The 115343-nt window shown below is 48.9% G+C and carries 97 protein-coding genes, 1 tRNA gene and 1 other annotated feature (2 of these 99 cut by a window edge); of the genes, 76 read left to right on the top strand and 22 right to left on the bottom strand.

Annotated elements, in window-relative coordinates; all coding sequences use genetic code 11:
- Window positions 1-4022, top strand: partial view of a chitobiase/beta-hexosaminidase C-terminal domain-containing protein gene (locus EL268_RS23305; RefSeq protein ID WP_106655634.1) — the 3' portion only. 1468 nt of this gene lie to the left of the window's left edge; 4022 of the gene's 5490 nt are visible here — the last part of the coding sequence; its start codon lies beyond the left edge, outside the window; it ends in the stop codon at window positions 4020-4022.
- A 59-nt stretch (window positions 4023-4081) separates the two neighbouring features.
- Here the strand turns inward: EL268_RS23305 and trpS are convergent, their stop codons facing one another.
- Window positions 4082-5068 carry a tryptophan--tRNA ligase gene (gene trpS / locus EL268_RS23300; protein ID WP_106655633.1) on the bottom strand — a complete coding sequence of 329 codons (987 nt, stop codon included), beginning with the start codon at window positions 5066-5068 and terminating at the stop codon, window positions 4082-4084.
- 106 nt (window positions 5069-5174) lie between these two features.
- Window positions 5175-5452 (bottom strand) — a binding site (T-box leader).
- Between the two features lie 132 nt (window positions 5453-5584).
- Between trpS and EL268_RS23295 the strand changes: the two genes are divergently transcribed.
- From EL268_RS23295 to EL268_RS23255, 8 genes are all read left to right on the top strand, one after another.
- Complete coding sequence (locus EL268_RS23295) at window positions 5585-6175, top strand: TetR/AcrR family transcriptional regulator (protein WP_106655632.1); 591 nt, start codon at window positions 5585-5587, stop codon at window positions 6173-6175.
- Window positions 6176-6190: 15 nt separating this feature from the next.
- A complete protein-coding gene (locus EL268_RS23290) occupies window positions 6191-6727 on the top strand; it encodes an HXXEE domain-containing protein (RefSeq protein WP_106655631.1) in 537 nt (178 codons plus the stop codon).
- Window positions 6728-6770: 43 nt separating this feature from the next.
- Window positions 6771-8093 (top strand): helix-turn-helix domain-containing protein, encoded by a 1323-nt coding sequence (locus EL268_RS23285; RefSeq protein ID WP_232030016.1) that lies wholly within the window; start codon window positions 6771-6773, stop codon window positions 8091-8093.
- A 157-nt stretch (window positions 8094-8250) separates the two neighbouring features.
- Complete coding sequence (locus EL268_RS23280) at window positions 8251-9837, top strand: M4 family metallopeptidase (RefSeq protein ID WP_106655630.1); 1587 nt, start codon at window positions 8251-8253, stop codon at window positions 9835-9837.
- A gap of 137 nt (window positions 9838-9974) precedes the next feature.
- Window positions 9975-10928, top strand: coding sequence for an aminoglycoside phosphotransferase family protein (locus tag EL268_RS23275; protein WP_106655629.1), 954 nt, complete (start codon window positions 9975-9977; stop codon window positions 10926-10928).
- On the top strand, window positions 10925-11362 hold the full coding sequence (locus EL268_RS23270) for a hypothetical protein (RefSeq protein ID WP_106655628.1): 438 nt from the start codon (window positions 10925-10927) through the stop codon (window positions 11360-11362). The genes EL268_RS23275 and EL268_RS23270 overlap by 4 nt, the downstream gene beginning before the upstream one ends.
- Before the next feature lie 301 nt (window positions 11363-11663).
- Entirely contained in the window at window positions 11664-12887 is a 1224-nt protein-coding gene (locus EL268_RS23260) for a Zn-dependent hydrolase (protein ID WP_106655627.1), read from the top strand.
- Between the two features lie 51 nt (window positions 12888-12938).
- Window positions 12939-14123, top strand: coding sequence for a M20 family metallopeptidase (locus EL268_RS23255; RefSeq protein WP_106655626.1), 1185 nt, complete (start codon window positions 12939-12941; stop codon window positions 14121-14123).
- 82 nt (window positions 14124-14205) lie between these two features.
- Here the strand turns inward: EL268_RS23255 and EL268_RS23250 are convergent, their stop codons facing one another.
- Genes EL268_RS23250 through EL268_RS23230 form a run of 5 tightly spaced genes read right to left on the bottom strand, consistent with a single transcriptional unit; the run spans window position 14206 to window position 18004 of the window.
- The gene (locus EL268_RS23250) at window positions 14206-14676 is read right to left on the bottom strand and encodes a DinB family protein (RefSeq protein ID WP_106655625.1); all 471 of its coding nucleotides are present in this window, start codon (window positions 14674-14676) and stop codon (window positions 14206-14208) included.
- A gap of 16 nt (window positions 14677-14692) precedes the next feature.
- A complete protein-coding gene (locus tag EL268_RS23245) occupies window positions 14693-15196 on the bottom strand; it encodes a HugZ family pyridoxamine 5'-phosphate oxidase (protein ID WP_106655624.1) in 504 nt (167 codons plus the stop codon).
- A complete protein-coding gene (locus tag EL268_RS23240) occupies window positions 15193-15993 on the bottom strand; it encodes an ABC transporter ATP-binding protein (protein WP_106655623.1) in 801 nt (266 codons plus the stop codon). Before EL268_RS23240 ends, EL268_RS23245 begins: the two co-directional genes overlap by 4 nt.
- Window position 15994: 1 nt before the next feature.
- The gene (locus EL268_RS23235) at window positions 15995-16990 is read right to left on the bottom strand and encodes a FecCD family ABC transporter permease (protein ID WP_106655622.1); all 996 of its coding nucleotides are present in this window, start codon (window positions 16988-16990) and stop codon (window positions 15995-15997) included.
- 12 nt (window positions 16991-17002) lie between these two features.
- The gene (locus EL268_RS23230; RefSeq protein ID WP_106655621.1) at window positions 17003-18004 is read right to left on the bottom strand and encodes a helical backbone metal receptor; all 1002 of its coding nucleotides are present in this window, start codon (window positions 18002-18004) and stop codon (window positions 17003-17005) included.
- 165 nt (window positions 18005-18169) lie between these two features.
- Between EL268_RS23230 and EL268_RS32920 the strand changes: the two genes are divergently transcribed.
- Complete coding sequence (locus EL268_RS32920) at window positions 18170-18316, top strand: hypothetical protein (RefSeq protein ID WP_164724508.1); 147 nt, start codon at window positions 18170-18172, stop codon at window positions 18314-18316.
- Here EL268_RS32920 and EL268_RS23225 read toward each other — a convergent pair.
- Window positions 18313-18903, bottom strand: coding sequence for a MerR family transcriptional regulator (locus EL268_RS23225; RefSeq protein ID WP_106655620.1), 591 nt, complete (start codon window positions 18901-18903; stop codon window positions 18313-18315). The two genes, EL268_RS32920 and EL268_RS23225, sit on opposite strands and share 4 nt — an antisense overlap.
- 273 nt (window positions 18904-19176) lie before the next feature.
- Here EL268_RS23225 and EL268_RS23220 point away from each other — a divergent pair, with 273 nt between their 5' ends.
- The 3 genes from EL268_RS23220 to EL268_RS23200 all read left to right on the top strand — a co-directional run bounded on the left by EL268_RS23220 (window position 19177) and on the right by EL268_RS23200 (window position 22360).
- Window positions 19177-19371, top strand: a complete 195-nt coding sequence (locus tag EL268_RS23220) for a DUF2642 domain-containing protein (RefSeq protein WP_106655619.1) — start codon at window positions 19177-19179, stop codon at window positions 19369-19371.
- Between the two features lie 133 nt (window positions 19372-19504).
- On the top strand, window positions 19505-20200 hold the full coding sequence (locus EL268_RS23215) for a metal-dependent hydrolase (protein WP_106655618.1): 696 nt from the start codon (window positions 19505-19507) through the stop codon (window positions 20198-20200).
- A gap of 1701 nt (window positions 20201-21901) precedes the next feature.
- Window positions 21902-22360 carry a TspO/MBR family protein gene (locus tag EL268_RS23200; RefSeq protein WP_106654077.1) on the top strand — a complete coding sequence of 153 codons (459 nt, stop codon included), beginning with the start codon at window positions 21902-21904 and terminating at the stop codon, window positions 22358-22360.
- Window positions 22361-22372: 12 nt separating this feature from the next.
- Here EL268_RS23200 and EL268_RS23195 read toward each other — a convergent pair whose 3' ends face one another.
- Complete coding sequence (locus EL268_RS23195; protein WP_106654039.1) at window positions 22373-23665, bottom strand: amidohydrolase; 1293 nt, start codon at window positions 23663-23665, stop codon at window positions 22373-22375.
- Between the two features lie 219 nt (window positions 23666-23884).
- Between EL268_RS23195 and EL268_RS23190 the strand changes: the two genes are divergently transcribed.
- The 9 genes from EL268_RS23190 (at window position 23885) to EL268_RS23150 (ending at window position 33074) form a co-directional block, all read left to right on the top strand.
- Window positions 23885-24742, top strand: coding sequence for a MurR/RpiR family transcriptional regulator (locus EL268_RS23190; protein ID WP_456263994.1), 858 nt, complete (start codon window positions 23885-23887; stop codon window positions 24740-24742).
- 17 nt (window positions 24743-24759) lie between these two features.
- Window positions 24760-25797 (top strand): serine hydrolase domain-containing protein, encoded by a 1038-nt coding sequence (locus tag EL268_RS23185; RefSeq protein WP_106654041.1) that lies wholly within the window; start codon window positions 24760-24762, stop codon window positions 25795-25797.
- A gap of 26 nt (window positions 25798-25823) precedes the next feature.
- A complete protein-coding gene (locus tag EL268_RS23180; protein WP_106654042.1) occupies window positions 25824-27107 on the top strand; it encodes an ABC transporter substrate-binding protein in 1284 nt (427 codons plus the stop codon).
- A gap of 138 nt (window positions 27108-27245) precedes the next feature.
- Window positions 27246-28139, top strand: coding sequence for a carbohydrate ABC transporter permease (locus tag EL268_RS23175; protein ID WP_106654078.1), 894 nt, complete (start codon window positions 27246-27248; stop codon window positions 28137-28139).
- Window positions 28140-28173: 34 nt separating this feature from the next.
- Window positions 28174-28998 (top strand): carbohydrate ABC transporter permease, encoded by an 825-nt coding sequence (locus tag EL268_RS23170; RefSeq protein ID WP_106654043.1) that lies wholly within the window; start codon window positions 28174-28176, stop codon window positions 28996-28998.
- Entirely contained in the window at window positions 28985-29965 is a 981-nt protein-coding gene (locus EL268_RS23165; protein ID WP_106654044.1) for an N-acetylglucosamine kinase, read from the top strand. Before EL268_RS23170 ends, EL268_RS23165 begins: the two co-directional genes overlap by 14 nt.
- A 127-nt stretch (window positions 29966-30092) precedes the next feature.
- On the top strand, window positions 30093-31505 hold the full coding sequence (locus tag EL268_RS23160; protein ID WP_106654045.1) for an ATP-binding protein: 1413 nt from the start codon (window positions 30093-30095) through the stop codon (window positions 31503-31505).
- A gap of 12 nt (window positions 31506-31517) precedes the next feature.
- Window positions 31518-31832, top strand: coding sequence for a DUF3870 domain-containing protein (locus tag EL268_RS23155; protein ID WP_007725309.1), 315 nt, complete (start codon window positions 31518-31520; stop codon window positions 31830-31832).
- Window positions 31833-31859: 27 nt separating this feature from the next.
- Window positions 31860-33074: a sensor domain-containing diguanylate cyclase gene (locus EL268_RS23150; RefSeq protein WP_106654046.1), complete on the top strand. Its 1215-nt coding sequence runs from the start codon at window positions 31860-31862 to the stop codon at window positions 33072-33074.
- On the opposite strand, the gene nhaC is transcribed toward EL268_RS23150, so the two are convergent.
- Window positions 33071-34423, bottom strand: a complete 1353-nt coding sequence (gene nhaC / locus EL268_RS23145) for a Na+/H+ antiporter NhaC (RefSeq protein ID WP_106654047.1) — start codon at window positions 34421-34423, stop codon at window positions 33071-33073. The genes EL268_RS23150 and nhaC overlap by 4 nt on opposite strands.
- Window positions 34424-34926: 503 nt before the next feature.
- Between nhaC and EL268_RS23140 the strand changes: the two genes are divergently transcribed.
- Genes EL268_RS23140 through EL268_RS23130 form a run of 3 tightly spaced genes read left to right on the top strand, consistent with a single transcriptional unit; the run spans window position 34927 to window position 36720 of the window.
- Window positions 34927-35850 carry an NAD(P)/FAD-dependent oxidoreductase gene (locus EL268_RS23140; protein WP_106654049.1) on the top strand — a complete coding sequence of 308 codons (924 nt, stop codon included), beginning with the start codon at window positions 34927-34929 and terminating at the stop codon, window positions 35848-35850.
- A 21-nt stretch (window positions 35851-35871) separates the two neighbouring features.
- Entirely contained in the window at window positions 35872-36120 is a 249-nt protein-coding gene (locus EL268_RS23135; protein ID WP_106654050.1) for a glutaredoxin family protein, read from the top strand.
- Window positions 36121-36165: 45 nt separating this feature from the next.
- Window positions 36166-36720 (top strand): peroxiredoxin, encoded by a 555-nt coding sequence (locus tag EL268_RS23130; RefSeq protein ID WP_106654079.1) that lies wholly within the window; start codon window positions 36166-36168, stop codon window positions 36718-36720.
- A 109-nt stretch (window positions 36721-36829) separates the two neighbouring features.
- On the opposite strand, the gene EL268_RS23125 is transcribed toward EL268_RS23130, so the two are convergent.
- Window positions 36830-37744: an NAD(P)/FAD-dependent oxidoreductase gene (locus EL268_RS23125; protein WP_106654051.1), complete on the bottom strand. Its 915-nt coding sequence runs from the start codon at window positions 37742-37744 to the stop codon at window positions 36830-36832.
- A gap of 505 nt (window positions 37745-38249) precedes the next feature.
- Between EL268_RS23125 and EL268_RS23120 the strand changes: the two genes are divergently transcribed.
- From EL268_RS23120 to EL268_RS23070, 11 genes are all read left to right on the top strand, one after another.
- Window positions 38250-40472, top strand: a complete 2223-nt coding sequence (locus tag EL268_RS23120; protein ID WP_106654052.1) for a hypothetical protein — start codon at window positions 38250-38252, stop codon at window positions 40470-40472.
- Between the two features lie 21 nt (window positions 40473-40493).
- Entirely contained in the window at window positions 40494-41678 is a 1185-nt protein-coding gene (locus tag EL268_RS23115; RefSeq protein WP_106654053.1) for a HEAT repeat domain-containing protein, read from the top strand.
- A gap of 17 nt (window positions 41679-41695) precedes the next feature.
- Window positions 41696-43138, top strand: coding sequence for a glycosyltransferase family 2 protein (locus EL268_RS23110; protein WP_106654054.1), 1443 nt, complete (start codon window positions 41696-41698; stop codon window positions 43136-43138).
- Complete coding sequence (locus EL268_RS23105) at window positions 43135-43926, top strand: response regulator transcription factor (protein WP_106654055.1); 792 nt, start codon at window positions 43135-43137, stop codon at window positions 43924-43926. The genes EL268_RS23110 and EL268_RS23105 overlap by 4 nt, the downstream gene beginning before the upstream one ends.
- A 30-nt stretch (window positions 43927-43956) precedes the next feature.
- Entirely contained in the window at window positions 43957-45318 is a 1362-nt protein-coding gene (locus EL268_RS23100; protein WP_106654056.1) for a nucleotide sugar dehydrogenase, read from the top strand.
- A gap of 44 nt (window positions 45319-45362) precedes the next feature.
- Window positions 45363-47195: a glutamine--fructose-6-phosphate transaminase (isomerizing) gene (glmS, locus tag EL268_RS23095; protein WP_106654057.1), complete on the top strand. Its 1833-nt coding sequence runs from the start codon at window positions 45363-45365 to the stop codon at window positions 47193-47195.
- Window positions 47196-47249: 54 nt separating this feature from the next.
- Window positions 47250-47456 carry a hypothetical protein gene (locus EL268_RS23090; RefSeq protein WP_012685087.1) on the top strand — a complete coding sequence of 69 codons (207 nt, stop codon included), beginning with the start codon at window positions 47250-47252 and terminating at the stop codon, window positions 47454-47456.
- Window positions 47453-48475, top strand: coding sequence for a bifunctional UDP-N-acetylglucosamine diphosphorylase/glucosamine-1-phosphate N-acetyltransferase GlmU (gene glmU / locus EL268_RS23085; protein WP_106654058.1), 1023 nt, complete (start codon window positions 47453-47455; stop codon window positions 48473-48475). Before EL268_RS23090 ends, glmU begins: the two co-directional genes overlap by 4 nt.
- A complete protein-coding gene (locus tag EL268_RS23080) occupies window positions 48475-49389 on the top strand; it encodes a hypothetical protein (RefSeq protein WP_106654059.1) in 915 nt (304 codons plus the stop codon). The genes glmU and EL268_RS23080 overlap by 1 nt, the downstream gene beginning before the upstream one ends.
- A gap of 3 nt (window positions 49390-49392) precedes the next feature.
- The gene (locus EL268_RS23075; protein ID WP_106654060.1) at window positions 49393-51072 is read left to right on the top strand and encodes a hypothetical protein; all 1680 of its coding nucleotides are present in this window, start codon (window positions 49393-49395) and stop codon (window positions 51070-51072) included.
- 71 nt (window positions 51073-51143) lie between these two features.
- Window positions 51144-51650, top strand: a complete 507-nt coding sequence (locus EL268_RS23070) for a hypothetical protein (protein ID WP_106654061.1) — start codon at window positions 51144-51146, stop codon at window positions 51648-51650.
- 55 nt (window positions 51651-51705) lie between these two features.
- On the opposite strand, the gene EL268_RS23065 is transcribed toward EL268_RS23070, so the two are convergent.
- The 5 genes from EL268_RS23065 to EL268_RS23040 form a co-directional block, all read right to left on the bottom strand.
- A complete protein-coding gene (locus tag EL268_RS23065) occupies window positions 51706-52512 on the bottom strand; it encodes a hypothetical protein (protein WP_106654062.1) in 807 nt (268 codons plus the stop codon).
- A gap of 378 nt (window positions 52513-52890) precedes the next feature.
- Complete coding sequence (locus EL268_RS23055; protein WP_106654063.1) at window positions 52891-54198, bottom strand: YheC/YheD family endospore coat-associated protein; 1308 nt, start codon at window positions 54196-54198, stop codon at window positions 52891-52893.
- A gap of 41 nt (window positions 54199-54239) precedes the next feature.
- Window positions 54240-55616, bottom strand: a complete 1377-nt coding sequence (locus tag EL268_RS23050; protein ID WP_106654064.1) for a YheC/YheD family endospore coat-associated protein — start codon at window positions 55614-55616, stop codon at window positions 54240-54242.
- Between the two features lie 3 nt (window positions 55617-55619).
- Window positions 55620-56708, bottom strand: coding sequence for a YheC/YheD family endospore coat-associated protein (locus EL268_RS23045; protein WP_106654065.1), 1089 nt, complete (start codon window positions 56706-56708; stop codon window positions 55620-55622).
- 5 nt (window positions 56709-56713) lie between these two features.
- Window positions 56714-58159 (bottom strand): YheC/YheD family endospore coat-associated protein, encoded by a 1446-nt coding sequence (locus tag EL268_RS23040; RefSeq protein WP_106654066.1) that lies wholly within the window; start codon window positions 58157-58159, stop codon window positions 56714-56716.
- A 91-nt stretch (window positions 58160-58250) separates the two neighbouring features.
- On the opposite strand from EL268_RS23040, the gene EL268_RS23035 reads away from it, so the two are divergent.
- From EL268_RS23035 to EL268_RS23015, 3 genes are all read left to right on the top strand, one after another.
- Complete coding sequence (locus tag EL268_RS23035) at window positions 58251-59408, top strand: DUF445 domain-containing protein (RefSeq protein WP_106654067.1); 1158 nt, start codon at window positions 58251-58253, stop codon at window positions 59406-59408.
- A gap of 214 nt (window positions 59409-59622) precedes the next feature.
- Complete coding sequence (locus EL268_RS23030; RefSeq protein WP_017250740.1) at window positions 59623-60933, top strand: DRTGG domain-containing protein; 1311 nt, start codon at window positions 59623-59625, stop codon at window positions 60931-60933.
- A 691-nt stretch (window positions 60934-61624) separates the two neighbouring features.
- Window positions 61625-62254, top strand: a complete 630-nt coding sequence (locus EL268_RS23015; RefSeq protein WP_106654068.1) for a DUF2087 domain-containing protein — start codon at window positions 61625-61627, stop codon at window positions 62252-62254.
- A gap of 223 nt (window positions 62255-62477) precedes the next feature.
- On the opposite strand, the gene EL268_RS23010 is transcribed toward EL268_RS23015, so the two are convergent.
- Window positions 62478-62789, bottom strand: coding sequence for a YtpI family protein (locus tag EL268_RS23010; RefSeq protein WP_106654069.1), 312 nt, complete (start codon window positions 62787-62789; stop codon window positions 62478-62480).
- Between the two features lie 169 nt (window positions 62790-62958).
- Here EL268_RS23010 and EL268_RS23005 point away from each other — a divergent pair, with 169 nt between their 5' ends.
- The 11 genes from EL268_RS23005 (at window position 62959) to EL268_RS22945 (ending at window position 78870) form a co-directional block, all read left to right on the top strand.
- Window positions 62959-66387 carry a DNA polymerase III subunit alpha gene (locus EL268_RS23005; RefSeq protein ID WP_106654070.1) on the top strand — a complete coding sequence of 1143 codons (3429 nt, stop codon included), beginning with the start codon at window positions 62959-62961 and terminating at the stop codon, window positions 66385-66387.
- Between the two features lie 168 nt (window positions 66388-66555).
- Entirely contained in the window at window positions 66556-67800 is a 1245-nt protein-coding gene (locus EL268_RS23000) for an NADP-dependent malic enzyme (protein WP_047070613.1), read from the top strand.
- Window positions 67801-67904: 104 nt separating this feature from the next.
- Window positions 67905-68576, top strand: coding sequence for a FadR/GntR family transcriptional regulator (locus tag EL268_RS22995; RefSeq protein ID WP_012685105.1), 672 nt, complete (start codon window positions 67905-67907; stop codon window positions 68574-68576).
- An 81-nt stretch (window positions 68577-68657) separates the two neighbouring features.
- Complete coding sequence (locus EL268_RS22990) at window positions 68658-68840, top strand: hypothetical protein (protein ID WP_007725347.1); 183 nt, start codon at window positions 68658-68660, stop codon at window positions 68838-68840.
- A gap of 20 nt (window positions 68841-68860) precedes the next feature.
- On the top strand, window positions 68861-69805 hold the full coding sequence (gene accD / locus EL268_RS22985) for an acetyl-CoA carboxylase, carboxyltransferase subunit beta (RefSeq protein ID WP_106654071.1): 945 nt from the start codon (window positions 68861-68863) through the stop codon (window positions 69803-69805).
- A complete protein-coding gene (gene accA / locus EL268_RS22980; RefSeq protein WP_106654072.1) occupies window positions 69772-70728 on the top strand; it encodes an acetyl-CoA carboxylase carboxyl transferase subunit alpha in 957 nt (318 codons plus the stop codon). The genes accD and accA overlap by 34 nt, the downstream gene beginning before the upstream one ends.
- 220 nt (window positions 70729-70948) lie before the next feature.
- Window positions 70949-71908 (top strand): 6-phosphofructokinase, encoded by a 960-nt coding sequence (gene pfkA, locus EL268_RS22975; protein ID WP_106654073.1) that lies wholly within the window; start codon window positions 70949-70951, stop codon window positions 71906-71908.
- Window positions 71909-71948: 40 nt separating this feature from the next.
- The gene (gene pyk / locus EL268_RS22970) at window positions 71949-73703 is read left to right on the top strand and encodes a pyruvate kinase (RefSeq protein ID WP_106654074.1); all 1755 of its coding nucleotides are present in this window, start codon (window positions 71949-71951) and stop codon (window positions 73701-73703) included.
- Window positions 73704-74145: 442 nt separating this feature from the next.
- Complete coding sequence (nrdJ, locus tag EL268_RS22965) at window positions 74146-76407, top strand: ribonucleoside-triphosphate reductase, adenosylcobalamin-dependent (protein WP_106654076.1); 2262 nt, start codon at window positions 74146-74148, stop codon at window positions 76405-76407.
- Between the two features lie 1633 nt (window positions 76408-78040).
- Window positions 78041-78472, top strand: a complete 432-nt coding sequence (locus EL268_RS22950; protein WP_106654029.1) for an acyl-CoA thioesterase — start codon at window positions 78041-78043, stop codon at window positions 78470-78472.
- A 2-nt stretch (window positions 78473-78474) separates the two neighbouring features.
- The gene (locus EL268_RS22945; RefSeq protein ID WP_106654030.1) at window positions 78475-78870 is read left to right on the top strand and encodes an FxsA family protein; all 396 of its coding nucleotides are present in this window, start codon (window positions 78475-78477) and stop codon (window positions 78868-78870) included.
- Between the two features lie 77 nt (window positions 78871-78947).
- Here the strand turns inward: EL268_RS22945 and ytvI are convergent, their stop codons facing one another.
- On the bottom strand, window positions 78948-80078 hold the full coding sequence (gene ytvI, locus EL268_RS22940) for a sporulation integral membrane protein YtvI (protein WP_106654031.1): 1131 nt from the start codon (window positions 80076-80078) through the stop codon (window positions 78948-78950).
- Window positions 80079-80502: 424 nt separating this feature from the next.
- Between ytvI and citZ the strand changes: the two genes are divergently transcribed.
- The 12 genes from citZ (at window position 80503) to EL268_RS22875 (ending at window position 94584) form a co-directional block, all read left to right on the top strand.
- Complete coding sequence (citZ, locus tag EL268_RS22935) at window positions 80503-81615, top strand: citrate synthase (protein WP_106654032.1); 1113 nt, start codon at window positions 80503-80505, stop codon at window positions 81613-81615.
- Between the two features lie 153 nt (window positions 81616-81768).
- On the top strand, window positions 81769-83052 hold the full coding sequence (gene icd, locus EL268_RS22930; protein WP_106654033.1) for an NADP-dependent isocitrate dehydrogenase: 1284 nt from the start codon (window positions 81769-81771) through the stop codon (window positions 83050-83052).
- 52 nt (window positions 83053-83104) lie between these two features.
- The gene (gene mdh / locus EL268_RS22925; RefSeq protein WP_088906346.1) at window positions 83105-84043 is read left to right on the top strand and encodes a malate dehydrogenase; all 939 of its coding nucleotides are present in this window, start codon (window positions 83105-83107) and stop codon (window positions 84041-84043) included.
- 431 nt (window positions 84044-84474) lie between these two features.
- Window positions 84475-85170, top strand: a complete 696-nt coding sequence (locus tag EL268_RS22915; protein WP_007725334.1) for a response regulator transcription factor — start codon at window positions 84475-84477, stop codon at window positions 85168-85170.
- A gap of 13 nt (window positions 85171-85183) precedes the next feature.
- Window positions 85184-86947: a two-component system histidine kinase PnpS gene (pnpS, locus tag EL268_RS22910; RefSeq protein ID WP_106654035.1), complete on the top strand. Its 1764-nt coding sequence runs from the start codon at window positions 85184-85186 to the stop codon at window positions 86945-86947.
- Window positions 86948-87054: 107 nt separating this feature from the next.
- Complete coding sequence (phoU, locus tag EL268_RS22905) at window positions 87055-87711, top strand: phosphate signaling complex protein PhoU (protein WP_106654036.1); 657 nt, start codon at window positions 87055-87057, stop codon at window positions 87709-87711.
- 147 nt (window positions 87712-87858) lie between these two features.
- Window positions 87859-88947 carry a PRK06851 family protein gene (locus tag EL268_RS22900; protein WP_106654037.1) on the top strand — a complete coding sequence of 363 codons (1089 nt, stop codon included), beginning with the start codon at window positions 87859-87861 and terminating at the stop codon, window positions 88945-88947.
- A 92-nt stretch (window positions 88948-89039) separates the two neighbouring features.
- Window positions 89040-89984 (top strand): VanW family protein, encoded by a 945-nt coding sequence (locus EL268_RS22895; protein ID WP_106654038.1) that lies wholly within the window; start codon window positions 89040-89042, stop codon window positions 89982-89984.
- A gap of 676 nt (window positions 89985-90660) precedes the next feature.
- Entirely contained in the window at window positions 90661-91089 is a 429-nt protein-coding gene (locus EL268_RS22890; RefSeq protein ID WP_012685124.1) for a MarR family winged helix-turn-helix transcriptional regulator, read from the top strand.
- 9 nt (window positions 91090-91098) lie between these two features.
- A complete protein-coding gene (locus tag EL268_RS22885; protein WP_106654620.1) occupies window positions 91099-91758 on the top strand; it encodes an HlyD family secretion protein in 660 nt (219 codons plus the stop codon).
- A gap of 6 nt (window positions 91759-91764) precedes the next feature.
- Entirely contained in the window at window positions 91765-92994 is a 1230-nt protein-coding gene (locus tag EL268_RS22880; protein ID WP_106654621.1) for an efflux RND transporter periplasmic adaptor subunit, read from the top strand.
- Between the two features lie 15 nt (window positions 92995-93009).
- Complete coding sequence (locus tag EL268_RS22875; protein WP_106654622.1) at window positions 93010-94584, top strand: DHA2 family efflux MFS transporter permease subunit; 1575 nt, start codon at window positions 93010-93012, stop codon at window positions 94582-94584.
- Between the two features lie 60 nt (window positions 94585-94644).
- On the opposite strand, the gene EL268_RS32915 is transcribed toward EL268_RS22875, so the two are convergent.
- Together EL268_RS32915 and EL268_RS22870 are read right to left on the bottom strand one after the other, a co-directional pair.
- On the bottom strand, window positions 94645-94785 hold the full coding sequence (locus tag EL268_RS32915; RefSeq protein ID WP_164724412.1) for a hypothetical protein: 141 nt from the start codon (window positions 94783-94785) through the stop codon (window positions 94645-94647).
- Window positions 94748-95692, bottom strand: coding sequence for a DMT family transporter (locus EL268_RS22870; RefSeq protein WP_106654623.1), 945 nt, complete (start codon window positions 95690-95692; stop codon window positions 94748-94750). The genes EL268_RS32915 and EL268_RS22870 overlap by 38 nt, the downstream gene beginning before the upstream one ends.
- Window positions 95693-95822: 130 nt before the next feature.
- Here EL268_RS22870 and EL268_RS22865 point away from each other — a divergent pair, with 130 nt between their 5' ends.
- Window positions 95823-96566, top strand: coding sequence for an N-acetylmuramoyl-L-alanine amidase family protein (locus EL268_RS22865; protein WP_106654624.1), 744 nt, complete (start codon window positions 95823-95825; stop codon window positions 96564-96566).
- Here the strand turns inward: EL268_RS22865 and EL268_RS22860 are convergent.
- Window positions 96537-97349 carry a divergent polysaccharide deacetylase family protein gene (locus EL268_RS22860; RefSeq protein WP_106654625.1) on the bottom strand — a complete coding sequence of 271 codons (813 nt, stop codon included), beginning with the start codon at window positions 97347-97349 and terminating at the stop codon, window positions 96537-96539. The two genes, EL268_RS22865 and EL268_RS22860, sit on opposite strands and share 30 nt — an antisense overlap.
- A gap of 110 nt (window positions 97350-97459) precedes the next feature.
- Between EL268_RS22860 and polA the strand changes: the two genes are divergently transcribed.
- From polA to EL268_RS22835, 5 genes are all read left to right on the top strand, one after another.
- The gene (polA, locus tag EL268_RS22855; RefSeq protein WP_106654626.1) at window positions 97460-100108 is read left to right on the top strand and encodes a DNA polymerase I; all 2649 of its coding nucleotides are present in this window, start codon (window positions 97460-97462) and stop codon (window positions 100106-100108) included.
- Window positions 100109-100156: 48 nt separating this feature from the next.
- On the top strand, window positions 100157-100984 hold the full coding sequence (mutM, locus tag EL268_RS22850; protein ID WP_106654627.1) for a DNA-formamidopyrimidine glycosylase: 828 nt from the start codon (window positions 100157-100159) through the stop codon (window positions 100982-100984).
- Between the two features lie 21 nt (window positions 100985-101005).
- Complete coding sequence (gene coaE, locus EL268_RS22845) at window positions 101006-101614, top strand: dephospho-CoA kinase (RefSeq protein ID WP_048031720.1); 609 nt, start codon at window positions 101006-101008, stop codon at window positions 101612-101614.
- On the top strand, window positions 101611-102174 hold the full coding sequence (locus EL268_RS22840) for a lytic transglycosylase domain-containing protein (RefSeq protein ID WP_106654628.1): 564 nt from the start codon (window positions 101611-101613) through the stop codon (window positions 102172-102174). Before coaE ends, EL268_RS22840 begins: the two co-directional genes overlap by 4 nt.
- A 174-nt stretch (window positions 102175-102348) precedes the next feature.
- On the top strand, window positions 102349-103395 hold the full coding sequence (locus EL268_RS22835) for a glyceraldehyde-3-phosphate dehydrogenase (protein WP_106654629.1): 1047 nt from the start codon (window positions 102349-102351) through the stop codon (window positions 103393-103395).
- A gap of 60 nt (window positions 103396-103455) precedes the next feature.
- Here the strand turns inward: EL268_RS22835 and EL268_RS22830 are convergent, their stop codons facing one another.
- Window positions 103456-104589: an HD-GYP domain-containing protein gene (locus EL268_RS22830; protein ID WP_106654630.1), complete on the bottom strand. Its 1134-nt coding sequence runs from the start codon at window positions 104587-104589 to the stop codon at window positions 103456-103458.
- Window positions 104590-104726: 137 nt separating this feature from the next.
- On the opposite strand from EL268_RS22830, the gene nrdR reads away from it, so the two are divergent.
- From nrdR to dnaI, 3 genes are all read left to right on the top strand, one after another.
- Window positions 104727-105206, top strand: a complete 480-nt coding sequence (gene nrdR, locus EL268_RS22825) for a transcriptional regulator NrdR (RefSeq protein WP_012685137.1) — start codon at window positions 104727-104729, stop codon at window positions 105204-105206.
- Window positions 105207-105360: 154 nt separating this feature from the next.
- Window positions 105361-106800 carry a replication initiation and membrane attachment family protein gene (locus EL268_RS22820; RefSeq protein WP_106654631.1) on the top strand — a complete coding sequence of 480 codons (1440 nt, stop codon included), beginning with the start codon at window positions 105361-105363 and terminating at the stop codon, window positions 106798-106800.
- Between the two features lie 15 nt (window positions 106801-106815).
- Window positions 106816-107748, top strand: coding sequence for a primosomal protein DnaI (dnaI, locus tag EL268_RS22815; RefSeq protein WP_106654632.1), 933 nt, complete (start codon window positions 106816-106818; stop codon window positions 107746-107748).
- Here dnaI and EL268_RS22810 read toward each other — a convergent pair.
- Window positions 107725-108366 (bottom strand): YdcF family protein, encoded by a 642-nt coding sequence (locus tag EL268_RS22810; protein ID WP_106654633.1) that lies wholly within the window; start codon window positions 108364-108366, stop codon window positions 107725-107727. The two genes, dnaI and EL268_RS22810, sit on opposite strands and share 24 nt — an antisense overlap.
- A 184-nt stretch (window positions 108367-108550) precedes the next feature.
- Here EL268_RS22810 and EL268_RS22805 point away from each other — a divergent pair, with 184 nt between their 5' ends.
- The 5 genes from EL268_RS22805 to EL268_RS22785 all read left to right on the top strand — a co-directional run.
- Window positions 108551-111145, top strand: coding sequence for an Ig-like domain-containing protein (locus EL268_RS22805; protein ID WP_106654634.1), 2595 nt, complete (start codon window positions 108551-108553; stop codon window positions 111143-111145).
- A gap of 171 nt (window positions 111146-111316) precedes the next feature.
- Window positions 111317-111392: transfer RNA gene (locus EL268_RS22800), tRNA-Ala, on the top strand.
- A gap of 475 nt (window positions 111393-111867) precedes the next feature.
- On the top strand, window positions 111868-112602 hold the full coding sequence (locus EL268_RS22795) for a hypothetical protein (protein ID WP_106654635.1): 735 nt from the start codon (window positions 111868-111870) through the stop codon (window positions 112600-112602).
- Window positions 112603-112985: 383 nt separating this feature from the next.
- Entirely contained in the window at window positions 112986-114467 is a 1482-nt protein-coding gene (locus EL268_RS22790; protein ID WP_106654636.1) for a TIGR02677 family protein, read from the top strand.
- On the top strand, window positions 114467-115343 hold the 5' portion of the coding sequence (locus EL268_RS22785) for a TIGR02678 family protein (RefSeq protein ID WP_106654637.1). It continues 281 nt past the right edge of the window; the window shows 877 of its 1158 coding nt (coding positions 1-877); its start codon is at window positions 114467-114469; the stop codon falls past the right edge of the window. The genes EL268_RS22790 and EL268_RS22785 overlap by 1 nt, the downstream gene beginning before the upstream one ends.

Raw genomic sequence — 115343 nt, 5'->3', positions numbered from 1 at the left:
AAATGAGTGACTACCATGGACTGGCTCAACTCGAAGCACTCACCAGTAACGTGGAAATCGTGCAAAAACAAGCGGGTGTGCCTAGTCCGCAAATCGTGACATCCACTGATTTTGCGGCTGCTACAGGAGAGGCTTTGGAAGGCAAGCTGGTGACGGTAAAGGTGGTTACCGTCAAATCGGTATCAAGCGGCAATTACACGCTAGAGGATCAGCACGGTACGTTTGTGTCTCGACCGGATGCCTCTCTTTCGCTTCCATTGAACAAGAGCTATGCAGCTATTACAGGCGTGGTGAACTACGACCGCAATGTATACAAGCTGGTGCCGCGCACTGTCGCTGATCTCGTTGAGGACGAGAATAAAGTCCCTATGGTCACAGCGAGCCCAGCAGGTCCTATGGTGACAAAAGGAACAAATGTAACGCTCTCAACGACAATGGCTGACACTACGATCTTCTATACGATAGATGGTTCGACACCGAGCAGAGGGAGCATCAAGTATACGGGACCGATCCAGATTGACGTGGATACGACCCTTTCAGCCATAGCTGTCAAGGATGGCTACACAGACAGCAATGTAGCGACCTTCCGCTATGTGATTCAAAAAGACAACATTCGGATTCATGATATCCAAGGAACGTCGCACCGATCAGCGATGGCCGATGGAACGGTGACGAATGTTCCGGGAATCGTAACGGCTGTCGTCCGAAGCGGCAGCAATGTACAAGGCTTTTATATGCAAGACCCGCAACCGGACGCAGACCCATTTACCTCCGAAGGCATTTACGTTTACGAGCCAAAAGCAGCGGTCAACCCTGGCGATGAAGTCATCGTCAGCGGAACCGTCAAGGAATACGTGCCATCGAACAGAGCGGGTACAGACCTCACCCAGACGCAAATTGATGCAACCTCGTACGCAGTTGTCAATCCAGCAAAGGGACTCCCTGATCCACTCATTCTGGGCAAAGACAACTACGAATATCCAAAAGGAATTATCGACAACGACAGCCTCGGCAAATTCGACCCGGATCAAGACGGCATCGACTTCTGGGAAAGTCTCGAAGGCATGCTGGTGCAAATCGACAATCCGATCGTAGTTGGCGAAACCAAGACGTTTACCAATCCACGTGCAACGGAATTTGTCGTTATCGATGATCAAGCTCATTCAAATCAGCCGCGTACACCAGCTGGCGGAGTGGTGCTGGAAGCCAATGATTTTCACCCTGAACGCATCACGGTATCGGATAAACTCGGATCGATTACCGGAGAGGTAAAAGTCGGCGACAAATTTACTGAGCCGCTGGTAGGCATCATTGACTACAGCTTCGCGAACTACAAGCTGTTCCATACACGCGAATTTACGGTACAGGCAAGCCATTATGAGCCGCCAGTGACGAATATTTCCCCAAAAGAGGACAAGCTGACAATCGCTACGTACAACATCGAGAATTTCTCGGCAAAAACCGATTCCGCTAAAATCAATCGCATCGCCGAGACGATCGTGGACAACATGAAGGGACCGGATATTATCGGTGTGGTAGAAATGCAGGACGATAATGGGCCGACAGACAATGGACAAACAGATGCTACACAGTCTGCGGAAGCATTGATCAAAGCGATTGAAAACAAAAACGGTCCGACTTACCGATACACGGATATCGCGCCACAGAACAATCAGGATGGTGGACAGCCAGGAGGAAATATCCGTGTTGGTTTCTTCTACAATCCAGAACGGGTACAGCTGGCAGAAGGACCGCCAGGAGGTGCGACAGATGCGGTGCAAATCGAGACGCGAGATGGCGTGGCGCATCTTTCCGTCAATCCAGGGCGGGTAGATCCGACCAACGAGGCGTTTGCTTCGAGCCGTAAGCCACTGGCAGCGGAATTCATTTTCCAAGGCGAGCCGGTCATTGTCATCGCCAACCATTTCAACTCCAAGGGTGGAGATCAAGCGCTGTTTGGAAAAGATCAGCCGCCACAGCTGGTGAGTGAAGTACAGCGCATGAAAATTGCCCGTGTGTTAAATAACTTTGTAAAAGACATCCATGCGGCGGAAGCGAAAGCAAATGTTGTGGTGCTGGGTGATCTCAACGATTTCCCGTTTTCGAATCCGGTGCAGGAATTGGCAGATGGCGTTTTGACCAATATGGTGGAGAAACTGCCGAAGGGTGAGCAGTATACGTACGTGTACCAAGGGAACTCTCAAGTCTTGGATCAAATTTTGGTCAGCAACCACTTAGAGGATGACACAAAGGTTGATATCGTTCACATCAACGCTGGCTTGACCGAGAGCGAGGGACGTGTGAGTGATCATAACCCTGTCCTTGTACAGCTGGACTTGAAGGATCGCGGCACGCCGGAAAAAACAGCAAAAGAAGTGGCAGAAAGCATCACGCAGCTCCCACAGCCAGCAGCGGGTGAGACACGCTTGAAGCTGCCAGAGGTACCTGCAGGCTTTACCATCACGATCAAGTCGTCAAGTGATACAGCGGTCATTTCGCTGGACGGCAAAATTACGCCGCCAAATCGCCAGACGAATGTAGACCTGATTTTGGAGGTCACACGAGCATCCGACCAATCGACAGCAGAGACCAAAGCATTGACCGTGCAGGTTCCGGCCAAGCCGGAGTCACCACCGCCAGTTACACCTCCGGACAGAACACCGACACCGGACACGCAGAGAGATTTGAACAAACAAGCGGCTCAAGTCATCTCCGCAAGTCAGGAGGAGAACGCCATTTTGGGACAGGTGGATCAAGTACTCAGCCATCTGGAAAAACTTCTGGATGCCGAGCAATGGACGCCGACTGAGAAATGGGAGACAGTCACTGATACGATCACGACTGTACTCGAGGCAGTAGCCGAGCAGGCCGAGCGAGGAACCATTAGTGAAGAGTCGCTCCAAGATGTGACGAAGAGCTTTTTGGACAAAGCATTTGACCCGCTCACAGAAGATGGCATCGAGAAGGAAGAGCTTGCCCGTCTGGCACTTGCTTCTTTGACGAGCTTGGCGAAAACAGCACTGGAGCCCCTCGATGAAAAGGATATTTCCAAAGAGGTAGCCAAGCATGTCCGTACGCTGGCGGAAGAGCTTTTGAAAAAGCTTGGCACTGTCGTCATTGAAGATGGGGATGAGATCAAGGCAGATGACGAACAAGTAGATGAACTTCTAGACGTACTCGGGGAATTCATGAAAGCAATCGAGTCCGTGAAAGACAAGATCGGCTTTGCTCCGGTGCTATTCGTTCAAGTGGAAGAAAGCGATGACGATTCGATCGACACGCGTTCTCGCAAGGAAGAATCAAAAGAACCTACGGTAACCATGGAGCAGAAGCTGGTTGAGCAATTGAAGGAAAAAGAGGTAGGAATCCGAGTCACCTTGGATAGTGAAGCATGGGTAGAAGTGCCGGGCGCATACTTTGCTGCTGAGCGTGCACGAGAGTTTGCCCTCTCCCTGACAGAATCAGATGGAAACAGCTGGAAGGGTGTCCCGAACCCAGGCGAAGCTTATCAATTGCAAGCGTGGAGCAAGGGTAAAAAGCTGACAAGCTTCGGAAAAGCAGGCTTTATGCTCGGGCTACCAGTCGCCGAAGAGGCAAGCGAAAAGCTCCAAGCCTACGTGTTCCGAAGTAATATGTGGAGACCAGCTATGGGACTTAAGGGAAAACCAATCAAAGTGGAAAAAGAAGGCGATGTAGGGATCTTTACAGTGGCGACGGCTTCCTCTTATGTTGTCGGAGAGACTGCCCTGAAAAGGATCGAGATCGCGCCGAAATCTCTCAAGCTAGCCCAAGGCGAGGAAGCACAGCTCAAGGTGATGGCGATTCTCGGTAATGATGCGGAAGAAGACGTTACTGAAGCGGAAGGTATCGAGTTCACATCAAGCAAGCCCGAACAGGTAGAGGTTGATGAGACGGGGCGTATTCTTGTCTTGGATGATGCCAAACCAAGAACAAGAGTGACCATCACGATCAGCTACGCTGGCAAGACAGCGAAGGTAACTGTCACGGTTAAGAGCAATTGACTAAAGGGAAAACGGGTTGGGAGATAGCTTCCCAGCCCGTTTTTTGTTGTGGAAATGGATTAGAGACGTGCCATCCCCATTGCTTTTTCAACTTTGTACAGCATCTCGTTCGCGACTTTATTCGCTTTCTCTGCCCCGGCAGTCAAGATATCATCCAGCTCGGAGGAGTGGAACAGCTGCTCGAAGCGTTCTTGGATCGGACGGAGTGTTTCTACGACAACTTCGGCCAGCTCGGTTTTGAATGCGCCGTAGCCTTTGCCCTCGTACATCGCTTCGATCTCATCCAGCGTTTTTCCAGAGCAGAGGGAGTAGATGGTCATGAGGTTAGAGACTGCTGGCTTTTCTGCTTTGTCATAACGCACAACGCTGTCGGAATCCGTTTGTGCGCGCTTGATTTTTTTCGTGATGGTGTCTGCATCATCCAGCATGGAGATGAAGGCGCCTTGGTTTGGATCGGATTTGCTCATTTTCTTGGTGCCTTCAGCAAGAGACATGATGCGTGCGCCAGTCTCCGGCAGGCGAACCTCTGGAATGGTGAAAATGTCGCCATAACGGTTGTTAAAACGAGTGGCTAGATCACGAGTCAGCTCCAGATGCTGCTTCTGGTCTTCGCCCACAGGGACGAAATCAGTGCCGTACAGCAAAATATCAGCAGCCATCAATGGAGGATAAGCCAGCAGACCGCCTGGAATGGATTCACCGCGTCCATCGGATTTGTCCTTGAATTGGGTCATGCGCTCCAATTCACCCAAGTAAGAGGTACACAGCATGATCCAGCCGAGCTTGGCATGGGCCGGTACTTCCGATTGGACGAACAGCGTCATTTTGTTCGGATCGAGGCCAACTGACAAATAGAGAGCCGCGAGACGACGAATGTTTTCGCGCAGAACGGCAGGCTCCTGTGGAACGGTGATGGCATGCTGGTCTACGATGCAGTAAAAGCAGTTGAACTGATCTTGAAGCGGAACGAAGTGTTTCATCGCGCCCAAGTAGTTCCCGAGGGTCAAAATGCCGCTCGGTTGAATGCCGGAAAAGATTGTTTTCATGGGAAAGCTGCTCCTTTCAATGTTAGATGCGAGTTTAAAAAGTTGAGTTCAAAAAGTCGATTTTTTGAACATCCCCTTTAAAATACAAAAAGGTCCATCCGCCCTGGACAGGGACGAATGAACCGTGGTGCCACCCTTGTTATTTCGCGTACGGAATCATCCATACGCAAAATCTCTTTAATCCGTACCGTTTCTGTGCAAAACAGCTTGATACGGTGTCCATTGTAACGTACGGACGTAACGCCAAAGCCTACTGCCGCCATAAGAGCGGGTTCGGTTTGGAGCTCGGAAGCCCATTCATCATTTCCTTAACACTGATTCGCACCAACCATCAGCTCTCTGAAGTCTCGAAAAATGACTACTCTTCTTCCTCATTGCCATCAAATGATACCCTTTGAGCAAACATTTTACATAGAGTGGAATAAAAAAGCAAGTGGGTCTTGACAAGAAAAACCAAAAGTTGTAAAAATAACTCGTTAGTTATATAACTGGTGAGTTACTTTTGAGGGTGAGAAAATGACCAATGACAAATTATCGAAAGGGGAGCTGAGTCGCAGTCGGTTGCTTGCGGCGGCAGCTTCTGAGTTCGCGGCAAAAGGCTTTCATCGTACTCGGGTGAGTGACATTGTGAAAGCAGCAGGCCTGACTCAGGCGTCGTTTTACCAGTATTTTGACAGCAAGGAAGGCTTGTATCAGCAGTTGACGGACACATTCGTTACCAAGCTGTGGGAATTGGCGGACAGCGGTCAAAAGGTAACGGCCTTGACGAAGACAGATGTCTTCCATCAGGTACGGGAAAACTTGCTCGCCTTGTTCCGATTTTTTCAGGAGCAGCCTGACTTGACCCGGATCGTGCTGTATCAGGCAGAAGAGGGCGAAGAGCTGCATCGTAAGCTGGCTTCGATGGTTGCTGTCAACTTGCGACAAAATCAGACTGCGGGGCACGTCCGTGTCGAGTTGTCCGTGGAGGCAGCGGCAGAGGCAATGATCGCAGTCGTAGACCGTATGACGACGCGGTATTTGCTGACGGGCGAAAAAACAGCGGAGCAGCTAGCGGACGATGCGGTATCTTTTTTGGCATATGGGATCTTGCAGGCAAATGAATAGGAAGAGGGTGCTTGTATGCTGGAGCTGCCCCATCTGATTTGGCTGTTTTTAGTCGTTTTCATGTTTCATGATCTCGAGGAGATCGTGATGGTAGAAGGTTGGGTGCGAGCCAAGAAAGACATCATTAGACAGACTGTGCCAGAACGGCTTATGAAGTTGATTGAGCCTTCGCTTTCGATGAGCACAGCGCAATTTGCCGTCGCAGTCTCTTGTATTTTCGCCGTTTTATCGGCAGCGGTCATCCTGACTGTCACGACACTTTCGGCTGGAACGTACCTCCCGTTTTTTCTGGTTTGTCTGCACGTGATGTTTCTTCATGTTTTCATGCATGTTGGTCATACCGTTGTCCTTCGTACGTACACACCTGGTGTGGTGACGGCAGTAGCATTCGTTTTGCCCTATAGTGTGTATGCGTATGATCGATTGCTTGAAGCTGGGCTTGTGACGTGGCCGTTGATTTGGAGCACGTTGCCGTACAGCTTGTTGATCATCCCTGTTTTGTATGCTGCACACCGGATTGGGGAGGCAGCAGGTAAAATGATCCCCCGATGAGAAAAAGAAAGGGAGTATGTTATCCTAGGAGAAAGAGATTGGTGTGAAAGAGGGAATTTTGTTGAAGCTGCGACTAGGCGTAATAGGCGCGGATGATTCACTTGCTATCATCGAATCAGTCATGCGGGAGTTTCCCGAAATTGAATACTTGCCGATTGTCTATTGGAAAGAAGAAGAGATCCTCGATCTGATCATGCCGCATGTGGATGAGGTGGATATGTGGCTTTTCTCCGGACAGGTCCCTTATGCCATGGTGAGCGAGTCAGGCAAGGTCCAAGCGCCGATGGCTTATGTGCCTCATCTCGGTGCGAGCTTGTACAGAACCTTGCTTCATCTATCCCATCAATTGGGAATCCGGGTGGATGAAGTCAGCTTTGATACATTTTCACCAGAAGAACTGGAGCATTTTATGGACGAAGCGGGCATCGCTGGTGGCTACAAATGGCTCAAGCATTACGAGGGAGCGATCTCAGCCGATGAACTGGCGGATTACCACGAACAGCTTTGGAGGGCAGGCAAGACAAAGGTGGCAGTCACCTGCTTGCGGACAGCAGATGTAGAGCTGGTACGGCGAGGTGTCCCTGTACATCGGGTCGTGCCGACACGCGCAGGTGTGATTTCGGTCATTCACATGCTTTTGCGAACGCACGAGATGCTTCACTTCAAAGATACCCAAATTGCCGTGCAGATGATGGAGATTGATCCATTTCGCGAGCTTGCCGGTAGCAACTTTTCCACAGATGAATGGCAAAACGCCGAGATCAAGACGATGGAAAAACTGCTGCGCTACGCGAAGCATTTGCAAGGCTCACTGAAGACAGCGGGTCCCGGACGCTACGTCATTTTTACAACGCGGGGGAATTTGCAAGAAGTTACTCGTGATTATTCGACAATTCCCGACTTGGATGAGATGTTCGGTATTCGTGCTGATCTGGTAACGTGTGGGATCGGGATTGGCAAGACCGCTTATGAAGCGGAAATCCACGGTGGCGCGGCTCTCTTGCACGCCAAAGAGCGAGGTACCGGCAACTGGATGGTCTTTTTCGATGACAAAAGCATCGTGGGGCCGCTTGGGCGAGACGAACAGCTCACGTTTCGGTACGACTCAGAGAAGCTGCAAGCACTCAGCCAGCTTACCTCACTCAGCGTCATGACGCTGGCAAAGCTCGATTCCATACTGAAAAAGCGCGGGTCTCAGGAGATTCAAGCCCATGAATTGGCTTCGCACCTGCAAATATTGCCGCGAAGTGCCAGACGTATCCTGATTGAACTGGAGTCAAAGGGCCTCGCGCAAGTAATTGGGGAAGAAAATCCGCACCCGCGGGGCAGACCACGCAAGGTGTATCGGATTGTATGGCAAGCCTAATTGTAATAAATTTACCAATTAATCATTTCTTTCAGGAAATGATTTTTTTGTCGTTAAAAAATTGTTCTCAAATTCACATTTATGACAAATAATAAGAGATGTAAACAACTATGAACTTACATAAAAAACAATAATTTCCAAGGAGGAATTAACAAGTATGAAAAAATCGGTTTTTGCAGTAACACTCAGCTTCGCATTAGGTACCTCCACATTCCTGCCGCTAGCTGCGCAGGCAGAATCCGAAAACATCGTCTATAGCGCTGAGTGGGATACCCCCGAATTTATCGGAGAAGAGTTCGAGGCAGAAGATCTGGATGGCGAAGACAAAGTTTGGGGATTCCTGGAGCAACATCAAGATTCCTTCCGCATTGATGGAGAAGTGAGAGATCACTTTAAAGTGCTTGATGAAGTGACAGACAGAGAGACAGACATGACTCACTACCGCGTACAAGAAATGTACGAGGGCATCCCGGTCTATGGTTATCAGCAGACGATTCACGTAAACGAGGATGGAAATGTAACGGCATTCCTCGGGAACTACGCACCTAACTTGTCAGATAATGATAAGCTGACGAAAAAACCAAAGCTGAAGGCAGATAAGGCAGTCAAAGAGGCCATCAAGGATTTGGAGGATGAGATCGACGAAAAAGTGGAGAAGTTCGAGGTGAAGCCAAAAGGCAACCTCTATATCTACATCCACGAAGATGAATCGTATTTAGCTTACGAAGTGGAGCTGAATTTCCTTGATCCGCTACCAGGACGTTGGAAGTATTTCATTGATGCGCATTCTGGTGATGTGATTAACAAATACAATATGCTCCATGAGATTACAGGAACGGGCACAGGGGTACTAGGTGACTCCAAATCGTTCGAAGTAACAAAAGTAAGCAATACCAACTATACAGCGAAAGATACAACGCGCGGCAAGGGAATCGAGACGTACAACGCACGGAACAGATATACTCTCCCAGGCACTCTTGGCTCTGATACCGATAACAAGTGGACAGATGGAGCACTTGTTGACGCGCATGCCTATGCACAGGCAACTTACGATTACTACAAAAACGAACATAACCGCAACAGCTACGATAACAATGGTGCGAAAATGATCTCCACTGTCCATTACGGTAGCAACTACAACAACGCATTCTGGAACGGCGTACAAATGGTATACGGGGATGGAGATGGAAGCGTATTCCGCCCATTGTCCGCTGGCTTGGATGTTGTCGCACATGAATTAACACATGCCGTTACAGAAAAAACAGCGAATCTGATCTATCAAAACGAATCGGGTGCGTTAAATGAATCTATCTCTGACATCTTCGGGGCAATGATTGACAACGATGATTGGCTGATGGGTGAAGATGTATACACGCCAGGAACACCTGGAGATGCACTGCGCTCTCTCGAAGATCCGACAGTGGCTGGCGATCCTGACCACTACAGCGATCGATACACAGGTCCAAATGACAATGGAGGCGTACACATCAACAGCGGTATCAATAACAAAGCGGCATATCTCCTCGCAGAGGGTGGTTCACACCACGGTGTAACGGTTACAGGCATTGGTCGCAATGACACAGCAAAAATCTACTACTACGCTCTAACAAACTACCTCAATCCAAACTCTAATTTCTCCGCTATGCGACAAGCAGCTATTCAATCCGCAACAGTCCTTTTCGGTGCTAATTCCCAACAAGTAGAATCTGTAAAAGATGCGTATGATGCAATTGGTGTGCAATAATCACTAAAATATTTTGTGACACGAAATATTTGTCGTACTATTAGAAATTGTCTTGCTCCTCTTGTGGGGCAAGGCAATTTTTTGTATGTTGGTGGTAATTTACCTCGTATATATAGGGAGTTGGAAAGGAGTATCCCATGGATCATTTAAAAAACATAGTGAGACACCATTATGATATAGACGCTGTTGATGTGACCCCTCAGCAAGGAGGATGGTCGGCGCTTGCTTATAAAGTCATCAGCGACCAGCATTGCTATTTCTTGAAGGTCTATGAAAAAAGCAGAGCATCTACGCCCAAGTGGACAGCGCTGATCGATAAGTATGTTCCCATTATCCAGTGGCTATCACGCCAGACCAGACTGCAAGGCAAACTTCCAGTTCCGCTGCTGACAAGAAACGCCGCGTATAAACATGAAGACGACATGGGCATCTATCAGCTGTTTGCCTATATTGAGGGGAAAACCATTGGGAACCAAGCGTTACACTCGTTGCAAGTTCGCCAGCTAGCAGAAATCATAGCGGAGTTGCATTTGTACGGGGAAGAAATCCCGGTCAGTACGGCTGCAATCAAGGAAGACTTCCGCATCCCATTTGCCGAGCAGTTTCGAGAAATGCTGAACGAAGATATCCACCGTCTGCCGGACGATGTGAATGAAATCGTCAAACCTTTTGTAAACGTACTGGCTGACCGCATGAATCAGTTGGAGGTGATTGGAGACGAATTGCGAGGCAGTGAGATGAAAATGAAACTTTGCCATACGGACCTTCATAACTGGAATCTGATGCAATCTGGTCAGCAGCTTATTCTCATAGACTGGGAAGGATTGAAGCTGGCTCCGGTAGAAGCAGATCTGATGTTTTTGGTAGAGGAGCCTTTTTTTGAGGAGTTTATGGCTATCTATCGGAAAACACATACAAATTATGTGATCAATCGACAAGCGTTGGAATTCTATCAAATCCGACGTGCGTTGGAAGATATATGTGAATTGCTAGAGCAGCTCTTGTTTGATGAGCAGGAGGCAGGGGATCGAGTAGAGACGATCGGGCATTTGAAAGGGGAATTAAGGAAGATTGATAGGAGGATCATATGATCGACGTTACCTACCTGAAAAGATTATTCTTGAATAGAGGTGAAGATCTAGACATCAGATTGGCTGAAATTGGTGATTTGCTGGAGTATGGAACCCATGATCCGAATGACGTGATAACATTTACAGAGCATGCCTTAGACCTTGCAATTGCAGAAGAAAACTTTGATGTAAAGGAAAGGTTGTTTTATCTACTCATGAATGCAGTAACATATCAAGGTGTCGCAAGAAATGTAGAATGGGATCCATTAGCAGATGTTCTGCCAACACTAGACGATGCTATCCTTGATTATGCATTATCCATCCTTGGTTGTTCAAAAAACCGAAAATTTATAAAAGTAATGGAGCCTTACTTACATTCTCCGAACGATTCTATTAGGGAAACTGCGGCGGAAGCATTGGAGGACATCAATTATAACGTAGAAGGATCTCCATAAGGAAATCAGCGAAAGTAGACGAGATGGGAAATACCCTCATGACAAATGATTCTTTTCTATCTGAACCTAAAATCGAACAGCTATTGAGAGAATCTGGCTTTACGAATAGAAGCAGGTTTCATTCTACGGGACTTTTTGGGAGATGGATTTGTCATGCGGAATGAAGAGATGCGGCAGTCTAGGACTTTATTTCGGGGTCCAAGGTTGCCGCCTTTTCAAAATAGACAGACTATTATACAATTAAGGACATAACCGTTAATCAACCGTTATTGGCACTACATAGAAGGAGGAGTGGCGCGTCATGATCAATTCGGATCGATTGTGGGATCGATTGGGACAGCTTGGCAACATTGGGAAGCAAGAGGCGGGCGGCATCACCCGGTTGTCTTTTACGCCTGAGGAACGGGCGGCAAAGGATCTCGTCACAGGCTTTATGAAGGAAGCAGGTCTCTGCGTTCGCGAAGATGAGGTCGGGAATTTGATTGGGCGAAAAGAAGGGAAAAATCCGGCCGCTCCTGTCGTTTTGGTTGGCTCGCATATCGACTCCGTACCAAATGGCGGCGATTATGACGGCCCACTTGGGGTACTGGCTGGTGTAGAAGTTTTACAGACGATGCAGGAACAGGGGATCGAAACAGAGCATCCGATCGAAGTCATCGCGTTCACGGATGAAGAAGGAACGCGTTTTGGTTACGGGATGATCGGCAGTCGCGGTATCGCGGGTCTGATCAAGCGTGACGAGCTGGAACAAGCAGACAAGAATGGGATCTCGATTGCCGAAGCCATGCGACAAACGGGTCTTGATCCGGATCGCACCAGTCTCGCTGCCAGAACTCCCGGAAGTGTGAAAGCGTATGTAGAGCTACATATCGAGCAAGGCAAGGTACTGGAGAGCCGCGGGCTATCTGTCGGGATCGTGACAGGAGTAGCGGGTCCGCTCTGGTTGAATTTCGTGCTAGAGGGAGAAGCCGGTCATGCCGGGGCAACGCCGATGAATTTGCGCCGTGATCCGATGGCAGCCGCCGCTCAGGTGATGCTTGCTATTGAGGAAGAAGCCGGACGGACTGGAACCAGTGTAGGGACGGTTGGAAGGCTGCAAGCTTTCCCTGGTGGAGTGAATGTCATTCCGGGACGAGTCGAGTTTTCGCTTGATTTGCGCGATGTGGATGAAGCGATCCGTGATGAAGTGGAACAGCGTATTTATGAACGGGCAAAAGCGATCTGTGCTAATCGCAATGTGACGTTGAAAGTAGAGCTGCTGCAACGCATAGCTCCTGCTGTATGCTCGGACGATATCCAGAATGCTGTAGCCGAAGCGTGTGAGGCTGAAGGCTTGGAAGCATTTAGACTGCCAAGTGGCGCAGGGCATGATTGCATGCAGCTAGTTGAGCTGTGCCCGGTTGGGATGATTTTCGCTCGTTCCAAGGATGGCATTAGCCACAACCCGGCAGAGTTCACGACAAAAGAGGATTGTGCGAACGGAGCGCAAGTACTGTACCGAACCGTTTTATCCTTGGCAAAATAGGCATAAGAGATAGTAAGTGGGGGAGCCACGTAAATCAGGAGGAGAGCGGCGATGACAGCAACAGCAGTGGGAACGCTTAATAAGGCGGTCGAAGAAATCAAGGATCAGGTAATCGCGTGGAGACGGTATTTGCACGAGAATCCGGAATTATCCTTCCATGAAGAAAAAACAGCACAGTTTGTATATGAGACACTGCTTACCTTTGGCAATCTGGAAGTGTCCAGACCGACGAAAAACAGTGTGATGGCCAGATTGATCGGTTCCCAGCCTGGAAAAGTGCTCGCCATGCGCGCTGACATGGACGCATTGCCGATTACGGAAGAGAATACGTTTGAATTCGTATCGAAAAATCCTGGCGTCATGCATGCGTGCGGACACGACGGACATACTTCCATGCTGCTCGGAACGGCAAAGCTGCTGTCCGGGATGAAGGATCAGATCAAGGGAGAGGTTCGTTTCTTCTTTCAGCACGCGGAGGAAGTATACCCAGGCGGAGCGGAGGAAATGGTACAGGCAGGCGTCATGGACGGCGTAGATATGGTGATTGGCACGCATCTGTGGTCGACGATGGAGTTTGGGACAGTGGGTATCTGCCCAGGTCCAATGATGGCAGCTCCTGATACGTTCTGGATCACTGTTCTTGGAAAAGGCGGACATGCGGCGCTCCCGCATGAAACGATCGACAGCATTGCAATTGCGGCACAAGTGGTGACTAACCTCCAGCACATCGTATCCCGCAATGCGGATCCGCTCGATAATCTGGTTCTTTCTGTCACACAATTTGTGGGTGGAACAACACATAACGTCATTCCGGGTGCTGTAGAGATTTGCGGGACAGTCCGCAGCTTTGACAAAAATCTGCGCGAGTCGGTTCCGGGACTCATGGAACGCGTGATCAAAGGCATTACAGAAGCACACGGCGCGGGGTACAAGTTCAAATACGAATTTGGCTATCGCCCGGTCATCAACGATGCTGAAGTGACGAAATTGATGGAAGAGGTCGTCGAAGAATCACTGGGAGCAGAATGGGTAGAGCATATGCGTCCAACCATGGGTGGCGAGGATTTCTCCGCCTTCCAGCAAAAAGCGCCAGGCTGCTTCTTCTACGTCGCTGCCGGAAACAAAGAAAAAGGCATCACATATCCACACCACCATCCACGCTTTACGATCGACGAGGATGCGCTCGAAGTCGGCGTAAAAATGTTCGTCAACGCGGCAAGAAAAATCGTGATGTAACGAGAGTGGCATACATGCAGAAGAGCTTCCAGTCAAGAGAGACGGGAAGCTCTTTTTGGCGTGTGAAAGGCAGTAATCGAACTCAGTGGGTGAGTTCTTTTTCTTTGGTGTGAAATGATTTTTGAATCTGCGAAATTTGTCCGGCATGGATACCCGTGTGATACATGAGGCGACCCAATGCTTCCAAAGGAGTAGAAGAGCCCAATGGCGTTTCAACGGATTTGTGCCAAGCTTCCTCCGGTAAGTCACGCATCGCATCGATCAGGTGTTGGTTGGAAGCGGTCATGAAATCAGCGAGCTCTTGCACGTTGGTAAATGTAACTTTGGTTCCGGCAGGACCGTTTTTCGTCAATAGCTCTACGTCCACTGGGATGCTCCGGCCGAAAAACCATTCGGCAAACATGTACTCGACCTCAGCGCTATGGCGCAGCATATACCCGATGGAGACTCCATTCATGCTCAAACGCAAATCTTGCTCGGGCAAGCTTTTCGCAGTCTTGTGAAAACGTTCCTGGATGGTGAGCCAAAGTGTCAATGCGGTTGAATAGGTCATGGCTGATGCCCCTCCGTTATTTTTGGGATGTGTGACCATCTCGGTTGACGTGGACAAATTTATCGGCTGTCAGGTCAATGTCGTAAGCCTGACCGAACCCAGCTACATAGCGTCCCTCAGATGGCGTCAATTCGAACAAGGAAAAATCAAGGCCGCGCAGCATATCCATCATGTTTTTTCCAAATGACTGTGCAAACAGCTCGAAGATCGCATCGTAACCGGCATTACCCAAATTCAGGGCCGAACACACGAAGCGGGCGCGCTGGCGAGCAAACAGATTGGTTGCTTTCGACTCGTCTTCAATGAGCATGACATCGACTGCCGGATTTTCTTCCATGTAGCGATAGTGATTCGCAATTTTACTAATGTAGATGTAGAACTTTCCATCGTATTTGACGAACGGGGCATAGGAGAGAAACGGTTTTCCATGCTCGTCGACCGTGCTTAACATGAGTGTCTTCATGTTTGCAGCAAACGATTGGTACTGGGCCTTCATCGCTTCCTTATCCATCGCTTTCATACGAGCACCTCACTTGTTTCGTTTGCTTTTTTCAGTACGTGAATCCTTGGGCTAGCGCTGTCTGGTGTGTACTGAATCTCGGTTTCGACACCGTACACGCTGCGAATCAGCTCCATCGTAAGCACATCTTGAGGTTTTCCAAAAATACGCAGGCTTCCGTCATTAATCACACAAATTTTATCGCTGTAGGCGCTGGCGTGATTCAAATCATGCAGCACCATGACAACCGTCAGCTTCAAATCCTGATTCAGCTTGCGAACGAGCTCGAGCACATCCAGTTGATGGGCGATGTCCAAATAGGTAGTTGGTTCATCGAGCAACAAAATTTTCGGTCGTTGGGCCAAAGCCATCGCGATCCATGCACGCTGTGCTTCCCCGCCAGACAGAGAGACGAGGTAGCGGTCCTTGTAGCTGAGCATATCGGTTTGTTCCAAAGCCCACGTGACGATCTCATAGTCTTCGCCACTCAGGCGCTCAAACCATTTTTTATGGGGAACGCGACCATATCCAACCAGCTCTCCTACGGTTACGTCTGACGGGCACGTGTTGGATTGGCAAAGCATGCACATGATGCGAGAGATTTGCTTCATACTCAGGCTGTTCAATTCTTGATCCGCAATACATACACGGCCGCTTTTACAAGGAATCAGCCGTGAAATCGCTTTGAGAATCGATGATTTTCCTGAACCGTTTGGACCAATGATCGAAACAACCTCTCCTTCTTGGATATCGAGGGAAAAGTCATGGACGATTGTGCGCGGACCGTAGCTGATGTTCAACGATTGCACCTGTAACATGTCACATGCCCCCTTTTCGCATCAAGTAAAGAAAATAAGGTCCGCCCACGATTGCCATCACAATCCCGGCAGGAATCTCCAAAGGAGCGAATGCAGTTCGACCAAACGTATCGGCAACAAGCAAGACAAGAGAGCCAAGCACGAGGCTAAACGGCAAGCAGAGACGGTAATCAGAGCCGACGAGCATGCGAGCCATGTGCGGGACGACGAGTCCGATAAACCCAACAAGGCCGACAGTCGATACCGAAACAGCTGCCAGATAGACCGCGATGATAGAAAGAGAGAGGCGCAAGCGATGCAAGTTCTGCCCTAAATTGTGAGCGACTTGTTCTCCGAGGCGCAAAATGTTTGCCTGCCTGATCGATAACAGGGCTGCGATCCACCCGACGATCGAGTAGGGAAGCATCACCATGACATCGCCCATGCCTTTTCCGGACAGACTGCCATTCATCCATTGCAGCGCACCCGGCAGCTTGTCACTATACAGGATGGACAATAACCCGATTGCTCCACCGAAGACAGCGTTGACGGCAACCCCCGATAATATGATGCGCACAGGTGTTAATCCACCCTGTTTTTTCCAAGCCATGGAGTAGACCATGCCTGCTGCTACTCCGCCACCAATGATGGCAGCTAGAGGTATCAAGTAAGAATAGTCGGGCACGACCAGCATGATGAACAACACCGTAACGGCCGCCCCACTGGATACGCCCGTCAAGCCTGGATCGGCAAGCGGATTTTGCATGACTGCTTGCAGGAGGGCACCCGATGCAGCGAGATTGGCCCCGATCAATAGGGCAAGAAAAATACGCGGAATCCGGATATCCCACAGGATGGTTTGACTGGCGGCATCGCCGTGTCCGAGTAAGGTTTCAATCGTTTCGGCAAGAGTGAGGCGCACGCTCCCCAGACCAATGGAGAGCAGTACAGCTACAACGAGCATGATGCAAGCTGTCACCAAGAGAGCTGCTTTCCTGTTCGGAATGTGCTGGTTCACTGGAAAAACTCCTTATTCGTTATACAGGATGTTTGCGAGCTCCTCGTAGGCAGCCGGGACTTTTACCAGAGAGGCGATCCCGAATGTGCTGTAATCGAGTGCTTTCATTTTGCCATTTTTAAATGCGCTCAGTTTTTCCCATGCGCCGTTTTTCTTCACGTCTTCTTCGAACTTTTTGGTTACCGCGTTCGGATCGCCATGCGCTACCAGTAAGATGACATCGGGATTGGCAGCTACAATTGATTCCATGTTGAGCGGCACGTATGTTTCGGTTTGTTTCAGGACATCGGAAGCGACGTTGGATGCGCCGAGATTGCGGGCAAGGCTTCCGACAAATGTATTTTCATTCATGACCATAAGGGACTCGGCTGAACCAAATAAAAACAATACTTTGGGAGCGGATTTTCCTTTGGTTGCTTCTATGATGGTTTTTTCCTTTTCCATGATGGATTGGAGAAACGCTGTTGCTTTCTCTTCCTGCTTGAACAGGCGTCCGAGTACGACGGTAGACAGTTTGAGCTCGTCGATTGAGTCTACAGGCAAGTACGCAGTGGGTAACGCAGCGGGCTTGAATTTTTTATCAATGCTCGCTTGGATTGAGGTAGGGCCGAGAATGACGTCAGGCTGAAGCTTCGCGACCTGCTCCAAATCAGGCTGGTGAGAAGTGCCGATACGCGGAACATTGTCGAGGGAGGCTGGCAGCTTGCTGCTTGTCGTCGGTACGCCTACGGGAGTGACACCCAGCTCGTTCAGTATTTCGGTAATCGCTACGGAAACGGTCACGACTTTTGTAGGTGGCTGTGTTTTGAATTGGGTGAGTAGCTCTTCTGCCTTCTTTTCATCTACGCTGATTTTGATTGTATGAAAGGCTTGTTGACTTGATGTCGACGAGTCCGGATGTGAGCTGGTAGCAGATTGTTGTGTGGGAGCTTCGGGGGACGCGGAATTGCTGCATCCAACTACACCTGTCAGTAGCAAAGCAATCATCCCGGTTTTCCATCCTGCATGTTTCAATGTACGTAGCCTCCTGAACATTTATGATAATGAGAATCAATCTCTATTGGATCGATTATGATTATATAGAGAATGATTACTATTATCAATAAGAAATTTCCATAGAAAAGAATGGCGAAAACAGGAGAAAAACCGCGGAAAAAAGAGGAAAAGTAGAGGTGTTTTGTGGTAAGAGCGAAGGCTGCCCGGAGCAACTGGATGGAGCGTTTATCATGTGGATCTGGCCATTTCGTAAGCGAGACGTCCGGGCATCCTAAGCCAGCTGGCAGCGAGAAAAAAGAAGGCGACAATGTACAGTTTGCAGCCGTCTAGCGAATCCGAAAAAGCTTCTGCCAAATCGATGTTTTCCGTTCAGCATCTCTGATTTTGGCTAACTCGATTTTGGCATCCATAATGTCATTCATTGCCTTGGTCAAGCGGCGATCACGTTCCTTCAGGTTGTTGGTAATATAGGTTTCCTGCTTTTCTACACGTGCTAACAGCGCTAAGTAGGCGGCGTCTTGTTGCTGGACATGGGAAGCCAAGGCATGCAGCTTTTCATCCAGCTCTTCAAGAGCAGTGTGGTTCAGATCCGGATGTGAGGAAACAGGCGGGAATGCAACCGCAACGGCCGTTTCCTTTCGGGCAGGTTCAGGTGAGCTTTGCGTAGCAACCATTCGGGCAGCCTCATCTTGCGGAATGAGTTGGTCCTTCGTTAAGCTATAAAAGCGCTGAAGACACGTAATATCTACCTGCCTGTACTCCCGACGATTCTGACTATCCCGCAAAAACCAGTAGCCATGCTGTTCCAAGAGCATGCTCCACTTGCGCAAGGTGCTGGCCCCAATTCCTAACAGTCCCGCAACCTCTCTGCCACTGTACGTTCTCTCCCGTGCCAATAACTCGATAACCTCTCCCATGGAAATCCCTCCTCTGCGTAAATCCGCTCATCTCTTGCTATACCGTTTCTGTACGTCAAAATGGTTTTCCTTTTGGAATCGTGCGACAAAATCTAACAGTGTTCGTATGCAGCGCTGTAGCTTGGCGTAAATTTGCCATCAGACGACAAAGTTGGAGAGAAAGTATGAGGACAAATGACGGACGGGTACAAGTACATTTTCTCTTGAACTCCGCATGTGCTCAGTAGGGCTGTGCCAAATGTACATAGGATGCATGAGAAGGAGGGATTAACCATGGCATTCAGAGACCAGGTAAAAAAGTTCGAAGGTAGAAATGTTAAGGTTGAAACCGTAGATGGCACTTTTTTCGGCAGATTGGTAGAGGTAAAATCGTCCACCATTACTCTTCGAGAGAACAATGGTAACAACCGCACCATTATTCGGAATTCGAAAATTGTTGCCGTTACCGAACATGACGGTGATTGCTAAGTTCTAACCGTATAAAATTAGGATTTATTTCTCAGGCTGTCGAGTGATCGACGGCCTTTCCTATTCTTTGCACCCTGCGGCATGGTAACATAAAAGGGACTGAAAAAACGCTGCGAATAGAGGGGGTACCACTATGTTGGATATTCGGTTTCACGGACATTCTTCTGTGCAGGTAACAAGTGAAGGGCATTCGATCATGATTGATCCATTTATTTCTGGAAGCCCAGTGGCAGCAACCAAGCTGGAAGACATCTCTGTTCAGTACATCCTTCTGACACACGGACACCAAGATCATATTCTGGATGCGGTAGAGTTGGCCAAGAAAAACGATGCGACAATCGTTGCAACCCATGAGCTTGCTACCTACTTGAGCTGGCAGGGAGTCAAGACCATCTCGATGAATCTGGGAGGCTCTGTCAAACTTCCATTTGGAAAAGTGAAAATGACACAGGCGTTCCACAGCTCTGGTGTCGTACTGGATGATGAGCAACAAATCGTGTACATGGGAATGCCAGGGGGCTTTGTGATCGAGCTGGGTGGAAAAACGATCTATCACGCTGGGGATACAGGACTGTTTGGTGACATGAAGCTGATCGGAGAGCGTCATAATATCGATTTGGCGTTCCTGCCGATTGGAGATGTGTTCACAATGGGACCCGAGGATGCACTCGTGGCTGCCGAGTGGGTGCAAGCCGATTTTGTTGTGCCCATTCATTACGATACATTCCCGCCGATCAAACAGGATGGGGAAGCATTCGTAGCCGAGCTGGCTGAGAAAGACATCAGAGGCAAGGCATTGAAGCCAGGGGAGACATTGCGTCTGCCATAACACGATCTCGATACATAAACCCGCTAATCTACTTAGGATGAGATTAGCGGGTTTTTTATGAGTTCCTAGTATGTGGCTGCGGTGGGGAGAAGAATATTTCGAGTCTAGGCTCCAGGCTCCGTCCTGCTGGGGGTTGAGACTGCCCGCTCCGAAGGGATTTGCGGGGAAACGCAAAAGTGGTAGCCGCTTCGACGTAGGGGCACGTTGCGTTTCTTTTGCCCGCAAATCCCTTCTCCGCTCGGTAGGACTCCACAAGTCGCTACGTCTGGAAATATTCTTCTCTGTCGTAACTGATTACATTCCTCAATCTTTTAAGGCTTTTAAAACCTGTTGAATGCTGAAGGCTCGTAGAGGAAACAGGAGAAATAAGCGAAGATCTTAGGAACACCGACCGAGGCGCAATGAAAAAAAGAGAAACAAGCTTTTAGCGTCCACCTCTGAGACACATCCTGAATGGACAACTTTGGACGCGGGTTTCGCTTTTTTTCATGGAGCCGGGCAGTCAATCCCACAGGGGGTGGCCCTAGAAGCTGAGCGTTTTCTCCTGTTTCCTCCCCAGCACTACAGCAACAACTGTAAGGTTTTGAGTAAGTGGCTGCGGTGGGGAGAAGAATATTTCCAGTCTAGGCTCCAGGCTCCGTCCTACTGGGGGTTGAGACTGCCCGCTCCGAAGGGATTTGCGGGGAAACGCAAAAGTGGTAGCCGCTTCGTAGCACGGGCACGTTGCGTTTCTTTTGCCATGCAAATTCCTTCTCCGCTCGGTAGGACTCCACAAGTCGCTACGTCTGGAAATATTCTTCTCTGTCGTAACTGATTGCATTCCTCAATCTTTTAAGGCTTTTAAAAAACCTGTTGAACGCTGAAGGCTCGTAGAGGAAACAGGAGAAATAAGCGAAGATCTTAGGGACACCGACCGAGGCGCAATGAAAAAAAGAGAAACAAGCTTTTAGCGTCCACCTCTGAGACACATCCTGAATGGACGACTTTGGACGCGGGTTTCGCTTTTTTTCATGGAGCCGGGCAGTCAATCCCACAGGGGGTGGCCCTAGAAGCTGAGCGTTTTCTCCTGTTTCCTCCTCAGCACTACAGCAACAACTGTAAGGTTTTTTAGTGGCTGCGGTGGGGAGAAGAATATTTCCAGTCTAAGCTCCAGGCTCCGTCCTGCTGGGGGTTGAGACTGCCCGCTCCGAAGGGATTTGCGGGGAAACGCAAAAGTGGTAGCCGCTTCGACGTAGGGGCACGTTGCGTTTCTTTTGCCCGCAAATCCCTTCTCCGCTCGGTAGGACTCCACAAGTCGCTACGTCTGGAAATAACTGATTGCATTCCTCAATCTTTTAAGGCTTTTAAAACCTGTTGAACGCTGAAGGCTCGTAGAGGAAACAGGAGAAAACAGCGAAGATCTTTGGTACACCGACCGAGACGGAATGCAAAAAGTGAAACACGCCCTTAAGCGTCCACCTCTGAAATACATCCTGAAAGGACCACTTTGGACGCGGTTTCGCTTTTTGCATGGAGGCGGGCAGTGAATCCCCCAGCGGGTGGGACAAGAAGCTGAGCGTTTTCTCTTGTTTCCTCCCCGGCACTACAGCAACGTACCAAAAAGTTTTTTATACCAAAAAAGAAATCTCTGAAACTAGCATGAAAAGAGAAGGACCACTCATAGATATAGAAGAGAAAGAAGAGGAAAGGGTGACTGCCTGGATGAGATTGGTGCACAATAGTCTTCTATTTCTTGCGGGAGTGGTCCTCTATTCACTGGGTGGTCTTGCTTTTCCAGACGGTGGAGCCTGGTATGATTCCCTTGCCAAGCCCGATGGAACACCGCCAATCTACTTGTTTCGCATCATCTGGCTCATTTTATACGGACTCATAGCATGGTCGTTACTGATTTTGATTCGAACGAGGCAGATAGACCGCGAACTTTTGCTCCTATATGGAATCAATTGGTTTTTTCATCAACTTTTTTTCGTGTTGTTTATCGGGTATCAACTGCTCGTGTTGGCTGCGCTGGATACCATTTTGGTGATGTATTCGACTTGGGTGTTGATTCGTGCCATTCGTCCCCACCACAAAATCGCATCCTCGCTGCTCATTCCCTATTTCATGTGGAGCGTGTTTGCCATGTGTCTCGCGGTTGGCTTCTGCCTGCTCAACCTGTGAGCACAAAAGCAATTACAGACCTTCTACGAGTCGGCTAGCTCGCGCTGTCGCTTCTCTCTTTATTTCCTCCCAATGGAGGGTTTGGAATTGGCGCTGATGCATCAAAATTTCTCCGTTCACAATGGTTGTATCCACATCGGCTCCTGTCACGCTATAGGCAAGCAGGGCAGGGATGTCATGGACAGGCTGTAGATGAGGTTTATCCAGATCGATCAGGATGAGGTCAGCTCTCTTCCCGGCTTCCAAGGTTCCGACCTCGTGATCGATCGCAAGCAGCTTTGCACTTTCGATGGTAGCCATGCGCAATGCCGCTTCGGCAGGCAGTACCGTCGGATCACCGTGCTTGAGCTTTTGCATCCAAGTCGCGGCTTTGATCTCGGCAAACATATCGAGAGTCGTAGCACTGCCAGCACCATCTGTTCCCATCCCGACAGTGACCCCAGCCTCGATCAGTTCTCTGACAGGGGCGATGCCGCAGCCGAGCTTCAAATTGCTGACAGGATTATGTGCGACACCGCCTCTCATCCCGCGAAGAAGTGCAACATCGGATTCATTCAAATGAACAGCATGCGCGAGCAAGACGTGCGTATCGTGGAACATGCCCAGTTCATGCAAATACTCCGTGGGAGTCTGATTGTACTTGGCCCGGATTTTCTCTCCTTCCTCAATCGTTTCAGCCAGATGGATGTGGAGCGGGATTTGGCGCTTGCGGGCAAGCTCGATGACTCCTTGCAAAGGCTTCGGCGGGCACGTATAAGGAGCGTGTGGACCGAGCATCGTCGTGATTCTGCCATCGCCAGACCCCGTCCAGTTGTCGATAAGGTCTAAGGCTTCGGCCATTCGTCGTCCTCCGTCATCCTCGAGAAAGACCATGCCGCGTGTCAAGGAAGCACGTATACCGGAATCAAGTACCGCTTGGGCAACAGCATCCATATGCACGTACATATCGGCAAAAGCGGTCGTGCCAGAGGCGATCATTTCCGCAATCCCGAGTGTCGTTCCCCAGTAGACATCTTCTCTTGTCATTCGGGCTTCAGCCGGGAGCATCTTTTTGTCCAACCAATCCATCAGCTTGAGGTCATCGGAAAAAGAACGCAGCAAGGACATGCTGGCATGGTTGTGCGCGTTGATGAGACCGGGCATCGCTACCCTATTTTTAGCCAGTATGACACGGTCGGCTTCTTCTTCAAGGGATGATCCGATTTTGGCGATTCGACTATCCACGATCCAAATATCCCCGAGAAATGGCTTCTCTCCCTCAACCATCGTCACTATCATGCAGTCTTTAATCAGTAACGTTTTCATGGGAAAATCCTCCTTTTTATTCCTGGTAGCGATGCAAGCGTAAAGCTTGACGCCGCGAGAAAGTCAAGGGGGGAATTTTTAGAAAAAGAGAGAACAAATTCAGGAGAGTTGTACTGAGCTTCGTGATATTGAAATATTGTTTATTAGATAACAATTGACGAGAGAAATAATGCTACATAAAATGTAGATAAGATTTGGGGGAAGAAAGCGATGTCACATATGTTAAATGGAGGGCTTGTCAGCCTGCATGCAATCTTGGATCAATTGAAGCCTTCGGAGCGAAAAGTCGCTGATTATATCCTGGCTCACCCGGAAGATGTCGTGAAGCTTTCTGTCCAAAAACTGGCGGAATATAGTGGGGTTTCCGAGGCGACGATTATCCGTTTGGCTCGCTCTCTTAATATGAAGGGATATCAGGAGCTAAAGCTGCGTGTCGCGGGAGATTTGACGAAACAGACGGCGATAGGCAGCTATCAGGAGATTATGATGGAGGGTTCAGTTGAATCGATTATGCAAGCGGTCAGCTGGAATAATATTCAATCCATCCAGGATACGCTCTCCGTCTTGTCCAACGAAGAAGTAAAGAAAGCAGTCGACGTGCTGTCGGTAGCCAGAAAGATCGATGTCTACGGCGTCGGAGCATCGGCGGTCATTGCCGACGATATCCGGCAAAAATTTTCGCGGATTAACTTGTGGTGCGAGGCTTATTCGGATTTTCACGCACAATTGACGTCGGCCGTCACGTTGACGGAAAAAGACGTGGTCATCGGCATATCTTATTCAGGACAGACCGAAGACATTATTCAATCGTTGACGGAGGCCAAGCAGCAAGGAGCGACCATCATTACCCTGACCAAATTCGGTCCCTCGCCTGTAGCCGAACTAGCCAACATCCGGCTGTTCACCAGCTCGGTAGAAAAAAGCATTCGCAGCGGAGCCATGGCTTCACGCATTGCCCAATTAAACGTCATCGATATTTTGTTTATTACTATGATCAGCAGGATGCAAGAGCAAGTCATTCCCCTGTTGGAAAAATCAAGGCTTGCTGTCAGTCGGACGAAACGCTCATCGACGTAGGAGAAGGGAGGGAAGACATGGACGATCTGGAGCTGCTATTGCAAGGATGGGTGGACAACGGTTTGTTGCCGGGAGCTGCCTTGCGAATCGTGCGTGATCGTCGTATCTGGTATGCGTGTGATGTCGGAACGACGAGTATCGCCAAAGACCAGCGGGTGACGCCGGATACCATGTTTGACCTGGCGTCGCTCACCAAAGTAACGGCGACGCTGCCTGCTATCCTCTTGCTTGTGCAGGAGGGAGTGGTAGCGCTAGATGATCAGATTGGACGATTTTTCCCCGATTGTCCCGCTGATAAGAAGCGGATCACACTCGCACAGCTGCTTACGCATACATCAGGAATGCCGGCAGATTTGGCAGAGAGAAGACGCGATAGCGAGATCGATTTGCCAGAGTTGTTGTATGCGCAAGAATTGATTCACAAACCAGGGTCCCGTGCAGTTTACAGTGATTTGGGCATGATCTGGTTGGGCCTTGTTATCGAGCAAGCAACAGGAGAGCGCTTGGATCAGTTTGTTACCCGGCGCATCTTCACCCCATTGGGCATGACACATACCGTTTACTGTCCGGATCGGTTTATTTATCGGAATATTGCGTCTACTGAATATTGCAGCCTCACCAACGCCTACATCACAGGCGAGGTTCATGACGAGAAAGCTTTTGCGATGGGAGGGGTTGCCGGACATGCTGGACTCTTCTCAACGGCTGACGATCTGTGCCGATACGCGATGAGCTGGTTGTACCAAGATCCTCGATTACTTGCGTGCGAATGGTACGAACTGGCGATTCGCAATCATGCGGAGCAAGCAGGTGGGTGTAGAGGGTATGGCTGGGAGCTCAATCAAGCTTCCACCACGCTGAGCTGTGGAAGCGGCTTGCATCGTAAGAGCTTCGGGCATACGGGCTTTACTGGTACCAGTATGTGGATCGACCCGGAGCAACAGTTTGCTGTCATCTTTCTTACCAACGTCGTACATCTAGGCCGCAATCATCAGCTTCGGCAATTACGGCCGATTTTGCATGATGCTGTTACGGCCCAGCTTTTGCAGACCTAAGGGAAGAAAAAGGGGGAGGGTTTCGCATGAAGCAATTTCGTTTTCGTTATGTAGCTTCTATCGTGTTGGCTGCGGTTATGGTGGTGACAGGATGTAGCGGTGGAGGAAACGAAACAGAGTCTGGCGGCGGGCAGGGTGGAGGACAGCAGGTAACACTCTCGATGCATAGCTGGCGTGTAGAAGACACGGAGGGCTACAAAGCAATCATCAAAGCTTTTGAGGCAGACAATCCGAATATCAAGATCGACTTCAAGCCATTCAAAGCAACGGAGTACAATACCATCCTGAACACGGCGCTCCAAAGCGACAGTGGTCCAGATATTTTGCAGCTGCGTCCCTACGCTCCGGGGATTGCCCTGGCTGAAGCAGGACATCTGGAGCCTCTCGACAATGTGCCAGGCATATCTACCATACCAAAAGACGTCCTTGCAGCGGCCACAGGTAAAGATGGTAAAGTCTACGGTGTCCCACTATCCCTGAACTCCACGCAATTTTACTACAACAAGAAAATCTTCGAGCAAAATAGCCTCCAGGCACCGAAAAGCTGGGATGAGCTGATCGCGACAGCCAAAACATTGAAAGAGAAAGGAATCGTCCCAATTTCTTTCGGAGCAAAGGAGGGCTGGCTCCTCTCTCTCAGTCATGGTGTGATTGCTCCAGCTAGCTACAGCGGAACGGACTATCTCGACAAGCTCCTAAAAGGAGAAAGTGACCTGAAAAGCGCCGAGTTCCTCGAATCCGTGCAGCGTATGCAAGAGCTTATCCCTTATTTCCCGGAAAATTATGTGGGTCTCGAATTGAATGATATGCGGACGTTGTTCGCCACGGAAAAAGCAGCGATGTTCATCAATGGCAGCTTTGAACTGGAAGGCATCAAAAAGCTCAACCCCGATTTGCCACTTGATTTCTTCCCGATGCCAACCGATGACGGAAAACAAGTCCTGACAACCTGGGTCGATGGCTCGTATGCCGTCAATGCCAAGTCCAAGCACAAAGAAGAGGCATTGAAGTTCATGGAATTCATGGCGACGAAAAAGTTTGGGGAGCTATTCGCGAATCAGTTCAAACGAATCAGCGCGGTGCCAGGTGTATCGACTGACGATCCGTTGGTAAACAAGATGGCAGAGCTGTCCCAATCAAGCGCCACACCCTATTTGATGGTGGTCAACTTCGCGGAAGGAAAACCGACGACGAAGCAAACATTGGAAAACGCCCTCCAAGGCATGTATTTAGGCAAGCTCACCCCTGAGCAGGTCGTAGAAGAAGTACAAAAGTCTGCGTCTACCTGGTTTCCTCCCTTTAAAAAGTAGAAAATAGCAGACGGAAAGGGGGAGTGGACCTGAGTTGGGTACACTCCCGGCTTCTGAACAGGCCGCGATGATTTTCGTAAAAAAGGGGTGGGTATCATCGAGACGGTAAACCGGAAAAGCATTCGAACAAAGGGGCAAGTGCGCTGGATGATACACTTGTTTCCGCTGCCCGCGCTTGTTATGTATACGTTGTTTGTCGTGTACCCGATCTTTTCGGCATTCTTATACAGCTTGTACGACTGGAATGGCATCAAGCGCGGGGTTTTTGTTGGACTGCAAAATTTCATTACGCTGTTTATGGTAGAGCCTTTCAACGAAATGTTCTGGAATGCTTTTCGGCATAACGTCTTCTACTTTGTGGTCGAAATGATCGTGCAAAATGGGATTGCTTTCGGACTGGCTTTTCTCATTTATCGCAAAATACGAGGTTCCGGGTTCCTCAAGATCGCTTATTTCATGCCAAGGCTGCTGTCAGTTATTGTGATTGGGTTTTTGTGGAAATTAATTTTAAATCCGAATTACGGTGCACTCAATACCGTTTTGGCAAAAATTGGTCTAGAAGAGTGGGCCAGACCGTGGCTCGGGGACCCGGGTACAGCGCTTCTCGCGATTATTTTGATTAACTGCTGGTTTGGCATAGGCTTTGCCATGCTGATCTTTTTGGCGGGACTACAGTCGATCCCGGAGGATTTGATCGAGGCGGCGAGATTGGATGGGGCAACAGGCTTGCGGATGCTGTGGAAGATTATTTTGCCGCTGTGCATGCCAGCAATCACGATTATGACGATATTTACGTTCATTCAGGCGTTTGAAGCGTTCGAGCTCGTCTACGCCATGCAAGGCTCGATGGGTGAGCCGTTTTATTCGACGGATACGCTGGCGGTTTACTTTTATCGCATGGCGTTTAGCAGCGGAGCTGGGGATGTCACCCTTGGACTCGGTTCGGCGTTGGCTGTCGTGTTGTTTTTCATCGTCGGGTCTGTGTCGGCGCTGTCACTCTATTTGATGAGGAAGCGAGAAGTCCAACACTAATTTGCGTGTTCCTGCGTGGAAAGGAGAATGCGCTGTGAAGATGACTGTGGGTGGGAGAGCTGTATCTTATGTGCTGGCGTATTTATTCGCGTTAGTCGCACTATATCCGATCGTACTGATGATCGCTTCTTCGCTAAAGACGAACATGGAGATTTTTGCAAGTCCGCTCTCCCTTCCCAAGACATTTAGCCTGGATACGTATAAAAAGCTGTGGGAAGCCGTGCCTTTTGCTGACTTTTTATGGAACAGTGTATTTGTCAGTGCCATGTCTGTCTTGTGCATTACGGTTTTTTCAGCGATGGCGGCCTTTTACTTGTCGCGCTTTTCCTTTAAATGGACAGGGGGGCTATACTTCTTTTTCATTATTGGCCTGATGATTCCGATCAAGCTGGGGATCGTTCCCTTGTTTTTGCTGATGAAGAATCTCGGGCTCTTGAATTCATTGTGGTCGCTGATTTTGATTTATACGGCGAGTGGCATTCCGATCTCTGTTTTTATTTTGACGGGCTTCTTTCGGACGTTGCCAATCGAGCTGGAGGAAGCGGCGCGGATCGATGGGTGCAGCCATTTTCAGGTGTTTTGGCGCGTGCTCTTGCCGCTGATTCGTCCGGCCTTGGCTACGGTGGTCATTATTAATTTCATTCATGCGTGGAACGACTTTTTCTTCCCGTTGATTTTCATTCAAGAGGAAGCGCTCAAGACGATTCCGGTAGGCATGATGGTGCTGTTTGGAGAATATGAAACGGATTGGAGCCTGCTGTTTGCTGGGCTCACGTTGTCTGCCTTACCGATGATCGTCGTGTTTTTGATGGCATCGAGGCAGTTTATGGAGGGGTTGACGGCAGGTGCAGTCAAGTAATGGGGAAAAGTGGTTTATCGGGATCGATGGGGGCGGAAGCAAAACCAGAGCAGCCATATGCAATGAGGCAGGACAGGTACGGGCAATTGTGGTTGGGGAATCATCAAACCCGCTTTCCAGGAGCTGGGGGGATGTGGAAGCTACTCTACGCGAACTCATTGATGCTGTGAGGATAAAGGCAGGTGCCAAAAAAGAGGAAGTAGCCAGTCTGTTTATCGGACTTGGCGGTGCAGATCGTCCGCAGATCAAGGAAAGAATTCAGCATGCCTTTGCCGATGAGTGGGGAGAACGACTATTGATTGATAATGATGTCATCGCAGCCCTTTACGCGGGGACGTGGGGGCAGCCAGGCGTCGTTCTCCTTGCCGGTACGGGCTCGATTGCCTGTGCCTTTTCAAAAGAGGGGGCGAGGCACCGTGTAGGTGGATGGGGGTATCTGGTAGGAGATGAGGGCAGCGGGTTTGATTTGGGCAAAAAAGCGGCAATCGCCGTCATGCGCGAATACGATGGGCGCGGTGAATCGACAGTACTGACGAGACTGTTTATGGACCACTATGGCGTAGAGCGTCCTGATGAGCTGATCAGCCTGATCTACGGGGGAAGCAATCCGAGAAAGGAGCTGGCAAAAACGAGTCAGCTCGTGGAACAAGCCGCAACACTAGGCGATCCGGTGGCGAATGCATTGATCAAGCAAGCAGTGGAGGATTTGCTGGAATTGGCCGATGCTTGCTTAAAAAAGGTCCAGGAGCCCGTACCGGTCGTTTTGGCGGGAGGATTGTTAACTGCCAGTACAATCCTTCGGGAACAACTGGTTGCGAGAGCTTCGTTTCAAACGGTCATTCCCATCGTATCACCTGTTGTCGGAGCGCTGGTTGCAGCTGTCACACAGCTGGGCTTGGCTGTTGACGAAAAAATGGCAGAGCAACTGCGTGTCAGTGCAGAGGTACTGGAAAAATCGCATATTTAAATTTTCCGGGGGATGGAAACAACAGAGCGAATAGGGTAAAATTGGGTGAGAATAGGATTTGAGAACGTTGCAGGCTATTTCCGTAATTTGGAGTAGCCGTTTTCTCGTCCCAGGAGGGAGGGGCACGATGAAAAATTTATTGGATAGTGGATGGAGAAGTGGTCATCTCTATCGTTCCTTTTTTGATCAAATGATTCAGGCCACTTTTCTGCTCGATCAATTTGGTAGAGTTTTTAAAGGCAATCCTGCCTGTCAAGTGTTGAACGGCTACTCCGTAGAAGAATGGGAAGGGTCTTCATTTTGGAAGCTGGCTGTTTCGGAAGAACAGGAAATGGTACGCCTTCAAACACAATTTGCGATGAATGGCGATTCGAGACCTTTTTTCACCGCTTTTCGTCACAAGGATGGCACAACTATTCCCGTGCATATTACATATGGAACCTTTTGGGAGGAAGGCACGTCTATTGGGTATTATGCGATGGTACAGAAGCTTCCAGCCTCATTAGGGGACAGCTATGGTTCCAAACAGTGCAGAGTATTGGATATTTCCGGTGAAGGTGCGTTCATCTTCCGTGCTGGGGAGCTTCAATACGTCAATCAAGCAGGGATACAACTGGTGGGGGCTTCTGGCTTGGACGAGCTGTTATGGTATCCATTTCAGTCGTTTTTCCATCCCCGTGATGTAGCGAAGATCAAGGGCCTCATCCGCACTTTGGAAGAAGGGGAAACGGCCGCGCCAATTGAGGTCGAGCTGATCCGTTTGGATGGCAGTCGGACAGAGGTAGAAGTGTGTGGAACATCCGTGCCGATTCAGGACAAGCTCTCCATGTACATATTGATCCGAGATATTACGGAACGCAAACGGGCGCAAGAATTTTTGCAAAACTCGGAAAAACTCGCGCTGGTCGGGCAATTGGCCGCAGGGATCGCGCATGAGATACGCAATCCGCTTACCTCGTTAAAAGGCTTTGTGCAATTAATGCAAAAGGATGGCATGAGAAAGCCGGAGTATTTTTCGATTATGAGCTCTGAATTGGCGCGAATCGAGATGATTGTCACGGAGCTGTTGGTCTTGGCGAAGCCGCATACCACTGTGTTTGAAGCCCGCGATCTGTCCAACCTGATCACGCATGTGGTTACGCTCTTGGAGACGGAGGCGATTTTGAAAAAGGTCATGATTCAGGTCGTTTTCGAATCGGAAGTCCCCTTGATCCATTGCGATGAGAATCAGTTGAAGCAAGCCTTCATTAACTTTTTGAAAAATGGGATCGAAGCGACCGCAGGGAATGGAGAAATTGTGATTCGACTGCGGTGTGAAGATGACCGAGTCGTCATTCGGTTTGAAGACAATGGAGTGGGGATCCCGGCCCATCAGATGGCGAGATTGGGAGAGGCTTTTTTCACGACGAAGGAAACGGGGACGGGCCTGGGATTGATGGTGAGCCGCAAAATCATTGAAAACCATCGGGGGACTCTGCGGTTGATAAGCACCCCGGGTAACGGAACGGCAGTCGAGGTATGCTTGCCGATCAGCAGCTAGGAGGACGACTGGATGAACAAAAATACGGTACTGACAGCAGGCTTCGCCCAAATCCCCAAGGGAACTACCTTGTACGAGGTTTCTACCATGGTAGGCTGTGTACTCATTATTGATGTAGACGCCGAAGTGATTTGCGACGCCAGCTTTACCTTTGTCATGGACAAGACGAGCGAGTTTTTGGTGAGCTTGCTTGTAGGCAAGACGGTTGCAGATGGCATGCAGGAGATCACAAAGGCGATCCAAGAACGTTTTTTAGCACCTGGTCAGGGAGCTGTCTTGCAAGCCATCCGTGCAGCTATTGAGCGATATCATGAAAAAAAAGCGTAAAGCTACCCAATAGCCGGAGGGTTGAATATGCATGAGAAGCACGACGTTAGAGAAGCGTATGCAAGACAGTTGTTGGAGCGTTATAGCCAATGGCTCGGCAACATAGAAGAAGTCGAGCTTGGCGAGGTTGAAGCGGTATCTCGTGAGGTAGACAGTATGCTGTCGGAACAGGACAGTGCCTTGCATGCAGAACTGCTGAAGCAGATTGTGGAGCTGCGAAATAAGGTAACCGAAATGATGTGGATCTCCGAGCACATGAAGATTTTGCACGACCTCAGCCACATTTTTGCCAAAACGTTTGAGGAAAGCAAAATTTTGTGGAAAGCATTCGAGCTGGTCTCGCGCGTGATGCGTGCTGATGCTTTCTTTATTGCCTTTTATGATGAAGGAGACAGTGAGATCAGAATTCCGATCAGCATCGATAATGGGGTCAATTATGGTCCGCTCACCATTCCTTATGGGCAAGCGATGGTGTCCAAAGTGATTGATACACGGGAAACCATCCACATCAAGACGATGAAGAACGAGCCAAGCGAGCCAGAAATGATCCGCTGGGGAAGCCCGGAAATTGATACGAATACATGCATTTTCGTTCCACTCATGCTGGGGAATCAGATCAAAGGCGTTATTTCTGCCCAGTCTTATCGCGAGTTCGCCTATAAAAAAGAGCACGAGGAACTACTGAAAATCATAGGTTTTCAGGTAGCAAGTGCTATCGAAACGGCGCGCTTGTATGAGCGAATGTACCAGATGTCGTTTCAGGATGAGCTGACAGGGATTGCGAACTATCGTGCTTTCCATCGTGATTTGGAAAAGCTGCTGAGTGAAGAAGATGCGTCTGTCTCTTTGATCATGCTGGATTCAGACAGCTTAAAAGCGGTGAACGACCATTATGGTCATCATGCAGGGGACGCACTGATTAAGCAAATTGCCGAAGCGATGAAAGAAGTGGCGGGACCAGAGGATACTGCGTATCGTTATGCGGGAGACGAGTTCATGCTGCTCTGCCCCGGATCATCCATGGAGATGGCGGAGAAAAAAGCGCATGCCATTCGGGAATATTTGCGAGTGCGCCCCTTAACACAGGACGATTGCTGTATCTTGATTGCGGTCAGTGTTGGCATTGCGCGCTACCCTCAAGACGCAAACACGGCAGATGGCTTGAAGCGGGCAGCAGATGAGGCACTGTACCGCTCCAAGCGCAAAGGAAAAAACTGTACGACCGTGTATGCAGCCGGCTAAGCTTTCTGCCGACGCATGGCGAATAGAAACGTCAAAATTGGCGAGACCCACAGGTAGATGACATAAGGCAAGTATTCCACTGTAGATACATGCAAGGTAGCGGTAAAGAATGCACCACTTACCCCCCATGGAATGAGTGGGTTGACGAGTGTCCCGCAGTCTTCGAGAGTACGAGACAGTCGTCTGCTCGCCATTCCCCGAGTTGCAAATGCTTCACGAAACATCTGCCCAGGGAGCAGGATGGACAAGTATTGTTCTCCTGTCAGAAGATTCACGAGAATAGAAGAAGATCCGGCAAGTCCGACCATCTCAGCGTCTCGTTTGATTCGATTGATGAATCCGGAAAAGAGTGCATGAAACACACCGCTGTATTGCAGGATGCCCCCTAATGACAAGGCAATCAAAATCAAGGCGAGGGACCAGGTCATCGACAACAGTCCACCACGGTCCACAATCGAGGCAACGGCTTCATTGGCGATATTGCTGACGAAGCCTTTTTGCATGACAGTCATCCATTCGACCGGAGAGGTAACTCCTTCCGATAGAGCAGCTGTGACAATCCCGCTCAAAATCCCGAATACCAATGTAGGCAAAATCGGTTTTCGCAGCGCTGAGCATAACAGGACGACGAATGCTGGCAGCAGCGATAAAAGGCCAAGCGAGAAGTTCTGTTCCAAAGCAAGCTGGATTTCTTGAATGGCGTCTAGATTCACACTGGCGCTTTGTCCCTGAATTCCAAAGAAAATCGCGGTAATGACAAGGGCAGGAACGGCAGTGCGTGACATGAACTTGACGTGCTCCGACAAGGAAACGCCTGCAATAGCAGCCGCAAAGTTGGTCGTGTCGGAGAGCGGCGACATTTTATCCCCGAAGCAGGCTCCACAAATAATGGCTCCGGCTGTAATCAACGGGTCAAGTCCGAGTGCAGTCGAGACCCCCATCATAGCGACCCCTACCGTACTAATCGTGGTAAAGGAGCTTCCTGTAACAGTCGAGACGATCACCGTCAGAAACAGGGCGGAGAGTGTGAAGTACTCCGGTGAGATGATCGAAATGCCGAGGTGCAGAATCATCGGAACGGTTCCACTCATCATCCACACCCCGATCAAAATTCCGATTAAGGAAAGAATCAGCATGGGGGCGATCGCGGTTTGAATCCCTTTGATCAAGCCCTCCTCCATTTGCTTCCACGGTATGCCGAACAGGAAGAGAAGAGTGGCAGCTCCTATCGTTGCGAGGAAGAGCGGCATATGCGGCTCAACTTTGCCCCAGAAAAGGGCAGGAAACAAGATTCCGAATACGGTGACAAGCACCCAAATACTTTGCGAAAAAGATAATGGCTTATTCATAATGGCAACTCCTTGTTAAATCAGGCTGAAGCAATAAGAAGGTACATTTTTACTTTCGCACTTTTGTGCTTTCTTGCTTTTTTGCTTTTGTGCGTTCAAGTGTTAGTGGTACTTTATCCTGATTTACTTGTTTCGTCAACGAAATGGGGTGAATTCGGAATTGCAAAATAATACAGATTAGTGGGTGTTTTTCCATATCCAGGAAATAGCGGAGAATGAAGTTATGAATATCGGAAGAATGATGACGATTGATGGAGGTAAGTAAGATAACAATTAAAAGTTTTAGAATTTGCAGGGAGACAAGCTTGGGTAGAATAATTGGTAATTGTAGTGTGATGAGGTCCGCCCGTGAAGGAGGCGGACTTTTTTTATACCTTGGTTGAAAGTCCTTATTTAAAATAATTATAAAAAGATATTGACTTTCAAATTGTATCAAGTACAATGATAATTGTTCCTAGTTGATAATAATTATAATTTGATAGTAAGGAAAGGGGGAGCCGTTCATGTATGATGTCATCATCATCGGTGGAGGACCAGCTGGTGCTTCCGCTGCCATTTATACAGCTCGTGGAAATCTAAAGACACTCGTCATCGATAAGGCACCCGGAACCGGGGCGCTTGCCTTGACACATAAAATCGCCAACTACCCAGGGGTCGAAGGCGAGATGACAGGGAAAGAACTGTTGGATAAAATGCGCAGACAAGCGGAGGGCTTCGGTGCGGAATTCATCCAGACTACGATTTCTGCGGTAGATGTAGAGGATGAGGAAAAAAGCATCTTCACAGCGCATGGTACTTTCGAAGCGAAGGCCGTGATCGTAGCGACTGGTTCCAAAGGACGCAACCGTATGCTTCCAGGAGAAGAGGAATTACTCGGACGAGGCGTGAGCACTTGCGCGACATGCGACGGAGCTTTTTATGAAGGCAAGCACGTGGCGGTCATCGGTGATACGGAGGAAGCATTGGAAGAAGCGCATGCACTGACCAAATTTACGGACAAAATCACTTTCTTGGTGCCGCGCGCTGACCTTCAAGGGGTAGAAGAACTGCCTGAGCTGCCGAACACCGAAATGCGTTTCCGTACACGCCCGCTGGAAATCGTGGGAGAGAAGTCGGTCGAAGGGTTGCGCATTCGCACGGCAGAGGGAACAGAAGAAATGCTGTCCGTAGACGGGGTTTTCGTCTTCCTGTCTGGCAGCAAGCCAGGTACCGACTTCCTGGACGGACAAGTTCCTCTCGATGAGGAAGGATTTATGATTCTGGATGAGTTCATGCAGTCTTCTGTTCCAGGCGTATTTGGAGCGGGTGAGGTGCGTAAAACACCTGTAAAGCAAGCAGTAGTCGCCGCGGCAGACGGTGCCATTGCAGCGATGGCTGTAGACAAATACATCAACAAGCGTTCTAAAGTCGTTCCACAATACAAATAGAAGAAAAGGAGAGAATCAAACATGGCACAAGCAATCGTATACTCCAGCACTAATTGCAACTTCTGCAAGCAATTAAAGACGTATTTGACAGAACAAAACATTTCTTTCGAAGAGCGTAACATCGATGAAAAAGATGAGTACGGCCAGGAGCTGAGTCGTTTAGGTGTGATGTCTGTTCCTTTGACAGTCATTGGTGAGAAGCAAATTTTGGGCTTCAACCCGACACGTATCAAAAAAGCACTGGCAGCATTGGAAGAGGCTGCGAAGTAAATTTCATCAGATCCCATATAAAAGGAGAGATTTATCATGACAACAATGACAACGCAGCAAACTGTTCAACTTCAAGTAGGAAAACCGGCACCTGACTTTAATATGCTCACGACCAAAAACATCGAGACACTGGAAGAACGTGTGTCGCTGGCTGACTACAAAGGAAAATGGCTGATTTTGTTCTTCTGGCCGTTTGACTTCACATTCGTTTGCCCGACAGAGGTAACTTCGTTTAGTGACAACATGGAAGAGTTCGAAGATTTGGATTGCGAAGTGCTGGGCGTATCCACAGATAGCGTACATACGCACCGGGCATGGATCAAAACACCGCGCGATGAAAATGGCATCGGTGAAGTAAACTTCCCGCTCGCGAGCGACTTCAAAAAAGAGACGGCACGAGCTTATGGCGTCCTGGACGAAGAGACCGGTGCAGCTCACCGTGGCTTGTTCATCATCGATCCAGACGGCATTCTGCGCTACCAAGTGGTAACTGACATGAACGTAGGTCGCAGCGTGGCAGAGACGACTCGTATTTTGCAAGCCCTGCAAGCTGGCGGTCTGTGCCCAGCGAACTGGAAGCCAGGACAGAAGACGCTGTAATCAAAAAAAGATCCATTGTTTCTATAATATAGAAGAGGGACAGTCCCACCCGTCTTTTGCAGACGGAGGGATTGTCCTTTTTTTAGGGAAGGAACATGTAGGGATGAAGCTAACTCCGACGATTCCATGCCTCTAAAAGCAGTTCGTTGTTGATACTCATGCCAGCTACAGAGCCAAGAGCCGCGGCAGTAATCACTTGGTATTGTGTAGTTGCTGCATCGCCTGCACTATAGACACCCGGTACGCTCGTTTTCCCAAAATTGTCGACGATGACCATTCCTGTTTCCGTCACCTGGCAGCCTAATGCTCGCGGCAAGTCAGATCCAGCCACGAGTTTTGGAGCAAAAAAGATTCCCGTGCACGAAATGCTGTTGCCATCTGCAAGATCAACGCGCTGTACCCTCCCATCGACAGACACAATTCGCTCGATTGGGGAGTCAAAGACAGGAACGTGATGCTGCAACAGTTCCAATCTTTGTTCTTCCGTGAATTCATCTGGTCCATTGGTGCAGAGGGTGTAATGATTGGTCCAACCAGATAGCATCTTTGCCAAGTGCAATGCTTTCTCTCCGTTGGCGATCAAGACAAGTGGCTGGTCGCGTAATTCCCATCCATCGCAATAAGGGCAGACAAAGGCACTCTTTCCATACACTTCTGCTAATCCGTTAACAGGCAAAGGGAGATCCTTCATTCCCACTGTGAACAGCAGCTTTTTGCTTTGATAAGTCGTTCCCTTTGCAGTCGTAATGAGAAAACTTCCATCGTGTCCTGTGATCGTTACAGCTGTATCCTCCACAAAGTGAACGGAGGGGTAGGCGCTGATTTGCTCCCTTGCTATGTGATGAAAATCGCTCGGAGTGATGCCGTCTCTCGTAAGAAAGCCATGCGACTCACGTGTAACGCGATTGCGTGGACGGCCTTCATCGATCACGACCACGCTTTTTCTTGCCCTGCCCAGCGCGAGAGCGGCACTCATCCCTGCTGGTCCGCCGCCAATAATTCCTACATCGATAAGTTGATCCATGCTCGTATACCACCTTTATAGATTCTTTATATCTACAATTAAAAAGCAATAAGCTCATTCTCTCTAGTTTCCTGCAAGAAGACTGGGGTTCAGAGCAACACCCTGTACAATAAATGTAACCATTAAGGACCCTTGATATCTATTATAAACAAACCTTCCAAAGAATCAAGACGAAATACACTTTATATTCTTTTTGTAAATAATCCCTTATATCGGCAAAATCCAGCGACTTCCAAATAGTAGCAACCTACCATTTTCACAAGCAAAAAGGAAAAAAAAGGAAGAGAAAATATACCTAATTGAGAAAAAGTGTGGGCCAGAAGACCGTCCCGGTTGCAGGACTTCCTTCCAAAAAACGTAGGACGTTGGAGGTGAATCCGTCCCAACATTACATTTTCATGACAAATCTGAAAAAGACACAATAGTGAATTTTGTCTATGGGAACGATTTGCTCCCTATGTTTACAATGACTGTGACGTGGCAACATATCGGAGGTTGACGAGAAATGGAGCCAACAAAGAAGAGAAGATGGCGCTGGATGAGCCTAACCATGCTGATCGTGGTAGGGGCAAGTGCCTTCTGGTGGTTTTGGGCAGCAGATCGTGTCGAAAGCATGGAGACGACTACAGGTGCTCAATTAAAATTTCGCGCAAATGGCGAGCTGTTCGAAGTCTATCAGAATCAGAAATGGCAGCCCTTTTTTGCGAAAGGCGTCAATTTGGGGGCATCGTTACCGGGTCATTATCCGGGTGAGCTTCCGATAACAAGAGAGGATTACATGCGCTGGTTCGCAATGATCGACGAGATGGGAGCGAACGTCATTCGTGTGTATACCATCCATTCTCCTGTCTTTTATGAAGCATTGGTCGACTACAATCGGCGAAAAGAAGGGGCCCCTCTCTATTTGATGCAGGGCATTTGGAGTCCAGAAGAGCTGTTGATTGAAAAGAAAGACGCCTATCTGCCAGAGATTCGCGAAGAGTTTCGTCAGGAAATCAAGGACGCAGTCGGCGCTGTCTACGGAGACATTACTCTGCCGGAAAAACCGGGAAAGGCAAGTGGTACATACCGTGCCAATGCAGGTAAATACTTGATCGGCTGGCACACAGGGACCGAGTGGGACCCCGTGATGGTGCAAAACACCAACCGCCTGCATCAAAAAGTTGCTCCCTATCAAGGGAAGTACTTCCACGCCACGCCAAATGCAACCGCTTTTGAGACATGGCTTGCTGAAATGGTGGATACGGTGGCAATGGAAGAGAGCAAGTACGGTTGGCAGCATCCGATGACCTTCACCAATTGGGTGACTACAGATCCCTTATCGCATCCGGGAGAACCGATCCATCACGAAGATTTGGTCAGTGTCGATCCTACCCATATAGAGCCAACGCAGTGGGAGGCGGGCTACTTCGCTTCCTATCACGTGTACCCGTATTATCCGGATTTCTTCCGCTACGACACTACCCTGCAACAAGTGAAGAACGATGCAGGGCAAATCGATACGTACAAAGCGTATTTGCGACAACTGAAGCAGTATCACAAAAACATGCCGATCATGGTGACGGAATTCGGGGTCCCGGCATCGGTGGGAGTCGCCCATCTGGGAAATTTGGGGCGCAATCAGGGTGGTCATTCAGAAAAGCAGCAGGGAGAGGTCGATGTCGAGCTTTTGCAAGAAATTCATCAGGAAGGGTATGCGGGAGCAATCGTATTCGTCTGGCAGGACGAGTGGTTCAAAAAAACGTGGAACACGATGCGCTTTGAGTTGCCGGAAGACCGGCGCTCCTTGTGGATCAACGTTTTGACCAACGAGTCTCTGTTTGGAGTCCTTGGCATGTATCCGAACAAAGAAGGCGTGCTGACCATCGATGGGAATCGCACAGATTGGGATCAACTCGTGCCGGAAGAGAAGCAACGCCTCGATGTTCAAGTCCCAGGCGTCGACGAAATCTGGATGACACATGATGAAGGGTACGTCTATTTTCTTGCTCAATTGAAGGAAGAGTTTGACCCGGCAAAACAACAGCTCTATGTGGGCGTCGATACGCTTCCTGGCGGGAACAAGCATGCGGCACAGCTTCCCGGCCTAACGCTGGATGAGGGGCTAGAGACGCTGATCGCGTTGGGAAAAGCAGACGAAAGCCAGATTCAAATCGCTGCCAATTACGACTTTCATGCACGCTTATACGGAAAACGCTACCGCATGCTTGCGGTCAAGGAAGAGGAGAAAAAAGACAATTCCGGAATCTTCAAGCCGTGGAAGCTGGCCGTTAGCCTGGAGATGGAGCCGCCAGACAGCAAGAAGTACTATCCGCTGGAGGAAGTCGAGGTCGGCAAACTGATCCGGGGAACGACAGATGCCCAAGACCCGCAGTACGACTCACGAACCGCCTGGCAAGCGAAGGGCAAAGTGGTTGAGCTGAGAGTACCGTGGATGCTGCTTGGATTTACAGACCCGAGCTCCTTGTCCGTCATGAGCTATGAAGATGACGGCAAAAGCTTCATGACGAAGACGACGAAAGGCATTCGCATCCTGCCGCTCCTGGTAGATACAGCGACCAAACAAATCGTCGGGCAAAAGACGCATGCAGTGACAAAGCTCCCGATGTATACATGGCAAGGCTGGGAGCAGGTCGGCTATCACGAACGCAAAAAACAAAGCTATTCCATACTAAAAAAAGCATTCCATGAGATTGAGGCTCCGGTGAAGATCGGGACTCAGCCTTGATTGGATAGGAGAGTGGCAAACGTGCAAACACCATTGGCGACGGCAATTGTTTTTCTGTACGCGCTATGTGGATTGACAGTACTAGGCTTGCTTGTCTTGTTCGCACTGAAGCTGCGCAACATTTCGGTGGAGAAACAGACCATGCGTTGTCTGGAAAAATATCGCGACTACTTCGTTTACCTGCAAGCACACGGGGAGGAAGAGGAGCGCTTGCAAGTGCCTTATGGCGATGTGACGCAAAAAGAAAAGCAAATCATTCAGAAAAAGCTGTTTGAGCTGATGGAGCGGGTCACAGGCATCCATCGGGACAAGCTGATCTGGCTCTGCGAGGATTTGGGACTCGTAGAGCTGGACATGCAAAGACTAAATGGCTGGTGGAAATGGACGAGAGTGGATGCCGCCTACAATTTGGGAATCATGCGCTCCAAGCTCGCCGTACCTGCTCTCTTAACCCTCCTGCAAAAAAACACAAATGATATCAGTGTTTTTATCATTGCGCGCTCCGTCGCCAAATGTGCACGCAATACAGAAGATTTGCGGGAAATGGTGACCCACGTTGTCGGAGCGAAGAAAAATGTCCACCAGCTTATCGTGGACATCATCAGTGATTCGCAGCTGGATACGGCACCGCTTTTTGCACAGTTTTTACAAGAATCCGACGCTGAACTGGTCAAAATCGGACTGATTGGCTACACCGTTCATGTCCAGCCCGGCATTGAGCCTGCGCTATACCAGCTCATTCAATCGCCTGACAAGGAAGTCCGAATCAAGGCAGTCAAGCTCATGTGTCGGGATATCCGCTATATGAATGAGCAGACAGTCACGGATTTTATGAACCACAAAGATTGGGAAATTCGGGCAATGGCAGCCAAGGCAATTGGCTCACTGAAATTGCTTTCGTACATCCCCCTGCTGAAAAAAGCGGTGGGCGATGCGAACTGGTGGGTTCGTCATCACAGTGCACGAAGCCTGGCGCAGCTAGAGGTCGAAGGCTTTGCCGCCCTGTGTGAAATTTTGCAGGAAGAGAGAAACGGTCATAAGAGCGAGATGGCTCATCAAGTGATCCAGGAGGAGCTGGAAAAGGAGAAGCTGGTTCTACAGAGTGCGACAGCGACAGAGAAGCTCGTGCAATACAACGAAAAGCTGCATCTGTACCGCAAGTCGTATCGCAAAACAATCTCCACGGTTCAGGCACTGGAAAGATAGAGCGAAAGGAGGCTGCCATGAGAGATTTTCTACTTTACTACGGAGTATTTGCGGTCTATTACGTCATCGCGATCAACTCTTTGTACTTCATCATCATGCTGTTCTCGTTCAAGAGCATCATGGGGATTTTAAAAAGCTCCATCTATTCGAGATTCCAGACACTTTCAGGCTCTGAGCACGTTCCGCCGATTTCGATTCTCGTGCCAGCATACAATGAGGAGCTCACGATTATTGAAAATGTCAGGTCGCTCTTATCCTTGAACTATCCCCGCTACGAGGTGCTCGTGGTCAACGATGGATCGAAGGATGCAACCTTGCAGGTATTGATTAACGAGTTTTCTCTGGTTTACTCCGAGCACATGCCGGTGCAGCCGCTTCTTCATACGTCGAAGATCAGGGGAGTCTACCACAATCCGGCTTTTCCGAATCTGTATTTGATCGACAAAGAGAACGGAGGAAAAGCTGACTCGCTCAATGCGGGGATCAATCTCTCTCACTATCCGTTGATCGCTTCCATTGATGCAGATTCCTTGCTGGAAAAAGACGCGCTGATCCGCATTGCGAAGGTGTATATGGAAAACCCGGATGAAACAGTTGCCATCGGCGGAGATATCCGCATTGCCAACGGCTGCAAGATCGAAGACGGTGTCGTGAAAGACATTCGTTTGCCAGACAAGTTTTTGCCGATGATGCAATCCGTCGAATACCTCAAGGCGTTTCTCGGGGGACGGATCGGCTGGAGCGCGATCAACGGTTTAATTATCGTCTCTGGCGCATTCGGTGTTTTTCGCAAGGATTACATCATCAAGGTAGGCGGTTATCGCGAGGGGTATCCGGGTGAAGACATGAACATCATCATCAAGCTGCACAAGTACATGTTAGAAAACAAGCTGCCGTACCGAGTGGCATTTTGCCCTGATGCGGTCTGCTGGACGCAAGCGCCGGATACACTCAAAATTTTGGGCAGTCAACGGCGCAGATGGGGACGCGGCAATCTGAAAAACATGATTGAGTACGGCAGACACATGGCGTTTCGCCCCAAGTACAAGCTGTTCGGGATGCTCACGCTACCGTTCAATATCTTGTTTGAAACCTTGAATCCGTACTTTCGCATCACGGGTCTCTTGGCTCTCATCGGTTACACCTTGCTGGATATGACCAGCGGCTACGTTCTCTTGATTTACGGTTTGCTCAATGTGCTGTATGGCGTGCTGCTTGGCATTGGCTCCTTATTGCTGGAGGAAATCGCGTTTCGACGGTATCCGCGTTTTCAGGACATCGTCAAAATGCTTTTCTATACGATTCTGATGTTCTTTGGCTATCGGCAAATCGGCGTCATCTGGAGATTCCTCGGTCATATTGAATATTTGCGCAACAACAACTCCTGGGGAACGATGACGCGGACGAGCTGGCAGACGAAGGGCAGCGAAAACATTTCAAGTTTGGAGGCTAGATCATGAGTAATCTCGTACCTGTTTTTTACGAGCATCTGAGCAAGATGGAAGAGAAACAATTGGCGTGTGGGGTTATTCTGGTGGCTTGCAAAACCCTCACGAAAGAGTCGATGGAGCTGATCAAGCAAGACCTGGGCACTCGTTCAGGAGACGGCTCCGAGATTGATTTACACTACGCCTATGACAAAAACAAGCAGCTCTTCGGAATACTGCTTGAGGGTCAGAAGCTTTCGAACACCCATTTTTATGCTTTGCGTGTAAAAGACTATTTGCAAGAGCACAAATTGCTTGCGGGCAGCCTCTTGATTGCGAGTTTTCCCGAAAGCTCGCGCTCGTCCGGGCAAATGCTGATGCGGATGATCCAAGAGATGAGAGAGCCAGGCGCTCATGGGGAGATCAAGATTTACGAGCAGAATCCCGCTCAAAAAGAGGAGCCGGCAAGTATTTTGCTGGTTAACCATGATGAGACTGTCAACGAGTTTTTGAGCATCTACTTTCAGCGCAAAGGGTATCTCGTTACGGTAGCCAATGACGGGATGGATGGCATGGAAAAATATCAGGAGGTCGCCCCTGATCTTGTGATTACCGACCTGAATCTCCCTATCCTCAATGGATACCAGCTCATGGAAAAAATCAAGCATATCAGCGCTTCCATGAGCAAGATTATGGTGCTCACAGACAAACGTCTGGAAGAAGATGTGCAAAAATCGTTTGCGATGGGAGCATCTGACTACATTACCAAACCATTTTCCCCGGTTGAATTGGAAGCCAGGGTGAAAAGGCTGATTTCATAATTCTAGAAAGAGAAAGGGAGAGAACCGAGGATGGCGAGATACGAGGAACTGCAACAGAAGATTCAACGAAAGACAGCGAGAGTGGGTGTCATTGGGCTTGGGTATGTAGGTCTGCCGCTTGCAGTAGAGACGATCAAGAGCGGTTATACCGTAATCGGAATCGATCTGCATGGCGGAAAAATCGAGAGCCTGAAAAGAGGAGAGTCTTACGTCCAGGATATTTCTAATGATACCTTGCAGGAATGCCTCGCGACCAACCGCTTTTTTCCGACGACTGATTATAGCGTCATCGAGGAGCTGGATGCGATTAGCATTTGCGTTCCGACGCCACTCAGTCCCAATCAGGACCCGGACACCTCTTACATTACAAACGTCGTCGAGCAAATCAAGCGATTCATGAAAAGAGGAATGCTCATTACGCTGGAGAGCACAACCTATCCGGGAACGACGGAGGAGCTGATCCAGCGCGAATTTGAAAAGCTGGGCTATCGGGCTGGCATTGACTTTTTCCTCTGCTACTCGCCAGAGAGGGTCGACCCGGGCAATCGCAAATACAGTACGTACAATACGCCAAAGGTGATCGGCGGGACGACAGAGCGTTGCATGGAGTTAGGGACACTCTTGTACGGCAACCTGGTCAAAACCGTCGTACCAGTCTCCTCGCCAAAGGTGGCGGAGATGTCCAAGCTTTTGGAAAACACCTTCCGCAGCGTCAATATTGCCTTCATGAATGAGATGGCGATGATGTGCGACAGAATGGGCATCAATGTTTGGGAAGTAATCAAGGCCGCATCGACCAAGCCTTTCGGGTTCATGCCGTTTTACCCGGGACCCGGAATCGGTGGGCATTGCATACCGCTCGATCCGATGTATTTGTCGTGGAAGGCCAAGGGCTTTCGTTTTCACAGCCAATTTATTGAGATTGCCCAATCGATTAACGACAACATGCCGGACTATGTGCGAAATAAGACAGCACAGGTGCTCAACATTTACGCCAAAGCAATCAACAGCTCGCGCATCTTGATTCTCGGCATGGCCTACAAGCCGGAAGTCGATGACTTGCGGGAATCACCTGGGCTGGAGATTTACGAGCTGTTCACCAATAGCGGAGCAACAGTCGACTATTACGACCCGTATGCGCAGAGCTTTGTGAACAAAAAAGGCGAGATCGTCCATTCCATCGACAATGACTACGAGGCATTCAAGACTTACGATTGCATGGTGCTCATTACGAATCACCAATGCTTTGCCTATCAGGAGCTGGCCGATTTGGGCGTGGCCATTATCGATACACGCAATGCGTTTGAGGGCATCACGAATCCGAATGTGTATCGCATCGGAACCTCTGTCGCTATCAGACAGGAGAAGGAAGTCGTCAGCTTGCTCGCATAATATAAAGTCCGAACACTTTACGCAACAAGGGAGGAACCGAAGACATGTGCGGAATTATGGGATATATCGGGAATAGGGAAGCGCAGCCGATTCTAATCAATGGGCTGCGAAAGCTGGAATACAGAGGCTACGATTCAGCTGGCATTGCGATTTGTGACGGAGCAACCATCGGCATTCGCAAGGCAAAAGGCAGAATTGACGTACTGGAGAGCCAAACCCAAAAGTCCGGCTTACAGGGCTCCATCGGCATCGGTCATACGCGCTGGGCGACACACGGACGACCGTCTGACGAAAACTCTCATCCTCATTTTGATCAATCCGGCAAGTTCTCGATCGTGCATAACGGCATTATCGAAAACTATCTGGATCTCAAGCAGGAGTTGACCGAAAAAGGCGTGACGTTTACTTCGGAGACGGACACGGAGGTCATCGTGCACCTTTTGGCGCAGGAATACGACAACAACCTGGTTACGGCAGTGCAGAAGGTGGCCGGCAAAATTCGCGGTGCATTTGCCCTCGGCGTGATGACGGAACATGAGCCTGACAAGCTGATTGCAGTTCGTATGGCGAGCCCGTTGATTATTGGGGTAGGGGAGAATGAGAATTTCATCGGTTCTGATATCCCGGCGATCCTGGAGCATACGCGTGATGTGTACGTTTTGGAAGACGGAGACCTGGCGATCCTGACCAAAGATTCTGTTCACGTCATGCGTCTGGATACGACGGAGCCAATCGAGCGAGAGCTGGTGCGGATTGAGTGGGACAAGGAGCAAGCGGAAAAAGACGGCTTTGCGCACTATATGCAAAAGGAAATTTACGAGCAGCCGCGTGCCCTGCGCAATACAATGACAGGCCGAATCGATGCTGGAGAGCAAAAGGTTATTTTTCCTAATCTTCAGTTATCAGAAGCGAGTGCCAAGCGTGTGGAGAAAATCTACATTGTCGCATGCGGTACCGCTTATCATGCGGGCTTGATCGGCAAGCATGTGATCGAGCGACTGGCACAGATTCCGGTAGAAGTAGATGTAGCGTCGGAGTTTCGTTACCGTCGCCCACTCTTTCAACCGAATACGCTTACGATTGCCGTCAGCCAATCGGGGGAGACAGCAGATACATTGGCAGCCATGCGTGAAGCCAAACGAAACGGCTCAGCAGTTCTCGCTATTACGAATGTAGTCGGAAGCTCGATTGCCCGTGAGGCTGATGACGTGATTACGACAAATGCAGGTCCGGAAATCGCGGTTGCTTCGACGAAGGCATATACCTCGCAGCTGATTGCGTTTTACTTGCTCGGCATCTATTTGGCGCAAGCGAAGGGAACACTGGACGCTGGAACCCGTGCCTCACTGCTTCACCAACTGACTGCACTCCCGGATCAAGTCGAGCATATTCTCGCGCATGCAGATGAGATTCGTCATTTCGCTGAATCGATCAAGGATGAGCAGCATCTGTTTTTCATCGGACGAGGTCTCGATCATGCAGTATCGATGGAAGGGTCCCTCAAGCTGAAGGAAATCTCGTATATTCACTCGGAGGCGTATGCGGCAGGGGAGCTGAAGCACGGCACGCTGGCGTTGATCGAAGAGGGAACGAGAGTCATCGCCTTGGCTACACAGGATGAGCTGCATGAGAAAATGATCAGTAATATTACAGAAGTAAAAGCGCGTGGAGCAAACGTTCTCGGTATTACATTAGATGGACATGTAGAGCTGCACCGCTCAGTTGATGATGTTTGCCTGATTCCGCAGACAGATGCCTTGTTTACACCCGTCCTAGGTGTTATCCCCCTCCAGCTGATTTCCTACTACACTTCTGTTGCGCTTGGCAATGACGTAGATCGTCCACGAAATTTGGCCAAAAGTGTAACAGTTGAGTAAACACAAACGTCAGTCGTTATGAAGTAAGAGAGGAAGAAAAAGGGGGAAAGATGAATGAACACCTCGAAGCGGACGTTGAATCAGGAGAAATTACTGGAGATTATGCTTCAGGCCTATCAGCTGGGCGTGCAGAGGAAAGACATTAATTTGAGCATGATGATTGACACACTGACCTATGAATTGAAACCATACTTCGATCAGCAAATCCAACAAGGCCAGCTTGCAAAAGGAGAGCTGACCAAGACGGAGGCGATAGGATGAACATACATGCAGTAGTATTGGCAGCAGGAAAAGGAACCAGAATGAAATCTTCGCTCTACAAGGTCATGCATCCAATCTGCGGGAAGCCGATGATTGAACATGTCGTAGAGACATTGGAAGCACTGTCACTTCGCCACTTGGTCGTCGTTGTCGGTCACGGAGCCGAAGTGGTCAAAGAGCAATTAAAAAACCGCGTTCAGTATGCGTATCAACCGGATCAGCTGGGTACTGCTCATGCTGTTTGGATGAGCCACGAAATTCTCGGAGCACAGGATGGCGTGACGATTGTCATGAATGGTGATACACCGCTCGTACAAGAACAGACGCTGCGAAGTTTGCTCGAGTATCACCAGCATAAACAGGCAGCAGCCACGGTTTTGACATCCATTGTGGACGAGCCTACAGGTTATGGCAGGATCATTCGCGACGAGAACGGCGATGTCCGAAAAATTATCGAGGAAAAAGACGCGACCCTGGGACAAAAAAAGGTGAACGAGATCAGCACCGGAATCTTTTGCTTCGACAATCAAAAGCTGTTTTCGATGCTGCCGATGGTCTCAAACGAAAATGCGCAAGGGGAGTTTTACTTGCCGGACGTTCTGGGGCTTTTGCAAGAACAAGGTCATTTGGTAGCAGCGTTTGCAACGGATGATCCCGAAGAAGGCAATGGCGTCAATGATCGTGTGCAGCTCGCTGATTTGGAACAGCTGATGCGCAAGCGAATCAACGAATTCCATATGCGAAACGGAGTTACGATGATAGACCCGAGCGCGACGTACATTGATTCAGACGTAATGATCGGGCGAGATACGGTGCTCTATCCGGGAACCTGCCTGTTCGGTGAAACACAGATCGGTGAAGGCTGCCAGATCGGGCCGCACGCGCTGGTCAAAAACAAGTGCATCGAGGATTACACGCGAATTCCGCCGTTTTCAGCGGTTGACGGCAGTACGTTTGGTGAGCGGGCATTTGCTGGAGTGGGAGCGACGACACAACAGTACGGTATCGACCGGCACTGATGCAGGTACTTCGTCGATATAGCTGGCTTTGGATAGCACTGCTCCTTGTGACAGTGGCTTCGATCATCATGCTGTCGTTGGCAAACCCCCGCTCCGCCCTGACAAAAGCAACCTGGATATGGGATGCCAAGCAAATGGAGACCCAAACCGATGAAATGATCGAGTTTGCCGAGAAAAACGACATCAACCTGATCTATCTTCACGTTGAGCCAACAGCTGTTGCGCCTCAGACGTATCGTACCTTCATTGAGAGAGCCAACGAGGCAGGCATCAAGGTAGAGGCGCTTGGCGGTGACCCAAATTGGGCGTTAACAGCGAATCGCCAGAGCATCGACGATCTCATCTCCTGGGTGAAGGCGTTCAATCGCAGTGCCAAGCCAGATGAACGATTCTCAGGGATTCACGTCGATATCGAGCCGTACCTCTTGCCTGCGTGGAAGGAAGACCAGGAAGAAATCGTCCGGCAATGGCTGAAAAATGTCAGCTATCTGGCAGCGGAGACGAAGAAGGATACGGATCTCGCTGTCGGTGCCGATTTGCCTTTTTGGATCGACTCCGTAAAGGTTCCTGGCAGTGATGAGAAAGTGAGCAACTGGATGGTGCAGCGACTCGACAGTATTACGTTAATGGCCTACCGCAATCAAGCCCTTGGGCAAAATGGGATCGTCGAAATCGTAGAAAAGATCGTCGATGATGCCAATGTACAGAATAAAGGGTCGGTCATCGTAGGCGTCAACATCATGGAAACGATGGAAGGCGCTCATGTGAGCTTTTATGAAGAAGGCACAGAAGAGATGAACAGCCAGTTGGCCATTTTACAGGAGGAGCTGTCAAACAATCCGGCGTTTGCAGGAAGTGCGATCCATGATTACGAGAGCTGGAAGCACGCAAGTCAACGAGAGGAGCAACTTTGACGAATGAAAGCTGCGCGCATCTATTTGAGTGTTCTCTGCCTGACGGTCGGCTTTCTGTTCGGCTTTTCCCCAGCGGAGAAGAAGAGTAAAGCAACGTGGATCTGGCAATCCGAGATGATCGGGAGAGAGAAACAAGAGATTCTCGATTTCTGCAAAAGTAACGATATTAATCTCGTCTACTTGCGAATCGAAATGAACAAGCCCTATGAATACTACCGCGATTTTATTCGCGAAGCGACAGAGATGGGGATCGAGGTTCATGCGGTAGCCGGCCATCCGGCGTGGGCGCTCAAAAGCAATGAAAAGCGGATGATGAACATCGTCCACTGGGTAAAAAGCTACAACCGTGAAGCAGAGAAGAATGAGCGGATTCGCGGGATTCAGTTAGACATCGAGCCGTATCTTTTGCCGTTTTGGGAGAGCGATCAGAAGCGGATTATCCGTGAATGGCAAGCCAATGTGCAGGCGTTCACAGCCGAGGTGTCAAAAGATCAGGATTTGGTTGCCAGTGCAGCCATTCCTTTTTGGCTGGACGATATTCCCGTTCCGGGACAAGAAGAAATGTCTTTGTCCAAATGGATGATGAGTCAGTTTGATACGGTATGTATCATGGCGTATCGTGACACACTTTCCGGTCAAAACGGCATCCTGAATTTGATTGATAATGAAATGAAGGAAGCGGATGAATTAGAGACACGCGTCTTGGTCGCTGTGAATATGAAGCCGCTGGATGAAGACCACTCTTCTTTTGCAGAGGAAGGTCCGGCTCACATGAAACAGCAAGTAGAGCAATTGCCCACATATTTGGCACAGCATCCGTCCTTCTCTGGTGTTGCAATCCACGATTATCGCTACTGGAAGGAGGCGACTCCACTGCCCCCGGTCACCAAGCAACGCTACAAAGGCACCTACATATGGCGTGCAGAATTGATTGGCACGGAAAAGGAGGAAATTCTCTCCTTTGCAGAACAAAACGGGGTGAATCTCCTCTATGTTCGTTTAGATTTGGAGCAGCCGATTTCCTATTATCGCGATTTCGTGAGAGAGGCACGTGAAGCGGGTATCGAGGTTCATGCGATGGGCGGTCATCCGATTTGGGCTCTGTCTGAAAGTCGAAGCAAGATCATGAAGCTCGTGAATTGGGTGAAAGCCTACAATGAGTCTGTCTCGACAGAAGAGCAATTTCACGGCATTCACTTAGACATCGAGCCGTATGTCCTTCCTGTCTGGCGCGAGGATAAAGAGGCAGTCTTACGCCAATGGATGGGTAATATCGAAGCTTTTGTTGAGGAGACCAAGAATGGGACTTCCTTGGAAGCAAGCGTCGATCTTGCCGCATGGCTGGACAAGACACCTACGCCGGGCCAGCCCGAATTGCCGTTTTCGCATTGGATGATCAAACAGCTTGATCATACGACCTTGATGGCATTTCGCGATCGCGCTCCTGGCATCATCGGCTTGGTTGAAAATCAGATGAAGTATGCGGAGAGCCTCCATAAAAAGCTGGTCGTCGCCGTGGAGACGAAAGAGAGCCACGAAGGGAACGGGATCACTTTTTACGAGGAAGGCATAGGGGAAATGGATCGGCAGCTGGATCTGGTGACAAAAGCGCTGGATCGATACTCCTCTTATTGGGGGCTCGCCATTCATGCCTATGACTACTGGAAAAACGGGAAAGAGTAGGCTGCCTGCATCGTGCACCATTGTTGTTGTACAATAGAAGAAAACGAGCGTCGGAAAGAGGAGAACAAGCCATGCGAGATGTGCAAAACCGACATCGGAGTCTTCCGCCGCGTACTCCCGAGATGTTGTACAACGTGGTGCGCAAGTTTTACCGCGGAGCAGTCAGTCATTTTGACCTGATTCAGGAGAAAAAGCAGGAAGCACGTGCAGCCTTGGAAGCTGGTGACCACGACAAAATCCGTGCAGCCGTACACACGTTATTTTTGGAGTTCCATTTTTATGTAACCTGCTGGCTCCAGATTGAGCTTGCCCTGTATCGGCTGGCGCGTCAGGATGAACGTCTTGCGCAAGTGATGGACAGATATCGACCATCGTTGGAAAAGCATGTAGCGGTACGGCGACTGCTGGATCAAACTGAGGCGTGTGTAGAGGCGCAGTTTCAACCAAACGGTGATGGATGGTCCTGCGTACAGAATGATGCCTACGTGTTTGGCAGCATCATTTTTACAGTGGATGAACAGAGTCTGCAAGATTTGCACGCCGTGTATCAGGCGGTTTGGGAAAATGCAGACTGCTGAACCATCACATAACAAAAAGCGTGACCGTCGCGATGGATGGTCACGCTTTTTTCATTTAGAAAGTGCCAGGGAAGATTGACCCTGTGTGTGGAGCTGCCTGACCTGGAGCGTTCAATTGGCGCACCTCTTGCACATTCGTGCCAGCAAAACCCGGAGTGAAGACAGATTGTGCTCCCATGCCGAGTGTATTCGCAAAAGCCTGCTGTTGCTGTTGAGGCTGCTGTGCTTGCAGACCGAAGCCGGTGTTGTTCAATTGGCGTACTTCTTGAACATTGGTTCCGGCAAAGCCTGGGGAAAAGATGCTGCCAGCGTTTCCGGCTTGGTTCACAAAGCCAGTTTGTCCAGCGTTTCCAGCTTGGTTCACAAAGCCAGCTTGTCCAGCGAAGCCAGTTGGACCCGCGAAGCTGCTATAGCCAGCTTGATTTCGCGCTTGAACCTCTTGAACATTGGTTCCAGCAAAGCCAGGAGAAAAGATCGAGTTCGCTCCGCCACTAAATGCTGGTTGATACGATGGCTGAGCCTGGATGTACTGGGATGCCTGATTTTGACCAAAACCAAATTGTTGTTGTTGCTGTTGTTGTGCTGGATAGCCAGCATTTTGCTGTCTTACTTCTTGAGCATTGGTATTCGCAAAGCCTGGGGAAAAGATGGATTGGGCACCACCGACTCCACCGCTGAAGGATACAGCAGAGGAAGGCGCTCCGATGGATTGTGGTGCATGACCGCCTTGGTTCCAATACTGTACTTCTTGTACGTTGGTTCCGGCGAAGCCTGGTTGGAACATAGAACCTGCAGGGCTTACTGCTCCGAAAAATTGAGGTTGTTGCTGGGATTGCATCATATTGTTATTTGTGTAGGTCATGGTTAAGACCACCTCCATGGAGTATTTTTTCCAAGCTCGATATTGTCATGCATCCGAAAACGAAAAAAACATGCCGAAGTCTAAACGGCATGTTCCTTTAGATCAAAACGTGAGACTTGCCTCATTGTTTAGTGCTACCCGCACGTACAGCCAGCATGCCGATTCACCTATTGCGGTAGCGTTTATCTACAACCAGGAAGGATTGACCCCATTTTCATCAGGAAACAGCGGATTTTTTCTCGGTTTTTGACCTTATGAGCCAACACATGGGGGTCAATCGCGTCAGCCAGTCGTTCGTTGGGTGATGCGCCGTTCCCCTTCCTGACGGGCAAATCGCACCAAGGTCGTCTGTGAATCAGCCAGTGCTGTTCGACTCCCTTATCCTGCGGCAATTCCTCGCTTGTTTTGCAAGCGGGAGACATGCTGTGCGTAGTGGATCAAATTCGCTAACGATAATCGTCGGATTGATGGTTCATCGAATTTCTCCGGCTTTGCATTCGCTTCAAAGAACCATAGCTTTCCTTCTTCTGTCAAGCCAAAGTCCATAGACATCTCAGCCAAATCCGTCCATTCTGCATTTAATGACCGTGCGATGGCGAGCGCCGTATCGTGAATGTGTCTTTCCATTTGCTCGGGATTATTTTTGAACAAGGCTTGCAGAACGGTTGATAACGAGTGGATCGAGCCTCCTCGTGGCACATGAGTGGTGATGCTTTGCGAGCCAGACCTTCTGATGCCGACTCCGGTTACGCTCCACTCGCCCTCGCCATCTTTCTGTACGAGGACGCGCACATCAAAAGGTTTACCGTTGTAGCGGGCACGACGGATACCTTGTTGCATGATGTACTTCTGCTGTTTGACATGAAGTCTGATGTGCTTCCATACATCATTCAAATTGGAAAAGCGGCGAGTAATGGCCTTTTGTTCCTTTAACCGTTGCAGGAACCACTTATCGTTTTTGAAATCAATGCGCATAATCCCTTCCCCCGCTTTACCACGCACAGGCTTCAAGTAGACAAAGCGATGTTCTGTACAAAAGCTTCGAAAGCGAGCCAAGGTGTCCAGTTGCTTCGTCTCAGGTAGAAAAGCTTGCACCTCCAGGTGGGACTCCAGCATCGTAAACAGTTTTTGCTTGTCAAAAAAGCGGCGATTAAACAATGTGACATTTGGCATCTCATGAATGCGGTTCAATGCTCTTCGGACTTCAGGTCGCCGTTCTGCTTTTCTCGTCGGAATTCGGTTGTAAACCACATGGGGGAAAGGTAGAATCACCTCTTGCCACGAGTTTAGACGATTGTTGTACAAATAGCCGCGCACCTTTTTCTTCTCCCAATTGATTCCTTGTGGAGTGAATACATAAACGAGTGCACCCCATTGCTTCCCCGATTGAGTAATATCCTTGAAGTTCTCGCGATTTCCTAAAAATGTTGCCCCTTCACCAACGGTCAATATGCCAAATAATGGGCCAAGCTTCAGGGAGTCGCCCGCCATTTTCCAGTTAATGCGTGTACGAATACGCCTTGGTTGCACGCGGGGTAAACCAGCGTATATCCGTTTCGTATGAGAAAAGGGACCGAGACTGGCGACCAGTGGCTTTGGCGAGCGTTTAAGGACTAGCCGAGGTAACTGTACGAACCATCTACCGCTAGGGAGGATCGTCAGCCACCCGGAGCGCTGCTGAAGCATGGTGTTCCTCCTTCCTGAAAAACGGTACAGATCGCGTGCAACTAGAAATTGGCCAAGTAACAGCTATAATCGACGAGCAGCTTGCGTGATTCGTGATCAGCCTGCCTGAGACGGGCGTGTTTGAATATAGAACGGCCAGGCTTGGAATTCGCTTCGAACATCCAGACATGGCCTTGCGTATCAATCCCCATGTCCAGCCCCAATTCTCCTAAATCAATCCCTTTTGCCAGTTCAATCGCGGTAGCGAGTCGAATCGAGGCTTCAGAAATGCGCTGGGTCATGAGGGCTTTTTGTCTGCCAAACAGGTGCTGCAACAGGTCATCGCCGGGGATGACAGTACCACCTGTGCGTACGTGGGTAGTTACGCTGCCAGAACCTGCAACCTTGGCTGCCGTGCAGGAGACGACCCACTCGTTTTGTTGATTTTTATGCAAGTGAACACGGAAGTCAAACGGTCGTCCATGGAATGTCATGAGCGGAATGCCCTGTTGTGCCAGATACGAACTGACGCGACGACTGCGGAAGACATGCTGATAAAGGCTGGACAGCTTGGAAAATTGTCTTTTTACATTACCGCTGCCTGTATGATAGGAGGCAGTAAAGCCACCGCCTGCTTGGCGAACAACTTTGACAATACCGTACCCGAGACTTCCATTTTTGGGCTTCAAATAAACGATAGGGTATTTACGCAGCAAGTTTCGAACAGTTGTAAGGGACGGAGAGGTGTAAGTCTCCGGGATATGCTCATTCACTTCTGGATTCGGATACAGCAGTTGGTGCACGCCCCATTTGTTAAAAAAGCCCTGATTGAACATCGGTAAATTGGGGTAACTGGCGAGTCGATACTTGAATTCCCGAACGGCTTCATGTTTTTCTGCCGAACGAGAGGGAATACGATCATAGACGACATCGGGCATGGCGGTAACATGCTTTTTCCAAAAGTAGCCCCCTGACTTGCTTCTGCGCAAGAACCACGCTTTGACTGTATTGGATTCCCAGTCTACATCGGTGGGGGAAAATATATAGTAGAAAACGCCTTTCCCTTCTTGAGCCTGTAACAGATTGTAAAAAAACGAAGTGCGAGAGCCAATTGGTTGCTTGGGATCTCGTCGTATGCCAGTCGTGACGATCCCGATTGAGGGACCGATTCGGAGTGCGGAGCCCTCTAGTTTGAGCTGGATCAAGCCCGGGTGAGGAATGCCCAGCTCTGTTTGCAAGAGCGTTGTCACTTTCATGACGTTCGCATCCGGATTGCGTTTATCTTGTAAGACAGTTGCGACTACTTCCTTTTTACCCAGTAAGACTTTAATTTTTTGGCGTTGACGTAGCTGTAACTGTTGGAAGAGAGTAGCCGGCAGGATAATCCCACTGATACGGGGGTTGGAAAGGAAGCGAAGCCGCATTCTGAACGTTTCCATGCTTTAACCTCCTACACGCTCTTTCATAAGATAGTGGGCGTAGCGAACGGGCTGAGTAATCGAATGCAGTTGTGCAGTCGGGTCGTCAATCATGCGAAAAACAGTTCGCCCTGGTCTGCTGTTTACCTCGATGATCCAAACATTACCTGCGGTGTCGATGCCGATATCGATTCCCAGCTCAACGAGCCTGCCGTGTGACTCTTCCAAAAAACGGGGAAGTTCTTCCGCCACTCGGTTGATTGTTTGCTCGATGCGTGCCGCTTTTACGGATGTAAAGTGAAGGGGCAGGAAAGAGGCCAGAGGTGTTGCTTTCCCTCCTCCGTGCAAATTGGAGGTAATACTGCGTTTGTCTCCCAGACGCACAGCTTTGCCAGTTGTTCCCCATTTACCCAGCTCGTTTTTTTGAACCAGAATACGGACATCGAATGGAGTACCATCCGGGGTATGCAACTCTAGATAGGGCTGTACCAGGAACTTGCGGCCGGCAGTAAAGACAGACACAAAACTTTTTAATCCGGCAGTGTCCCGGATTCGCCTAGTGAAAGGCTTATTGTCTCGGTTTCGTCCAGAAGCTTCATATCCACTGCGTACTTCTTTGATTCTCACGACACCAATACCGTGAGTCCCAGCCATAGGCTTGATGATAGCTGCCCCGTATTTTTGCAAGGTTGCGTGGAGCACAGGATAAGAGAATATTTCAGTAGGCGGGAGCAGCGGGGCGAGGAGAGGAGACTTAGCGAGCATCTGGTGCACCTGCCATTTTCCAGACAGACCATGCCCCAAAAACGTAATGTTGCGATCGTTTTGCAACTTTTCCACAAATGGTTTATAGTGGCGATAAGATGGGCCCACAAAGCAACGGTCATAGATAAAGGCGGGGATTGGGAAGTCTTTCGCGTGCCAGGACCCATTGCGATACTCGAAGCCTTTTACCATACGAGTGGAAAAGTTAACCTGACGTGGTGAAAAAACGAAGACGCGAATGCCGTGCTTGCGTCCATAGAGCGTAAGCTTTTTGTAGTACCCTTTGTCTACAAAGTGGGAGCCCTGGCACCGGGCCATGATGCCAAGACTTCTCTCGGATGCTGTCATGTAGGTCACCTTCGCCTGTTTTTGTTGCGCTTCGGTCTTCTTTTTATCGTCTTTTGTGGTTGAATGGTTCGGGGAAAACCACTTAGAAAGGCGGAATAATCCAGCATGCGAATGACAGAAGGGCGAGCACGCCGAGGCAGCTCTTCGGCACCCTCAGGCAATGGAACAGTTTTGGCTGACTTGGATGGCTTGCTGTTGACCTCCAATAGCCACACCCGTCCATGGACATCGACTCCCAGATCAATTCCGAATTCTGCGTACTGCCCTGGCAGTGATTCCTCTAAAAGGATCGCGAGCTTAAGTGCTACTGCGCGTAACGTTTGAGGGGATGGTCGAATTGCCCCCTCCCGCGGTCCACAAACTCGCAGGGCCTGAAGGGGAGTCATCATCTGCCCGCCTCTGGATATATTGGAAACAATGCGGTTTAATCCCAGGCGAGCTACCATGGAAGTGACGGACCATTCGCCTTTTCGGTCTTTTTGTACCAATACACGAAAATCTGTCGGTCGTCCTTGGATGCCGATTAACGGTAACCCTTGCTGCAGCAAATAGGATGTGCCTTTTGTCCTTTTTTGCAAATACTGATGTAAGCCTTGAATGCTAGTAAATGATTTGCGCAATCCTCCGGGGAACGCGAGCCGGTATCCTTCGGGTGAACTGCGAACTCGAATGATCCCGCGCCCCATGCTGCCGTTAGCTGGTTTTGCATAAACGGTGCGATAGGTAGATAGCATTTGCCGCAGGTCTTCTTGCTTCAGATAGCGAACCATGCTGGGAAGATGTTCGGAGGCTGTCGGTTGATTCTCGAGAGCGGCGTGTACATGCCACTTATTCAAAAAACGCTCGTTAAAAAAGGGAATGGAAGCGTCCTTGCAGCGTTGAACCCAGTTGGCCATCTGTTCACTTCGTTCGCGTTGGCGGGATATGAGCCGGTTGTAAATGCATTGTGGAAGCGGCAGTACGGTTTGTCTCCAGACGCCTCCTCTTCTTACGAGGCCGCGTACGATTCCTGCATCCCAGTTGACATCCTGAAGCCGAAATGCGCAAAGGATCCCTCCGCGTTTACGGGTGATATCAGACATCTCCTGGAAGAATGAGTTTAGGTGTCCAAACGGTGCTTGCGAGAACGCTGCATTGTAGCTCGAAACAAGAACACCTACATACGGTCCGAAAACAATTGTTTTCTGACTCGCATCATAACGGACTAAGAGTGGAACGCCCCTGGGCAGATGTAGCGATTGAGCTACAGATGGTCGTATGAAGGTTTTACCCGAGGTTTTGCCTCCCCGTTCCCAACCGCCTACGCGTGCGGAAACGGATTTGCTCCCAAATTGGACCGCAATGGTGGACGGTGTTGAAAGATTCCATTTGCGCAAGTGCGCCTGGGGCAGGTAAAGGTCTACTTCCGATATTATCTCGTTTTCGACAACGATTGTTGGAACGTAGGACATGAGTATCCCCTTCCCATCAGGCAAAGTTAGTCTATGGTATGAGCATCCAAAACGTTTGGTGCCATGTAGAGAAGAGAGGTTGTTAGGATTTATGAACGCTTGGATACTATTAGTGAACATTGCAGTAGGCTCAGTCATCGGTGGAGTGACGAATGAGTTAGCCATCCGAATGCTGTTTAAACCAGTAAAACCGTGGTATATAGGCAGGTGGAAAGTGCCTTTTACCCCGGGATTGATTCCGAGAAGACGGGACGATATCGCGATACAAATGGGCAGACTCGTCGAAGAACATTTGCTGACGACAGAGGGGGTCAAGCGTGCGCTGAACCAGAGTGGTTTGGAGAGCACGCTGACGGGATGGATGAACACCATTGCTCGCGACTGGATGACAGATGAGCGCAGTCTACGCCAAGCATTGCTTACGGTGATGCCACAGCTGTTTCGTGAAGACGGAACGTGGAGTGAGAGTGTCCGCGCGCCTATCGAGGCGAAATGGGGTACCTTTGTCGAACAGGTGCTGGCACAATATGAAGAGAAAAAACTGCGAGAGTTGGTAACGGACAACGGACGCGAGCGTCTGGATGCTGCGCTTGGCAGTGTGAGCGAACTGCTCTTGAAACGTTTCCGCGAATATTTACATTCCCCGGAAGGCCAGCAGACCTTGCAAAATATGGTTCGCGGATTGCTCGGTGGAGGCGGAGGCATGTTTGGTGGCTTGGTTGGGATGTTTCTTGGGGATGACAAGATTTTGGGCAAGATTCTCCCGTATCTCGATGAGCTTTTGCAAAGCAGAGAGCTTTCGGAACGCGTGCACTACTTTTTGCATAAGGAAGCGGACAAGCTCTTGGACAAAAATGTGGGCGAAGTGGTTGCCTGGATTGGGCGAGATCAAGTGGACGATTGGGCGCGGAAGCTTTTTGCCAAGCTGGAGGAGCAAAGCCTGCGCATCGTGGACGAGCCTCTGTCTCGTTTGACAGCGCCTATTTCCGAGACAGTGACAACGGAACTCGTTCCTCGTTTGGCAAAGTGGATGGTGGACACGCTGCAACAAAACATAGAGAGAATATTTTCGCGCCTGGCCATTCGGGATATTGTTACCCGGCAAGTTGAGGGTTTCCCGATTGAAAGAATTGAAGAGATGGTAGTCGGGATCTCAGGAAAGGAATTCCGGATGATTACCGTTCTCGGATTTATCCTTGGCGGGATTATTGGGCTTGTCCAAGGTTTATTGGCAAATTTGGTCAGTTAAACAAAACTGAAAAGAAACTGTAACTGTGCTGTAATAATCCTGTAATATTCCTTGGGTAAGATAAAAGCACGATGAAAACCCCCTTAATGATATACTTTCTGGTCGGTAGCTTTCGAAAAAGCTACCCTTTTTTTTTGCCCCGCCTTCGGGTATATTGGTCGAAGGAGCGCACGTACATGGAACGGGTGGGAGAAAAGGAAGGGGGAATAGCAATATGGCAACGAAGCATGAACAAATCTTGCAACATATTGATCGCCTTCCGATCGGTTCGAAGATTTCCGTGCGGCAGATCGCGAAAGACCTGGATGTGAGTGAAGGGACTGCATACCGCGCGATCAAGGAAGCGGAAACGCAAGGATACGTCAGCACGATTGAGCGTGTCGGTACGGTGAGAATCGAGAAGAAGCAAAAGGAAAATATTGAACGTTTGACCTTTGCGGAGGTTGTGAACATCGTAGATGGTCATGTGCAAGCCGGACGTGAAGGCTTACACAAGACCTTGAATAAATTTGTAATAGGGGCCATGCAGCTCGAAGCCATGATGCGTTATATCGATGCCGGGAGTCTTTTGATTGTCGGTAACCGCTATCAGGCGCACAAAATCGCTTTGCAGCAAGGGGCTGCTGTATTAATTACCGGGGGATTCGATACAAGCGAGGAAATCAAGCAGCTGGCTGACCGCTTAGCGCTGCCAATCATCTCCTCCAGCTACGACTCCTTTACGGTAGCATCGATGATTAACCGGGCCATTTACGATCGCCTGATCAAAAAAGAAATCGTAATGGTAGAGGATATTTTGAAGCCACTTGCAGAAACGCCTGTCTTATTGACATCAGATTCTGTTGCCAAGTGGCACCAGTATACGGAGCTGTATCAGGACACGAGATTCCCCGTCGTTGACGAGCAGATGCGTTTGATCGGGATTGTTACCTCCAAAGACATCATCGGTCATGAGGAAACCGCGACGATCGACAAGGTCATGACGAAGAACCCGATTACGACCTCGCCGCGAGTATCCGTAGCATCATCTGCGCACACCATGGTGTGGGAAGGAATCGAGCTGTTGCCTGTCGTAGACAACCATCGCAAGCTCGTAGGGGTCTTAAGCCGCAATGACGTGTTAAAAGCGCTGCAATTTACAGCCAAGCAACCACAGATGAGTGAAACGTTCCCAAATCTGATCATGTCGCATTTCCGTGAGGAGCGACAAGCAGATGAGATGGTCTATTTGGGTGATGTGAGCCCACAAATGACCAACCACCTCGGTACGATTGCCAGCGGAATCATGACGACAGTCATGGTCGAGGCAGCTTGTAACCTGCTGCGTCACCATCGTCGTGGCGACATGGTACCAGAAAATATCACCGTCTATTTCCTAAAGCCTGTCCAGATGGAAAGCCACATCGAAGTAAAGCCGCGCCTATTGGACATCAGCCGCCGCTTCGGAAAAGTCGAAGTATCCGTATTCCACGGCGAACAGCTCGTGGGGCAGGCCATGATTACTGCGCAAATTATTGAACGTTAAAGGAACAGTCTCTTTATGACTGTTCTTTTTTGTTTGGAAAAGTGGCTGTAGTGGGGAGAAGAAGCGCATTTCCAGTCTACGCTTCGGCCTCCGCCCCGCAAGGGGTGAAGACTGTCCGCTCCGGAATGAATGACGGGAGCGCTTCAAACGTTGAAGTTTCGAGGAAGTATTCCATAAGTGAAGCTTAAATTCCCCGTCATTCATTCCTACGCTGAGATGGGCTCCAGAGGCGCTTGGACTGGAAATGCGCTTCTTCTACGCAGCTTTGGCAAAAGCATTTTGAAAGTTATTGCATGAAGTTAATATCATCTTGATTCACTGACAAACCAGCCACAACTAAACAGACAGCCGCTTCAAGGAAAAAGGAGAAATAAGCGAGGCTCTTTGGGACACCAGCCGAGGCGCAGTGGAAAAAGGGAAACACGCCTTTAAGCGTCCACCTCTGAACATGCTCCATGGGAGGACTACTTTGGACGCGGTTTCCCTTTTTCCACGGAGACGTGCAGGAATGACCCCCATGCAGGGGGCCCAAGAAGCTCGAGCGTTTTCTCCTTTTTCCGCTGCCACCAGCAGCAACGATATAGAATTTGTGTTTTATCTCCTACGAATTGACAGACAAAGAAATCCAACTTATCATCTAATTAGAACATCATCTAATCGAAACGGATAACAAAGAAAGGAGTGCCCCATTTTGCAATTAGACCAACTCGTCACCTTCTACAAAGCACTCGGAGACCCGACGCGCGTACGCATTCTCGCGATTTTGGCAAATGGTCCCCTGCATGGACAGGCGTTGGCAGGCAAGCTCGGCGTGACACCTCCGACCATTACCCACCATATGGCAAAGCTTCGAGAAGCAGGTGTCGTTTACGAACGTCGCGATAAAAACACCATTTACTTTTACCTGCACGAGGCCAATGTAAAACGCCAGTCGCAAGCAATTGTGAACGTCATGGAAAAAGCAAAGGATTCGACAGCAGAGGACATTTTTGCGCAAGACACCCCACATGTTCAGAGGAGGCACCAGATGGCAGCGGAAAAGATGCAGGTCATTCGCAGCTTCATTACGCCAGATGGCAAGCTGAAACAAATCCCGTCTCAGCGTAAGAAAAAGCTGATCGTCTTTGAATACATGGTTCGAGGGCTAGAAAAAGGTCGTAAATACAAGGTACAAGAAATCAACGAATACATCCGTCAATTCCACGAGGATTACGCTACGATTCGCCGGGAATTCATCATGAATCATTATATGTATCGAGAAGAGGGGATCTATGAGCTGAACCCGGAGGAAATGTGGGCCAAAGCCGAAGACCTGCAATAGCAGGAAATCGTTTCCTTCTGAATGGAACAGAAAAAAAGACAACCTTCGGCACTGCCGCTCAGGTTGTCGAAGCAATAGAATGTCACACAAATTCATTATAGCGAGAGCTCTATCAGGTTTGTATGATAAACAGCTGGGAATAGAGGAAAAGTATTACCAGCGATGTTTCTCCCCAAAATGAAAAAGGCATGTGGAACGTAAATTTGTTCTCATGCCCTTTTTTTTATACCCCTTTTTTCAATTCTGCCTGCCAAGCTGTACGATAACGGAAATAATTGCGAGTTCCCAAAAATAAATTCATAGCTCCTACAATCAGCATGATCAACGCAACGACAATGCGGATCGTATCGAGAGAATCAAAAGTAAACTGATTGATGCCGAACAAAGAAACGAGTATACCCAATGACACATTCATTTTCCCCAGCAACATACGCGATTCAAGCGGATGGATGCCTCGTCTGCGAGCATGGACACTATAGTAGACACTGGCTACTAGGGAAGCGAGAACACCGGTCATGTAAAAGGCGTACCACATAGATGGATTCATCCTTTCTAGCCATTCTGGTATTACTCATCCTACCAAAATCAGGGGAGAACGGTCAAATACGAGCGGGAACATTTGTTCTCAACGTCCGTATGCGCTATACTTCCGGTATAATGTAAGAGAGAAAGTTTCAATCGTGAAAATTGAGAGGGGTAATATCATGACCTCCTTTGTCCATTTACATGTTCATACAGAGTACAGTCTGCTGGATGGAGCAGCACGTATCGATGCGCTAGTGAAGCGAGCCAGCGAATTGGGCATGCATGCACTGGCGATGACAGACCATGCCAATCTGTACGGGGCGATCCCGTTTTATAAAGCTTGTCTGGAAGCAGGCATCCAACCGATTATCGGGATGGAAATATACGTAATGGAAGGAAATCTTCAAGATCGCGTGCGAAATGCACCGCCGCCTAGTCATCTGATCGTTCTCGCTGAGAATGAAACGGGCTACCGGAATCTCCTGAAGCTAGCGACAATCGCGAATACAGACGGCAACTACATCCTTCCGCGTCTCAACAAAGAGGTGTTGGCAAAGCATACAGACGGCCTTATTGCACTGAGCGGCTGCCAGCAAGGAGAAGTAGCCAAGCTGTTACTGGCTGGAGAAGCGGACGCTGCGAAAGAAGCAGCCCTCCAGTATCAGCGAATGTTTGGTGAACAGCATTATTATTTGGAACTGGCTGATCACGGACTGGAAGTGGAGCGCAGGCTGAATACTCGTCTCGTGAAACTGAGCCAGGAGACGGGGATTCCGGTGATTGCGACGAACAACGTTCACTACATCCACAGGGAGGAGCACCAGCAGCATGATATCTTGCTGGCGATTAAAGAAGGCAAGACGATTGGCGAAGAAAACCGTTTTCGCTACGAGACGGATCAGTACTATCTGAAAAGTGCCGAGGAAATGGCAGCGCTCTTTGCCTTTGCTCCCCAGGCCTTAGCGAATACGGTAGCCGTTGCAGACAGGTGCAAGCTGGACCTTGCCTTTGGCGCGCATATTTTGCCGGAATTTCCCTTGGCAGAGGGACTAGATTCGACACAGTATTTGCGTGAACTGTGTGAAAAGGGCTGCCTGGAGCGATACGGAGAGATTACGCCAGAGGTGCAAGCGCGTCTGGATCACGAGCTGGCGATTATTACAGGGACGGGCTTCACCGATTACTTCCTGATCGTATGGGATTTCATGCGGTACGCTCACGAAAACGGGATACCGACTGGACCTGGACGCGGATCTGCGGCAGGCAGCCTGGTCGCGTACGTTTTGAAAATCACGAATGTCGATCCGCTGCGCTTTCAGTTGCTCTTTGAACGCTTTCTTAACCCGGAGCGGGTGACGATGCCCGATATTGATATCGATTTTTCCGTAGAGCGCCGTGACGAAGTCATTCACTATGTAGCGAGCAAGTACGGTCATGATCGTGTCGCCCAGATCATTACCTTTGGAACGATGGCGGCTCGTGCAGCAGTCCGTGACGTTGGGCGGGCGTTAGGCTTGTCTTTGGGCATCGTGGATCGCGTCGCCAAAATGATTCCGCAATCGCCAGGCATGACGTTTGAACGAGCCATGCAAATCAACCCGGATATCGGCAAGCTATGCGCGGAAAACAAACAGGCAGCACAACTGATCGAAACAGCAAAGGGCGTAGAAGGCTTGCCGCGCCACGCCTCCACACATGCGGCGGGTGTCGTCATTTCGCGTGAACCGCTGACGAATTACGTTCCATTGCAGACGGGCAATGAAGGCTTGGCGCTCACGCAGTATCCGATGGAGATTCTCGAAGAAGTCGGTCTGTTGAAGATGGACTTCCTCGGCTTGCGCAATTTGACAATCATTCAGGAGACGTTGCGTCACTTGCAGGAGCAGGGAATATCGCTTGATCTGGATAAGCTGCCGACAGACGATGAGAAAACGTTTCGTATGCTCTCCCGTGGGGAGACAACCGGCATTTTCCAACTGGAATCTTCGGGTATGCGCAATGTGCTGCGAGATTTGAAGCCGAGCAGTCTTGATGACATCATTGCGGTTCTGGCATTGTATCGTCCGGGGCCAATGGAGATCATCCCGCAGTACATCGCAGCCAAGCACGGGACTAGCAAAGTACAGTACGCTCATCCTGTTCTCGAGCCGATTTTGCGGGAGACGCACGGTTTTATGATTTATCAGGAGCAAATCATGCAGATTTCCTCGACACTCGCAGGCTTCAGTCTTGGTGAGGCAGATATTTTGCGCCGAGCGGTCGGGAAAAAGAAACGGGATCTATTGGCGGAGCAGCGAGAGAAGTTCGTGGCTGGTTGTGTCCGACAAGGCTACGGAGAAGAGCTGGGCAATCAAGTCTACGATTTGATCGTGCGCTTTGCCGATTACGGCTTCAACAAAGCTCATTCGGTTGCTTATGCAGTCATCGCCTACCAGATGGCTTATTTGAAAGCAACTTATCCGCTTGCGTTCATGGCAGCGCTGCTTTCGTTGTCCATTGGCAGTCAAACGAGAATTGCCGAGTACACGGAAGAAGCGCGGCGACTGCAGCTTACCGTGCTCGGGCCTGACGTGAATAAGAGCCTGGCCTACTTTACAGTGGAGCAGGATGCGATTCGCTTTGGTCTGGCCGCAGTGAAAAACGTCGGCTACGGTGCCATTGAATCGATCGTGAAAGAGCGCAAAGGCAGACCGTATCGCGACGTCTTTGATTTTTGTGCACGCGTGGATGCGCGGTTAGTCAATCGCAGAGTAGTAGAGTCGCTCACTTTATGCGGCGCGCTGGATTCGTTGCCAGGACATCGCAGTCAGCTTTTGCTATTGCTGGATGAAGCGGTAGGGAAGGCAAACAGCAAGAGAATCGAGCGAGACGCCAACCAGCTCAATCTATTTGCGGGAGAAGAAGATGCGGCACCATTGCGCGAACCGGCAGAATATCCCGAGGTACCGCCGCTCTCACGTACGCAGCAATTAAAAGAGGAGCGGGACTTGATCGGAGTATACATCTCTGGTCATCCACTTGATCAGTTTGCCCATGTCGCCAGTCGCCCGGAAGTAGCGGTTATCTCTTCATTGGGGGATGTGCCGCGCGACAAAACGGTAAAAGTATTTGGGATGATAACGGAAGCCAGACGCATCCAAACGAAAAAAGGGGACCCGATGGCGTTTATTACGCTAGAGGACAAAACCGCACCAGTAGAGCTGGTCGTCTTCCCGCAGGTGTATGCGAAGTATGCGCCACTGCTCGAGCGGGAACAAATCATCGTGGCAGAAGCGCGAGTCGATCACCAGGACGACATGGTCAAACTCTTGGCTTCCCGTTTCTGGGATGCACAAACGCTGCCGCAGCCGAAGTCTGAGACCGTATTATTTGTCAAAATATCGGCAGAGCAAGAGCACGATTCGACGCTGCAAAGACTTTCACGCTTGTTTGTCGAAAAAAAAGGAACGATTCCCGTTATCCTCTTCTACGAAGGAAAAAGACAGACAATTCGCCTGCCAGAAGCAAATTGGGTAGACGTAGATGAGTCATTTTTGGAGCAAGCGCGAGAAATTGTGGGGCCTGACAGCGTAATTCGGAAAGAAATGCCTGTAAATTGGGGAGGATGAAGAATGTCCTCCCTTTTTCGCCGTTTTCGGCAGGTTTACAGGAGAACAGTTTTTTATTATATTGAGAGCATAACTCAATAAGTGGTCAGACCACTTGGAATAACCCAGGCATTTTTACTGCCTACAAGCAATCATAGAAACTATTATCGTGAAATGGAGTGGGATCTCATGTCCAACCTGAGAGAGGAAGCACTGGAGCTTCACAGAAAACATCAAGGAAAATTGGAGGCAGTGACCAAGGTACCCGTTCGCAATGCTTACGATCTGAGTCTTGCCTATTCTCCTGGGGTTGCTGAACCTTGCAAAGATATTTTTGATGACAAGTCCAAAGTGTACGATTACACGATGAAAGGCAATCTGGTTGCAGTAGTCAGCGACGGTACTGCTGTACTGGGTCTCGGAAACATCGGACCAGAAGCAGCTATGCCGGTTATGGAAGGTAAAGCCGTTCTGTTCAAATCCTTCGCAGGCGTAGATGCATTCCCGATCTGCTTGAATACAACAGATGTAGATAAAATCGTAGAGACAGTAAAACTGCTCGAGCCTACTTTTGGTGGCGTTAACTTGGAAGATATCGCAGCTCCTGCATGCTTCGAGATTGAAGAGCGTCTGAAGCGCGAAACAAACATCCCGATTTTCCACGATGACCAACACGGTACAGCAATCGTTACAGCGGCAGGTCTGATCAATGCTCTGCGCGTGGTTGACAAAAAGCTGGAAGATATCCGCGTGGTAGCGAACGGTGCAGGTGCAGCTGGTATCGCGATCATGAAGCTTTTGATTTCCATGGGCGTGAAAGAAGTGATCATGGTTGATACAAAAGGAATCGTGTACGAAGGCCGTCCATTCGGTATGAACCCAGTGAAGGAACAAATGGCGAAAATCACGAACCGCAGCATGCTGCAAGGTGACCTGGCTGATGCAATGAAGGGCGCTGACGTATTTATCGGTGTATCCGTAGCTGGCGCTGTTACACAGGACATGGTTCGTTCGATGAACCGCGATCCGATCATCTTCGCTATGGCAAACCCAGTACCAGAAATCATGCCGCAAGAAGCAAAAGAAGCAGGTGCGGCAGTAATCGGTACAGGCCGTTCGGACTTCCCGAACCAAGTAAACAACGTACTGGCATTCCCGGGAATCTTCCGTGGCGCTTTGGATGTACGTGCAACGGAGATCAACGAAGAAATGAAGCTCGCTGCTGTATATGCCATCGCAGACCTGATCACACCAGAAGAGCTTACTGCGGATAAAGTGATCCCTTCCGCATTCGATCCACGTGTAGCGCCAAACGTAGCTGCGGCAGTAGCAAAAGCAGCGATGGAAACTGGTGTTGCTCGCATCACAGTTGATCCGGAAGAAGTAAAACAAAAAACGACGAAATTGACAGCTATCTCTTACCAAGAAGCGTAAAATACTCTTTATCGAGGCACCGACGACACCCTCCGCGAAAAAACGTAGGCTTTTTACAACGTGGAGGGTGATCCTCGTTGAAGGTACGAGTAAGGAGGATAATCGTGCTCGACTCTTCCCAAGATCGAAAGGTTTACGAAGGAATTCTCCTGCAACTTCATGAAATCATTCAGGAGCAAAACTTGCGGCCCGGGGATAAGCTGCCGTCTGAGCGAGAGTTGTCCGAGCAACTGGGAGCAGGTCGTTCCTCTGTACGCGAGGCTCTTCGGGCTCTGGAGCTGCTCGGACTCATTGAGACCCGTCGCGGGGAAGGCACCTTCCTCAAGCATTACCGACACAATCGGCTGATCGATATTCTTGGCTTTTTTATCCTGCGGGATACCAAAACCAAGAAGGACTTGATCGAAATGCGGCGAATGCTAGAGCTGGATGCTGTCCGCTTAGCCTGTAGACGGGCGACTGACAAGCATTTTGATGAAATGGAACGCATCCTGGCCATTGCAGAGGAAAGAGTAGCAAGAGGCGAGGTACCTGCGGAAGAAGATTATCAGTTTCATCGTGTCATATGTCGCTCCAGCCGCAACTCGATTCTGCATCGCATCTGGACGCCTTTGGTTGAGTACAGCAACAGTATCCGTATTGAGTCGCTGTCGCGCGAAGGCAGAGCGAGTGCAGCACTTGTAGAGCATCGACAGATTATGGAAGCCATTCGCGAAGGCGATGTGAACGTCGCGTTAGAGAGAATGAAGAAGCATTTGGAGAACAGCAAGCTTTAGTTTTCCCTCAATTTGCGAGGGGCGCTGGCGCTGTGATATGATGATGCAGACCTGTATTGGACGATTGAGGAGGAAGCCAGCATGTGGACGGTCATCTACATCGCTCCTAGCGCTAGAATTGCAGAACGGATACAGCAACGTTTGACAGATGAAGGGTTTTTGGTAAAGGTTCGCGAAGGTAAGGTCTCGAAGCAATACGAGATTCTCGTGCCGGAGAGCGAACTAAACGAAGTCCGGGATGTACTCGGCACGATCCTTCACTGAAGAGAAAGGTGGGTTTACCTGTGCTTAAAGATCTTTTTGGGAAAAAGCGCAAATTCGCTACAGTTCCTTCAGAGACACTAGCACGTGTCCCTGCTTCCGCCGACACTAGCAAGGAAGCGGGTACGAAAGAAAAGGAAGTCCCTGAGGGATTGATGAATAAATGCCCACATTGTGGGACGATTCACTACTCGAAGGATTTGGAGAAGAACTTGCGCGTCTGCAAAGGCTGCCAGTTCCACTACTCCATGTCCGCTCCAGAGCGACTGCAAGCGCTTCTGGATGATGGGGTTCTAACAGAAGAATTTGATGCCAATTTGATTACAGCCAATCCACTCGGTTTTCCTGGTTATTTGGAAAAACTGGAGAAAGATATGGCTACCACCAATTTGAACGAGGCGATCATTACAGGCGAAGGTGTTCTGAGTGGAAACCGCATCGTGATTGGGGTCATGGATTCTCGTTTCCGTATGGCGAGTATGGGATCGGTCGTCGGGGAGAAAATCACGCGCGCAATTGAGCAAGCGATCGAACGGCGTTTGCCTTTCATTCTGTTCAGTGCATCTGGTGGAGCGCGTATGCAAGAAGGCGTATTGAGCCTGATGCAAATGGCGAAAACCAGCGCAGCGTTGTCTCGATTGGATCGCGAACGCTTACTGTTTGTCTCGGTCATGACGAATCCTACATATGGTGGCGTATCAGCCAGCTTTTCTTCGTTGGGAGATTACAATATCGCAGAACCAGGTGCTATGATCGGTTTTGCTGGGCGTCGAGTCATTGAGCAAACGATCCGTCAGGAGTTGCCAAAAGACTTCCAAACAGCGGAATTCTTGTTGAAAAATGGGCAGCTCGACATGGTGGTACACCGTAAGGATATGCGAAATACGCTGTCCAAACTGGTAGAGATGCACACGTCTCGGGAAGGAGTAGAAACATGGCAGGCGAGCTCTCCTTTGAAAAGCCATTAGTAGAATTACAAGACAAGATTAAGGAATTGCGCCGTTTTACAGAGGAAAAGGGAATTGACTTCTCTGACGAAGTACAGCGTCTCGAACAAAAATCAAAAGAGCTTGCTGAGCAAATTTACGGCAACTTGACTCCTTGGCAACGCGTACAGCTGGCTCGTCATCCGGAACGGCCAACGACTTTGGACTATATACAACTACTTTTTACTGATTTTATCGAGGTTCATGGAGACCGTTTGTTCGGAGACGACCATTCGATTGTGGGTGGAATTGCCAAGCTGGATGGACGTCCGGTTACGGTCATCGGTCACCAAAAAGGGAAAGACACAAAAGACAACATCAAGCGCAATTTCGGGATGGCTCATCCAGAAGGCTACCGGAAGGCATTGCGCATTATGCAGCAGGCGGATAAGTTCGGTCGCCCGATTATTTGCTTTATCAATACATCAGGAGCATATCCTGGAAAAGCGGCAGAAGAGCGCGGTCAGAGTGAAGCGATTGCCCGCAATCTGCGTGAAATGGCGACATTTGGCGTGCCGATTATTTGTATCGTCATCGGGGAAGGCGGAAGCGGTGGAGCCTTGGCGATCAGCGTAGGTAACCGTATCTATATGTTGGAGAATTCCTATTACTCCGTGATTGCACCGGAGAGTGCCGCCGCGATCCTCTGGAGAGATTCCAGCTTGGGTATGCGTGCAGCGGAGACGATGAAAATTACGGCTCCTGATTTGTTGGAATTAGGAGTCATTGACGGAATTATTGATGAACCATTCGGAGGAGCCCATCGTGATTTGATCGCGCAGGCAGGGATGGTCAAGGCGGTCATCACGGAACAACTAGAACAGCTGGGCCGTTTAACTCCAGATGAATTGATACAGGACCGTTACGAGAAGTTTAAACAGATCGGAGAATTCGCCTCCCTGTAAGAAACAGGGGGCGTTTTTTTCTTTTTTCTCCGAGGGAAATCTGCTACAATCGAAGTCGAATGAAAGAGTTATCAGAGCTTTCAAAAAGTATGGCACATATCTTTCGAGTGTATAACAGATATGAGGAATTGAGTGATACAGCATGTTTCATACAAAGTATGGTACATACTGTTTCCGTTAAATGACATGCTAAAGACGATATGATTGGAGAGGTGGTTCCATGCGAAAACTTGCAGTTCTCACTAGCGGTGGAGATTCTCCTGGAATGAATGCCGCAGTCCGGGCGGCTGTACGTCGTGCTCATTTTCACGAGGTACAAATGTTTGGGGTTTACCACGGATACGAAGGGCTGATGAGGGGAGATATCAAGGAGATGTCTCTGGGCTCTGTTGGGGATATTATCCAACGGGGAGGAACCATTCTCTACTCCGCTCGCAGTGAAGCTTTCAAGACGGAAGCCGGACAGCAAAAAGCGGTGGAGCAACTGCGTGCTCATGGAATTGAGGGGCTGATTGTGATTGGGGGAGACGGGTCGTTTCGCGGTGCACAGAAGCTGACCGAAAAAGGCTTCCCGACCATTGGCGTACCGGGGACGATTGATAATGACATTCCATGCACCGATTTCACGATCGGGTTTGATACGGCATTGAATACCGTTGTGGAAGCGATCGATAAAATCCGCGATACGGCTACCTCGCATGAACGCACGTACATTATTGAAGTAATGGGGCGAGATGCTGGCGATCTGGCATTGTGGGCAGGTCTTGCAGCTGGTGCCGAGTCCATTATTATCCCGGAAGCGTCGCAGGAGATGGACGACATTATTGAACGTCTGCATGCTGGACAACGCCGTGGCAAAAAGCATTCCATCATCATCGTGGCGGAAGGAGTAGGAAGTGCCGCTTCGTACGCCGAAGCGATCACGAAAGAGACAGGCTGGGAGACTCGCGTGACAGTACTGGGTCATATTCAGCGGGGTGGTTCCCCGACTGCGATGGATCGAATGCTGGCGAGCCGAATGGGTGCCGCAGCCGTCGATTTTTTGCTGGAGGGCAAGCAGGACCGAATGGTTGGGATTCAAAACAACCAGATCGTTGATGTTGATTTTCAAGAAGCATTGGCCAATAAGCATCAATTGGATTTATCCATTTATCAATTGGCGCGCACGCTATCTATATAATACCGACAGTTTTTACGAGTGTAGAGGAGGCTTACATCCTATGTTAAGGAAAGCAAAAATTGTGTGTACCATCGGACCGGCGAGTGAATCGGTTGAAACACTGAAAAAACTGATCGAAGCAGGAATGAACGTAGCGCGTTTGAATTTCTCGCACGGTTCCCATGAGGAGCATGCGGCGCGAATTGTAAACATTCGTCAGGCATCAAAAGAAACCGGGAAACCCGTTGCAATCCTGTTGGATACAAAAGGTCCTGAAATTCGTACGGGTACGCTTGCAGCAGATGCAGTCGAGCTCGTAGAAGGAAATACGCTGATCCTCACCACTGAGGAAGTAGCGGGTACAGCAGAGCGCGTCTCCATTACGTATCCGGAATTGCCTCATGATGTAAAAATCGGCGATACAATCTTGATTGACGACGGCTTGATCGGGTTGACTGTACAAGAAGTGAGTGACACCGAAATCATCTGCTTGATCAAAAACGGCGGAACACTGAAGAGCAAAAAAGGCGTCAATGTACCTGGTGTTAAAATCAACTTGCCAGGTATCACAGAAAAGGATGCACAGGATATCGAATTCGGTATTGAACAAGGAGTCGATTTCATTGCGGCTTCCTTCGTCCGAAAAGCATCGGATATCTTGGAGATTCGCCAAATCCTGGAGCGCCATAACGTTCGTATCGATATTATCGCGAAAATCGAAAACCAGGAAGGCGTCGACAACGTTGACGAAATTCTGGTAGTAACAGATGGAATCATGGTGGCGCGTGGTGATTTGGGCGTAGAGATTCCGGCAGAAGAAGTACCACTTGTTCAGAAGAAGCTGATCAAAAAATGTAACGAACTTGCGAAGCCAGTCATTACGGCGACACAAATGCTAGATTCCATGCAGCGCAACCCACGTCCAACACGTGCGGAAGCGAGTGACGTTGCGAACGCCATTTTCGATGGTACAGACGCCATCATGCTCTCCGGTGAGACGGCTGCCGGTAAATACCCGGTTGAGTCTGTCGAAACCATGGTACGGATCGCAGTGCGTGCAGAGCAAGAGCTGAATTATCGTGAGATCTTGTACGCGCAAGCACAGCTCAAACAAGTGACGATTACGGATGCCATCAGCCAAGCTGTATCCAATGCAGCATTGGATCTGGACGCAGCAGCAATTATTACAGCGACCGAAAGCGGACACACAGCTCGCATGGTATCAAAGTTCCGTCCAAAAGCACCAATCGTGGCTGTAACGCCGCATGAAGCGATTATTCGCCGTCTTGCACTCGTAAATGGCGTGTATCCGGTAAAGGGCGAGATGGCGAATACAACCGATGAAATGCTGGAGATGTCTGTCCAGGAGGCGCTTGATGCAGGCTTCGTTCGTCATGGGGATCTCGTTGTGATCACAGCAGGCGTGCCTGTGCGTGAAGTTGGGACAACGAACCTGATGAAAATCCATGTCATTGGCGATGTAGTAGCAAAAGGACAAGGAATCGGCCGAAAAGTTGTCACAAACAAGGTAGTTATTGCTAGATCCGCTGAAGAGGCACTGGCAAAGGTAGAAGAAGGAGCGATCCTGGTAACGATCGGTACCGACTCCGATATGATTGAAGCGTTTGGCAAGGCTGGAGCGGTGATTTGCGAAGAGGGCGGGCTTACTTCTCACGCAGCTATTGTAGGCCTGAATCTCGGCGTTCCAGTCATCGTAGGGGTGCAATTTGCTACGGATGTATTGAAGGACGGACAAATCGTAACAGTGGATTCTGAACGTGGGCATATTTACTCAGGACATGCCCGGATTCTGTAGGTAAAAATATTCATCTTTAATGGAGAATGCCTCTGAAGGGTGACCAAGTGTCACCCTTTTTTGGCTTGGTGCAAAAAGGGTTAGCCGACGAACTACCTGATAAGTTTTACCAGATAACGGTGATTATTAGGTGGTGCAAAGCGAGTGGGAATCTGTTAAAATCGGTCGGTGGCTTTGTGTCAGGACGGATGAAATCCATACGTTCGGGGTTTCCAAATCATGACAGAACGGGTGTTGTAGCACTCGTTGCCAGGAAAAGGCTGAACATAAAATGGTCCTTCTATACGTCCAATGTTCGGGATTTTGTGTCAAGTGTTTTTTTAGGGCAAACACAACATCTAGTATTGTCGAAAATTATTTTGCACAATATATAGGTAAAACTATTGAGTTTTATAGATAAAGATAGTTAAACTAGAGAGGAAAGATTCGAAGGAGGAACGATATGCTGGCGACCGAAACCGTATCCCGAACTCAATTTTTGCGGGATGAATTCTTAGATCAATATCCTGATTTTCCGATCCATATGAGTCCTCTGGGACAATTTGTTTACTACCGTACTTATTCTCGCTTTGTACCGGAAAAAGGAAGACGGGAAACGTGGAAAGAAACCTGCCGCCGCTCGGTGGATTACAATATTAAGCTGGCTTATCAGCATTTGAACAAAATCGGAATGTACGCCGATTCTCGTGCAATGGAAAAAGAGGCAGAAGGTTTGTTTGACAACATGTTCAACCTTCGCCAGTTTTTGTCTGGTCGTACCTTGTGGGTTGGCGGTGCAGACAACGGCGTAGCGGATTTGTATCCGTTGGCGAACTTCAACTGCTCCTTCCTGAACATCAAGTCTTGGGATGACTTGGGCGATTTGTTCTACCTTCTCTTGGTAGGAACTGGCGTAGGCTTCAAATGCACGAAGGAAATGGCTGCTGGACTGGGCCCGATTCGCACGAATGTTTCGCTGCTTTCTTCTGAATACAGACCGCTGCCAAAGCATCAACGCCTGGAGCGTTCTGAGCTGAATGTACTGGATAACGGCTTTGCCAAAATTTATGTGGGCGACAGTAAAGAAGGCTGGGTAGAATCCCTCCGTCTCTACCTGCAAATTTTGACAGATTCCACTTACGAACACATTCACACCGTGAAAATCTCTTATAACAGCGTGCGTCCGAAAGGCGAGCGACTGAAGCGTTTTGGCGGTACAGCTAGTGGTCATGAGCCGCTTCGCGAAATGTTTGAAGGAATCGACAAAGTGTTGAAAAACCAAATCGACCAGCATTTGGCACCAATCGAGAGTGATGAAAAAGGATACGGCAAAATCCGTCCGATACATATTCTCGACATTGGAAACCTCATCGGAGCAAACGTCGTTGTAGGTGGCGTGCGCCGTACAGCGGAAATTTTCCTGTTTGATCACGATGATTACGAGTGCATGCTGGCGAAATACGGCATCAACGGCTTCTGGACAGAGGATCAGCTGAACCACCACCGCCGTGTGGGCGAGCTGTTGGGAGAGCACAAGCCTGTATGGTTTGACAGCATCCAAAATGTAGGAGACGGACGCTTCGGTCTGGATCACCGCCGCATGTCCAACAACTCTATCGCGTTTACCAAACAACCGACTAAGCCATTCTTGAACCTCGTGTTCACCTTGATGCAATTGGAAGGCGAACCAGGCTTCATCAATTTGGAAGAAGCGAACCGTCGTCGTCCAAATGCAGAGGGCTTGAACCCTTGTGCAGAAATCCTGCTCGATTCTTATGGCGTCTGCAACCTGACGACAGTCAATCTGGTTGAATTCGTGAAGGATCGCGAGGATGGCTCCAAGTACCTGGATCTCGATGGCTTGCTGGAAGCACAACGCAAATCTGCTCGTGCCGGTTTGCGCATGACGCTGGTAACGTTGGAGTTGCCGCATTGGGATACTGTTCAACAGCGTGACCGTTTGCTCGGAACTTCCCTTACTGGTGTAAAGGATGCGTTGGCATCTCTTGGCTATACAGAAGAGCAAGAGCTCGAATTGCTGCGCCAGCTGGGCGATGCTGCTCGTGACGAGGCGAACCGATATGCGTATGAGCTGCGTGTGAACTCTCCACTCTTGGTTACGACCGTGAAGCCGGAAGGTACGCTGTCTCAAGTAGCTGGTGGTGTCTCCAGCGGTCTGCACTGGTCCCATTCGCCGTACTACATCCGCCGCATCCGTATCAATGCCGAGGACCCATTGGCAAAAGCGGTACAAGCTCTCGGCTGGACAGTCAACCCAGAGGTAGGAACACCAGGCGAAACGTATGAAGAGCGCATGGCAAATGCACGTACACTTGTGATCGATTTCCCTGTGGCATCAGGTGCAGAAGAAACGAAGAACGAAGTAAGTGCAAAACGCCAATTCGATACGTACTTCCGTTTCCAGAAAGAATATACCGAGCACAACTCTTCGAACACCATTACGGTACGCAAGGAAGAGTGGGCAGAAGTAGAAGACATCGTTTACGATAACTGGGATAATTTCGTAGGTGTATCCTTCTTGCAATTGGATGGAGGAAACTACCAATTGGCTCCATATGAAGAGTGCACCAAAGAACAGTACGAGGCATTGAAGCAGTCCATGAAGCCATTTGATCCTGCGATTTTGCAGCAGTATGAAACCGGCGGCGAGGCTGATCTGTCCACGGCTGAATCTTGCGAAGGCGGAGCTTGCCCGATTCGCTAAGCGAACCGAATTATATAAGACAGGGGGAGACTGGGAAAAACAGTCTGCTCCTGTTTTTTTATGTGGCTGTAGTGGAGAGAAGAATATTTCCAGTCTAGGCTCCAGGCTCCGTCCTGCTGGGGGTCAAGACTGCCCGCTCCGAAGGGATTCGCGGGGAAACGCAAAAGTGGTAGCCGCTACGTAGCAAGGGCACGTTGCGTTTCTTTTGCCCGCGAATCCCTTCTCCGCTAGGTTGGACTCCACAAGTCGCTACGCCTGGAAATATTCTTCTCTGCCGTGACAGATGTGATTTTTCAATCTTTTAAGGCATTTAAAAACCCGTCTAACACTAGAAGCTCGTAGAGGAAACAGGAGAAAAAAGCGAAGATCTTAGGGACACCGACCGAGACGGAATGCAAAAAGCGAAACACGCTCTTAAGCGTCCACCTCTGAAACACATCATGAATGGACTACTTTGGACGCGGTTTCGCTTTTTGCATGGAGTCGTGCAGTCAATCCCCCAGGGGGTGGCCCTAGAATCTGAGCGTTTTCTCCTGTTTCCTCCCCAGCACTACAGCAACAACTGTAAGGTTTTTAGTAAGTGGCTGCGGTGGAGAGAAGAATATTTCCAGTCTAGGCTCCAGGCTCCGTCCTGCTGGGGGTCAAGACTGCCCGCTCCGAAGGGATTCGCGGGGAAACGCAAAAGTGGTAGCCGCTACGTCGCGTGGGCACGTTGCGTTTCTTTTGCCCGCGAATCCCTTCTCCGCTCGGTAGGACTCCACAAGTCGCTACGTCTGGAAATATTCTTCTCTGCCGTGACAGATGTGATTTTTCAACCTTTTAAGGCATTTAAAAACCCGTCTAACACTAGAAGCTCGTAGAGGAAACAGGAGAAAAAAGCGAAGATCTTAGGGACACCGACCGAGGCGCAATGAAAAAAAAGAAACAAGCTTTTAGCGTCCACCTCTGAGACACATCCTGAATGGACGACTTTGGACGCGGGTTTCGCTTTTTTTCATGGAGCCGGGCAGTCAAACCCACAGGGGGTGGCCCTAGAAGCTGAGCGTTTTCTCCTGTTTCCTCCCCAGCACTACAGCAACAACTGTAAGGTTTTTAGTAAGTGGCTGCGGTGGAGAGAAGAATATTTCCAGTCTAGGCTCCAGGCTCCGTCCTGCTGGGGGTCAAGACTGCCCGCTCCGAAGGGATTCGCGGGGAAACGCAAAAGTGGTAGCCGCTACGTCGCGTGGGCACGTTGCGTTTCTTTTGCCCGCGAATCCCTTCTCCACTCGGTTGGACTCCACAAGTCGCTACGCCTGGAAATATTCTTCTCTAGCGTTCTTCATTCTTTTAAGGCTTTTAAAACCCGTTTAACACGGAAAGCTCGTAGAGGAAACAGGAGAAATAAGCGAAGATCTTAGGGACACCGACCGAGACGGAATGCAAAAAGCGAAACACGCTCTTAAGCGTCCACCTCTGAAACACATCATGAATGGACTACTTTGGACGCGGTTTCGCTTTTTGCATGGAGTCGTACAGTCAATCCCCCAGGGGGTGGCCCTAGAAGCTGAGCGTTTTCTCCTGTTTCCTCCCCACCACTACAGCCACGTACAGGGTCTATGGTACAATCATTCTATAGAGAAAGGAGCGATCCAAAATGACTCCCATTATTCATTCCCATCGATTGCGCGTCCGCTATGGCGAAACCGATCAGATGGGTGTGGTCTACCATACGAATTATTTGAACTGGTTTGAAGTAGGAAGAACAGAGCTGATCCGCCATGCGGGGATCACCTACCGTGAGCTGGAGGAAAAAGGCGTACTTCTGCCTGTTACAGATGCCAACATCTCTTATAAACAGCCCGCCCGCTATGACGATGAGGTAGAAATACGGACGAGAGTAAAAGAGATCAGTCCTGTCCGTCTCACTTTTGCCTACGAGATTGTTAGATTGTCTGACCAACAGCTGTTGGTCTCAGGAGAGACGATGCATGTATTTACCAACACAGCTCTGAGACCGATTCGCTTGTCGCGAGCGGAGCCTGACATATACGATTGGTTGGACTCCCAGCATAAAGGAGGGGAATAGGCATGTTCCGCTTTTTTGCCATTCTGTTTGTCGTTGCGTTTGGATTAGAGCTTTGGGGGCTTATTACCATTGGGTCATGGATTGGCGGCTGGAATACGGTCGTGCTCGTCATTCTCACGGGGATTTTGGGAGCTTGGCTTGCTAGGCAGCAGGGCATGCAAGTATTCCGTATGGTCCAACACCAGCTGGGGCGTGGGCAAATGCCTACGGATTCGCTCATCGATGGTGTTTTGATTTTGATCGGTGGCATTTTGCTCTTGTTGCCTGGATTCGTCACGGATGTGATCGGACTGGTCTTCCTCATCCCGTACACACGGATGATTATCCGTCATCTGTTGAAGCGCTGGCTGTGGAACCTCATTTCGTCCGGTCGTGTTCAATTGTTTTTTCGCCGTTAGTACAGATTTTCTCAATAAAAAAGAACCGCTTCGAGCTGTGTGACAAGCTGCTCGCAAGCGGTTCTTTTTACGTTGGGTCAGGTTTTCTTCCCGCGAATGTAGCCCCATACATCGACAAAGACGTTGGCTTTTACCAGAGCATTGATCATGACGAGGGAAACAGGTCCGATAATCAAGCCCAGGAATCCGAACAGCTGGAGGCCGACAAACAGTGCGACCAGCGTGAGGAGCGGGTCGAGACCGACGTTTTCTGCAACAACTTTTGGCTCAATAATTTGACGGAAAATCAAAACGATCCCGTACAAAATGGACAAGCCGATGACCATCCCGTAATTGCCTTTGAAAAACATGTAGATGATCCAAGGGACGAAGACGGTTCCTGTGCCAAGATAAGGCAAGAGATCGACCAAGCCCGTGATCAAGCCAATCGTAATCGCGTATTCCACACGCATGAACAACAGACCAATAATCACGATGGCAGCGGTTAAGGAGATGAGAGTAAGCTGTGCCTTGACGAATCCGAACAAGGCATTGCGCAAATCGATAAAAATTTGATCGAGACGGCTGTTAACTCCTTTTGGCAAAAGACGGCGAGCCCGTGCTTCCCAAAGTGCAAAATCTTTGGAGATAAAGAAGGCGCCCATGATGGAAATGACGGAAACTGTCGCCATATTTGGGAGTGAGACAAGCAGATTTTTCAATCCATCCAGGAATTTGACGATCAAGTCCTGTCCGACATTCGTGATGGTCGAGATCGCGCTGCCTACCGTACTGGCGAGCTTTTCTTGATATCCTTGATCAAGCTGATCATAAAACCACTGAATCTGATTGTACAGCCCCATTAAAAAGTCTTGAGAAATCGTAGTTTGCAAATAATGGGCCAGTTCCTGTGCAACGACTGGCAAGCGTTTGGCCAACTCTCCGATTTCCACGACCGTTTCCGTGATAATCAGTGTGACCACTCCACCAGCGAGCAGCATCAAAACCAAGAGCGCGATAATGACGGAAAGCCAGCGTGGAATCCTGAACTTTCTGGTCATAAACGTGACTGGCTTGTTGATGATGAGCGCAATGATTAAAGCGATTATAAATGGGTACAGTAAGGGTGTTGCATGTTGGAATACCCAAATCCCTACATAGACAAGCAGGCAAACCCATAACAATCGAATGATTTGAAAGAGGCGCTCTACCCAGTTTTCCTGATTCAAACGATTTCTCCTTTCCGCCGCGAAGGTGCGAACAAAATACTGATGTTTCTATTATGCAGCATGCCTGATAGGTGGAGCAAGAATCGCGAAAAAACAAAACTCCGTTTCACCCTTCGAAACATTTTTTCGCCAACCTTATTCACAAAATCGCAATAATCTTTTATAATTGGGTCGTCTTAGTGGATTCTTTTCTCTCGCCTCTCCCCTTTCACGAGCGTCATTTTCATGTATGGCCTTGTGAGGATTTGCGTGGATACATTCCCTGTCAAGAGTGGTGGATGAAAGAAACCGCTGCTTATAATTTCATAGATAGGTTGTTCAAAAAGTCGCCTTTTTGAACGGGATCAGGTCGTTTATCAGTCATGGCGGACAAGCGAAGACTAGATAAGTACTACTACTTGAGTGGAAAAGGAGAGGGAGTTCTATGACAACTACTCGTGGACTTGAAGGCGTTGTTGCCGCTCAATCATCCATCTGTTCGATCGTCGATGGGGTTCTTTGCTATGGCGGGATCAACATCGATGAGCTGGCAGAACATGCAACTTTTGAAGAGGTTGTATATTTGCTCTGGCATGGAGCGTTACCGAAGCGTGATCAGCTAGACGCTTTGAAAAAACAATTGGGTGAAAATGCAGCAGTGGCTCAAGAAGTGCTGGAAAGCATTCGCCACTATCCAAAAGGCGTGCACCCAATGGCGGCGTTGCGCACAGCTGTCTCTTCGCTAGCGCTCTACGACACAGAAGCGCAAGATATGTCTCCAGAAGCCAACTATCGGAAATCTATCCGTCTGATGGCACAAACTCCTACCTTGATCGCTGCTTACGAGCGTATGCGTAAAGGTCTGGAGCCAGTAGCTCCACGTGCAGATTTCACGATTGCACAAAACTTCCTCTACATGCTCACAGGCCAAGAGCCAACAGAAACGGCAGTAAAAGCGTTTGACGTTGCTCTGATCCTGCATGCTGACCATGAGTTTAATGCATCTACATTCTCTGCTCGCGTAACTGTTGCGACCTTGACTGATATTTATTCCGGTATCGTGTCTGCAATCGGTACGCTCAAAGGCCCTCTGCATGGCGGCGCCAATGAAGCAGTAGCGAAGATGCTTAACGAAATTGGCGGTATGGCTAACGTAGAATCCTACATCCGCACCAAGCTGGATAACAAGGAAAAAATCATGGGCTTCGGACACCGTGTATACAAAGACGGTGACCCACGTGCGAAATGGCTGAAAGAAATGTCCAAAGCACTGACCGCCCAAATCGGTCGCCCTGAGCTGTTTGAGATGTCTGTGAAGATCGATGAAATGATTTCCGGTGAAAAAGGATTGAAGCCAAACGTTGACTTCTACTCCGCATCTGTTTACATTTCTCTCGGCCTCGAAACGGACCTGTTCACACCGATCTTTGCTATCAGCCGTATGTCCGGTTGGACAGCACATGTCATGGAACAGTATGAAAATAATCGTCTGATCCGTCCTCGCGCGGATTACACCGGTCCGGTCAACCAACACTACGTTCCAATTGACCGCCGCTAAGAATTCGCTATTTTCGAGCGTGGAGGGCAGGTGGTCAGCCAAGCTGATCGCTCCTGAGCGCAAGCTTGAGAACTACCACAAGTGAGTGGTAGTTCTCCTACGTCTGGAAATATTCATAATCACCAAATATATATAACACTGGAGGGATTTTTTGTGTTTAAAAACCTGACGCAACCAACTGTAGGCGAAAAAATTACTGTGGATAACGGTAAACTGGTAGTTCCAAACAATCCGATCATTCCTTTCATCGAGGGTGACGGTACTGGCCCTGACATTTGGAAAGCTTCCGTTCGCGTTCTGGATGCAGCTGTAGAAAAAGCTTACAAAGGCGAGAAGAAAATCGCTTGGTTCGAAGTATTCGCAGGTGAAAAATCCTTCAACCAATACAGCGAGTGGCTGCCAGAAGATACGCTGACTGCTGTTCGTGAATACCTGATCGCAATCAAAGGTCCTCTGACTACACCAGTAGGCGGCGGTATCCGTTCTATCAACGTAGCACTGCGTCAAGAGCTGGATCTGTATGCTTGCGTACGTCCTGTTCAATACTTCGATGGCGTTCCATCTCCAGTGAAACAACCTGAATTGACTGATATGGTAATCTTCCGCGAGAACACTGAAGACATCTACGCTGGTGTAGAGTGGGCTGAAGGTACTCCAGAAGTGAAAAAAGTAATCGACTTCCTGCAAAACGAAATGGGCGTCAAGAAAATCCGCTTCCCAGAAACTTCTGGTATCGGTATCAAGCCTGTTTCCAAAGACGGTACAGAGCGTCTGGTTCGTGCAGCGATCAACTACGCGATCGACAACAACCGCAAATCTGTTACCCTCGTACACAAAGGTAACATCATGAAGTTTACGGAAGGTGCGTTCAAAACTTGGGGATATGCAGTGGCTGAAGCAGAATACGGCGACAAAGTATTCACTTGGGCACAATACGATCGCATCAAAGCTGAAGGCGGCGACGCTGACAAAGCTCAAAAAGAAGCAGAAGCAGCTGGCAAAATCATCGTAAAAGATGTTATCGCTGACGCGTTCCTGCAACAAATCCTGACTCGTCCAGCTGAGTACGATGTAGTAGCAACCCTCAACCTGAATGGTGACTACATCTCCGACGCTCTGGCTGCACAAGTAGGCGGTATCGGTATCGCTCCAGGTGCAAACGTTAACTACCTGACTGGTCATGCGATCTTCGAAGCAACTCATGGTACAGCTCCGAAATACGCTGGTCTGGACAAAGTAAACCCATCCTCCGTGATCCTGTCCGGAGAAATGATGCTGCGTCACCTGGGCTGGAACGAAGCAGCTGATTTGATCATCAACTCCATGGAAAAAACCATCTCCGCGAAAACTGTAACATACGATTTCGCTCGTCTGATGGAAGGCGCACAAGAACTGAAATGCTCCGAGTTTGCTGACGCTCTGATTCAAAACATGTAAGATAGATTTGGGTACAAATTTTTACACTTACATTTTTGGAGGGGAATAGTTCATGGCATTCAACCGTAAAAAAATCGCTGTTATCGGTAGTGGCTTCACTGGTGCAACAACTGCATTCATTTTGGGGCAAAAAGAGCTGGGCGACGTAGTATTGGTTGACATTCCGCAACTGGAAAACCCAACAAAAGGTAAAGCGCTCGATATGATGGAATCCTCGCCAGTATTAGGCTTTGATGCAAACATCACAGGTACTGCGAACTATGAAGACATCAAAGATGCTGATCTCGTCATCATCACAGCAGGTATTGCCCGCAAGCCTGGCATGTCCCGCGATGACCTGGTTAACACCAATGCTGGTATTATGAAATCTGTTGCAGAGCAAGTAAAAACATATGCACCTAACTCTATCGTGCTCGTACTGTCCAACCCAGTTGATGCGATGACGTACACCTTCTTCAAAACGTCCGGCTTTCCAAAAGAGCGCGTAATCGGTCAATCCGGCGTTCTGGATACAGCTCGTTTCCGTACCTTCGTGGCTATGGAGTTGAACGTATCTGTAGAAGACGTAACGGGTTTCGTTTTGGGTGGTCACGGTGATGACATGGTTCCATTGGTTCGCTACTCTTATGCTGGTGGTATCCCATTGGAAAAATTAATCCCGAAAGACCGTCTGGATGCGATCGTAGAGCGTACCCGCAAGGGCGGCGGCGAGATCGTAAACCTGCTGGGGAACGGTTCCGCTTACTATGCACCTGCGGCTTCCTTGGTACAAATGGCTGAAGCCATCATCAAGGACAAAAAACGCATTCTGCCATCCATCGCTCTTCTGCAAGGAGAGTACGGCTACAACGATCTCTACCTGGGTGTACCGACTCTGCTCGGCGCAAACGGGATCGAAAAAGTGATCGAATTGGATCTGACTGCCGAAGAGAAAGCAGCGCTCGACAAATCTGCTGACTCCGTACGCAGCGTAATGGCTGTTTTGAAATAAGATCAATACATGTAAGACGCCTTTCTTTGGGAAGGCGTCTTTTTCTTGTCAAAGTGGCTCTAGTGGGGGGAAGAAGCGAATTTCCAGTCTGCGCTTCGGCCTCCGCCCCGCAAGGGGGATTGACTGTCCGCTTCGGAATAAATGGCGGGAGCGCTTCAAACAGGCGACTGGAAAACATGTGGCAGGGCTTCACCCGACCACAACAGCCAGAAGACAACAAGGATTTTTAAAGTAGATACCTTTACCTAAAAGAGGAATACTATTGCCAAGCAACTATGTTCTATGTGCCCAACAGCATGTCTTTACAAAAAAATTACTTGTTTTCCGCAATGAGCATTGGCAGACTGAGTATTGTAGAGAGAAGTATTTTTCAGGGGACGTAGGTTAGAAAATCGAGCGCAAGCATTGCAACGCTAGGGGGAAACAGACAGATGATTAAAGTATTGGTAGTGGATGACGAAGCTTCCATTGTTAAGCTATTGCAATTTAATCTTGAAAAATCAGGATTTCAGGTCGTAACTGCTTTTGACGGGAAACAGGCCTTGGAAATGGTGAAGAGCGAGCAGCCTGATTTTATTATTCTTGATTTGATGCTTCCCAAGATGGATGGAATGGACGTATGCAAAACCTTGCGCCAGGAACGCAATAATACGCCGATCTTGATGCTTACAGCGAAAGATGATGAGCTCGACAAGATTTTGGGGCTTGAGCTTGGTGCCGATGATTATTTGACAAAGCCGTTTAGCCCGAGAGAAGTCATTGCCCGTGTGAAAGCCATTCTGCGGCGGTTTCAGAACACACCAGAAGCGACTACAGCGCCTCAAGAAGTGTTGCTCCAATTTGGGGATATTCGCATCTACCCGGAGAAGTACGAGGTGTTCTGTAAAGACGTCAAAGTTGAGCTGACGCCAAAGGAATTCGAGCTGCTTAACTATTTAGCGAGTCACCAAGGGCGTGTACTGACGCGTGATCAATTGTTGAACGCTGTTTGGAACTACGATTTCATCGGGGACTCTCGAATCGTGGACGTGCATGTCAGCCATTTGCGCGAAAAGCTTGAGGATGACACGAAGAACCCGAAATACATCAAAACAGTTCGCGGATTAGGATACAAACTGGAAGGATAACGGAGGATTTACCTTGACTCGCTTTCGAATCAAACTCACTTTGACTATTTTGGGTTTAATCTCCCTCGTACTATTGGTGATGGGGATGTATTTTGCCAAAGTGCTGGAGAATTCGTACCTCCAATCACTGAATGAGCTATTGTCTCGCGAGTCGAAGCTCATCTCTCAGGCGGTCCGTTTCCCGAATGTCTTTACCGATAAGGCGACGTTAGCGGATCGGGTCACACAAGTAGCGCCAACGGATGAAGTACGGATCACCATTATCAACAAGGATGGTCAGGTGATGTACGACAACTCCTCCCACCCGGAAGAGATGGAAAACCACTATGACCGACCGGAGATGATGGCAGCGTTAAAAGGAGAAACAGGGATTTCCCGTCGTTTCAGTGAGACGCTCGGCTATGACATGATGTACGTTGCAGTACCTGTTGAACTGAACAACGAAATATTCGGTGTCGTTCGTTCAGCGATGTCGATGAAAGATATTACCGATACGATCCACAAAATGTGGTACAGCTTGCTCACCGGTTTATTGGTTACTTTGGTAGTCGGATCGATTGTCGTTTCCCGCATTTCCTTTTCCATTATTCGTCCGATCGAGGAGATCACCCGGGTAGCCCGCAACATTACACAGCGCCAATACGAGAGCCGTGTGAGAATCAAAGCAAAGGATGAGATCGGTCAGCTTGCAGGCGCGATCAACTTCATGGCATCAAGCCTGGAGCAGCAGATGTACGAAATCTCGGAGAATCAGCAGCGCCTGGCAGGGGTACTGACCAATATGACGAGTGGCGTGATCTTCATTTCAGAGCAACGTCGGATCATGCTGGTCAATCCAGCCGTTGAAAAGCTGTTGGGGACCGCTGGACATGAGATCGTAGGGAAGCTGCATATCGAGGCAGGCAAGAGCTTTGGGCTCAGCCAATATATCGACAGGTGCCTCGACAGAAGCGAGAAATTCCGTCAAGAGGTGCACATCTATTACCCGCAGGAACGCATCCTTGACGTGAATTTTGCTCCCTATATTAACTTCAAGGGGGAGTCGAGGGGTGTGGTCGTGGTGCTGCATGACATCACCGACATTCGCCGCTTGGAGAAGATGCGCAGTGACTTCGTAGCTAACGTATCGCATGAGCTGCGCACGCCGATTACCTCGATCAAGGGCTTCACGGAGACCTTGCTTGAAGGGGCGATGCAGGACGAGGAAACATGTCGCAACTTCCTGCAAATCATCTCGGATGAGAGCGAGCGGCTCTACCGAATGATCCGCGATATTTTGGACCTGTCCAAAATCGAGCAGAAGCGAATCCCATTGCATCTGAGTAAGGTTCACTTGCAAGATTTGGTCAGTTCGGCAGTTGCCATCATGCATGACCAGGCACAGCGCAAGGAATTGACGATCACGCTCCCTTCACCGAAGCCAGATATTTGGCTGATGACGGATAAGGATTGCTTGCAGCAGATCATCTTGAATTTGTTGACGAATGCGATCGCCTATACGCCCGAAGGTGGAAAAATCAACGTCAAGACAGAAGCAGACAACGAAAACATCACCATTCAAGTCATGGATACCGGGATCGGCATTCCGGAAAAGGAACTCACCCGTATTTTTGAGCGGTTTTATCGTGTAGACAAGGCGCGCAGCCGCGATTCAGGTGGAACAGGTCTGGGCCTCGCCATTGTGAAGCATCTCGTGGAAAATTTGCACGGACATATCAGCGTGGAGAGCAAGGAAGGAAGAGGGACAACCTTCACAGTTACACTTCCCCTTACCTAAAAAACAACTGCAAAAACATTTACACAAACAAAATAGTAGCTTTACTTCTACAATACAATCGCCTTGTACCATTTGACATGTCAGACAAAAGAAGGGGGAAGAGGGAAATGTCACGGCACGCTTTTGAAGAACAGCAGGATGTACTGCACCGCAAGCTCATGACGATGGGCACATTGGTGGAAGAAGCCATTCATAAATCCATTAAGAGTCTGGTTGAGCGGGATGTTGAACTGGCTGAACAGGTTATCGCAAGCGATCCTGTGATCAATGAGCTGGAGCAAGAAATACAGAGCGATTGCTTCCGTCTCATTGCACTGCAGCAGCCAGTCGGAGGTGACTTGCGACGCTTGGGAACCATGTTGAAGCTGGTGACGGATTTGGAGCGAATGGGTGATCATGCCGTTTCCATTGCCAAGACGACCCGACGCTTGATGGCGGACCCGTACGTGAAACCCCTCATCGATATTCCGATGATGGCTGATCACGTCAAGGCTATGGTGCGCGATTGCTTAAATGCGTATATTGCACGCAACAAAGATGCGGCTGAAGAGATTGCCGCACGCGACGACATTGTTGATAAACTGTACTCCACGATTTTCCATGATCTGATTGAATTGATGACGAAAAACAGTCAGGCCATTTCGCAAGGAACGCATTTGCTCTTGGTCGCGCAATATTTGGAACGGATTGCCGATCATGTTACGAACATCTGCGAATGGATTATTTATATGTCTACTGGTAAAATGACGGATTTGAATAAATAATACCCGAATGGCAAAGAGCCGCTGTGAGCTATGAATATTAGCTGACAGCGGTTTTTTTCACGGTTGTAGACAGACGCCTATTCTCCCTTTTGTGCATACAATACATCGATTCAATGGCAGCTAGAAGAAGTACAGGAGGGAAAGGCTATGGCCACAAAAGTCCGCCATATATATGCCGCAGGGAATACTGCGCGAGGATACAAGACGTTTTATGACTCCGTATTGGAAGGATTGGAGCGCGTCTATATTTTGACAGGGACAGTGGAAGGAATTACCTCACCGCTCATAGAGGCGATTGGCAATCAAATAGCACGAGAGACAGATGAAGTGGAGTGGATTCATTCGCCTTTTGTGAATGGGCAGTTTGATGGTGTTATTTTTCCCAAGTATAAAGTGGCGATCATGGATGGAAGCTATCCCCGGATTTGGAGACCCGCTTCTCCGGGTGTAAAGGAAATTCAGGTCAATTTGCAGTCGATGGTAAACGTTGATCAGCTGGTGGATTACAAAGACCAGATTGCCAGTTGGTACGAAGAGATTTTTAGGAAGAGTGAAGAGGCATATCAAGCTTTTGGCGAGGCGCTGCGCATCCACGATGAGTGGGAGGCTCCCTACATTGAGCACCTCAACAGAGAAGAAGCCAATAGCGTCACGGAAGAAGTAAAAGCCTTGTTCTTCGGAGAGGAGCAACTGGAAAAGAAAGCAAAGGTACGGCGTATGTATTTGGGGGCAGCGACGCCACAGGGGCCCGTAGATCATATCATGAAGCTGACCGACCATTTGGAGAAGCGTTACTTTATCAAGGGCAGACCAGGCTCTGGCAAGTCCACTATGCTGAAAAAGTTGGTGGAGGAAGCCAAAACACGCGGCTTTGACGTAGAAGTGTACCACTGTGGACTAGACCCGCACAGCCTTGATATGGTCATTGTTCCTGAGAAGGGCCTCGCTATTTTTGACAGCACCGCACCTCATGAGTATTTTCCAAGTAAAGTTACAGATGAGGTTATCGATATGTATGAACGGGCAATTGAACCTGGCACAGATGAGGTATATGAAGAAGAATTAATGGATATTCAGGTAAGATATAAGCAAAAAGTGAAAGAAGCAACGGCGAATCTTCTCGCTGCCAAAGAGCTGCGCGACCAGTTGAACAATGCTTACCAGGAAGCGGTCGATCAGCAGCGTCTCAAGGCAGTTACGCAAGCAATTGTCAGCAGACTGACGAAGATGAGCTAATCGTATTCAAGTCGTGGAATGAAACCCGTTCGACTGCTCATACTACAATAACGGAAGATGATCGTTGTTGGAGAATGGAGGTGAGCAGCCGGATGGGTTTTGCTATGACGTTGGCTCTGTTACTGTTAATCAATCCCCTCGACCCAACGAATTTTTTACAGATAGAGATGGAGGACAAGACGGTAGCTATTCTCAATCGGGCTGATTATTCTCTTCCCTTTGATGGTGTTCCTTTGGTCGATGAAAGCAAGCTTGCGCGAATGGTGGAAGAGTTGGCGAAAAAAGCGTACATCGAGCCCATCAATGCGACGATAAATAACGCAGGGGCCATTGTTCCAGAAACCAAGGGAAGAAGGTTAGATGACCTGGCATTTCGCACACGGTTCTACGATTATTTTTACGGTGCGGGAGCCGCAAGCATGAATGTCAGCTACAAAGAGGTATTCCCGAAGGTAGACAAAGCTCTTATCAGTCAGGTTCGGAAAAAAAGGATCGGACAATATGCGACCTATTTCAATGCAGGCAACCGAAATCGTGTACACAACATCAAGCTCGCCGCGCAGGCGATTAACAATTACGTGGTATTGCCAGGAGAAATCTTTTCTTTTAATAAGGTCGTGGGCAAGCGTACAAAAGAAAAAGGGTATTTGCAGGCGCCCATTATTGTCAGGGGAGAGCTGTCGGAAGGCATCGGGGGAGGAATTTGCCAAGTATCGTCTACCTTGTTCAATGCAGTAGACAAGGCAGGTCTGCATATTATGCAACGCTATTCCCACAGTCGAAACGTAGCCTACGTACCACCTGGCCGCGATGCAACAGTGAGCTGGTACGGCCCTGATTTTGTGTTTCAAAACAAATACGCCTATCCTGTCTTGATCCGTGCGATCGCGAGTAACGGAAGCATGTACGTGACGGTTCACTCTTTTCCAGAAATTGAGCATGAGCCAAGAAATGTACCAAGCGTGCGCCGCACGACTCCTGAGGAAGCACCGGATGCTCCATCTATTTTGAATGAAAATGAGCCGGCAAGCCCTTAGAGATAAGTTGGGGGTGTCGGTTTTTTTTTGCGTCTTGGATATGAGGCTGCGGTGAGGAGAAGAATATTTCCAGTCTAGGCTCCAGGCTCCGTCCTGCTGAGGGCTAAGACTGTCCGCTCCGAAGGGATTTGCGGGGAAACGCAAAAGTGGTAGCCGCTTCGACGTAGGGGCACGTTGCGTTTCTTTTGCCCGCAAATCCCTTCTCCGCTCGGTAGGACTCCCCAAGTCGCTACGTCTGGAAATATTCTTCTCTAGCGTAACTGACTACATTCTTCATTCTTTTAAGGCTTTTAAAACCCGTTTAACACGGAAAGCTCGTAGAGGAAACAGGAGAAATAAGCGAAGATCTTAGGGACGCCGACCGAGACGGAATGCAAAAAGCGAAACACGACTTTAAGCGTCCACCTCTGAAACACATCCTGAATGGACCACTTTGGACGCGGTTTCGCTTTTTGCATGGAGTCGGGCAGTCAATCCCACAGCGGGTGGCCCTAGAAGCTGGAGCGTTTTCTCCTGTTTCCGCCCCAGCACGACAGCCCGACTTAACGCACGCTCTTAAAAGGTTGCCTAGTTAAAGTTTAACCTAAAGAAATAGTTGCCACGGAAAGAAAAACATCGTATAGTTTTCATGTGATAAATTTCGTACACGAAATATTACTTAAGAAAGGAGTGCGCTATGAATAAATCACTGCATATTCGGGACTTGTTAAAACGGTTGAACAAGACATTTGGCACGATGGCCACAAAAGAACTGTCCCAATATGGTGTGACTGTCCCGCAGCTAATGGTCATTCGAGAAATACATCCTGATCCCAAAACGATCGGTCAGATAAGCAAAGCCGTAGACTTATCGTACAGCACCGTTTCTGGCATCATTGATCGTTTGGAACGTGAACAACTCGTAGAACGTGTACGTGATGAGAATGACCGGCGTGTTGTCTGGATTCGTAAAACACCGAAGATTTCCGAGCTGTTCGCAAAGGTTGATTTTTTCTCAGAGAACTTTTACAAGCGTATTTTCCATGGATTTTCCGATGAGGATTTAGACATCATTATTCAGTCGATGGAAACATTGATTGCGAAACTAGAAGAACGAGAAAGTTGAGGAGAAACCATGAAGCGAAAACTGGTTTTGTATGTCATTTTGCTCCTGTTCGTGGCAGGTGGTGGAGGAATCGGTTACTACTATTGGTATCAAGGTGCGCATTATGTGACCACACAAGATGCCCGGATTACGGGAGACATTTATCGCGTTATGCCAAAAATGACAGGCAAACTGACCGGACTCGCTGTCAAAGAAGGCGACACCGTTATAGCGGATCAAATCGTAGGACAGCAGGATACAACTAACGTAGCAACGACGATGCTGGAAAACAGCGTGTTGCGCTCCCCCATTACAGGTACCGTGATTAAAACGCAAGCAAAAGAGGGAGAGATTGTTTCGACAGGGCAATCGGTAGCTCTCGTAATTGACGAAAGCAAATTGTACATCTCCGCCAATTTGGAAGAGACTGAGATCGAACGGTTGAAACTCGGCCAAAAAGTCGATTTTACGCTTGACGCTTACCCAGGTAAGAAATTGGGCGGTCATTTGATGGAGATCGGAAAAGCGACGAATTCTACATTTTCCTTGATGCCAGCGACCAATACGAGCGGGAACTTCACCAAGGTAACCCAGCGTATTCCGATCAAAATCGCCATAGATGACACAGCCGGTCTGGACCTCGTTGCCGGATTGAATGCCGAGATCAAAGTGCACGTGAAGGAGATGTAATCAAGCATGAAAAAGACAGCACAATGGAAAACAATCGCTGCAGTCATGGCGGCCGTTTCGCTGATTACGGCGGGCTGTAGCGAGACATCTTCTGCATCGCAAACGAGCGAGAACGTCCCTGTCGTGAAGACGTGGAAGGTGACCTCTGCCTCTACGGGTGTCATCGCCAATGGTAAGGTGGCAGCATCTGAGGAGATCCAAGTCGTTTCTAAAGTATCTGGAAAAGCAGCGAGCGTGAATGCAAAAGAAGGCGCAATCGTCAAGCAAGGCGATGTTCTGGTCAAGCTGGAGGCAGCCGATTATCAGCAGCAGATCAACCAGGCACAGGCAGCCATTGCAGGCGCTCAGGCAAAGCTGAGAGATACTAAAGCAGGTGCGCGCAATGAGCAACTGACGCAGCTTGCAAGTATTGTCACGCAGGCAGAAGCCAGCCTGAAGGTGGTCGAGAGCAATTACAATCGAATGAAAGCATTGTTTGATGCAGGGGCATTGTCCCAAGCGGAGTTGGAGAAATCTTCGTTGGATTTGGAAAAAGCACGCACAGGTCTTGAACAGGCGCAAGCCCAATACGATCTGGCAAAAGCAGGCCCAACTGCTGACACGGTAGCGGCTCTGCAAGCAGAAGTAAGCCGTTTGGGCTCCAATCTGGAGCTGGCGAAAAGCAATTATGACAATACCATTATTCGTGCGCCAATCACAGGTATCGTCGCCAAGCGCTCGGTTGATCCGGGAGAAATGGCAGCAGCGGGGACGCCTCTCATGGTGCTTGTGAATATGGCAGATGTCAAAGTAGAAGCAAGCGTACCGGAAAACCAAATCAACCAAGTGAAGGTCGGCTCTACCGTTGATGTGAAGGTAGGCAGTCTGGGGGGCAAAGTGCTGAAAGGTACCGTTGAGTTTGTCTCTCCGATTTCGGATGCCAACAGCAGTTCTTTCCCAGTCAAAGTGAAAGTAAATAATAAGGACGGCTTGCTGCGCGCAGGTATGGTAGCAGAGGTCATGCTCCAAGGTCAGGCAACGCCAGGAACAAAATTGCCGACTTCAGCCGTGCTGGAAAAGGACAGCAAGCATTACGTCTATACCGTAGACGACAACGTTGTACACCAGGTGGAAGTTGCGGTAGAGAACGCAAGCGGCGAATGGACAACTGTCACGAATGGCGTCAAAGACAATGATCAAATTGTGCTGAACCCGACAGACAAATTGTCCGAGGGCAGCAAGGTGATCGCAAACTAACGGGGGTGATGACACATGGCGGAAGCGGTGGCACACCGAGAGGAGAAAAGCGGGAACGGCGGCATGTGGCTGTCTCTTCTCGCAATCCTCTCAGGAACCTTCGTTGCGATTCTGAACAATAGTTTAATTAACGTTGCCCTGCCAGCCATGGTCAATATTTTTGGTTCGACCACAGAGACCATGCAGTGGGTATTGACCGGATATATGCTGGCAAACGCCGTCATGATTCCGATGAGCGGCTCGTTGTCCGCCAAATTCGGGGCGAAAAAAATATTTGTATTCTCCTTATCCGCGTTTACTTTTTCGTCTATCCTTTGTGCTTTGGCGTGGAGTGACTCTTCGTTGATTGCCTTTCGCGTCGTGCAAGGTGTCAGCGGGGGGATGATCATGCCAATCGGGATGTCGATGATTTACATGATTGTTCCGCGTGAAAAGATCGGCATGGCATTGGGGATATTCGGGATTGCTTCCATGACAGCCCCTGCGCTGGGCCCGACATTAGGTGGATATCTCATCGAATTTTTAAGCTGGCAATTTCTTTTTCTGGTCGGTGTACCCTTTGGTATTTTTGCGGTGATCATGAGTATCGTTCTGCTCAAGGAAACGCCGAAAAAGCCAGAGCTGAAGTTCGACTTTATGGGAGCATTTCTCGCTATCGTCGGTTTCGGGACGCTGCTGCTCGCCTTAAGTAAAGGGCAAGCAGAGGGTTGGACCTCCTTTTTCATCGTCAGTCTGTTTTTCATTGCCGTGATGAGCTTGATCCTGTTTGTTTGGGTCGAGCTGGGGAAGGAAAGTCCGCTGCTCGATTTGCGGCTTTTGAAGATTCCTACCTTTACTATCAGCATTTTGACTTCTGGCTTCGTCATGATGGGGATGATGGGCGGTATCTTCCTGATGCCGATTTTCCTCCAGAACATTCAGGGATTGACGGCGATGGAGTCTGGAATCCTGCTGATGCCGCAATCGATTGCCATGGCGATCATGATGCCAATCAGCGGAAAGCTGATGGATAAATACGGGATCGGACCGATCGGGTTGATCGGCTTGACCATCATGAGCGTCACGACGTATGAACTGCACAATCTATCTGCTGACAGCATGCACTCGTGGATCGATATGATCTTGACCATTCGCGGGATTGGGATCGGATTGTGTATGATGACGCTGTCTACGGTAGGGATGAACGCTGTTCCGCGTGCAAGTGTGGGGGATGCTTCTCCGCTGTCCAACGTCTTGCGTCAGGTTATGAGCTCGTTTGCCATTGCGATTTTGACCGTGATCATGCAGGCGCGTCAAAATTTTCACATGGCTTCAATCTCTGAAAACTTGAATACGGATATGGCGATGCCGTTTATCAGTGGCATTTCCGGAATGTATGCACAAGTAGGGGTAGATGCGGCGAGTGCGACTGGGGGAGCCAGCACGATTTTGTACGGAATGATGGCAAAAGAATCGTTGGTCCAAGGTATCGGGGATACTTTCCTCGTTTCCGTTATTCCTATTGTCCTCTCGATTCCACTTCTGTACTTCCTGCATAAAAAGCCGAAAAAAAAGCAAGAGATACCCGCAACCGAGAAGGCGACAGCCTAATAGCAAGGGGCAATTCCGCAAGTCTTATCGAAGACTTCTTTGGAATTGCCCCTTTTGCTGTTAGGTCATTATTTTAAATAACCAGTACAAAATCCGTCCTACGATGTAGCCAAGAAGAATTGTCCAGCCAATCTTCGCCCAAATGTTCAGTCCCTTGACGAATTCACGCAAGCTTTTTCGGTTCTCCGGTTGCTTGTTCAATGGAGGACACTCCTTTAGCAGGTTGGTTAAAACGAATGAACACATAAATGCCTGCGATAATGATCAAGCCGCCAATCCATTGCGGAGGCGTTACCACTTCACCCAAGATGAAGTAAGCGAGAATCGCAGTCCCGATCGGTTCTCCCAAAATCCCCATGGATATCGTCGTCGTATTGAGCCATTTAATAATCCAGTTAAAAATAGAATGTCCAAGTAAGGTCGGGAACAGGGCGAGACAGAAGAACCAGCCCCAATCCGCCGCAGGGTAACCGACGAGCGAATACCCGAGAGCCAGATCATAGGCGACCAGAATCACGCTGGTGGCCGTATAAACGACAATTGTGTAGGCAAAAGAGGACATATGCTGGCGAACGTACTGCCCGACCAGCCAGTAGCCCGTCACAGTAACTGCTCCCATCAATGCGAGGAAATCTCCCCATAAAGCCATGCCGCCTACTTGAAAATCTCCCCAGCCAATCACGAAGCTTCCCGCAATCGCCAGCAAGCCGCCAGATAGAGCCAGAAATCGAACTTTTTCACCAAAAAAGAAATAACCGCCGATGAATGCAAATAAGGGCTGCAAGGTAACGAGCACAGTAGAACTGGCAACAGACGTGTAGTTCAGCGATTCAAACCACAACAGAAAGTGGCTTGCCAAAAAGGCTCCGGATAAAATACAGAGTAGCCACACTTTTTTGGACATTTTTCCAATCTCTGCAAGGGCGCCACGATTCCAGAATAAAAAAGGAAGCGTTAAGAGAACGGAAAAAATCAGGCGATACGTAGCGATAATCGGAGCAGGCGCATCCGATAGCTTTACAAAGATCGCAGAAGAGGAAATGGCGATCACCCCGATTAAGAGAGCCAAATACGGGGGGAATAACGGTTTTTCCAAAGATTGATTCATTTGTACACCTTCTTATGCAGGTAAGGTCATATTTCATTATTGTAATTGTACAGTTGGATTAAAAAATTCACAATGTTATGTGTACCCGGTCCTTTGAAAGGTTTCTTTTCAATCCGGTTATCCTACTGGCATGAGAAACTTACTGGCTATTTTCCGTATCGCTGCTTTCATGCTTATCCTCATTTGTATCCCGACGCGAAGCGAGGCCTTGCCGCTCACCTCGTTTCATATTTTGATTGATGTTGGCCATGGAGGGGTAGATTCGGGTACTTCTTATGGGGATTTACACGAAAAAGACATCAATCTGCAAATTGCCAAACGACTGTATCAGCAATTGACAGCAGCCGGATACACGGTGGCTTTGAATCGGAACAAGGATGTTGCCCTGAGTGATGACAATCGTTGGTTGGACAACCGATCGCGGCATATACGAGACTTGGCACAGCGCAAAAACTTGGCAAAAGAAATCGGTCCACAGATGATGCTCAGCTTGCATGTAAACTGGTCGCCCAGTCCAAGGCGCAGGGGCGCGATTATTTTGCATCAAAACACAGAAGAGAGCTACCTGTTGGCAGAGCTGCTGCAAAACTCGCTGAACAAGCTTACAGGAACCAACGAAAAGCCAGTCCGGGGAAAGACGTACTACATGCTCCGTCATAACTACTGTCCGTCTGTCATCGTGGAGATGGGCTTTATCAGCAACGCGCAGGACCGCGAAATGTTAACGAATCCCAAATCACAAGAAAAAATCGCTCAGGCCATTACAGAAGCCGTGAGCGAATACGTAAAGTTGTCGGGAAATAAGCAAACGGAGGCGAGCGTTGAGGAGAGCTGGTGGCGAAAATTAATGGGCAGTTTGCTGGATAAGCTTTGAAATGGTTACAAATTCGGCCTCCTTCTGAATTCGCGGGATGTACTGGCGCAGAACGGAGGCTGTTTTCTTGCCAGGAGGTCCAACATGACCAATTGCGATGCAGATCGGATGGTTTCCGATTCTTTGGCAGATCTTTTCCATTTGCTTCGTAATATGGGGGACCGTATAGATATCATCGAGAAAATAGAGATTTTCTGCAAAAGGCACGCCCATTTCAGCTGCAACCTTACCTGCAACGCTCTTGTCGGTTGTTTTGCTGTCCAAATAGATCAGCCCGCGTTCTTTGACCACTTTCATGATGATGCGCATGATCCGCTCGTCAGCCGTTATTTTTGAGCCCATATGATTGTTCATGCCAATCGCGTGAGGCACATCGTCAATCGCTTTCTCGACGCGACTGCGAATTTCTTCGTCGGACAGATCAGCCGTAATGGCACCGGGACCAAGCCAGGAGCGTTTTCCTTTCATCGGCTCCATCGGCATATGCAAGATGACATCATGACCTTTTTGATGGGCGAGCTCTGCATCCTGCTTCGTGCTTGGCAGAAACGGCATGACGGCGATTGTCAGAGGGACGGGCATCGATAAAATTTCCTCTGTCCCCTGCATGTTGTTTCCGAAATCATCGATGACAAATGCGATCAGCTTTTTTTCAGCGGGTTTGGGCTCCACACTAGGGGTCGCCGTTACTGGCAACGAGCCAAAGGATAGAAATAATGCGAGCAAGAGAGGAAGCGATTTCCTCCAATTCATCGAATCACCTTCCTTGTCCATTTTTTTCATAGTCTGTTCAATCAGCTTGTTCTTTACCCGCCATATCTACGGCTTGGTTTGTTGTTTGCCCTATGTTACGATTAAAGATAGTAGTTTTGTAACGAGAGGGGTCGAATTCCTTGAGTCATTTTGTGTTGATTGATGGAAACAGTGTTGCGAACCGGGCGTTTTATGCGCTCCCTTTATTGTCCACATCGGCAGGACTGCATACGAACGCAGTGCTGGGCTTTACGACTATGCTGTTAAAAGTGTTGGAGGAAATGAAGCCAACGCATATCATGGTTGCTTTTGACGCGGGAAAAGTCGTGTTTCGCCATAGCGAGTATGCAGAGTACAAAGGGGGACGCAGCAAAACTCCGCCGGAGCTGTCTGAACAGTTTCCACTGATTCGGGAGCTGTTGGATGCCTTCTCAATCAAACGTTTCGAGCTGGAAGGCTACGAGGCGGATGACATTATCGGTACGTTGACGAAGCAGGCTGATGAGCAAGCTTGGAAAACGACTGTCATTACCGGAGACAAAGATATGCTGCAGCTCGTGTCCGAGCATGTATCCGTTGCTTTGACGCGCAAGGGAGTCAGCGAAATCGAGTTGTACACTCCGCAAGAAATTCACGAAAAATACGGCCTTAAGCCGCTGCAAATAATTGATCTGAAAGGCTTGATGGGCGATTCGTCCGATAACATTCCAGGTGTCCCTGGTGTCGGAGAGAAAACGGCTCTGAAGCTGCTGCACGAATATGGCTCTGTTGAGCAAGTACTGGAAAACATCGATAAAGTCTCGGGCAAAAAGCTGCAAGAGAACCTGCGTGAGAATGTAGACAAGGCGAACATGAGCAAAGCCTTGGCAACCATTTTGCGTGAAGCGCCTGTGGAGCTGGATGTGCAAGAGACTGGCTATGAAGGCTATGATGGTGTACCTCTCAGCGAGTTCTTTAAAAAGATGGAGTTCAAATCGCTCTTGTCGAAGATCAAAGTGGCACAGCCAGCAGATGGAAGCGGACAAGCAGACGCCAAGCCGTTTTCGTTTGAGAGGATTTCAGAGGAAAACAAAGCAGCGTTCGAGTCCAAGCTGACTTCGCCAATGGCTCTTTACATCGAAATGGACGGGGAAAACTATCATCATGCGCCATTCCTTGGGATTGGACTGGCTGCGGATGACACGGTGATGTTCGTTCCGTGGGACGTAGCCAAGGAATGGAAGGCGCTCTGTGAGTGGCTGGCTGATCCGGCGAAGGAAAAGTGGGTATTTGACGGCAAGCGAGACACGGTTGGGCTCGCTTGGCATGATTTGGGGATAAAAGGCATCAGCTTTGATGTGTACCTCGCTTCTTACCTGCTGAATGCGGCTGAGAGCAACCCGACTTTGGATAGCATTGCGGCCCAATACGCACAGACACGGGTATTGTCAGATGAAGAGGTGTACGGCAAGGGTGCCAAGCGTCTTGTTCCTGAAATGGACGTGCTGAGCGAGCATGTGGCGCATAAAGCGGCAGCCATCTGGCAGAGCGTGCCTGTCTTGCGCGAGCAGCTGGCGGAAAACGAAATGGAAAAGCTGCTAGGAGAATTGGAAGCCCCGCTGAGTATGGTACTGGCACTCATGGAAAAGCAAGGCGTGAAGGTAAACAGTGAGCGCCTCGTGCAAATGGGGGAAGACTTGGACAAAAAGCTCGCGGGTCTGACAGAACAGATTTTCGAGTTGGCAGGTGGGGAGTTCAACATCAACTCGCCGAAGCAATTGGGTGAGATTTTGTTTGACCGCTTGTCTCTGCCTGTATTGAAAAAGACCAAAACAGGGCCTTCTACCAGTGCAGATGTATTGGAGAAGCTCGCCCCGTATCATCCGATTATCGATGCGATCCTGACCTTCCGTCAGCTCGGCAAGCTCCGCTCTACGTATATTGAGGGCTTGACCAAGGAAATCCATACGAAGACGAGCAAGGTGCATACGCTTTACAACCAGGCAACTACGGCGACAGGGCGACTGTCCAGTACGGACCCGAATCTGCAAAACATCCCGATCCGCATGGAAGAAGGACGCAAGATTCGCGAGGCGTTTATCCCGTCGGAGGACGGCTGGTACATGCTGGCGGCCGACTATTCCCAGATTGAGCTGCGGATTTTGGCCCACATTTCGCAAGACGAGAACTTGATTGACGCCTTCCAAAAAGGAATGGATATTCATACCCGCACCGCCATGGACGTATTTGGTGTGAGTGAGGAAGAAGTGACCTCGCTGATGCGCCGTCAGGCCAAAGCGGTCAACTTCGGGATCGTATACGGCATCAGCGACTACGGTCTGTCGCAAAACCTCAATATTACCCGCAAAGAAGCCGGTGACTTCATTGAGCGCTACTTTGATGTCTTCTCCGGTGTGAAGCGCTGGATGGATGAAATCGTCCAGCAGGCGAAGGCGGATGGTTATGTGACGACCTTGTTGAACCGTCGCCGCTACCTGCCTGATATTCGCAGCAGCAACTTCAACCTGCGTTCGTTTGCTGAGCGTACCGCAATGAACACGCCGATCCAGGGTACTGCTGCCGATGTGATCAAGCTGGCGATGATTCGCATGCAAGAGGCAATCGAGGAGAAAGGTCTCGCTAGCCGCATGCTTTTGCAGGTGCACGATGAGCTTGTATTTGAAGTGCCAGAAAATGAGCTGGAGGTCATGCGCAAGCTGGTGCCAGAAGTGATGGAGAGTGCGCTGTCCCTCAACGTGCCGCTCAAGGTGGACGTCAGTGACGGACGTACCTGGTACGATGCGAAGTAGGCATGCCTAGAACATAAAGATGGAAAGACAGCGAGAGGAGGAGGGCATATGCCAGAATTGCCGGAGGTAGAAACCGTCGTTCGGACTCTGCGTGGCTTGGTCATGGGAAAAACGATTGAGAGAGTCAGTGTTCATTTGGCGCGCATTGTGCGTCAGCCAGATGACGTGGAAGCTTTCAAATCTCTCTTGGTGGGACAAACCATCCAGGATATCCAACGGCGGGCAAAATTCATTCAGTTTTTCTTAAACGAGGATGTGCTCGTGTCCCATCTGCGTATGGAAGGGCGCTATGGCGTGTATCAGGCGGATGATCCCGTTGAGAAGCATACCCATGTCGTCTTCCATTTTACGGACGGAACGGAGCTGCGTTATCGGGATGTTCGCCAGTTCGGGACGATGGATCTGTTCCCTAAGGGGAAGGAAACAACTGTCGGACCTTTGGCAAAGCTGGGGGTAGAACCGCTAGATAAAAGTTTTACTCCTGAAGTTTTGGGGAAATTGTTAAAAGGACGGTCAACAAAAATTAAGCCGCTTCTCCTAAACCAGGAATGTATTGTAGGGCTGGGGAATATTTATGTGGACGAGTCACTCTTTAAAGCAGGCATTCATCCGGAGAAACCAGCAGGAACGCTGACAGATAAAGAAGTTATCCGACTGCACGAAAGTATCGTCTCTACCTTGCAAGAAGCGGTAGAACAAGGGGGCAGCTCCATCAAGTCGTATGTGAACGGACAGGGCGAGATGGGCATGTTCCAGCAATCGCTTTTGGTGTATGGGCGAAAAGATGAGGCGTGCACGAAGTGCGGGGCCGAAATCATTCGGTTTGTAGTCGGCGGCAGAGGGACACATATTTGCCCAACCTGCCAAAAGTTATAACAGTTCTACCAAGGGAGGAGGATGGGCATGATACTAGGATTAACAGGCGGAATTGCCACTGGGAAAAGCACGGTGACAGGTATGCTTCGAGAGCGCGGAATTCCTGTCATCGACGCTGACCAGATCGCCAGAGAGGTCGTAGAACCAGGTAAATTGGCCTATGAAGCGATCGTGCGCCATTTTGGACGAGAAATCCTATTGGAAGATGGTCAGATTGATCGGAAAAAACTAGGTGAGATCGTGTTTTCGGACGAGTCCGAGCGTCAAAAGCTGAACGCCATCGTCCATCCCGAGGTACGCCGCGTTATGCGGGAAGAGGCCGAAGCAGCGGAAGCGAATGGAGCCGAGATCGTCTTTATGGACATTCCTCTGCTGTATGAGAGCAAGCTTACGCATATGGTAGAAAAAATCGTGGTCGTCTATGCGCCCTACGAGATGCAACTGGCGAGAATGCTGGAGCGCGACGAATTAGAGGAAGAACAAGCACGAAAAAGACTGCGGGCGCAGTTTCCCATCGATCAGAAGAAGCAGGGGGCGGACTTTCTGATCGATAATTCTGGTTCGCGTGAAGAAACCGAGCGTCAAGTGGAGGCAGTATTGGCCGCGATTCGATCGGAGCGTCAATCATGAGTTTTGGCAAACGTGCAGCATTGATCCTGCTCGTTTTGGCGAGTGTATTTCTGCTGCTAAACACGCCATTGGTGTGGAAATGGATGTACCCGATCAAATATGAGCAACAGATTGTGACGGCTGCATTGAAATATGAAGTGGACCCTCATTTGGTATTGGCCGTCATTCGTTCCGAGAGTGGGTTTGCGACAGATCGCGTTTCGAAAAAGGGTGCGGTAGGGCTCATGCAAATCATGCCGGAAACAGCGGAGTGGATCGTCAAGGAGGCAGGCTTCCGTCCAAAGGACAGTCAATACTTGTACGACCCTGTCATGAACATCGAGATTGGGACATGGTATCTCGATTTTTTGCTGTCCCGCTATGATGGGGACATTGTCCAAGTCATTGCCGCCTACAATGCCGGTCCGGGAAAAGTAAACGGATGGCTCGCGAGTGAGCAATGGGACGGAACTCGAGAGACGATTGAGGACATTCCATATGGGGAGACCCGTCAATATGTCCAGCGAGTGCTCTATTATCATGATCGTTACAAAAATATATACGACTTTCAATTACGTTAAAAATCATGAAAAGCCGCTTTCTTACTGATAAGAGAGCGGCTTTTTCCTCTTTTTTTGGGTAGGGTAAATCGTCCAAATATTTATTTTTCAGTAAAACACATTGATAATTGTGTCATACTTATTATAATAAAAGTATCAGATAAGCGTAACTCAATTCGAAAGGGGTTTCTATATATGACAATTAAAATCGGTATTAATGGTTTCGGACGTATTGGCCGCATGGTATTCCGCCGCGCTATCCAGGACCCCAACATTGAAATCGTTGCAATTAACGCCAGCTATCCAGCGGAGACGCTTGCACATTTGTTGAAATATGACACGATCCACGGACGCCTGCAAAATAAAGTGGAAGTCCAAGACAACAAGATTATCGTAGATGGAAAAGCAACAGTTGTACTGTCTGACCGTGATCCGCTGAAGCTGCCTTGGGGTGACCTCGGAGTAGAGATCGTCGTAGAAGCTACAGGCAAGTTCAACAATCGCGAAGGCGCTGGCAAGCACCTGCAAAGCGGTGCGAAAAAAGTTGTGATTACAGCACCAGCAAAAGAAGAAGACGTCACGATTGTAATGGGTGTAAACGAAGGCACCTACGACCATGCCAACCACCACATTATCTCCAATGCTTCCTGCACGACCAACTGTCTCGCACCAGTGGCGAAAGTGCTCAATGATGCATTCGGTATCGAACAAGGTCTCATGACTACCATTCACTCGTTTACAAACGATCAGGTGAACCTCGACAATCCGCATAAAGACCTGCGTCGTGCACGTGCAGCTAGCGAGTCCATCATTCCAACAACTACCGGAGCTGCTCGTGCAGTAGGAATCGTTCTGCCAGAATTGAATGGCAAGCTGAATGGGTTTTCACTTCGCGTACCGACTCCAAACGTTTCTGTAGTAGACTTGGTGGTCAATACCAAGAAGCCAGTTACATTGGACGAAGTAAACCGCGTCCTGCGTGAAGCGAGCGAAGGCAGCATGAAAGGCTACCTCGAGTTCTGCGACGAGCCACTCGTATCCAGCGATTTCAATGGCAACGATCACTCCTCGATCATCGACGGTCTGTCTACGATGGTAATGGGAGACAATCAGGTGAAAGTGATTGCATGGTACGATAACGAGTGGGGCTACTCCTGCCGTGTTGTAGACCTGGTTCGCCACGTATCCGAGCAGCACAATCAAGCTGCAACAAAAGAAGCAGCTGCCGTTGGTGTAAAATAAAATGCATAAGCAAAACCCCTTTGCCGATTTCGAGCAAAGGGGTTTTGCGTTGCTTCTTATTTACGATGAGGTAGAAGAATCTTCTAATGAGTTCACGTTAAACAGATCATCATCTTCAAAGCCGACAATAAACAGTCGGATGTTCGCCTTGAGATCGAGGTCATAAGGGCTAGGGACGTCGTTTCCTCGTCCGTCTTTTATCACACGTACCGTAGGACGATGCGAATAATCCGGATCAACCCGACTCACTACCCCGACTTCTCCGGTATTCAAAACGACGCTGCTCCCAATCGGGAAGATAGCAATGTGCTTGATAAAGGCATTGACTAGATGGTGCTCGAATAGCGTGCCGCCAGATCCAAACAGGTATTCCACGGCATCCTGTGGCATGTAACGCTTGCGCCATGGACGTGGAGAAGTCAAGGAGTCGTAAATATCACAGAGACCGACGATTTGTGCGAATTCGTGAATTTGCTTGCCGGATAAACCCTGTGGATAGCCGCTTCCATTTAGCCGTTCATGGTGCTGCAAGCAGACGTGTGCGGACAAAAGCGAGATATCATGCTGCTTTCGCAACAAATTAAAGCCAAGCATCGTATGCTCTTTGGCGATTTCCTTCTCTTCGTCCGTCCAACGCTCTGTTTTTTGCAACAGCTCTTCTGGCAGGCTTATCTTGCCGATATCATGCAGCATGGCACCTATCCCTAAGTTCATGAGCTGTGTGCGATTGTAGCCCAGAGACATGCCCACAGCAGTCGCCAGCACAGCCACATTCACAGAATGATGGTACAAGGATGGCGAATGAGTGGAGATCGTTGTCAAATGCCCAACCATTTGTTTGTTTTGCATCAGGTCGTCCAAAATCGAACTAAAGGCACGCTGAAAATGAAGGCCCATTTCTTTTAAGGAAATTTTCCGGGCCAGCTTGTTTGAGTTTGTAATTTGTTTGATCGTCTTCTCGATGGCTTCCACAGCTACTTGCCTGGTTTGTGGGCGAATTACTTCTTCCACAACGATGTCATTGGTACGGGGATCATCGATATACACCGAATCAACACCAGCTCGCTCTAATCCGGAAATGAGTCGTTCCGTTAATTGCATGCCGGTTCCAAGAAGCACCTTTCCATCTTCTGTGAAGACCGTACGTCCCAATTTCATTCCAGGCTGTAGGTGCCTTAAAGATACTAAACGCATGACTATCCCTCCAACAGTACCATAATTGTACTCCATTCGACTTATGCTTTAAATAGGTACAAGGATTGACTTGACTTCTGACAGGAATATGAGGGACACTGTAGACAAGTATTGTCAGTATTGGAGTTGATTCTGATATGCGTTGTCCATTTTGCGAATATAATGGGACTAGAGTCCTGGATTCACGTCCTTTCAATCATAATAAATCCATTCGCCGCCGCCGTGAGTGCGAAGCCTGCGAGCGCCGTTTTACTACCTTTGAAATGGTAGAAGAAACACCTTTGTTAATTGTGAAAAAGGACGGAACACGCGAGGAATTCAGTCGAGACAAGATATTGCGCGGGCTGGTGCGCGCTTGCGAAAAGCGACCTGTGCCGTTGGAAGTGCTTGAAAATGTAGTGAATGACATTGAAAAAGAATTGCGCAGCTGCGGGCAAGCAGAGATCCCGAGCAATGACGTTGGGGAGAAGGTCATGGAGCGTTTATACCATGTCGATGAGGTCGCCTATGTACGCTTCGCCTCTGTATACCGCCAATTCAAAGATATCAATGTATTTATGAAAGAGCTGGAGGAGCTTTTGGCTCAAGCGCGAAACAGCTCGTTTCCAAAAGAATAGATAAGCTTTTTTCTGCCAAACTCGCAACTTCTCTCTCACGCTCTTGCGGCCGATCCGCCAGGGCTTCTTTGGCTTTCCAGCTGATTTTTCCGCGAATGAATGGGTAGTCGTGCTATAATAATAGAATCGAATTTTGTCAGGAAGGAAAGATCTGATGCGTCGTTTAGTTTGGAACGAGTTGTTGCCGAAGGATCGATATCTGGTGCGGATGGCAAGACCGATTGGCTTTGCCGAAATGGGCTTTGTTACGCAGCTATACTTGCCGATCATCGGTGTCGAATCGTACGCTCTCTACCAACTGCTCGTCCATGGCGTGCAGGAGGTGAGCGGAGCCTCCTCGGAGGGGACCCATCGCAGTTTGATGCTGACGACTTCGCTTTCTCTGGATCGGCTATTGGATGCGCGTGAACGTCTGGAGGCAATCGGGCTAGTCGAGGTGCGCCGCAGGGAAAATCAGCAGCGTGACTATTATTACGAGTATTTGATCAAACCGCCGCTTAGTCCGGCTGAGTTTTTTGCAGACTACGTATTGTCATTGATGTTGTTAAACAAAATCGAAAACGTTCGCTATTCGCAACTGCGCCAGCATTATGCAGATACGCTTGGCAGTCAGTTGGATCAAGAATACTCCATTGTGGAAAACGTCACGAAAGATTTCCATGATGTGTTCCAGTCGTTGAAGCCATCGGAACTGGAAGTGAAAAAAGGATCGGAGCGGGATCAGTTTTTAACCGAGATGGATAACAGCTTCCCGCAAGCGCCGATGAAATCTGGCTATGAGGCACAAGTCAACCATTCGCTGAGTGTATCGTCTTTGCGCCTGTACTTGCCGGATAATGCCGACTCGGTCAAAGTTTTGGAAGGCAAGAGCATGGAGCTGTTGTTTTCGCTGTGCCATTTCTATCAGCTGGACAGCTGGGGGATGGGACAGGAGCTGCGTGATTGGACACTGTACAAGTCGGATCGGAGTTTGGACGGAGAAGTTTTACGCAAGCGTTTGGTACAACGCTACACGGAAGACAAGCTGTACCGAACGGCGCCTGCAACTGACACGGCAGAGGATGGATGGGGACCGGGTCGCTTGCCTGAGCCTGGCAGCGAAGCCTTTATCCGTGCTTGTCGCCAGCTATCTCCGGTGACCCTGTTGGAAAAGGTCGTTGGTGGCAGAATCAGCAAGGTGTTTTTGGAACGGGCGGAAACGCTTGTATTTGCGGATGGGATGCAGCCGGAAGTCGTCAATGCGCTGCTGCTACATACGCTAGCTAGCATGCAAATGGAGCTGCCAAAAGCGTACATGGAGACGATTCGTGACAGCTGGAAAGCCAAACGGATCGCGACAGCTGACGAGGCAGTCAAGCAGATCCTCGAACGTGCGGATCAACGGGCACAAACAACTGAGAAGGCAAAAGCGGGCAAGAAGGAATCTGCTCCTGTAAGACGCAACGGTAGAGCCATCTTGCAGGACAAGCTGCCAGCATCTGTCGAGTGGCAGCTGTCGCAGGAGAAATCTGCGTCGGATGCTGAAAAGAAACAGTCCATTCAGGATTTTCCAGACTTGCAGAAAAGACTGGAAACCTTGCGAAAACGGAAATAAGGAGTGTGAGGGAGCATGGAATCTATCAGTGAGTTCATGCAAGAGCTCGCCAAACGTACACCGCGTCAGTTGCTGACACCGGATCAGCAGTTAGATAAAATGTTCCGTTCGTCAGCCTATTTAAAAGCATTTCAACAAGAGCATCCCGCATTGACCAGGGACGATTACCTTCGCTCGCTCTCCAACATCTATACGGCAGTCAAGGAGCAGTATTGGTGTGAGCGTTGTCCGGGTCTTGGCGAATGCCCGAATTTGGTCAAGGGGCATAGCACTCATTTGGAGCTGGCTCACCATCATATTATCAGTTCGATGACACCGTGTTCCAAGCAACTGTCGCACGAGGAAGAGATTCGCCGCCGCCGACTGATGCGCAGCTATTACGTTTCCGAAGAGACCTTGAACGCGAGCTTTGAGGGCTTGGTCATTGATTCCGGGAATTTGGCTACCGTAGATGCCGCGATTCAATTCTGTGAAAAAGTCGGAACAGGCGAGCGAGTAAAAGGACTTTATTTGCACGGTCCGTTTGGGGTAGGAAAAAGCTACATCATGGGAGCAATCGGTCGCGAGCTCTCGGAGCGCAACGTCGCTTCCTTGCTGGTGTATGTGCCTGACTTTATCAGGGAGATGAAGGATTCCATCTCGGATCAATCGTACGCGGGGAAGCTGGAGCTGTTGAAAGAAGTACCAGTATTGATCCTCGATGATATCGGCGCAGAGAACCTGACGCCATGGGTTCGGGATGAGATTTTGGGGGTAATACTGAATCAGCGGGCAAACAACCATTTGCCTACGCTGTTTACTTCGAATTACTCGCTGAGTGAACTGCAAGAGCATATGTCTATCTCCAACGGAAATCGGATCGAACAAACAAAAGCGGCTCGCATCATGGAGCGAATCCGCCATTTTGTCGATGTGTATGAAATTTTACGCGAGAACCACCGTTCCTAGCACGTGTGTCCAGAGGCGAGAGAGCTCCCAATGCGTGAGTGCGAGTACTTCTCTCGCCTTATGATACGGTCCAAACAGGACGTGTGACGTCGTCCCTACAGGAGAGGCGACAATTCCCAGTGAATCAGCCATGATCATTGCACGGGCCAAATGATAGTCGTGGCTGATGATCAGGGCGTCTTGTATATGATGTTCCTCCAAGACCTGCTGGCCGTACAGCAGGTTTTCGTATGTGCTGGTAGACTTGCTTTCCAGCAAAATGTCCTCTTCGGGAATTCCCTTGGCAACCAAGTAATTTCTGCTCACAGCAGCTTCCGTAATCGTTTTGCCTTCACCGAGGCCGCCTGTGACCAACAGCTTCGATACATAACCTTCTTCATACAGGGTCGCCGCCTGCTCCAGACGCTCGCGCAGACCAGGACTAGGTCCCTCTCCCCAGACAGCTGCACCGAGGACAATGCCGACAGTTGCGTGCTGGGCGTTGGCTCCCTCAATCGTCTGTTCGATACGGTACCAGTTGTAGCCCGACCATATCAGGCCGAGCAGAACGATAATCTCCAATCCTATCCAAATCCTGCGCCAGCAAGGAGGCTGTACGCTTGTCGTTCGATTTTTCATTCTTCGAAATCTCCCTCATAGTCGCTCTCTTTAATTTAGACGTTTGAAATGGAGTCTAGTTACAAAGCTCGACACATGCCTGACACGAAAAACTAGTAAATTGTTTCTTGCTCTTTGCCGATATAGTAATGGTGGAATGGTTTCGAAGAACAGCAAATTTCATACTTGCGAGGGAGGCTAGTTGATGTTCTGGAAAAAAACGATGCTCTTGTTTCTGGCCGTCCTGCTATTAGTGGGGACTGGAAACGCAGGGGTAGGATTGGCTGCCGATGAAATCAGCCGACTCGTTCTGTCCAAGAACGAGGTAACTTTGGAAAATGGAGATTCTACCAAGCTGACGGCTACCGCTATTTATGTGAGCGGAAAAACGGAAGACGTCACCGTCAAGACAGAATGGACCACGCAAAATGCGGATGTAGCCTCTGTATATGCGGGGCAGATTACAGCCAAATCGGTAGGGAAATCAACCGTAACAGCTACGTACATGGGTAAGCCTGTTGTAGTAGGTGTAACTGTAACGAAAAAGGTAAAGGCACTGACGACAGAAGATCAAACGTTGAACGTACGGATCGGCAACACGGAAAACGTAAAGCTGACAGCTGTATACAGTGATGGGACAACAGAAGACGTAACGACTCAAGCAGACTGGTCCATTGATAATCCGGCGATTGCAACTGTAGTCAACGGTGCAATCAAAGGTTTGAATTCAGGAACAGGTACCGTGACAGCGAAGTTTGGCAGCCAGACGACGACTATCTCTGTCAATGTAGAGATTGCACACAGACTGGAGCCTAGCAAAAACCAGGTTTCACTCTTGCTGAACGGCGAAGAAAAAATCAAGCTCAAAGCTATTTTTCCGGATGGAAGTGTAACGGAAGACGTCTCCGACAAGGCTGAATGGTCTTCAGACAATACCGCTGTAGCCGATGCACTCAAAGGCACGATCAAGGCTTATGGCGCAGGTACAGCAACGATTACTGCGAAGTATGGTACAAAAACAGCGACGATCAAAGTCGATGTGGATACAACGCAAAAGCTGGAACTCAACAAGCAAAACATTTTCATGAATGTGGGCAAGGAAGAAGACATTGAGCTAAAAGCAACGTATGCCAATGGCGGCGGTTCCACGGTAGTGAACGATAAGGCCGAATGGTCCTCCGATCGCGAGGACGTTGCTTACTACAGCAACGGGAAAATCCACGCGGTGAAGTCCGGTGAAGCCGTGATTACTGCGAAATACGGAAACAAATCGGTTCAGGTACGCGTAGATGTAGAAGTACCTCGTTCCTTGTATATCGTTCCAGCTTTCCTGACGATGAAAAGCGGAACAACGAAAGATGTAATTGTAAACGCGTCCTTCGCAAACGGTACAAGTGAAGATATCACTTCAAAAGTAGAGTGGTCTTCGGACAATGCAGATGCCGTTTTTGCTAGTGGCAAGACCGTATCCGCCTACAAGGCTGGAACGGCGAATGTAACCGCTAAATACGGCGGAAAAACAGCGACACTGGTTGTCGATGTAGATGTACCGCAAAACTTGGCTGCAGATATCACGACAGTAGCGATCCCAGTGGGTGGCGCGAAGCAAGTGAAGGTAACGGCTTCGTATCCAGATGGAAGCACTCCAGCAGAAGATGTCACACAAAAAGTCGTTTGGTCATCCAGTGCACCTAACGTAGCAAGCGTGCGTCAAGGCTTGATCACTGGTGTGTCAACAGGTGCAGCGACCGTGACAGCAACATACGGAACACGCACAGTGAACATTTCCGTATCGGTTGGCGTCATGCAGACATTGACGGTAGACAAGAAAAAGATCGTGCTTGGCAATGGCAAGTCCGAAACCGTTAAGCTGACAGCAGCTTACGCAGATGGAACGACTAAGGATGTAACAGATACAGCGACATGGAGCTCGGCTTCTGCTGCTGTAGCAGAGGTAATGAACGGGAAGATCACAGCGACAGGAGCAGGGAAAACGACCGTAACAGGTACCTTCGATGGCAAGTCGGTTACGATTGCAGTAGAAGTAGATCAAGCGACGAATCTCTCCGTTGATCCTCGCCTGCTGATCCTGAACGTAAACGAGTCAAAAGAGATCAAGCTGAACGCAACAGACTCCGCTGGCAATTCGGACAATGTGACCAGTGATGCAGAATGGTCCTCGTCCTCGGTAAAAGTAGCGGATGTGGTAAACGGCCGCGTAACAGGTCTCTCCAACGGACGTGCAACGATCACCGCGAAATACGGCGGCAAATCGATCAGCATCCCGGTAGAAGTCGGAATCGTGAGCAAGCTGGAAGCAAACAAGCGCTTCGTATCTACGAAGTCGAACAGCAACGTACAAGTAACCTTGACAGCTACCTTCTCCGATGGCCGCACAATGGATGTTACCTCAATGGCTGACTGGAAGACGAGCAACTACAAGGTAGCAGACGTAACCAAAGGCCTCATTACAGGACGTACCTACGGAAAAGCAACGATTACAGCGAGATACAACGACAAAAGCGTATCGATCCCAGTCGATGTTGATACATTGAAATACTTGAAGACAGATGTCGTACAGCTTGTCATGAGCAAAGGTGAAGTGAAGCAAGTGAGCGCTATCGCGACGTATGCAGATGGCTCTGAGCAAAATGTCACCAAGCCAGCTCTCTGGACCACTTCTCGTCTGTTGGTAGCCGATGTAAAAGACGGCGTCATCAAGGCGACAGGGTCGGGTAAAGCGACGATTTATGTGCAATATGGCGGGAAGAAGACACCGATTGTGGTGACGGTGAGATAGTGGGTTGATAGGGAAAAGAGAGGAGCCAACCGGTGGAGATCGGTTGGCTTTTTTTGTGGTTTTTTTTCAGCTGGGACGGGGATTTATCAGATTTTTTCGCTTGCAGTGTACGGCGGGCGTATGCTATACTGATTTCACTGAGGCGGTAAACGCTGGAAGTACCATAGATATGGGGCATTAGCTCAGCTGGGAGAGCGCTACACTGGCAGTGTAGAGGTCAGCGGTTCGATCCCGCTATGCTCCACCATATGAAAGACATTAAAACCCTTGAGAAATCAGGGGTTTTTGTCATTTTAGGGGAAAGGCAGATAACCAGAGGATATGACTAGTAGAGAACTTTAGCGATGGTCAATTTTCATACAGAGAATGGTACGTGTATTTAAAGTAATGTGTGAATCTTCAGGGCAACCGGAAGATCGGAGAAGGTATCAGATCATTTATTCCATTTACATTTCTAGGGAAAATTAGGGTGCCGAGAGACTGGTTGAATGTCACAAAATCGAAATCCGAACAGTACAACGTGATGTTAATGAAGGCGTTAAAACCTTGTCTGTGCTGATTTTTGGAGTAGATGGAGTAGAATTATCCAGATGACAAAACCACGTACAAAACACGTTATTTTCTCGTCCTTTGTGCATGTTAATATAGTAACATGGACAAATACAAAATGTGTTTAGTTTCTCATTTAAATGATAGTACTAATGTGGAATGAGGGATATCAGTTGGAGGGAAAAGACCTAGTTTATAGTGTTCAAGATCAAGTTAAAACTGTAGTAATGGGGCTCCTTGATATTGAAGAAGGCAGTGCTGGTGAACTACTTTTTGATCAAGTTACGTCAATTGGAGCATCGGCAATTCCATTTGGGAGTGCAGCTTTAAACGCTTACAAGTTTTATAGACTGAATAAGAGACTAAATGATCATTTAGCAGAATTGAGACAAATAAATGCCAAGGTACAAAAGTTGGAGGAATCCCATAAAGAGCTTGTCACTCAAAAGGCATTCCCGCTTATTATGGAAAGCCTAAATAATGAGCAAGAAGAAGAGAAAATTAAAATTATTCTTAATGGGTTAGAAAACACTGTCAATAGATCTGATGTTGAAGAAAGTATGATACGAGCGTATTACGATGTTTTAAACACCCTTCGAATAAATGAAATACTTCATCTAATGAAATTCGATAAAAGAGCCGCTAATGAGTCGAACAAGGATTTCGTCGAATACATGGAGTTACTACTTGATCGTACGAGTGAAGGTAGAAATCGGCTAGATGAGGTGGAAGGTTATAAAACCTATGTAGAACAGAAGCTAGAACAACAAGGGTTAATAATTAAGCCACGTACATGGGGAGCATTAAGTGGAGAAAGAGTTCCTTACGATGACAGTAAAATATCTCTTAGTAAATTCGGTGAAAATTTCATCGATTTCTTTAAAAGCAAGGAGAAGAAGGGCGATTAGTGGACTCTCTTTTTGTGGTTCGCCCAGCATGGGAGTTTTCTATAGGGAAAAATATTTTGACTTAATGGAAAGAGCGAAAGCAATGAAACCTTTAAACAGGTTTCATAGATTAAACTAACCATTACGGGAGAATGCTACGCTGGCAGTGTAGAGGTCAGAGGTTCGATCCCGCTATGCTCCACCATATTGATTAGATAAAAAACGGCAGAGATGCCGTTTTTTTGTATGCATCTTCCCGCATTCAATACATTTAGAGTGTTGAATACGGTATCGCACCAGTAGCCTAACTAAAGACTTACTTAAAAAATCCAATAAGCAGTAAAAGTTACCCTCGATGTCAGTATGATATAATTATAATAAGTTCCAAAAAAAGGGTGCTGCAGATGGAGAGCATTTATACGAAAAAAGTAGTTGAAATGAATTATTTGTCTACGGATTATACGCACCGCTACAGACCTATTCTACGGTTCTTCTATGAGCAACACGGCTACCGGCCCTATCTACGGGCAGAGGATATTTTGCAACACTTAAAACAGTACACAGGATTTGAAACGTATACCATCCACGATGTAAAGAAAGATCTAGAAGTTTTGGAGGGATGGAAAAACATCACTTCACGTCAGGAAGCTAACGATTATTACAGCATTGAGGAGTTTAAAGCAAAACGATTTAAATACCAAGCCACTCATTACACCATTCAGATAGAGCGCTTTGTGGAGACATTGGAGAAAAATCAGGCTGACTTTGGAGGAGGTTCACTGGACAAAAATTTGTTCGACCGACTTCTTGAGGCACTGGAGACTCTATATGCATTTAATAAGTATACTTTACCGGAAGAGTTGTATCGGCGGTGGGAAGATGTCATGGAATTTTTCAAGCGTTTAGACAGGAAAACTAGTGATTATCTAGCGCATATCTCATCTTTCCAAGCGGAAGATGAAATGCTAAGTGAGGCATTTTTGGTTCGGCAAAAAGATTTTATAGATTATCTAAAAGACTTCGTTCAGGTTCTTCAAAAAAAAATTCCCTTGTTTCAAGTAATTCTTTTGGAAAAATTTCATCGGGAATGGCTGGATGAGATCATTATCTGTGTGGCTGAGTATCAGTTATCTATCTTTAGATTTGGCGAAAAACTATCGTTAGAAGACACCAAAAAAAGACTCAAAGAGGAATGGAACTCATTATTCATGTGGTTTTGCGGAGAGGACAACGAGGCAAGAAATATATTAGTTCAAACTGGTGAAATCATTAGAAAAATCCTACGTTTTGCAAGCAGGCTGCTAGAATCCAAACAGACACTGCGTAGCCGCAAGCAGGAGTTTTTGGAATTGGCTAAGCACTTTTATGAGCTTACAGCAGAAGAAGATGCACATAAATTGGCGTCCATAGTCATCGGAGTCCCCCATACCATGCATATGTCGTGTGAGCCGTATGATACTTCCGGGCGAGTGGAGAGTTTATGGGAGTGTGAGGAAGAGCCGTTGGAACTTAGATCACGTAGGCCGGGTTTCCGCACGAAAGGCAAAATATGTGCCATTGCTAATAATAGGGCCAAGCAAAAAGAATTGCTGGAAGATTACATTAAAGAACAAGAACGCCAAAAACAAAACTTTTTGATTTTAATACAACAGAATCAAATCAAATTAGACACTTTGCCGATTTTAGACAAGTCTCAAAGGTCGAAGGTGCTCGAGTTGTTAAATCGATGCATGAACTCATTGGACAATCGGGGGAAAACGGAGTGGGGCCAGACATTCTTATGGATTCCTCTTCCAGGTAAAGCACGCATTTCCTGCTTGGACGGCCAACTGGTGGCACCTAATGGGGTTCTTGTCTTGCAAACTAAGAAGAAGGGAGAGGCTTGATGAAGAATGAGGAATGGAAAAAAGCCGTTAACTTGCTTTTGGAGCAGTACTGGATTGTACGTGAAGAGAAAATGACGGAATTTGACTTGATAAAAAAATTCGAAACGCCATTAAAAATTTGGTTTCGTGAAAAAATGGGCTATGAATTGGTGGTGTATAGAAAAATATTTGCCCGATTAGAGAAAATTCCAGCCCACCCTACTCCTAATTTAGTATTGAATCCGGAATCATTCCGTAACCCTATGGATTACACAGTGTTTTTTGCTCTGTTGGCGTTTTTTGAAAACCGTTATGACGAAACTTTCTTGATCAGTGAATTTTGCGAAGAATTGAGAAGTTTCCTTGGTGAGAAAGACAACAGATTTCTTGAAACTCACCGCAACCGATTAAGTTTGATTAGGGTTTTCAAATATGCTGTGAAAACAGGAATCCTAGTTCAACGGGACGGAGATATCGATGCTTTTGAAGAAGAGGTACTGTTCAAAATACCGCCCATTGCCCAATTTTTTATTAGGCAGTTTCCTTGTACGGTGGGAGAAGGGATGCTAGATCCTGAGCAATTCATCGGCCTTCATGCGTATGACCGTCGGCAGTTGATCTATCGGACATTGCTTTTGGAGCCATCTCTGCTCTACGAACGTTTGAGTCTGGATGATGTCAAATATGTTAAACAGCAGTATGAGGCCATAGAAGTTGATATTGGCAGGCATACTCCGTTTCATTTGGAACGGTTTATCGAAGGGATCTTGGCAGTACGAGATATTCCAGAAGGAAGCGTCTACCAAGATTACCCGTCCGATACTTCCATTTCAGATATCAGCCTTCAGATAGCCGATAGACTTAAAGAGGAGCTCAAAAAAGGAAGTCTTCGTCCTT

Origin of the sequence: Brevibacillus brevis, from assembly GCF_900637055.1 — a bacterium.
In the GTDB taxonomy this organism is placed as follows: Bacteria; Bacillota; Bacilli; order Brevibacillales; family Brevibacillaceae; genus Brevibacillus; species Brevibacillus brevis.
The sequence above is the reverse complement of the archived record's forward strand: the minus strand, read 5'-3'. Positions and strand labels throughout refer to the sequence as shown.

What these genes read in the sequence shown, in the direction of transcription:
- EL268_RS22840 (WP_106654628.1), top strand. Translation starts at nt 101,611, where the DNA reads ATGAGTTTTGGCAAACGTGCAGCATTGATCCTGCTCGTTTTGGCGAGT.
- EL268_RS22890 (WP_012685124.1), top strand. Translation starts at nt 90,661, where the DNA reads ATGAATAAATCACTGCATATTCGGGACTTGTTAAAACGGTTGAACAAG.
- EL268_RS23035 (WP_106654067.1), top strand. Translation starts at nt 58,251, where the DNA reads ATGAACGCTTGGATACTATTAGTGAACATTGCAGTAGGCTCAGTCATC.
- pyk (WP_106654074.1), top strand. Translation starts at nt 71,949, where the DNA reads ATGTTAAGGAAAGCAAAAATTGTGTGTACCATCGGACCGGCGAGTGAA.
- EL268_RS23080 (WP_106654059.1), top strand. Translation starts at nt 48,475, where the DNA reads ATGCAGGTACTTCGTCGATATAGCTGGCTTTGGATAGCACTGCTCCTT.
- EL268_RS22945 (WP_106654030.1), top strand. Translation starts at nt 78,475, where the DNA reads ATGTTCCGCTTTTTTGCCATTCTGTTTGTCGTTGCGTTTGGATTAGAG.
- EL268_RS22805 (WP_106654634.1), top strand. Translation starts at nt 108,551, where the DNA reads ATGTTCTGGAAAAAAACGATGCTCTTGTTTCTGGCCGTCCTGCTATTA.
- EL268_RS23130 (WP_106654079.1), top strand. Translation starts at nt 36,166, where the DNA reads ATGACAACGCAGCAAACTGTTCAACTTCAAGTAGGAAAACCGGCACCT.
- EL268_RS23125 (WP_106654051.1), bottom strand. Translation starts at nt 37,744, where the DNA reads ATGGATCAACTTATCGATGTAGGAATTATTGGCGGCGGACCAGCAGGG.
- EL268_RS23040 (WP_106654066.1), bottom strand. Translation starts at nt 58,159, where the DNA reads ATGTCCTACGTTCCAACAATCGTTGTCGAAAACGAGATAATATCGGAA.
- EL268_RS23295 (WP_106655632.1), top strand. Translation starts at nt 5,585, where the DNA reads ATGACCAATGACAAATTATCGAAAGGGGAGCTGAGTCGCAGTCGGTTG.
- EL268_RS23140 (WP_106654049.1), top strand. Translation starts at nt 34,927, where the DNA reads ATGTATGATGTCATCATCATCGGTGGAGGACCAGCTGGTGCTTCCGCT.
- EL268_RS22900 (WP_106654037.1), top strand. Translation starts at nt 87,859, where the DNA reads ATGGCCACAAAAGTCCGCCATATATATGCCGCAGGGAATACTGCGCGA.
- EL268_RS23280 (WP_106655630.1), top strand. Translation starts at nt 8,251, where the DNA reads ATGAAAAAATCGGTTTTTGCAGTAACACTCAGCTTCGCATTAGGTACC.
- EL268_RS23110 (WP_106654054.1), top strand. Translation starts at nt 41,696, where the DNA reads ATGAGAGATTTTCTACTTTACTACGGAGTATTTGCGGTCTATTACGTC.
- EL268_RS23120 (WP_106654052.1), top strand. Translation starts at nt 38,250, where the DNA reads ATGGAGCCAACAAAGAAGAGAAGATGGCGCTGGATGAGCCTAACCATG.
- nrdR (WP_012685137.1), top strand. Translation starts at nt 104,727, where the DNA reads ATGCGTTGTCCATTTTGCGAATATAATGGGACTAGAGTCCTGGATTCA.
- EL268_RS23250 (WP_106655625.1), bottom strand. Translation starts at nt 14,676, where the DNA reads ATGACCTATTCAACCGCATTGACACTTTGGCTCACCATCCAGGAACGT.
- pfkA (WP_106654073.1), top strand. Translation starts at nt 70,949, where the DNA reads ATGCGAAAACTTGCAGTTCTCACTAGCGGTGGAGATTCTCCTGGAATG.
- coaE (WP_048031720.1), top strand. Translation starts at nt 101,006, where the DNA reads ATGGGCATGATACTAGGATTAACAGGCGGAATTGCCACTGGGAAAAGC.
- EL268_RS22810 (WP_106654633.1), bottom strand. Translation starts at nt 108,366, where the DNA reads ATGAAAAATCGAACGACAAGCGTACAGCCTCCTTGCTGGCGCAGGATT.
- glmU (WP_106654058.1), top strand. Translation starts at nt 47,453, where the DNA reads ATGAACATACATGCAGTAGTATTGGCAGCAGGAAAAGGAACCAGAATG.
- EL268_RS22865 (WP_106654624.1), top strand. Translation starts at nt 95,823, where the DNA reads ATGAGAAACTTACTGGCTATTTTCCGTATCGCTGCTTTCATGCTTATC.
- EL268_RS23215 (WP_106655618.1), top strand. Translation starts at nt 19,505, where the DNA reads ATGTTGGATATTCGGTTTCACGGACATTCTTCTGTGCAGGTAACAAGT.
- mutM (WP_106654627.1), top strand. Translation starts at nt 100,157, where the DNA reads ATGCCAGAATTGCCGGAGGTAGAAACCGTCGTTCGGACTCTGCGTGGC.
- glmS (WP_106654057.1), top strand. Translation starts at nt 45,363, where the DNA reads ATGTGCGGAATTATGGGATATATCGGGAATAGGGAAGCGCAGCCGATT.
- EL268_RS23100 (WP_106654056.1), top strand. Translation starts at nt 43,957, where the DNA reads ATGGCGAGATACGAGGAACTGCAACAGAAGATTCAACGAAAGACAGCG.
- EL268_RS23065 (WP_106654062.1), bottom strand. Translation starts at nt 52,512, where the DNA reads ATGACCTACACAAATAACAATATGATGCAATCCCAGCAACAACCTCAA.
- EL268_RS23160 (WP_106654045.1), top strand. Translation starts at nt 30,093, where the DNA reads ATGAAAAATTTATTGGATAGTGGATGGAGAAGTGGTCATCTCTATCGT.
- EL268_RS23225 (WP_106655620.1), bottom strand. Translation starts at nt 18,903, where the DNA reads ATGGGAGAGGTTATCGAGTTATTGGCACGGGAGAGAACGTACAGTGGC.
- EL268_RS23260 (WP_106655627.1), top strand. Translation starts at nt 11,664, where the DNA reads ATGATCAATTCGGATCGATTGTGGGATCGATTGGGACAGCTTGGCAAC.
- EL268_RS23190 (WP_456263994.1), top strand. Translation starts at nt 23,885, where the DNA reads ATGTTAAATGGAGGGCTTGTCAGCCTGCATGCAATCTTGGATCAATTG.
- EL268_RS23090 (WP_012685087.1), top strand. Translation starts at nt 47,250, where the DNA reads ATGAACACCTCGAAGCGGACGTTGAATCAGGAGAAATTACTGGAGATT.
- EL268_RS23075 (WP_106654060.1), top strand. Translation starts at nt 49,393, where the DNA reads ATGAAAGCTGCGCGCATCTATTTGAGTGTTCTCTGCCTGACGGTCGGC.
- nhaC (WP_106654047.1), bottom strand. Translation starts at nt 34,423, where the DNA reads ATGAATAAGCCATTATCTTTTTCGCAAAGTATTTGGGTGCTTGTCACC.
- EL268_RS23185 (WP_106654041.1), top strand. Translation starts at nt 24,760, where the DNA reads ATGGACGATCTGGAGCTGCTATTGCAAGGATGGGTGGACAACGGTTTG.
- EL268_RS22880 (WP_106654621.1), top strand. Translation starts at nt 91,765, where the DNA reads ATGAAAAAGACAGCACAATGGAAAACAATCGCTGCAGTCATGGCGGCC.
- EL268_RS23050 (WP_106654064.1), bottom strand. Translation starts at nt 55,616, where the DNA reads ATGGAAACGTTCAGAATGCGGCTTCGCTTCCTTTCCAACCCCCGTATC.
- EL268_RS23135 (WP_106654050.1), top strand. Translation starts at nt 35,872, where the DNA reads ATGGCACAAGCAATCGTATACTCCAGCACTAATTGCAACTTCTGCAAG.
- trpS (WP_106655633.1), bottom strand. Translation starts at nt 5,068, where the DNA reads ATGAAAACAATCTTTTCCGGCATTCAACCGAGCGGCATTTTGACCCTC.
- EL268_RS23245 (WP_106655624.1), bottom strand. Translation starts at nt 15,196, where the DNA reads ATGAAAGCGATGGATAAGGAAGCGATGAAGGCCCAGTACCAATCGTTT.
- EL268_RS22875 (WP_106654622.1), top strand. Translation starts at nt 93,010, where the DNA reads ATGGCGGAAGCGGTGGCACACCGAGAGGAGAAAAGCGGGAACGGCGGC.
- EL268_RS23055 (WP_106654063.1), bottom strand. Translation starts at nt 54,198, where the DNA reads ATGCTTCAGCAGCGCTCCGGGTGGCTGACGATCCTCCCTAGCGGTAGA.
- EL268_RS23290 (WP_106655631.1), top strand. Translation starts at nt 6,191, where the DNA reads ATGCTGGAGCTGCCCCATCTGATTTGGCTGTTTTTAGTCGTTTTCATG.
- nrdJ (WP_106654076.1), top strand. Translation starts at nt 74,146, where the DNA reads ATGCTGGCGACCGAAACCGTATCCCGAACTCAATTTTTGCGGGATGAA.
- EL268_RS22990 (WP_007725347.1), top strand. Translation starts at nt 68,658, where the DNA reads ATGTGGACGGTCATCTACATCGCTCCTAGCGCTAGAATTGCAGAACGG.
- accA (WP_106654072.1), top strand. Translation starts at nt 69,772, where the DNA reads ATGGCAGGCGAGCTCTCCTTTGAAAAGCCATTAGTAGAATTACAAGAC.
- EL268_RS22820 (WP_106654631.1), top strand. Translation starts at nt 105,361, where the DNA reads ATGCGTCGTTTAGTTTGGAACGAGTTGTTGCCGAAGGATCGATATCTG.
- EL268_RS23000 (WP_047070613.1), top strand. Translation starts at nt 66,556, where the DNA reads ATGTCCAACCTGAGAGAGGAAGCACTGGAGCTTCACAGAAAACATCAA.
- EL268_RS23005 (WP_106654070.1), top strand. Translation starts at nt 62,959, where the DNA reads ATGACCTCCTTTGTCCATTTACATGTTCATACAGAGTACAGTCTGCTG.
- EL268_RS23200 (WP_106654077.1), top strand. Translation starts at nt 21,902, where the DNA reads ATGAGATTGGTGCACAATAGTCTTCTATTTCTTGCGGGAGTGGTCCTC.
- EL268_RS23030 (WP_017250740.1), top strand. Translation starts at nt 59,623, where the DNA reads ATGGCAACGAAGCATGAACAAATCTTGCAACATATTGATCGCCTTCCG.
- EL268_RS22835 (WP_106654629.1), top strand. Translation starts at nt 102,349, where the DNA reads ATGACAATTAAAATCGGTATTAATGGTTTCGGACGTATTGGCCGCATG.
- EL268_RS22870 (WP_106654623.1), bottom strand. Translation starts at nt 95,692, where the DNA reads ATGAATCAATCTTTGGAAAAACCGTTATTCCCCCCGTATTTGGCTCTC.
- dnaI (WP_106654632.1), top strand. Translation starts at nt 106,816, where the DNA reads ATGGAATCTATCAGTGAGTTCATGCAAGAGCTCGCCAAACGTACACCG.
- EL268_RS22950 (WP_106654029.1), top strand. Translation starts at nt 78,041, where the DNA reads ATGACTCCCATTATTCATTCCCATCGATTGCGCGTCCGCTATGGCGAA.
- EL268_RS23070 (WP_106654061.1), top strand. Translation starts at nt 51,144, where the DNA reads ATGCGAGATGTGCAAAACCGACATCGGAGTCTTCCGCCGCGTACTCCC.
- EL268_RS23180 (WP_106654042.1), top strand. Translation starts at nt 25,824, where the DNA reads ATGAAGCAATTTCGTTTTCGTTATGTAGCTTCTATCGTGTTGGCTGCG.
- citZ (WP_106654032.1), top strand. Translation starts at nt 80,503, where the DNA reads ATGACAACTACTCGTGGACTTGAAGGCGTTGTTGCCGCTCAATCATCC.
- EL268_RS22895 (WP_106654038.1), top strand. Translation starts at nt 89,040, where the DNA reads ATGGGTTTTGCTATGACGTTGGCTCTGTTACTGTTAATCAATCCCCTC.
- EL268_RS23155 (WP_007725309.1), top strand. Translation starts at nt 31,518, where the DNA reads ATGAACAAAAATACGGTACTGACAGCAGGCTTCGCCCAAATCCCCAAG.
- EL268_RS23240 (WP_106655623.1), bottom strand. Translation starts at nt 15,993, where the DNA reads ATGTTACAGGTGCAATCGTTGAACATCAGCTACGGTCCGCGCACAATC.
- EL268_RS22830 (WP_106654630.1), bottom strand. Translation starts at nt 104,589, where the DNA reads ATGCGTTTAGTATCTTTAAGGCACCTACAGCCTGGAATGAAATTGGGA.
- EL268_RS23275 (WP_106655629.1), top strand. Translation starts at nt 9,975, where the DNA reads ATGGATCATTTAAAAAACATAGTGAGACACCATTATGATATAGACGCT.
- EL268_RS23255 (WP_106655626.1), top strand. Translation starts at nt 12,939, where the DNA reads ATGACAGCAACAGCAGTGGGAACGCTTAATAAGGCGGTCGAAGAAATC.
- EL268_RS23220 (WP_106655619.1), top strand. Translation starts at nt 19,177, where the DNA reads ATGGCATTCAGAGACCAGGTAAAAAAGTTCGAAGGTAGAAATGTTAAG.
- EL268_RS23195 (WP_106654039.1), bottom strand. Translation starts at nt 23,665, where the DNA reads ATGAAAACGTTACTGATTAAAGACTGCATGATAGTGACGATGGTTGAG.
- EL268_RS22915 (WP_007725334.1), top strand. Translation starts at nt 84,475, where the DNA reads ATGATTAAAGTATTGGTAGTGGATGACGAAGCTTCCATTGTTAAGCTA.
- mdh (WP_088906346.1), top strand. Translation starts at nt 83,105, where the DNA reads ATGGCATTCAACCGTAAAAAAATCGCTGTTATCGGTAGTGGCTTCACT.
- EL268_RS23105 (WP_106654055.1), top strand. Translation starts at nt 43,135, where the DNA reads ATGAGTAATCTCGTACCTGTTTTTTACGAGCATCTGAGCAAGATGGAA.
- EL268_RS22790 (WP_106654636.1), top strand. Translation starts at nt 112,986, where the DNA reads ATGGAGAGCATTTATACGAAAAAAGTAGTTGAAATGAATTATTTGTCT.
- EL268_RS22860 (WP_106654625.1), bottom strand. Translation starts at nt 97,349, where the DNA reads ATGAAAAAAATGGACAAGGAAGGTGATTCGATGAATTGGAGGAAATCG.
- EL268_RS23010 (WP_106654069.1), bottom strand. Translation starts at nt 62,789, where the DNA reads ATGTGGTACGCCTTTTACATGACCGGTGTTCTCGCTTCCCTAGTAGCC.
- EL268_RS23150 (WP_106654046.1), top strand. Translation starts at nt 31,860, where the DNA reads ATGCATGAGAAGCACGACGTTAGAGAAGCGTATGCAAGACAGTTGTTG.
- phoU (WP_106654036.1), top strand. Translation starts at nt 87,055, where the DNA reads ATGTCACGGCACGCTTTTGAAGAACAGCAGGATGTACTGCACCGCAAG.
- EL268_RS23270 (WP_106655628.1), top strand. Translation starts at nt 10,925, where the DNA reads ATGATCGACGTTACCTACCTGAAAAGATTATTCTTGAATAGAGGTGAA.
- EL268_RS22885 (WP_106654620.1), top strand. Translation starts at nt 91,099, where the DNA reads ATGAAGCGAAAACTGGTTTTGTATGTCATTTTGCTCCTGTTCGTGGCA.
- EL268_RS23045 (WP_106654065.1), bottom strand. Translation starts at nt 56,708, where the DNA reads ATGACAGCATCCGAGAGAAGTCTTGGCATCATGGCCCGGTGCCAGGGC.